This is a genomic window from Maribacter sp. Hel_I_7 (genome assembly GCF_000688315.1).
Taxonomy (GTDB): Bacteria; Bacteroidota; Bacteroidia; order Flavobacteriales; family Flavobacteriaceae; genus Maribacter; species Maribacter stanieri.
In genome coordinates this window covers 688,867-804,209 of sequence record NZ_JHZW01000002.1, presented here as the reverse complement: position 1 = coordinate 804,209, position 115,343 = coordinate 688,867, and the positions used below count along the sequence as shown (strand labels likewise).

At 33.9% G+C, this 115,343-nt stretch carries 90 protein-coding genes and 2 tRNA genes (2 of these 92 only partly in view); 36 read left to right on the top strand and 56 right to left on the bottom strand.

The genetic code is table 11. The annotated features are described in order from the left end of the window. Both P178_RS0104975 and P178_RS0104970 read left to right on the top strand, forming a co-directional pair. Positions 1-211, top strand: partial view of an aspartate kinase gene (locus P178_RS0104975; protein ID WP_027065177.1) — the end only. The gene continues 1,037 nt to the left of window position 1, outside the view; only the last 211 of its 1,248 coding nucleotides appear in the window; its start codon lies beyond the left edge, outside the window; it ends in the stop codon at positions 209-211. A gap of 80 nt (positions 212-291) precedes the next feature. Continuing rightward, positions 292-2,112, top strand: a complete 1,821-nt coding sequence (locus tag P178_RS0104970; protein ID WP_027065176.1) for a GNAT family N-acyltransferase — start codon at positions 292-294, stop codon at positions 2,110-2,112. On the opposite strand, the gene P178_RS0104965 is transcribed toward P178_RS0104970, so the two are convergent. The 16 genes from P178_RS0104965 to P178_RS0104895 all read right to left on the bottom strand — a co-directional run bounded on the left by P178_RS0104965 (position 2,113) and on the right by P178_RS0104895 (position 15,264). Continuing rightward, positions 2,113-2,613, bottom strand: a complete 501-nt coding sequence (locus P178_RS0104965; protein ID WP_036145735.1) for a GNAT family N-acetyltransferase — start codon at positions 2,611-2,613, stop codon at positions 2,113-2,115. It abuts the gene before it with no gap. Between the two features lie 12 nt (positions 2,614-2,625). Further along, positions 2,626-3,114: a DUF6428 family protein gene (locus P178_RS0104960; protein ID WP_027065174.1), complete on the bottom strand. Its 489-nt coding sequence runs from the start codon at positions 3,112-3,114 to the stop codon at positions 2,626-2,628. 15 nt (positions 3,115-3,129) lie between these two features. Beyond that, complete coding sequence (locus tag P178_RS0104955; RefSeq protein ID WP_027065173.1) at positions 3,130-3,453, bottom strand: ArsR/SmtB family transcription factor; 324 nt, start codon at positions 3,451-3,453, stop codon at positions 3,130-3,132. A gap of 79 nt (positions 3,454-3,532) precedes the next feature. Further along, positions 3,533-3,979: an NINE protein gene (locus P178_RS0104950; protein WP_027065172.1), complete on the bottom strand. Its 447-nt coding sequence runs from the start codon at positions 3,977-3,979 to the stop codon at positions 3,533-3,535. 55 nt (positions 3,980-4,034) lie between these two features. Continuing rightward, positions 4,035-4,421 carry a VOC family protein gene (locus tag P178_RS0104945; RefSeq protein ID WP_027065171.1) on the bottom strand — a complete coding sequence of 129 codons (387 nt, stop codon included), beginning with the start codon at positions 4,419-4,421 and terminating at the stop codon, positions 4,035-4,037. 14 nt (positions 4,422-4,435) lie between these two features. Further along, complete coding sequence (locus tag P178_RS0104940) at positions 4,436-4,891, bottom strand: DUF1801 domain-containing protein (protein WP_027065170.1); 456 nt, start codon at positions 4,889-4,891, stop codon at positions 4,436-4,438. 1 nt (position 4,892) lies between these two features. Then, complete coding sequence (locus P178_RS0104935) at positions 4,893-5,837, bottom strand: 2-hydroxyacid dehydrogenase (protein ID WP_027065169.1); 945 nt, start codon at positions 5,835-5,837, stop codon at positions 4,893-4,895. Positions 5,838-5,847: 10 nt separating this feature from the next. Beyond that, positions 5,848-6,213, bottom strand: coding sequence for a cupin domain-containing protein (locus P178_RS0104930; RefSeq protein ID WP_027065168.1), 366 nt, complete (start codon positions 6,211-6,213; stop codon positions 5,848-5,850). 116 nt (positions 6,214-6,329) lie between these two features. Further along, positions 6,330-7,685 carry a magnesium transporter gene (mgtE, locus tag P178_RS0104925; protein WP_027065167.1) on the bottom strand — a complete coding sequence of 452 codons (1,356 nt, stop codon included), beginning with the start codon at positions 7,683-7,685 and terminating at the stop codon, positions 6,330-6,332. Beyond that, positions 7,672-8,538 carry a 16S rRNA (adenine(1518)-N(6)/adenine(1519)-N(6))-dimethyltransferase RsmA gene (gene rsmA, locus P178_RS0104920; protein WP_027065166.1) on the bottom strand — a complete coding sequence of 289 codons (867 nt, stop codon included), beginning with the start codon at positions 8,536-8,538 and terminating at the stop codon, positions 7,672-7,674. Before rsmA ends, mgtE begins: the two co-directional genes overlap by 14 nt. Positions 8,539-8,558: 20 nt before the next feature. Continuing rightward, positions 8,559-9,191 (bottom strand): DUF4286 family protein, encoded by a 633-nt coding sequence (locus tag P178_RS23670; RefSeq protein ID WP_197026783.1) that lies wholly within the window; start codon positions 9,189-9,191, stop codon positions 8,559-8,561. Positions 9,192-9,268: 77 nt separating this feature from the next. Then, positions 9,269-11,056 (bottom strand): tetratricopeptide repeat protein, encoded by a 1,788-nt coding sequence (locus P178_RS0104910; RefSeq protein WP_027065165.1) that lies wholly within the window; start codon positions 11,054-11,056, stop codon positions 9,269-9,271. Between the two features lie 77 nt (positions 11,057-11,133). Further along, a complete protein-coding gene (locus tag P178_RS22865; protein ID WP_081819434.1) occupies positions 11,134-11,355 on the bottom strand; it encodes a YdeI/OmpD-associated family protein in 222 nt (73 codons plus the stop codon). Positions 11,356-11,651: 296 nt separating this feature from the next. Further along, positions 11,652-12,923: a serine--tRNA ligase gene (serS, locus tag P178_RS0104905; RefSeq protein WP_027065164.1), complete on the bottom strand. Its 1,272-nt coding sequence runs from the start codon at positions 12,921-12,923 to the stop codon at positions 11,652-11,654. 80 nt (positions 12,924-13,003) lie between these two features. Next, positions 13,004-14,335: an HTTM domain-containing protein gene (locus P178_RS0104900; RefSeq protein ID WP_027065163.1), complete on the bottom strand. Its 1,332-nt coding sequence runs from the start codon at positions 14,333-14,335 to the stop codon at positions 13,004-13,006. Positions 14,336-14,337: 2 nt separating this feature from the next. After that, entirely contained in the window at positions 14,338-15,264 is a 927-nt protein-coding gene (locus tag P178_RS0104895) for a bifunctional riboflavin kinase/FAD synthetase (RefSeq protein WP_027065162.1), read from the bottom strand. 53 nt (positions 15,265-15,317) lie between these two features. Between P178_RS0104895 and P178_RS0104890 the strand changes: the two genes are divergently transcribed. Next, a complete protein-coding gene (locus P178_RS0104890; protein ID WP_027065161.1) occupies positions 15,318-19,082 on the top strand; it encodes a reprolysin-like metallopeptidase in 3,765 nt (1,254 codons plus the stop codon). Then, a complete protein-coding gene (locus P178_RS0104885; RefSeq protein ID WP_231500504.1) occupies positions 19,079-19,765 on the top strand; it encodes a hypothetical protein in 687 nt (228 codons plus the stop codon). Before P178_RS0104890 ends, P178_RS0104885 begins: the two co-directional genes overlap by 4 nt. On the opposite strand, the gene pth is transcribed toward P178_RS0104885, so the two are convergent. The 3 genes from pth to P178_RS0104870 form a co-directional block, all read right to left on the bottom strand. After that, positions 19,762-20,391: an aminoacyl-tRNA hydrolase gene (gene pth, locus P178_RS0104880; protein WP_027065159.1), complete on the bottom strand. Its 630-nt coding sequence runs from the start codon at positions 20,389-20,391 to the stop codon at positions 19,762-19,764. The two genes, P178_RS0104885 and pth, sit on opposite strands and share 4 nt — an antisense overlap. A gap of 86 nt (positions 20,392-20,477) precedes the next feature. Then, positions 20,478-21,110 (bottom strand): 50S ribosomal protein L25/general stress protein Ctc, encoded by a 633-nt coding sequence (locus P178_RS0104875; protein WP_027065158.1) that lies wholly within the window; start codon positions 21,108-21,110, stop codon positions 20,478-20,480. Between the two features lie 60 nt (positions 21,111-21,170). Beyond that, complete coding sequence (locus P178_RS0104870) at positions 21,171-22,112, bottom strand: ribose-phosphate pyrophosphokinase (RefSeq protein ID WP_027065157.1); 942 nt, start codon at positions 22,110-22,112, stop codon at positions 21,171-21,173. A gap of 192 nt (positions 22,113-22,304) precedes the next feature. Between P178_RS0104870 and P178_RS0104865 the strand changes: the two genes are divergently transcribed. After that, positions 22,305-22,384 (top strand) — tRNA-Leu (locus tag P178_RS0104865). Between the two features lie 196 nt (positions 22,385-22,580). After that, a complete protein-coding gene (locus P178_RS0104860) occupies positions 22,581-23,375 on the top strand; it encodes a type II CAAX prenyl endopeptidase Rce1 family protein (protein WP_027065156.1) in 795 nt (264 codons plus the stop codon). A 25-nt stretch (positions 23,376-23,400) separates the two neighbouring features. Here P178_RS0104860 and P178_RS21480 read toward each other — a convergent pair whose 3' ends face one another. Together P178_RS21480 and P178_RS0104850 are read right to left on the bottom strand one after the other, a co-directional pair. Further along, complete coding sequence (locus P178_RS21480; protein WP_036145734.1) at positions 23,401-24,441, bottom strand: DNA cytosine methyltransferase; 1,041 nt, start codon at positions 24,439-24,441, stop codon at positions 23,401-23,403. A 217-nt stretch (positions 24,442-24,658) separates the two neighbouring features. Then, positions 24,659-25,993, bottom strand: a complete 1,335-nt coding sequence (locus P178_RS0104850; protein ID WP_027065155.1) for a phospholipase D-like domain-containing protein — start codon at positions 25,991-25,993, stop codon at positions 24,659-24,661. 373 nt (positions 25,994-26,366) lie between these two features. Here P178_RS0104850 and P178_RS0104845 point away from each other — a divergent pair, with 373 nt between their 5' ends. Further along, complete coding sequence (locus P178_RS0104845; protein ID WP_027065154.1) at positions 26,367-27,320, top strand: hypothetical protein; 954 nt, start codon at positions 26,367-26,369, stop codon at positions 27,318-27,320. 13 nt (positions 27,321-27,333) lie between these two features. On the opposite strand, the gene P178_RS0104840 is transcribed toward P178_RS0104845, so the two are convergent. Further along, positions 27,334-28,176 carry a hypothetical protein gene (locus tag P178_RS0104840; RefSeq protein WP_027065153.1) on the bottom strand — a complete coding sequence of 281 codons (843 nt, stop codon included), beginning with the start codon at positions 28,174-28,176 and terminating at the stop codon, positions 27,334-27,336. A 201-nt stretch (positions 28,177-28,377) separates the two neighbouring features. Between P178_RS0104840 and dinB the strand changes: the two genes are divergently transcribed. Further along, positions 28,378-29,592: a DNA polymerase IV gene (gene dinB / locus P178_RS0104835; protein ID WP_027065152.1), complete on the top strand. Its 1,215-nt coding sequence runs from the start codon at positions 28,378-28,380 to the stop codon at positions 29,590-29,592. A 389-nt stretch (positions 29,593-29,981) separates the two neighbouring features. Beyond that, positions 29,982-33,023 (top strand): DNA polymerase III subunit alpha, encoded by a 3,042-nt coding sequence (locus P178_RS0104830; protein ID WP_027065151.1) that lies wholly within the window; start codon positions 29,982-29,984, stop codon positions 33,021-33,023. A gap of 147 nt (positions 33,024-33,170) precedes the next feature. On the opposite strand, the gene P178_RS0104825 is transcribed toward P178_RS0104830, so the two are convergent. Further along, on the bottom strand, positions 33,171-34,013 hold the full coding sequence (locus tag P178_RS0104825) for a helix-turn-helix domain-containing protein (protein WP_036146326.1): 843 nt from the start codon (positions 34,011-34,013) through the stop codon (positions 33,171-33,173). Between the two features lie 226 nt (positions 34,014-34,239). Between P178_RS0104825 and hxlB the strand changes: the two genes are divergently transcribed. Continuing rightward, positions 34,240-34,824, top strand: coding sequence for a 6-phospho-3-hexuloisomerase (gene hxlB / locus P178_RS0104820; protein ID WP_027065149.1), 585 nt, complete (start codon positions 34,240-34,242; stop codon positions 34,822-34,824). A 49-nt stretch (positions 34,825-34,873) separates the two neighbouring features. Continuing rightward, entirely contained in the window at positions 34,874-35,503 is a 630-nt protein-coding gene (gene hxlA / locus P178_RS0104815) for a 3-hexulose-6-phosphate synthase (protein WP_027065148.1), read from the top strand. Between the two features lie 700 nt (positions 35,504-36,203). Here the strand turns inward: hxlA and P178_RS0104805 are convergent. Beyond that, a complete protein-coding gene (locus P178_RS0104805; RefSeq protein ID WP_027065146.1) occupies positions 36,204-37,835 on the bottom strand; it encodes a carboxylesterase/lipase family protein in 1,632 nt (543 codons plus the stop codon). Positions 37,836-38,033: 198 nt separating this feature from the next. On the opposite strand from P178_RS0104805, the gene P178_RS0104800 reads away from it, so the two are divergent. Further along, positions 38,034-39,047, top strand: coding sequence for a nucleoside hydrolase (locus P178_RS0104800; RefSeq protein WP_027065145.1), 1,014 nt, complete (start codon positions 38,034-38,036; stop codon positions 39,045-39,047). Between the two features lie 2 nt (positions 39,048-39,049). On the opposite strand, the gene P178_RS0104795 is transcribed toward P178_RS0104800, so the two are convergent. Beyond that, a complete protein-coding gene (locus P178_RS0104795) occupies positions 39,050-40,030 on the bottom strand; it encodes a Gfo/Idh/MocA family protein (protein ID WP_027065144.1) in 981 nt (326 codons plus the stop codon). 141 nt (positions 40,031-40,171) lie between these two features. Here P178_RS0104795 and P178_RS0104790 point away from each other — a divergent pair, with 141 nt between their 5' ends. Beyond that, the gene (locus P178_RS0104790) at positions 40,172-41,044 is read left to right on the top strand and encodes a DUF808 domain-containing protein (RefSeq protein WP_027065143.1); all 873 of its coding nucleotides are present in this window, start codon (positions 40,172-40,174) and stop codon (positions 41,042-41,044) included. 95 nt (positions 41,045-41,139) lie between these two features. On the opposite strand, the gene P178_RS0104785 is transcribed toward P178_RS0104790, so the two are convergent. From P178_RS0104785 to gmd, 3 genes are all read right to left on the bottom strand, one after another. Beyond that, positions 41,140-42,486, bottom strand: coding sequence for an exopolysaccharide biosynthesis polyprenyl glycosylphosphotransferase (locus P178_RS0104785; RefSeq protein WP_027065142.1), 1,347 nt, complete (start codon positions 42,484-42,486; stop codon positions 41,140-41,142). Positions 42,487-42,607: 121 nt separating this feature from the next. Then, a complete protein-coding gene (locus P178_RS0104780; protein ID WP_027065141.1) occupies positions 42,608-43,699 on the bottom strand; it encodes a GDP-L-fucose synthase family protein in 1,092 nt (363 codons plus the stop codon). 41 nt (positions 43,700-43,740) lie between these two features. Next, the gene (gene gmd / locus P178_RS0104775; protein WP_027065140.1) at positions 43,741-44,853 is read right to left on the bottom strand and encodes a GDP-mannose 4,6-dehydratase; all 1,113 of its coding nucleotides are present in this window, start codon (positions 44,851-44,853) and stop codon (positions 43,741-43,743) included. 857 nt (positions 44,854-45,710) lie between these two features. Here gmd and P178_RS0104770 point away from each other — a divergent pair. Together P178_RS0104770 and P178_RS0104765 are read left to right on the top strand one after the other, a co-directional pair. Next, positions 45,711-45,962 carry a hypothetical protein gene (locus P178_RS0104770; protein WP_027065139.1) on the top strand — a complete coding sequence of 84 codons (252 nt, stop codon included), beginning with the start codon at positions 45,711-45,713 and terminating at the stop codon, positions 45,960-45,962. Positions 45,963-46,372: 410 nt separating this feature from the next. Continuing rightward, positions 46,373-50,344, top strand: coding sequence for a non-ribosomal peptide synthetase (locus tag P178_RS0104765; RefSeq protein WP_155941577.1), 3,972 nt, complete (start codon positions 46,373-46,375; stop codon positions 50,342-50,344). A gap of 14 nt (positions 50,345-50,358) precedes the next feature. On the opposite strand, the gene P178_RS0104760 is transcribed toward P178_RS0104765, so the two are convergent. Further along, positions 50,359-51,216 carry a class I SAM-dependent methyltransferase gene (locus P178_RS0104760; protein WP_027065137.1) on the bottom strand — a complete coding sequence of 286 codons (858 nt, stop codon included), beginning with the start codon at positions 51,214-51,216 and terminating at the stop codon, positions 50,359-50,361. A gap of 517 nt (positions 51,217-51,733) precedes the next feature. On the opposite strand from P178_RS0104760, the gene P178_RS0104755 reads away from it, so the two are divergent. The 8 genes from P178_RS0104755 to P178_RS21460 all read left to right on the top strand — a co-directional run bounded on the left by P178_RS0104755 (position 51,734) and on the right by P178_RS21460 (position 67,783). Next, positions 51,734-59,113 carry a non-ribosomal peptide synthetase/type I polyketide synthase gene (locus P178_RS0104755; protein ID WP_197026782.1) on the top strand — a complete coding sequence of 2,460 codons (7,380 nt, stop codon included), beginning with the start codon at positions 51,734-51,736 and terminating at the stop codon, positions 59,111-59,113. Positions 59,114-59,154: 41 nt separating this feature from the next. Then, positions 59,155-59,847 (top strand): 4'-phosphopantetheinyl transferase family protein, encoded by a 693-nt coding sequence (locus tag P178_RS21475; RefSeq protein ID WP_081819393.1) that lies wholly within the window; start codon positions 59,155-59,157, stop codon positions 59,845-59,847. 201 nt (positions 59,848-60,048) lie between these two features. Beyond that, entirely contained in the window at positions 60,049-60,840 is a 792-nt protein-coding gene (locus P178_RS21470) for a polysaccharide biosynthesis/export family protein (protein WP_081819392.1), read from the top strand. A gap of 109 nt (positions 60,841-60,949) precedes the next feature. Continuing rightward, positions 60,950-63,268, top strand: coding sequence for a GumC family protein (locus P178_RS0104740; protein ID WP_027065135.1), 2,319 nt, complete (start codon positions 60,950-60,952; stop codon positions 63,266-63,268). Positions 63,269-63,314: 46 nt separating this feature from the next. After that, positions 63,315-64,577 carry a hypothetical protein gene (locus tag P178_RS0104735; RefSeq protein ID WP_027065134.1) on the top strand — a complete coding sequence of 421 codons (1,263 nt, stop codon included), beginning with the start codon at positions 63,315-63,317 and terminating at the stop codon, positions 64,575-64,577. Further along, entirely contained in the window at positions 64,577-65,944 is a 1,368-nt protein-coding gene (locus tag P178_RS21465; RefSeq protein ID WP_051638174.1) for a lipopolysaccharide biosynthesis protein, read from the top strand. The genes P178_RS0104735 and P178_RS21465 overlap by 1 nt, the downstream gene beginning before the upstream one ends. Positions 65,945-65,966: 22 nt before the next feature. Beyond that, positions 65,967-66,851 carry a glycosyltransferase family 2 protein gene (locus P178_RS0104725; RefSeq protein ID WP_027065133.1) on the top strand — a complete coding sequence of 295 codons (885 nt, stop codon included), beginning with the start codon at positions 65,967-65,969 and terminating at the stop codon, positions 66,849-66,851. Continuing rightward, positions 66,848-67,783 (top strand): hypothetical protein, encoded by a 936-nt coding sequence (locus P178_RS21460; protein WP_051638173.1) that lies wholly within the window; start codon positions 66,848-66,850, stop codon positions 67,781-67,783. The genes P178_RS0104725 and P178_RS21460 overlap by 4 nt, the downstream gene beginning before the upstream one ends. A 44-nt stretch (positions 67,784-67,827) precedes the next feature. Here P178_RS21460 and P178_RS0104715 read toward each other — a convergent pair whose 3' ends face one another. Beyond that, a complete protein-coding gene (locus P178_RS0104715; RefSeq protein ID WP_027065132.1) occupies positions 67,828-69,231 on the bottom strand; it encodes a right-handed parallel beta-helix repeat-containing protein in 1,404 nt (467 codons plus the stop codon). A gap of 474 nt (positions 69,232-69,705) precedes the next feature. On the opposite strand from P178_RS0104715, the gene P178_RS0104710 reads away from it, so the two are divergent. The 4 genes from P178_RS0104710 (at position 69,706) to P178_RS0104695 (ending at position 74,380) form a co-directional block, all read left to right on the top strand. Beyond that, the gene (locus P178_RS0104710) at positions 69,706-70,452 is read left to right on the top strand and encodes a WecB/TagA/CpsF family glycosyltransferase (RefSeq protein WP_051638172.1); all 747 of its coding nucleotides are present in this window, start codon (positions 69,706-69,708) and stop codon (positions 70,450-70,452) included. A 348-nt stretch (positions 70,453-70,800) separates the two neighbouring features. Continuing rightward, on the top strand, positions 70,801-71,304 hold the full coding sequence (locus tag P178_RS0104705) for a T9SS type A sorting domain-containing protein (RefSeq protein ID WP_027065130.1): 504 nt from the start codon (positions 70,801-70,803) through the stop codon (positions 71,302-71,304). Between the two features lie 2 nt (positions 71,305-71,306). Continuing rightward, positions 71,307-72,038, top strand: a complete 732-nt coding sequence (locus P178_RS22560; protein ID WP_051638171.1) for a hypothetical protein — start codon at positions 71,307-71,309, stop codon at positions 72,036-72,038. Then, positions 72,035-74,380: a hypothetical protein gene (locus P178_RS0104695; protein ID WP_027065129.1), complete on the top strand. Its 2,346-nt coding sequence runs from the start codon at positions 72,035-72,037 to the stop codon at positions 74,378-74,380. Before P178_RS22560 ends, P178_RS0104695 begins: the two co-directional genes overlap by 4 nt. A 24-nt stretch (positions 74,381-74,404) precedes the next feature. On the opposite strand, the gene P178_RS0104690 is transcribed toward P178_RS0104695, so the two are convergent. The 20 genes from P178_RS0104690 to P178_RS0104590 form a co-directional block, all read right to left on the bottom strand. Further along, entirely contained in the window at positions 74,405-75,421 is a 1,017-nt protein-coding gene (locus P178_RS0104690) for an acyltransferase family protein (protein WP_027065128.1), read from the bottom strand. A gap of 246 nt (positions 75,422-75,667) precedes the next feature. Further along, positions 75,668-76,918, bottom strand: coding sequence for a WcaI family glycosyltransferase (locus P178_RS0104685; RefSeq protein ID WP_027065127.1), 1,251 nt, complete (start codon positions 76,916-76,918; stop codon positions 75,668-75,670). A gap of 305 nt (positions 76,919-77,223) precedes the next feature. Beyond that, on the bottom strand, positions 77,224-77,787 hold the full coding sequence (locus P178_RS21450; protein WP_051638170.1) for a WcaF family extracellular polysaccharide biosynthesis acetyltransferase: 564 nt from the start codon (positions 77,785-77,787) through the stop codon (positions 77,224-77,226). Further along, positions 77,774-78,967 carry a glycosyltransferase gene (locus tag P178_RS0104675; RefSeq protein WP_231500503.1) on the bottom strand — a complete coding sequence of 398 codons (1,194 nt, stop codon included), beginning with the start codon at positions 78,965-78,967 and terminating at the stop codon, positions 77,774-77,776. The genes P178_RS21450 and P178_RS0104675 overlap by 14 nt, the downstream gene beginning before the upstream one ends. 23 nt (positions 78,968-78,990) lie before the next feature. Continuing rightward, complete coding sequence (locus tag P178_RS0104670) at positions 78,991-80,154, bottom strand: glycosyltransferase (protein WP_027065125.1); 1,164 nt, start codon at positions 80,152-80,154, stop codon at positions 78,991-78,993. A gap of 20 nt (positions 80,155-80,174) precedes the next feature. Next, entirely contained in the window at positions 80,175-81,479 is a 1,305-nt protein-coding gene (locus P178_RS0104665; RefSeq protein WP_051638168.1) for a hypothetical protein, read from the bottom strand. 42 nt (positions 81,480-81,521) lie between these two features. Further along, positions 81,522-82,622 (bottom strand): glycosyltransferase, encoded by a 1,101-nt coding sequence (locus P178_RS0104660; RefSeq protein ID WP_027065123.1) that lies wholly within the window; start codon positions 82,620-82,622, stop codon positions 81,522-81,524. An 86-nt stretch (positions 82,623-82,708) separates the two neighbouring features. Continuing rightward, positions 82,709-83,953 carry a glycosyltransferase family 4 protein gene (locus tag P178_RS0104650; RefSeq protein WP_027065122.1) on the bottom strand — a complete coding sequence of 415 codons (1,245 nt, stop codon included), beginning with the start codon at positions 83,951-83,953 and terminating at the stop codon, positions 82,709-82,711. Between the two features lie 11 nt (positions 83,954-83,964). Continuing rightward, positions 83,965-84,558, bottom strand: coding sequence for an acyltransferase (locus tag P178_RS0104645; RefSeq protein WP_036145722.1), 594 nt, complete (start codon positions 84,556-84,558; stop codon positions 83,965-83,967). After that, entirely contained in the window at positions 84,551-85,663 is a 1,113-nt protein-coding gene (locus P178_RS0104640; protein WP_027065120.1) for a hypothetical protein, read from the bottom strand. Before P178_RS0104640 ends, P178_RS0104645 begins: the two co-directional genes overlap by 8 nt. A gap of 13 nt (positions 85,664-85,676) precedes the next feature. Beyond that, a complete protein-coding gene (locus P178_RS0104635; protein ID WP_027065119.1) occupies positions 85,677-86,639 on the bottom strand; it encodes a glycosyltransferase family 10 domain-containing protein in 963 nt (320 codons plus the stop codon). Between the two features lie 51 nt (positions 86,640-86,690). Continuing rightward, positions 86,691-87,539, bottom strand: coding sequence for a hypothetical protein (locus P178_RS0104630; RefSeq protein ID WP_027065118.1), 849 nt, complete (start codon positions 87,537-87,539; stop codon positions 86,691-86,693). A 45-nt stretch (positions 87,540-87,584) separates the two neighbouring features. After that, a complete protein-coding gene (locus P178_RS21445) occupies positions 87,585-88,118 on the bottom strand; it encodes an acyltransferase (protein ID WP_231500502.1) in 534 nt (177 codons plus the stop codon). Between the two features lie 61 nt (positions 88,119-88,179). Further along, positions 88,180-88,614 carry an acyltransferase gene (locus P178_RS0104620; protein WP_197026781.1) on the bottom strand — a complete coding sequence of 145 codons (435 nt, stop codon included), beginning with the start codon at positions 88,612-88,614 and terminating at the stop codon, positions 88,180-88,182. Between the two features lie 150 nt (positions 88,615-88,764). Then, positions 88,765-90,108: a lipopolysaccharide biosynthesis protein gene (locus tag P178_RS0104615; RefSeq protein ID WP_197026780.1), complete on the bottom strand. Its 1,344-nt coding sequence runs from the start codon at positions 90,106-90,108 to the stop codon at positions 88,765-88,767. Between the two features lie 22 nt (positions 90,109-90,130). Next, entirely contained in the window at positions 90,131-91,222 is a 1,092-nt protein-coding gene (locus P178_RS0104610) for an acyltransferase family protein (RefSeq protein ID WP_027065115.1), read from the bottom strand. Positions 91,223-91,269: 47 nt separating this feature from the next. After that, positions 91,270-93,576, bottom strand: coding sequence for a GumC family protein (locus P178_RS0104605; protein WP_027065114.1), 2,307 nt, complete (start codon positions 93,574-93,576; stop codon positions 91,270-91,272). 12 nt (positions 93,577-93,588) lie between these two features. Then, positions 93,589-94,374 (bottom strand): polysaccharide biosynthesis/export family protein, encoded by a 786-nt coding sequence (locus tag P178_RS0104600; protein ID WP_027065113.1) that lies wholly within the window; start codon positions 94,372-94,374, stop codon positions 93,589-93,591. Positions 94,375-94,526: 152 nt separating this feature from the next. After that, positions 94,527-95,873 (bottom strand): undecaprenyl-phosphate glucose phosphotransferase, encoded by a 1,347-nt coding sequence (locus tag P178_RS0104595; RefSeq protein WP_027065112.1) that lies wholly within the window; start codon positions 95,871-95,873, stop codon positions 94,527-94,529. Between the two features lie 505 nt (positions 95,874-96,378). Further along, positions 96,379-96,858, bottom strand: a complete 480-nt coding sequence (locus P178_RS0104590) for a UpxY family transcription antiterminator (RefSeq protein WP_036145711.1) — start codon at positions 96,856-96,858, stop codon at positions 96,379-96,381. 242 nt (positions 96,859-97,100) lie between these two features. On the opposite strand from P178_RS0104590, the gene P178_RS0104585 reads away from it, so the two are divergent. Further along, positions 97,101-97,367 carry a hypothetical protein gene (locus P178_RS0104585; protein ID WP_027065110.1) on the top strand — a complete coding sequence of 89 codons (267 nt, stop codon included), beginning with the start codon at positions 97,101-97,103 and terminating at the stop codon, positions 97,365-97,367. A gap of 249 nt (positions 97,368-97,616) precedes the next feature. On the opposite strand, the gene P178_RS22860 is transcribed toward P178_RS0104585, so the two are convergent. From P178_RS22860 to dnaE, 5 genes are all read right to left on the bottom strand, one after another. Next, on the bottom strand, positions 97,617-97,802 hold the full coding sequence (locus P178_RS22860; RefSeq protein ID WP_081819390.1) for a GIY-YIG nuclease family protein: 186 nt from the start codon (positions 97,800-97,802) through the stop codon (positions 97,617-97,619). A gap of 49 nt (positions 97,803-97,851) precedes the next feature. Then, positions 97,852-97,925, bottom strand: a tRNA-Asp gene (locus P178_RS0104580). A gap of 72 nt (positions 97,926-97,997) precedes the next feature. Beyond that, the gene (locus P178_RS0104575) at positions 97,998-98,927 is read right to left on the bottom strand and encodes a DUF58 domain-containing protein (RefSeq protein ID WP_027065109.1); all 930 of its coding nucleotides are present in this window, start codon (positions 98,925-98,927) and stop codon (positions 97,998-98,000) included. Positions 98,928-99,046: 119 nt separating this feature from the next. After that, positions 99,047-99,364: a thioredoxin gene (gene trxA, locus P178_RS0104570; protein ID WP_027065108.1), complete on the bottom strand. Its 318-nt coding sequence runs from the start codon at positions 99,362-99,364 to the stop codon at positions 99,047-99,049. A gap of 212 nt (positions 99,365-99,576) precedes the next feature. Beyond that, entirely contained in the window at positions 99,577-104,013 is a 4,437-nt protein-coding gene (dnaE, locus tag P178_RS0104565) for a DNA polymerase III subunit alpha (RefSeq protein ID WP_027065107.1), read from the bottom strand. A 411-nt stretch (positions 104,014-104,424) separates the two neighbouring features. Here dnaE and P178_RS0104550 point away from each other — a divergent pair, with 411 nt between their 5' ends. The 8 genes from P178_RS0104550 (at position 104,425) to P178_RS0104515 (ending at position 114,959) form a co-directional block, all read left to right on the top strand. Further along, on the top strand, positions 104,425-105,000 hold the full coding sequence (locus P178_RS0104550) for a 30S ribosomal protein S16 (protein WP_027065106.1): 576 nt from the start codon (positions 104,425-104,427) through the stop codon (positions 104,998-105,000). 13 nt (positions 105,001-105,013) lie between these two features. After that, positions 105,014-105,541 carry a ribosome maturation factor RimM gene (rimM, locus tag P178_RS0104545; RefSeq protein ID WP_027065105.1) on the top strand — a complete coding sequence of 176 codons (528 nt, stop codon included), beginning with the start codon at positions 105,014-105,016 and terminating at the stop codon, positions 105,539-105,541. A gap of 190 nt (positions 105,542-105,731) precedes the next feature. Beyond that, positions 105,732-108,083 (top strand): PSD1 and planctomycete cytochrome C domain-containing protein, encoded by a 2,352-nt coding sequence (locus tag P178_RS0104540; protein ID WP_027065104.1) that lies wholly within the window; start codon positions 105,732-105,734, stop codon positions 108,081-108,083. Positions 108,084-108,085: 2 nt separating this feature from the next. After that, positions 108,086-109,579, top strand: coding sequence for a DUF1501 domain-containing protein (locus tag P178_RS0104535; RefSeq protein ID WP_027065103.1), 1,494 nt, complete (start codon positions 108,086-108,088; stop codon positions 109,577-109,579). Next, positions 109,579-110,613: a peptidylglycine monooxygenase gene (locus P178_RS0104530; RefSeq protein WP_027065102.1), complete on the top strand. Its 1,035-nt coding sequence runs from the start codon at positions 109,579-109,581 to the stop codon at positions 110,611-110,613. Before P178_RS0104535 ends, P178_RS0104530 begins: the two co-directional genes overlap by 1 nt. Next, complete coding sequence (locus tag P178_RS0104525; RefSeq protein ID WP_081819389.1) at positions 110,610-111,416, top strand: chitobiase/beta-hexosaminidase C-terminal domain-containing protein; 807 nt, start codon at positions 110,610-110,612, stop codon at positions 111,414-111,416. Before P178_RS0104530 ends, P178_RS0104525 begins: the two co-directional genes overlap by 4 nt. Before the next feature lies 1 nt (position 111,417). After that, a complete protein-coding gene (locus P178_RS0104520; RefSeq protein ID WP_027065100.1) occupies positions 111,418-113,475 on the top strand; it encodes a chitobiase/beta-hexosaminidase C-terminal domain-containing protein in 2,058 nt (685 codons plus the stop codon). A 35-nt stretch (positions 113,476-113,510) separates the two neighbouring features. Further along, positions 113,511-114,959 (top strand): sulfatase, encoded by a 1,449-nt coding sequence (locus tag P178_RS0104515; protein WP_027065099.1) that lies wholly within the window; start codon positions 113,511-113,513, stop codon positions 114,957-114,959. A gap of 32 nt (positions 114,960-114,991) precedes the next feature. Here P178_RS0104515 and P178_RS0104510 read toward each other — a convergent pair whose 3' ends face one another. Continuing rightward, positions 114,992-115,343, bottom strand: partial view of a VCBS repeat-containing protein gene (locus P178_RS0104510; protein WP_231500501.1) — the final stretch only. 2,909 nt of this gene lie beyond the right edge of the window; 352 of the gene's 3,261 nt are visible here — the last part of the coding sequence; the start codon falls outside the window, past its right edge — the gene reads right to left on this strand; the stop codon is at positions 114,992-114,994.

The window sequence follows — 115,343 nt, the reverse complement described above, 5'->3', positions numbered from 1 at the left end:
TAGTTTTTCAGTTTGTATCGATAATAAATTTGGAGGATTAGAAGCGCTATTACAGCAGTTAAAGAGTAAGTTTAAAGTGGTACACCATGAGAATGTTTCTTTATACACTATTCGTCATTTTAATAATAAAGCTCTTGAAACCTTACAGAATGGGCATGAGCTATTATTAGAACAGCGTGGAACCGAAACTGTACAGCTCGTAGTAAAGTAATTTCTTTGCATTTCCTGTTTTCTAAAAGCAAAGCTGCTTCTGCTATTTTCCTATATTTACAGTCTAATCGAGGATGATATATGGGTTTAGTTACCGCTAAGGAGATTGCCAAAGCTATCAATCTTGCCAAGTATGGCGTGTTTGGTACTTTTATTGGCTGGGTGCTGCTGAAGGTTACGCGTTTGTCTGGTATTAATCGTTATTACGATACCATTGCACATTTAGAAGGTGAAGAGTATGCCAATGCAATACTAGAGCATTTTGATATTGATTATGAAATTCCTGAGGAAGATTATAGGCGATTACCAAAGGAAGGAGCATATGTAACCATTAGTAACCACCCATTGGGTGCTATTGATGGTATCTTGCTTTTTAAGTTAATGCTTAAACAACGGCCCGATTATAAGATTATGGCCAATTTTCTGTTGCAGAGAATGGTACCGTTAGAACCTTATGTTTTACCTGTAAATCCATTTACCGAGCATAAAGATGCCAGAAGTAATCTAGCAGGTTTTAAAAAAGCATTAGAACATTTAAAAGATGGTCATGTATTAGGAATTTTTCCTGCGGGTGAGGTTTCTACCCATAAAGATGGTAAGTTAATTGTTGATAAAGCTTGGGAAGAAGCTGCTATAAAATTAATTAAAAAAGCAGGTGTTCCTGTAGTTCCCATTTATTTTCATGCCAAGAACAGTTCTCTATTTTATCGTATTTCTAAGTTGGGAGATTCTTTGCGTACAGCTATGATTCCATCTCAAGTCTTTTCTCAAAGAAATAGACCAATAAAAGTAAGAATAGGTCAGCCCATTTCTGTTGCTACACAAAATGAACAGGAAAGTTTACAAGAGTATACGGAATTACTGCGCCGTAAGACTTATATGTTGTCAAATGCATACGAGAAAGAGCGTTTAATAGACCAAATACCAACCTCGCTTAAAATACCTAAGCAACCAAAGAAAATTGCCACAGCGGTACGTAAAGAGGTAATGGAGGGTGAAATAGAAAAACTTAGAGAGAAAGATTGCCGATTATTACAAAGTAAAAATTACGAAGTGTTTCTAGCAAAGGAAAAGGACATGCCTTTTATCTTGAAAGAAATAGGAAGACAACGTGAAGTAACTTTTAGAGCAATTGGCGAGGGAACTAATAAGGCTATTGATTTAGATAGTTTTGATACGTACTACCATCACTTGTTTTTATGGGACGATGAAGCTAAATGTATTGTAGGAGCCTACAGAATGGGTATGGGGTCAGAGATTTTTCCTCAGCATGGTATTGATGGTTTTTATGTGCAGGATCTGTTTAGGGTAGAACCAGAGTTATATGATATGATGGAACACTCCATTGAAATGGGACGTGCCTATATCACTAAGGAATATCAGCAAAAACCAATGCCGCTATTTTTGCTTTGGAAAGGAATTGTACATACCACCTTAAGGTTTCCAGAGCATAAGTATTTAATTGGCGGAGTTAGTATAAGCAATCAATTTTCCAATTTCTCGAAATCTTTAATGATCGAGTTTATGAAATCTAATTATTGGGATCCTTATGTAGCACAATATATAAGACCTAAAAAAGAGTTTAAGGTGAAGTTGAAAGATGCGGATAAGGAATTTGTTTTTGATGAAACGCAAGCCGATCTTAATAAGTTTGATAGATTGATAGATGAGGTTGAGCCAGGTAATTTACGTCTGCCGGTTTTAATTAAAAAGTATATAAAGCAAAACGCAAAAGTGGTTGCATTTAATGTAGATCCCTTGTTTAATAATTCTGTAGACGGACTAATGTATATTAAAATAGCCGATTTACCTGAGAGTACAGTAAAACCTGTAATGGAAGAATTTCAAGCGGAGCTGGAACGCAGATTGGTAGAATCTCAAAATACAGAGAAAGAAGAATAGTTAATCTACACCAACAACTTTACTTCGTCTTTCAAATAGAATATTATCTATCCATTTTCCATGTAATTTACTAACACGTTCTCGGGTACCGATCATTCTAAAACCTGCTGATTTATGTAATTTAATACTACCATGATTTGTTGGGAATACGCCAGATTGTAGTGTCCAAATCCCTTCTTTTTCACTGGCTCTAATTACGTGTTCCAATAATAATTTACCGACACCTTTTCCTCTACTACTGGCTGAAATATAAACACTTATTTCAGCAACACCTCCATAAACGCATCTATTGGAAACAGGGGATAGGGCGACCCATCCTAAAATTTCATTCTTGTTTTCGGCAACAAATCTGCATGTAGACATATGAGCTTTATGCCAAGCATCAAATGAAGGAGTATTGGTTTCAAAAGTTGCTACCCCTGTCTCAATACCTTCTTTGTAAATGTTAGCAACAGAATCCCAGTCTGTTGCTAACATTGGTCTTATTGTCATTTCACTCATATCGTAATTCAATTAACAGCAGCCACTACCAGGAGCGCAAGAAGTTTCCGCTACTTGTTCAGTAATTTCTGGAATACCACAAGTTTCTTTGGCTTTACAATCGGTTTTTTCAATGCCTAAATGCATTAAAATTTGATTGTCTTTAATTTGATGTGATAATACAAATAGTTGAGCCGTGTGAAATACCGAATTACTGTATTCAAATTTTACTTCAACATCCTTTTCCATTGGTTTTATCTTATCCACTTTATTTAAGATGCCCATTGCTTTGTAAGCGGTCATGTAGTCTCTTTTGCCTAATTCTTGCGGACTTTCCCATAATTGTATAATAGTTTCTTTCCAGAAATCTGTACCGGCACCACAATCTACTGAATCAACGGTAATATTCTTTACTTCAGTTATGTGATAGTTTGCACCTACTAGTTGACCAGGAGCATATTCAAAGACTAAACTCTTATCAGTGTTTTCCTTTAGTAAGGTTAAAAATTCATTTGTTTTCATGTCTATAGTTTTTAATTAACAACAATTGCTTTTAGTGGTGTTGAAGAATGTATTCAGTAAAGTTTGTATTTCTGTCCATTTAGGTAGGTTAATACAATAGCAGACTTTTTTACCTTCTATTTCACCTTTAATTAAATCAATACTCTTTAGTTCTTTTAAATGTTGTGAGATAGTTGGTTGTGCCAATCCTATTTCATCAACAATATCATTACAGATACAGGAGTCTTGCTGACTTATATATTGTAAGATGGCAATACGGGCAGGATTGGACAGAACTTTAAAAATAACCGCTAGCTTATTCTGCTCTACATTGAATATTTGTGTTTTAGTTATGCCCATATTATATTTATATATTGCAATATTACGATAATAAATGTACTAAAAAAAGTCGGATAGTATTTTACCCGACTTTTTTTATTTAGAACCAAGGTTTTCTACCTACTTGGTATGTATTGTAAAATTCTTCATCTGATTTTGTCAGATACATAATGCCTTCTATTAAACCAATAACTCCTGGAATCCATACAAAAAGTAGACCGACGCCTACGCAAGATAGAATCCAAGCGGCAACAGAAACACCTAAAAGTATAAAACCTTCTTTTTGATATCCTAATATAAATTTATGAACACCTAAGCCTCCTAAAAATATAGCTAATATACCAGCTAAAACTTTTTTGTTATCACCTCCGGCTCCACTAAAAGCTTCTTTGGCACCTGCACTAAATTCATTTGCCGTTTTTTTAGCTCCTTCACTAAAGTCTTTTGCAGATTCTTTCGCATCCTCTGAAAATTCTTTGGCTGACTCTTTAGCGTTGTCAAAAGCATCTTCTGCTTTGTCTCCTAAATCTTTATTCTCGTCTGACATTTTAGTTGTTTTTTGGTGGTTATTATTAGCGATAAATGTAGCAATTATTTAAACATCACAAAAATGCTTTATCAATTGGTTCCCAAAGTTCTAATTTATTTCCGTCGGGATCTAAAATCCAACCGAATTTTCCGTATTCAAATTCCTCAATTTCGCCTACTACAGTAACACCTTCATCTTTTAAAACCTTTAATAATTCCACAAGATTTTCAACCCTAAAATTCATCATAAAACTCGATTGGCTAGGCTTGAAATAATCAGTATCATCATTCATTGGGCTCCATTGGGTAGAACAATCATTACCTTCTTTATCTTTCCACCAAAATGTACAGCCATATTGATCAGTGTCCAATCCTAAATGTTTGTTATACCAGTTTTTAGTATGGTCTGGGTCTTTCGTTTTATAAAAGAATCCTCCTAAACCTGTTACCCTTTTTTTCATATCGCTTTAGGTTTTTATTTTTTTATAGTTGTTTCATATTTAGAAATCCAGTCTCCCACTGTTATTTTGGTACAGAGTTCCGCAATTAACTTGTAAGGAACATCGTCCATTTTTTTAAATCTAATACAGCTTTTACCCATATCTAATTTAAGTTTGCAGTGTTTTGGGTACTCGTCTATAAACCAATTCATTAACACATTGTCTGCATAAATACCTGAGTGGTAAAGGGCGATAAAATTCTTTTGTGAAGCTAAATTAATAAATGGCAGAGGTAGTTCTGGGTTAACATGATAACCAGATGGATATAAAGAATGTGGTACTACAAACCCTAACATGCCATAACTTATTTGCTCTTCAAAACCTTTAGGTAAATTTCCCATAATTATACCTCTTAGTTTTTCAATTACTACACGACGTTCTTGTGGTAATTGCGCAATGTATTCATTTGGCGTGCTGGCTTTGTATTGCATATTAACTCTCGAATTTTGCTTTAATTTTATCTACTACGGTTTGTGCTAATTTAATTTTACTTTCAACTGTCCAACCAGCAACATGTGGTGATAGTATTACTTGATCAGAGTTTGTTAAGTATTTAAATGCTTCTGGTAAGTTATCACCTGTAAACATATTTTCAAAAGATGCCTTCTCATATTCCAACACATCTAAACCGGTACCTAGAACTTTGCCAGATTTTAAGGCAGCTACCAAATCTGATGTCTTAATACATTTACCGCGTGCTGTATTAATTATCCAAATTGGCTTTTTGAACTTTTCTATGAATTCAGAATCTACCATACCTATAGTCAGTTCTGTCTGTGGTACATGTAAACTAATCACATCTGCTCTGTTTTGAAATTCTATAATACCTACTTGCCTAGCATTCTCATCTTCAACACCACCCTGAATATCGTAGCAAATAACCTCATCTACATCAAAACCTTTTAGCTTTTTTGCGAAGGCTTTCCCCATATTGCCATAGCCAATTATACCTACAACTTTTCCTTCTAATTCAATACCACGGTTGCCTTCTCTATCCCATTTTCCGCTTCTAACTTCCTTGTCCGCAGTATTTAATTTATTAAAAAGCGATAAAAGCATGCCCAAAGCGTGTTCGCCAACAGCATTACGATTACCTTCTGGAGCAGCAGCAAGAAAAATTCCAAGCGATTTAGCATGTTTGGTGTCAATATTTTCAAGTCCGGCACCTAATCTACCTATAAACTTCAGGTTCTTAGCTTTGTCTAAAAATTCGGCATCAATCGAAAATCTACTTCGAATAATGAGTCCGTCATAATCTTCTATTTTAGCTTCAATCTGTTCTTTAGTAGAGCTATAGTCTTCATCGTTCTGAAAACCTAATTCAGAAAATTGCTCAATTATTAATGGGTGATTTATATCTACGTGTAATACTTTCATTTAATCTAAATTATATTTTGGGGTAGTTTGTTTGTGTTTTTTCATCTTGCACGTTTCCTGTATGGGAAGTACTTAATTTTTCAAATAACATTACGTGAACTTCTTCATCTTCTTTGGTCATTGGACAATGCTCAACGCCTTTTGGTATAATAATTATCTCTCCTTGTTTTACTATCTCTGTACGGTCTCTAAATTGCATGTGTAAAGTGCCTTTTACAATTTGGAAAAGTTCATCTTCATTGTCATGTGAATGCCATACAAACTCACCTTTTAACTTGGCTAGTAGTACTTGCATGTTATCAACAACACCAATTTGATGTGGATGCCAATACCCACTTACTAGTTCATATTTTTCTTTAAGATTAATGCTCTTCATAAATGTGTTTGTTTTTATCCTAATAGGATAAAAAATGGTTGACATTCTTTTTTAGAAAATTGATTATAGTAAGATACGCAAAGCGCCAGTATTCTAAAAAGAAGATGAGCTGTTTATTAAATGCCTAAAATCAATTTTGCAATAGAGAAGTAGATTAAAATTCCGAAAATATCATTTCCTGTTGTTATAAACGGACCGGTAGCTACTGCTGGATCAACGCCTCTTTTGTCTAAAAATACAGGTATAAAGGTGCCGATTAATGCGGCAATAATAATAACTGATATTAGGGCGACACAAAGGGTTATTGATATTAAATAACTAGTATGAAAGAAGAAATGGCTAATGACCAATACGATGGCGGCAATGGCAACACCATTAATTAGACCTAACGTAAATTCTTTAAGTAGCCTATTTAAAATTTCCCCTTTTACGGTATTGTTGGCTAGACCTTGTACCATAATAGCCGATGATTGTACACCAACATTACCTGCTGTAGCCTGAATTAATGGAACAAAAATTAACAGTATAGGAAACGTACTCATTACTTCTTGAAAACTACTTATTATACTGGCGGCACCAATACCACCGAACATACCAATAATTAACCAAGGTAAACGTGCCTTTGTAAGCTCCCAAATACTATCATCAGAATCTACCCCTCTAGAAATACCTGCGGCCATTTGATAGTCACGCTCGGCTTCTTCTTTAATAACATCTACAATATCATCAATAGTAATACGACCAACCAATCTACCTATTTCATCAACTACAGGTATGGCCTCAAGGTCATACTTGGTCATAATTCTAGCTACTTCTTCTGGATCTTCATTAACATTTACTGCATCAACATTTTTAATGAAAACATCTTTAATATGGGTTTTTGTAGAAGTCGTAAGTAAATCTTTTAACGAAAGCCTACCTTTTAATTTGTCTTCGTCATCTACTACATAAATAGAATGTACACGAGTAACATTTTCTGCCTGTGCACGCATCTCTTTCACACAAGTAAGAACATTCCAGTTTTCATTGACCTTTACAAGCTCTTTTGCCATAAGTCCACCAGCAGAGTCCTCGGCGTATCTTAAAAGGTCTACAATGTCTTTTGCGTGATCTCTATCTTCAATTTTCGAGATTACATCTTGTATTTGTTCTTTTGGTAGTTCCCCAATAATATCTGCGGCATCATCGGTATCTAACTCTTCTAATTCACTAGCTATTTCTTGAGATGATAGATTACCCAATATAGCTTCACGAACATCTTCATCTAACTCTGTTAAAACATCTGACGTTTTATCGCTGCCAAGTAATTTAATTAGATAGGTAGCTTGGTTCTCATCTAGTTCATTGATGATTTCAGCAACATCGGCATAATGCACGGCACCTAACATAGAATTTAGTTCAGTATCATTGTTTTGGTCAATGAGCTGTTCTATTTCTTCTACAAATTCTTCTGTTAGTTTAAAGGGTGTCATCTGCTATTTTCTTCGTCAATGCTATAAAATCGGCAACAGCCAACTGTTCTGGTCTAAGATCAAATATAGTATCTTCTCTTAGATTATCTGATAAGGTAAATGTTTTTAAACTGTTACGTAACGTCTTTCTACGTTGGTTAAAAGCCGTCTTCACAACTCTATATAGTAATTGTTCATCGCAAGAAAGTTCAAATTCAGGTTTACGTGTTAATCGTAATACGCCCGACTGTACTTTTGGAGGAGGGTCAAAAACATCTGGTTCTACGGTAAATAAATATTCAGCGTCGTAAAATGCTTGAACCAAAACCGAAAGAATGCCATAAGCTTTACTGCCTTCTGCAGAACAGATACGTTGCGCAACTTCTTTTTGAAACATACCCGAAAATTCAGGAATTTGAGTTCGAAGCTCTAGCATTTTAAAAACAATCTGGGTTGAAATATTGTAAGGAAAATTACCTGTTATACCAAATTGCTCTTCACCAAACAAAGTCGAAATATCAAAATTTAAAAAATCTGCTTCAATAACTTTAAAAGTGCCTTCGCCTTCAAATGCTTTAGGATGTTCTAGCGGAAAGGTCTCATTTAAGTATGTGATGGACTCTGTATCTAAATCCATTGCAACTAAATTACTATCTCTTAAAAGAAGGTATTTAGTTAGTACTCCAGTACCCGGACCTATTTCAATTACATTTTTATAGTCCTTTTGTAATAAGGTTTCCGCTATTTGCTTAGCAATATCTTCATCTTTTAAAAAGTGCTGACCTAGATATTTTTTTGCTTTTACAGGACCTTTTTCATAGTGCTTTTTATGAGCATATTTATCACCTTTATTCTTCTTTCTTTTCGTTCCCATAACCTGTTTTTAACGGCACTCTATTTTGCAATATACGCCCATGCGTTTTTTCCTGAAGCCAATTGAATTAGAATTCTTTCATATGCAGCTCCTTCATACTTGTCCGCTTTTTGCAATTCTTGATGAGATAGGGTATATACTTGACCTTTTATAACATCTTCTTTAACTCCGGTATGTTGTAAGGTAGGGTAGAGGTCTGCTACCTTCTCTTTAGATATAATGTACTGTGGCAATTCATCTTCAAACCCATTTAAAGGTCTAGAGAAAACACCTAATTGTACTTCTCTTTCTTGTAATGTTCCGTAAGTAAACAAATAATGTGTAGCTGCAGCACGTTGTACAAAGTACTCATCTACTACTTCTAGTTCTGTTTTAAAAGAAACCAATTGACCAGCAAATTTCTTTTGAATACTTTCAATTAATGCAGGTGCATCTTCTTCATAATATCTTTCTAATGTTTCTTTGTCAGGTACCGTATATTGAACGGAATATGTAAAGCCTCCCATATCTTCTTCAACCAGAACTTTGGTAAATTTTGCGCTTAAAAATTTACCTGTTGAAAGCACTTGGGGAATATGGGTTTCTTTCATCCATTTTACCCAAATATGGTGAGCTGTTTCTTCTATGTTGGTGGTAACGTTATATATGTACATGCCTTAAAATCAAAGTTCAAATTGTATTGCAAAGTTAGGTCAACTAAGTCTTAATACATATTAGATGAACAGTGTTTTTAATTTATGGAGTCTCCCCTTAAAATTCTAAAGTTCTTTCGGGCTTCAGGAAAGTAGTAACTATCTTGATAGTTATAGATTATTTTCTCGTACTGTTCCTTTGCTTTTAAGGGGTCGTTAAGTACTTTTTTATATAGTTCGCCAAGTGCAAAATAAGCATCATCGGCTAAAATACCATTACCATAAAAGGTTATTATTTTCTGATAGTTTAATTGTGCCTCTTCGTATTTCTTTAGCTTTTCAAATAATTGCGCTTGTTTTAAAAGTGCCTCATCTTCAATTTTTTCGCCCTTGTGGTTTTCTAAAATATCATCTAGGACTTTTATAGCTTCGCCTGTGTTATTTTGATAAGCTAAAAAGTCTGCTCGCGCATATTTTTTTAATGCTGTTTGGGTAGAATCTTCAAGCGAATTATCTGAAATAAGTAAACTCAACTGCATAGCATCGTTTGCGATTAATTGCGAAGTGGAACTTCGTAATACCTTTAACTGAGTTAATGCCCAGTCAAAATCGCCTTTGTAAAAACTTGTTTGAGCCACTTTATAACGGGCATCTTGACCTAAAACATCGTTTTTTAGTTTTTGCTGAATTTGAGAAAAATAGATAAGTGCTTCGTTGAACTTTTTGTTATACACTAAAATATCGCCCAACGCTAGTTTTAGATATGCCGTGCCTCTATCACTTAAAGGTAATTCTAAACTATTCTTCAATATTTTTTCTGCGGGTTCCGGTTCATTTTTTTTAAACGTTAGAAAGTTTGCGTATGCAACTTGTAATTGTAATGATTGAGATTTGTATCCATAATCATCTATGAGCGCATCATATTTTTTTTGAATACCATCTAACTGATTGTTTGAAACATCTAATAACTCAATATCAATTAGGTTTAGTTCTGCATCTAATTGGGTAATTTTATTATTTGTATTATCGATGACATAGCTGTAAATATCTTTGGCTACTTCATATTCTTCAGTATCTAAGGCACTTTTACCTAAATTTTCTAACCTAGAAGTAGAACTGCCATTCATTCGTTTAAAAATGGCTTTCTCTTGTCTTAAAGCACTATTGTATTGCTTTTGTTGAACAAAGAGCCAGCTCAATAATTCATTCCATAGAATATTGGGATTCTTCTGGGCGCGTTCTAATAATACTTTTTTTAATAGGAGGTTGTTTTTATCCTCAGCATTTTCAGATACAAAATCATCAATACTTCTTAGAATATTAGATTTTGATGTTTTACCGTCTATTACAAGGTTTAGGTAAGAATTGTACATGGCTTCTACATTACCTTGTTCACCATAAATTCTAGCCAGTTGAAAGTTGAAATCTAAAGCAGGATTAAGTTCCATTGATTTTTGAAAGGCTTTTATAGCCATATCCAGTAAACTATATTTTTGAAACTGAAGACCTAAGGCATATCCGTAATTCGGATTTTTAGGAATTATATCTAGTGCTTTATCGTAATAGGTTTGTGCCGTGTCTTCTTTTTCTTGAAGATTATAATTGTAGCCCAAATCTATTAATAGTGTAGGGTAGGGGTTGCGGTCTTTTAAGCGCTCATTTAAAAACTCTTCAGCATCTTGGTATCGCTCTAATTGCTGATAACATGAAACCAAATCTTGAACATATTCCGTTCTTCGCGGATTTTTTTTCACAAGCTTTTCATAAAAAACTACTGCTTTTTCAAAATCACCATCAGCAAAATATTGCTTTGCCAAGAAATCATCTTGGGCATAGGCGAACGTAGACAGGGTAACAAATGAAATTAGAAAAATGATAAAACGCATAATCAAAGATAAGTAGAATGAAGTAAGATGTTGTTAAGGAGATGGTAACAAACTAGGTATTTTAAAATAGAGGTCGTTTAGGATTTGTTGTGCGAACCATCGCATTTGGGCATTTTCTTAGATAAACCACAAACACAATCATGTAAATCTTTACCGATGAATATTCTTTTGGAATTCTTTTCAATTCTAGATGTACGTGTAGTAGATTTTTTGACTTTTTGAATATAAAGTATGTATCCTTTTTGACGATTAGGAGTTAAACTATCAAAAACTTCTTTGAATTTTGGATCTTCTGAAATTTTTGTTCTAGTTCAATATGAACAACAAAGTCGGATTATTTTTTGAGTTTTTCATGTATCATAAACTAATATGATTTATGACAGTATAGGATATTCAAAAACCTAATTAATATAACTGGTCTTTTTATTTAATTTAAATAGTAATAAGTTCGATTAAGGACTAAATCGGATAGATTCAACAGCTTATAGTTTATCAAAATAAAAAAACAGAAAAATATTAATAAAGGAGTACTGTATGTACTACAATCCTCCTTTAAAGGTGCTAGAACTTTTAAGCGATGATTAAAGTCGTAAGATTAATCAATCATATCAAAACCACAATAAGGCACCAATACTTCTGGTATTTTTATTCCTTCTGGAGTTTGATAATTTTCTAGAATACCTGCTAAAACACGAGGTAATGCTAATGAGCTACCATTTAATGTATGGGCTAGTTGATTCTTTCCGTTTTCATCCTTAAAACGTAGTTTTAATCTATTAGCCTGGTATGTTTCAAAATTTGAAACAGAGCTAATTTCTAACCATCTGTCTTGTGCAGTTGAAAATACTTCAAAATCAAACGTAAGTGCAGCTGTAAATCCTAAATCACCACCACATAGGCGTAAAATGCGGTAAGGTAGTTTTAGTTCTCTAAGAATATTTTTTACATGTTCAACCATGCCGTCTAAAGCTTCATATGATTTTGAAGGGTGTTCTACACGAACAATTTCAACTTTATCGAATTGGTGTAAACGGTTTAAACCACGTACATGTGCTCCATAGCTACCTGCTTCTCTTCTAAAACAAGGCGTGTAACCAGTATATGTAATAGGGAAATCGTTCTCGTTTACTATAACATCTCTAAATATATTGGTAACAGGAACTTCTGCCGTTGGTATCAAGTAAAGATCATCTGCGGTTACGTGGTACATTTGTCCTTCTTTATCAGGTAACTGTCCTGTGCCATAACCAGATAATTCGTTTACCAAATGCGGTACCTGAATTTCAGTATATCCTGCTTCGGTATTTTTATCTAAAAAGTAGGCTATTAATGCTCGTTGTAAACGAGCTCCTTTTCCTTTATAAACAGGAAAACCTGCACCAGCTATTTTTACACCTAATTCAAAATCTATAATGTCATATTTTTTAGCAAGCTCCCAGTGTGGCATTGCTCCTGAATCTAAAGTAGGTATTTCACCTTCATTAAAAATCTCTTCGTTATCCTCTTCAGTAGAACCTTTAACAACAGATGCATGTGGTGCATTAGGTAATTGGTATAAAAGTGTCTGTAATTCTTCTTCTGCTGTGTTTAGATCCTCGCCTAATTGCTTAGACTCTTCTTTTAACTTAACAGTTTGCTCTTTTAATAAGTTAGCTTCTTGAGCTTTTCCTGTTTTGTATAATACGCCAATTTCTTTGGAAATTTTATTCGATTCTGCCAAAACGTTGTCCAAACTAGTTTGTGCGGCACGTCTGTTTTCATCTAACTGAAGTACTTTTTCAATTAATGGTTCTGCATCTATGTTTCTTTTTCCAAGGGCAAGGATAACGTCTTCTTTGTTATCTCTAATGGTCTGTATTTGTAACATTATGGTGTATTGTATTTGGATGCAAATTTACGTTAATCTTATAATTATTACTGGTATTTAAAGACTAAACAGTTTTGTAACTATTTTTTAAGTTTGGAGTAGCTGGAAGGTAGAATCCATTCATGATGTTTTGTACGGTACCATGGTTCTGCAGCCAAATCTGTTTTAGAATTTATGAAAGATTCATGAGGTTTCCGATTAATGCTGATTTTAGAATTTTCTAAATGAACAGAAACATTCATATTCTTTTCTGCAAATTCTTTCTTTAAATACTGGGCAAATTGCCAAGCAAAATCTGGGTAGGCAAAGATTTTTCGCTCTTGCGCACGTGTAACATACTCTTTTGGGTCAATGATAAATACTTGCTTAGTAGTTGTTTCAATTGCTTTAAAAGTTCCTTTTCCGTGTCTACTACGTAGCATCATTCGCCAGCTCATTCTATGACCTTCTTCAGTCCAAAGTACATCATCTTTAATTGCATGGTGTCTAATAGGTAATATCAACTGTATTATAAAATATAAGCTTGCCCCTAATATGAGTGTATTTCCATAATTTGGCATGGATGTATATGATGCTGCAAAGGGAGCTTTTGTTTTGAAAAATATTTTACGAATGGTTTCTGGGTCAAAAAAGAAAACACTAAAAGCAATTGATAAATACGGAAAAATACCAATCTGAAAAATGATGGAATTAAAAATATGAAAGAAAATTGATGTAAAGAAAGCTATTTTACGAGTTGGTTTCCAAAGTAGCGCAGGTACAATTAGTAAATCAAATAAAATACCTACGGTACCAATGATACTATGTATCCAAGGTTCTTGCAAAATTTCACCAACCAACCAATAATTTTTTTTTGACCTCATTAACACTTCAATAGTGCTGAAGTCTAACCAATCGCCATACATTTTAGCAATAGAGGCGTACACATAAACAATGAATAATTGAAGTATTATAAGCCATTTTACATATGAATACATTGAATTGCATTCTAATTTCGGATTGATTTTAACGTCTAATGACCTGTACCTTTCTGCGGGGAAGAAGCACATGGCAAATGAAATTAATATGAGTAAATAGTAATGGTTATTATAGGCAGTCTTTTGCATCAAATAAGTTACTGTCCACAAAACTGTAAATGTTATTATACTTGCACGGTATTTTAACCCTATAGCGATGAAAATACCTAGCAGACCCATTATGCCGAAATAGAAATACATGCCATAGCCAGGTAGTGGCTGTAGAAATTCAAAATCTATGAAAGGGAAAGTATATTTTGGGTCAATTAAATTTCTTTTTACCCAACCTGTGCCAATTGCACCAAAACATTCAAGTGACACGAGTATGCCAAAAAAAATACGAAAGATGATTAGTGGGCTATTATCTATACGTTGAAATAACAACCTGTTTAACATAATTACCGCTGAATAAATTCTATTGATTTTTCTTTGTCTTTGGCTAATTGAGCCTTTAAAGCTTCAATAGATTCAAATTTATGCTCATCTCTTAAACGAACCAAAATATTAATTTGAATTTTTTGATCGTATAAATCTGCATCAAAATCGAAAAAATTGATTTCAATTGATTTTTCAGTACCATTAACGGTAGGGTTATAGCCTATATTCATCATTCCGTAAATAGTTTTATCGGCAATACTACTGTTAACTACATATGCGCCATTTTTTGGTATTAGTTTGTAGTCTTCGGCTATATAAAGATTAGCGGTAGGGTAGCCTAACTGTTTGCCAATGCCTTTACCTTTAATAATCGTTCCCGTTAGCATGTACTCATAGCCTAAGTAGCTATTAGCAGTTTCAATATCGCCATCCTCAAGCGCCTTTCTAATTTTTGTTGAACTTACAGAAACATCATCAATTTCTTGAGCAGGAATTTCATCTACCGTAAAGTTATAAGTACTTCCAAAAGTGATTAAATCTGATATGTTCGCGGTTCTATTTCGTCCAAACCTGTGGTCGTAACCAATAATCACCTTTTTGATGTTTAAGGTGTTTACAAGAATATCCCGAACAAATTCTGTTGCCGTAAGTCTAGAGAATTCTCTAGTGAATGGATGAATGATAAGAACATCAAGACCAAGTTTTTCTAAAATAGTAATCTTTTCATCAATTGTATTTAACAGTTTAATGTTGGTATCTTTCTGTAAAACCATTCTAGGATGCGGAAAAAATGTAAGTACAGAAGATTTTAATGCCGTGCTTTTGGCATGGTTTATGATTTTGTTAAGTATTTTAAGGTGACCAATATGTACACCATCAAAGGTGCCTATGGTAATGACCGTAGGATATTCTTCTTTATACTTAGAAATGTTGCGGACTGTAATCACCTATGATAGAAAATAAAAAGACTTATATTTGATTTTGAGTTAAAAGCCTCTTAATGATTGCAAAATTACGCCTAGTTTTCTCAATTACCATAGTATTTCTTTCCTTTTCCAGTATGGCACAAACTGCTTATTGGAAAAATACGGAATTAAATGCAACTGCTAAGCAAATTTCTAAACAGCGTTTAAGAGTCAATAAAGGAAAGGCTTTTATTTTAAATCAAGCGGAATTTGAAACTGCCCTTGCAGAAAAACAGGGCTCTAAATTAATTTATTTTCCAAATGAAGATGGTAGTTTAATTCCTTTTTTAGTGGAAGATGCTCATCTTTTTTCTACAGAACTTGCCGAAAAATATCCGTCAATTAAGTCTTATAAAGGTATAGCCTTGCACGACCCTACGAAACAAATACGTTTTAGTATTTCTCCAAAAGGTATTCAAAGTACAATGAGTACTTCTGGTGATAATGGCGCTTTATTTATGCAGAAATCAATTGAGGATACTTATGTTCTATATCGCAGAACGGAGCAAGACCAACGAGATATTGACTTTGTCTGTAAGACAATGCCCGAGGTTAAGGAGTACTCACAGAATTTAACTGCTAAGTTAGTTGATGACCAAACTCTCAGAAAATTTAGGGTAGCTATTTCCGCTTCAGGTGAATACACACAATTTCATGGCGGTACAAAGGCAGATGCCCTTGCTGCGATTAATGCAACACTTACTAGAATAAACGCTGTTTTTGAGCGTGATTTATCTATTACACTCGAATTGATTGCGAATACTGATTTAGTAATTTATACAAATCCAGAAACAGATCCATATACAGGTAGTTTAAGTTCTCAAGTGCAAAATACTTTAACAAATGTAATCGGCGAATCAAATTATGATATTGGGCACTTGTTTAATCAGCAGGATAATACTTTAGATGGTAATTCTGGTTTTATTGGAGCAGTTTGTACAGATAGTAGAAAGGGTAGTGGTTACACCACATTATCTTCGCCTGTTGGAGATGCTTTTGATATTGATCTAGTTGCTCATGAAATGGGGCATCAATTTGGAGCCAATCATTCATTTTCACATATTTCTGAAGGAACTACAGTACAGGTAGAACCTGGTAGTGGTACAACTATTATGGGTTACGCTGGTATAACCGGTGTTAATAATGTTGCTAGCAATAGTGATGATTATTTTCATTATGTAAGTATAGTTCAGATCAGAGATTATTTAAAAACAGTTTCTTGTGGTACAACAGAAGTAATAACCAATACACCACCAACCTTAGCTCCTTTAGTAGATTATATAATACCGAAAGGAACTCCTTTTATACTTACAGGTGAAGGAAGTGATGCAGATACTGGCGATGTTCTAAGCTATACTTGGGAGCAAATTGACAATGGCGTAGTAACGCAGGCTACTTTTGGTCCAAATAATCCCGCAGGTGCTAATTTTAGGTCTTTGCCGCCAAAGCTTGTTCCACAAAGATATTTTCCTAGTTTAAACAGAATATTGTCAGGTGAACTAACTCAAACTGTCCCAACGGCAGGTGATGCATGGGAAACTGTTTCTAATGTGGGACGTGATTTAAATTTTTCATTGACAGTGCGAGACAATGCATTAAACGGAGGGCAATCGGCGTCAGACGAATTAAATGTTACGGTAGTAAATGATGCGGGGCCATTTTTAATTAGTTCTCAAAGTACAGAAGAAACTTTTGAGGCTGGATCCGTGCAAACCATTACCTGGGATGTGGCAAATACTGATGTTGCGCCAATAAGTACAGAAACGGTAACTATATTTTTATCAACTAATCGTGGTGTAACATTCCCTATTATTTTGGCAGAAAACACATTGAATGATGGTAATCAAACTGTAATTATACCAAATATTGCTACCAGTACTGGCAGAATAATGATACAGGCAGACAATAATATTTTCTTTGCCATAAATGACGCTAATTTTGCAGTTACTCCTTCGGAAATAGTACTGAATTTTGACCAAATAGGATATGATATTTGTAAGCCTAATGACTTAACTATTCCATTTACATATGAAACTAATTTAGGGTTTGATGAAGAAAGTGCATTTAGCGCTATGGATTTGCCAGTTGGCTTATCGGCAAATTTTACGCCTGAAACTGCAGATGCTACAGATACTTTGGTTGATATTGATTTTGAAGGTGTTTCCACTTTAGATGTTGGTATATATCCAATTAGAATTTTGGCAACTTCAGCAACGGTTACAAAAGAAATTACGCTACAGTTAAGAGTGTATGATGATAATTTCGAAGATGTTGTTTTGACCTCCCCGGTTGACGGTTTTGAAAATGCATCTACAGATGTATTACTTGAATGGGAAACATCTGTAGGGAATACGCAATATGATATAGAAATTTCTGATGATGCTGCTTTTACCAGTATAATAGAATCAAGTACCGTAAATGGTGGTTCGTTCTCACCGACCCTTATAGATAATAATGGGTTGTATTATTGGCGAGTTAAACCAAAGAATGATTGTGGAGAAGGAGTATTTGGTACAGCCTTTAGTTTTTCTACGGTGCAATTTAACTGTACAACAAAGAGCGCTTCAGGTATGCCAATTGCCATCTCTAGTAGTGGTACTCCTGTAATTACTTCTAAATTGGTGTTTTTTGAAGATTTGCCGGTAGCTGATATTAATGTACAACTTGACATTGAACATACCTTTTTGGCGGATTTGGTAATCAATTTAACATCGCCGTCAGGTACTACAGTGACTTTGTTATCTAATTCTTGTGGAGATGCGCGTAATATTAATGCCATCTTTGACGATGATAGTCCTGCTTTTAATTGTTCTGTTAATCCTGGTATAGGCGGTTCGGTAAAACCCTTAGGGAGCTTAAGTTCTTTTAATGGCGAATCTTTAGTTGGTGAATGGATTTTGGAGATAAAAGATAATGCTCCATCTGATGGCGGTAGTTTAAAATCTTTTACATTAGAGGTATGTGTTGAAGGAGATTTTAGACCGGATGCTGATAATGATGGAGTTTTTGATGATGGAGATGACCTTTGTTTAAATACTCCTGTAGGTCAAGAAGTTGATGCTTCTGGCTGTGCTGTATATCGTTTTCCTCCAGAGAATTTTATAATTAGTTTAGAGAGTGAAACCTGTAGAGATAATAACGATGGGTCTTTGTCAATTGTACCAAAACTAGCTTTGGATTATCAAGTAGTGGTTTCTGGAAATGGTATTGATCTTACGCAAAATTTTTCCAATGCCTTTAATTTGGCTAACTTAAGTTCAGGTACATACACCCTTTGTATTATTGGAACTAATGGTCTTATAGTTTATCAAGAGTATTGCGTTGAAGTTCAAATAGCAGAACCTTCTATCCTTAATGTTTCCTCTAAACTTGCGGATGATAATTCTCTTGTACTACTTGAGATGAATGGGTCGTCGTTTTATATGATAGAGTTGAACGGAGTGGCTATACAGACAGAAGAGTCTACCGTAGAATTAGTACTGGAAAAGGGGTTGAATACTTTAAAAGTATATACAGATGTTCCATGCCAAGGTATTTATGAAGAACAAATTGGCTTTTATGAGCAACCGGTATTATTTCCTAATCCGGTAAAAGATTTTGTGGAGGTTTATTTAGGTGCGCAGCAAGAAGAAGTAGTGGTTAGTGTTTTCAGTTCTGATGGTAGGTATATTTCAAGTACAACTACTTTGCCTTTAGACGGTATTGTAAAGTTAGATTTGAGTTCTCTTGCTACCGGAATTTATTATTTGAAGTACGAGGGTAGCACAATTAAAGGAACTTCTAAAGTAATTAAAGAATGATGCGCTTATTAGTACTTATCGCTTGCTTGTTTATGGCTATTACTAGTTGTAAAAAGAAAAGTGCCGCAACGCCACCTGAAGCTGTATCCTTAGTGTTTCCAGATGAGAATTCTGAGTGTACTACTGGGGTGAGCTTAGGACAGGAAACAAGTCAGGTAGAGTTTCGTTGGAATTTGGCAGATAATACAGAAACGTATGAATTACGTGTTACAAATATCTCTACAGGTACTGTGCAAACAATAGTATCGGCGTCAAATTCTGCCAAGCTGCCTTTGGAAAAAGGAGAGCAATTTTCTTGGTTTGTACGTTCTAGAAATAGCGATGTTGAACAAACAGTTTCAAGTGAGGAATGGTATTTTTATAATTCAGGTTCTAGAACAACATTTGCCCCATTTCCAGCAACAATTGAAAGTCCTGCAGCGTCCGATAATGTTTTTAAAGATATTAATAATGAGGTCATACTATCTTGGTCAGCTTCTGATTTAGATGATGATATTGAAGGTTATGAAGTGTACTTCTCGGTAGAGACGCCACCAATAGATTTAGTTCGTGAATTGTCAGCTCCAATAACAAGTATAAAAGTCTCTGTAACATCAGACACAGTTTATTACTGGAAGGTCATTGTAATAGATGAAGAAGGTAATAAGTCAGATACAGGTATATACACCTTTAAAGTCCTTTAGGAGTTGTTGTATTGGTTCATGGTTCTTGCTATTCCGGCAAGTGCGAATGAATTAATTATTTCTGTAGATTTTTTTAATCGCTCTGGTAATAATGCTTTTTCCTCATCATTCCATTGACCTAAAACATATTCTACCTGTCTACCTTGTCCAAAGTCTGCACCTACACCAAAACGATATCGGTTGTAGAGAATAGTTTGTAGAAATAACTCCACATCCTTTAATCCGTTATGTCCGCCATTACTACCTTTTGTTTTTATCCTTATGGTGCCAAAAGGTAAATTAATATCATCTGTAATAACTAGTACATTACTTTGTGGTATGTTCTCTTTATCCATCCAATATTTTAATGCTTTACCACTACGGTTCATATAGGTAGAAGGTTTTAAGCAAATAATAGTTCTGCCTTTTATTTTATATGATCCAATATCACCTAGTTTAACAGTTTCGAAAGTGAAATCATTGGTTTTTGCTACCTCATCTAATATTTTGAAACCAATATTATGACGAGTTTCTGCGTATTCATCACCTATATTACCAAGGCCAACTATTAAGAATTTTTTCATGGGATCTTTCTCTTCAGGAATTATGCTCTGCTTAGAAAAAAGTGATTTTATAAAACCGAACATTTGTATTATAATTTAGGTTGTAAAAATACAAAAGCATCCTGATACAAGTACCAGGATGCTTTATTATGAATTTAAAACCGTTAGGTCTATTCTTGAGCAGCTTCTTCAGAAGCACCTTCAGCTCCTTCAGCACCTTCTTCTCCATCTTCATCCTCATCATCAACAACAACAGCGGTACGAGCAGTTTTAACTTGTACTACTACTTGGCTTTCTGGGTGTAAAATGGTGAAATCATCATTTAATAATGATGATACAGATATGTTTTGACCGATTTTCAATTTAGAAATATCGATATCAAAGAAATCTGGTAATTTAGCAGGTAGTGCTTTAATAGAAAGTTTACGTTTTCTAAATAACAAACGACCACCGTTACGAACACCTGGAGAGTTTCCTTGTAATCTTACAGGAATATCCATAGTAACCATTTTATCATCAAATAATTGATAAAAATCAATGTGGATGATAGCATCTGTTACAGGGTGAAACTGAATGTCTTGCATTACTGCCTTAAGAGAGGCTCCACCATCCAATTCAATTGCAACTGTGTGTGCATTTGGAGTGTAAACCAAGTCTCTGAACGCTAGTTCTTCTGCTGAAAAGTGTAATGGTTTATCCCCTCCGTATACTACGCAAGGAACCTTTCCAGCATTACGTAGGGCTTTAGTTGCCTTTTTGCCCACGCTTTCTCTTTCTGATCCTTTAATTGTAATTGACTTCATTATATGTATTAAAAATTAATATTCTACGTTTTAAAACTTCTGCTTCCTGTTTTTAATGGACTACATTAAGAACTTAGAAGAGATTGAGTTATTGTTGTGTACTTTGTGCATTACATCTGCAAATAGATCGGCACAGCTCAAAACCCTTACTTTATCACTTTTAATTTCTATAGGAATAGAATCGGTAATGATTAGTTCGGTCAGTTTTGAGTTTTCAATTTTTTCATATGCGTCTCCGGACAATAAGCCATGAGTAGTTATCGCTCTTACGCTAGCGGCACCGCGTTCCATCATTAAATCTGCTGCTTTTGTTAATGTTCCGGCAGTATCTACCATATCATCCACAAGAACCACATTTTTCCCTTGTACATCACCAATAAGTTCCATATGTGATATGACATTTGCCTTAGCTCTTTGTTTGTAACATACAACGACATCACTATCTAATGCCTTGGAATAAGCATAAGCCCTTTTAGACCCGCCCATATCTGGTGAAGCAATAGTAAGATTTTTAAGTCCTAATTTTTTTAAATATGGTAGAAATAGTGTTGATGCAAATAGGTGATCTACTGGTTTTTCAAAAAATCCTTGTATTTGATCAGCATGTAAATCCATCGTGATAATTCTAGTAGCCCCTGCTGTTTCTAGCATTTTAGCAACTAATTTAGCTGCAATTGGCACTCTAGGTTTGTCTTTTCTATCTTGTCTTGCCCAACCAAAATAAGGCATAACCGCTGTTATATGTCTTGCTGAAGCTCTTTTTGCAGCATCAATCATCAACAACATTTCCATTAAATTTTCGGGTCCAGGATGCGTTGAACCAATTAGGAAAATTCTAGTACCTCTAATTGATTCTTCAAATGAAGGTTGAAATTCACCATCGCTATAACGAGAAAATGAAATCTTGCCTATTTCCGCACCATAAGCTTTGGCAATTTTTTCACCTAAGACCTTACTTTGAGTGCAAGCAAATATTTTTGGTTGTGGAACTTGGTATGACATGTCTTTAGTTATTGTTTTCCAAACAGTTGCTTCTTATAATTAGTTGAAGACCTTGTTTTTAAGGAGGTGCAAATTTAAAAATTAAATTTGGTTGCGAATGCATAAATGTTGATATTTTTAGTGATAGAAAGAAAATTATTATTTAGTTTTGCAGTCTTGTTTTTAAAGGAAGCCGTTTTCTACGGTAATAATGCTCGAGTGGCGGAACTGGTAGACGCGCTGGATTCAAAATCCAGTTCTTCGGAGTGCGGGTTCGATTCCCGCCTCGAGTACAGAATAAAACCCTAATAATTTGAATTTCAAATTGTTGGGGTTTTTTGTTTTTCTTTTTGTGATAGTTTTCAAAATTCTAACCAAAAAGGCGCGCTTGATGTATCTTAGCTAACTGAATTTTAGACAAAAGGTTATAATTTGAATAATAATTAAGTTGTGCCTAGTGATAATTAAAAATTTATTGTGGACTTCTAAATGATTGATTTTTTAAAAAAGTACGAAATTTGGATTTTTTTGGTACTTGCACCTACGCTAAATTTGGTAATTACTTATGCTAAGAGCAAAGGTATAATAGATTTTTTTCCGTACACAAATGGTCGGTTTTATGCATTAATGTTTTTATTGTTATTTATTGTAAAAATCACAAAAGGTAATGAAGGCATAAAGAATTTATTTAGACCTATGCTGGTTTGGAAAATTCATCCAAAGTGGTATTTATTTAGTTTACTTTTCGCATTTACCATAGGTTTATTGACATTGTTAATTAAAGCTTTGTATCACGGAGATATGTCTTTTCTTTCTTTTGATATATACATCCCAACGTTAAAATTTACTTTATTCTTATTGTCTTGGGCATTTCTAGGGGAAGTAGTGTGGATCGGTTATGCATTTCGTGAACTATCAAAAATCACCAAACCATTTTATGCAACTCAAGTTATCGGCTTTGTATGGTCATTATGGTGGCTTCCGTCAGTTTATATAAATGTTGGTGTTATTGAAGATCTTCCTGTATGGCCGTTATTTTTAAATATGATGGGAGCTGCAGGTATGTGTGCTATTGTATATTCAAAAACAAAAAGTGGACTATGTGTATTGGTAATACAATCGATGTTAAATATGTCTCTTGTTTTATTGCCAATTTCACCAGATGCAGGTGACTATACCTATACCATTTTTGCAGTTCTTTATTTTCTAATAATGTTGGTCTTTATGTATTTTATGCCCCCAAAGTTAAATTATGAGTCAGCTAATGAATTAAAACACGCTTAAAAGTAAATTGCCTGTTTATAATTATCTAGACATGTAATTTATCAGCCTTTGTTTTTTCTTTCTTTTTTAATTTATCGTTAGCACATAATTGCTTCATAATACTATCGGCTAAAAATTTTGCCAGATTTACGGGAACAGCATTACCGATCATTTTATAGCCGGCAGCAACTTTTTTGTAATGAAAAACAAAATCATTAGGAAAAGTCTGAATTCTTGCACATTCTCGTACACTTAACCTTCTATAAAGATGTTCTTTACCAGGAACAAAGACACGCACATCTTTTTTAATAAGCTTCATTTTAGGTGCTTGCGGGTGTATTGGTGCATGTCTACCGCCAGCTTGTATCGTAAAAGATTGTTCGTCCCAATTACGGACACGATTTCTAGACATGTACATGGTAGAGAAGCCACCGATCATATACTCATGATTTGGGATGGGGCATTTATCACCATTCGTATTATTAAACTCTAAAGCGGGTAAAGCTTTTTTCTGTAAATCTGCTATAGCGGTTTCAAGTGTTACTTTAGGAAAGGTTTCTGTTGGAAATTCATATTTAAAATTTAAATCTTTCCTTATTCCAATAAAGAAAATTCGCTTTCTGTCTTGTGGTACATTATAATCAGATGCATTTAGCATTTGAAAGGAAAGGTCATATCCGGCACCTGCATTCTTTAAAAGGTTTTTAATACCATCAAGTGCTGTACTATGTTTGTTGATTAGCATACCACTTACATTTTCTGCTAAAAAGAACTTAGGTTGCTTTGCTTCTAATATTCTAATAAAATCATAGAACAATTGACCTCTCTTATCTTGAATACCTCTTGCCGCTCCTGCTGCACTCCAACTTTGACACGGCGGACCTCCAATTATACCATCACAATCTGGAACTTCGTCAGCGGGGATATCTACAATACTTCTTTTATCGAATTTGGTATTGGGATGATTTTTTTCATAAGTCTCCCAAATATCCTTGTCATACTCATTTGCCCAAATAACATTAAAGCCAGCTTGTTCAAAACCAAGATCTAATCCGCCAGCTCCAGCAAAAAATGACACTACTTTCATTCTGTTATTCTTTTAACTCAAGTCTTTTATAAAGACTGGTGTAAGTGATTTTAATCAATTAAATAATCGGCTTTTATGATTTGAACATAATCTTTTGCCAATGCTACACTACCAATATGGATGCTATTTGGACAAAAATACATTTTAGATATTCAAATAGCTTTTATCGAATACTAAAATTATGGTTTGCAGATAGAACGTGGTTTTTTATGATACTCTATTTTACCTGTATAGTTTCTTTTTCTCTTTTGATATTTTCTATATTTCTTTCAAATGCTTTTACTGTATTTATGTCTTCAATAACTACATGCATACCAACCTCGCAATGGATTCCCTCATAACTGATATGGGGCATGTTTTTAAATTTAGGAATCTTTACATTATCGAGATAAATGAATTGGGTGGGTGTAAAATTATAAGAGCAATAGATCAGTAGATTGTCTATGATTATAAATTTTGAATGTAAATTTTCATTAACGAAATATTGAACATTCTTGGTTTTTGTAAGCTCGCTATAAAATTTTTGAAATTTGCTAGTATTGGCAGGTCTTCTAAATTTAATATCCTTGAATTTATTCTCATCTTCGGTCAAAGGTGCAAAAGTTTGTGATAGACACGTTACGTTTACTCCTTTGTTCGCCATATAGATAACAGCTCCTAAAACACCTTGTCGTGTTTCGTTTTCTTTAATTATAGAATGATGTTTAGCATTAAATTGATAATTAAATGCAGCTAAATGTTGTGCGCAAATGACGATTCTTTCTTTAGCGGATAAAATGTATTTTGATAATGTAGTATCTAGAATGTTAGAAGAATTATAATAGAACGGGGATGTAATGAATATTGTACTTGATTCCTTAAAATCTATTTTATCATATGAATTGCAAGAAGTGTTTAAAGATTCATTATAGTTTTTAATATGGGTAGAACTACCTATTAGATCTTTATAAAAAGCTTTTGCGCACTCCTCATAATTAGGCTCGTCTTCTATACAGACCATGGATTCATGTTTCACCAAATCCCGAACGGCTAAATTAGAGGAGCTTAGTAGCAGTATAAAACCATTTTTCTTTTTAATGTAAGCAGATTTTATGTGTAATGAATACGGTAAAGATCCTCTTGAGAATTTATTGATATAGGCACTTCGTACATATAAATGGGAAAAAAAGTATACGTTAAAATTAGGATGCGTTTTTAAGTGGTATATCTCACTAAATATTTGTCGTGCCAAGGAATATTTAGTGAAACTATCATTACTTTTTTTACCTGTTTCTAAATTTTCTAATGGTTGAGGTTTAGTGTTATCATAACCTTCTAGAGGAATTGTAATTACATTTACTTTGATGCCACTTTCTGATATTTTTTTCAGGTAGTGATGTAAGTACTTGTTGTTATATAAATACCAGGATATATTAATTTCTTCAATATCATTTTTTTGCTGTTCAATAGTTTCAATAAATTTTTGAAGCAAATGAGGAGAACCACCTTGATCATAAAAATCGAATTTATTCTTATAATTTCCAGGGGAATCAAAAAATGATTTAAAAGGCATATACGTATGTTGTTCTTTTAATAATCCCGCAGCTATTTTGTTTTCTATTTAAACATTCGGATTACTAAAGTTGAAACAAAAGGGTAAGTCCTAAAGATAAGTATCTAATTAATTTTTAGTGATTTATCTTAACATAAATCTTTTGGGATGCTATTCATTGGCTTTGTTTTTAGAATAGTATCCCTGGTTTTGACGCTTCTTTTTACCAATATTTGATTAGCTCTTTTGGCCTATTTTAAACTATATAAAATCTTTGAAAATAAAATATTTGCGTATCTAATTTAGTATTACTTTTCCGCCTTCAAATTTTAAGGTAATTAACTGGTTTTTAAAGGTTAATAAGCCTTTGTTTTAGATTGATTTGATTAGTAATATGGAACATTATATTATTTATTTAGGTTTTCTTGTGGCTGCTTATGCTGTAATAGCCAATGATGTTATTCAAACATTAGGAACGTTTATGACTTCAAATGCAGGAGTGAAGTGGTGGTTGCTATGGGGTTTTGCAGGAACGATTTTGACAGTCACCTTAGTTTATGGCTGGTACATTAATGGTGGAGATGTTTCTTATGGTAGACTATCAAATATACCTATGCCAAATCCTTTGCCTTGGTGGTATTTGTTGGCTCCAATTTCTTTAATGGTGATAACCCGTTTTGGAATACCGGCAAGTACTACATTCATGATTTTAAGTGTTTTTTCATCTAGTCAATTGATAGAGAAAATGATATTAAAATCAGTTTTCGGCTATTCGCTAGCGTTTGTTTCAGCCTTTGTGTTGTATTTGTTTCTGACCAAAAAATTTGAATCCCCTGCATCTATTCGGTTAATGGACAAGAAAAAACAAAGACCTTATTGGTTAGTAGCCCAATGGTTTTCAACAGGGTTTTTATGGTCGCAATGGTTGATACAAGATTTCGCTAATATTTTTGTGTTCTTGCCTAGGCAATTATCGCTGTATGAGCTAGTGTTTTCTTTAGTGGTTATTCTGCTAATTATGGCGTATATATTTAACTCAAAAGGAGGGAAAATACAGAGTATTGTCAATCATAAATCAAACACACAACATATTCGATCAGCTACTATAATAGATGCCTGTTATGCACTATTATTATACTTTTTCACTACAATGAGCACCATACCTATGAGTACTACTTGGGCATTTATAGGAATTTTGGCAGGCAGGGAAATAGCAATTAGCTATAGCCTAAAAAAAGGACAATTAAAGAAGACTTACCGTATGTTGGTAAATGACTTTGCCAAGGTTAATATTGGTCTCTTCGTAAGTATATTAATAGCTTATCTAATTCAGTTTCTTAAGGGGTAATGTAAGCATATTTCTACTTTACACTGATCAATACTGCTTCGCAACTTTGTAGGTCTGAGTTAAGTACAATGTTTTCAGATTTTTTACCATCAGATATTTCAACGGAAACTGTATTTGGTGGAGAATCACCTAAGTTATGGGCGTAAAGGAACAAATCGTTAGATTTTGTAGGGTCTAGTTTTATTTTAAATTCCTTTTTCCAATAGGTTAAATAGTATTTTTTAATCACTTGCACTCCGTTAAGATATATAGAAACAATATCGCCATCTTGTCTGCCATGGTCCCAAATCTTGATGATAATATTCTCAGAATCAAACTCGAATTCTTTGGTATATGAAATTTTTCTACCGTCAAAACTGTCCCTAATTTCTGTCTTGTTTTCTGTTTTGTTTTTAGATTGTGCTACGGCAGTTTTTACTGGGGCATTTTGCTTTTTAGGTTTGTTCTTAGATTTCTTTTTAGGAGTAACGACGTTGGCATTTGCCAATTGTTGCTTTTTCTTTCTTTCGTCAGATGCTGCATTTGTAATTGAGAAGAATGGAGTAACTTTTTTAGCAATATTAAATTTATCATCAGGGAAAAGTTCTATGGCAACTACCTGATATCTATTGCCAGAACCAATGTTTTTTGCCAATTCAATTCCGTCTTCAAAACCATCATTTTTAAAAGAACCCAGTTCTTGTACAACCATTTCATTTCTTACTAGAAAAAAGCGAATAGATTTACTGGTATCTATTTTAATAGTATTCCATTGCAAGGTTATTTTATCTGGAATGTTCCAAGCTGTATTTTCATTTGGGGAAATGATTTCTATGGTAGCCACGTCTTGCGCATATCCAAGGGTGGAAAAAAACATAAAGGCTGATAAAAATATAAAATGAATTTTACGCATATGTAATGTCTTATCTCAAAGATAGTATTAAACCGTTATTGGTTTAGCACCTTTGATATCTAAAAAATATAGGCTATTAATTTTACAACGTTAAAATTTGGAAATAATCCTAATAATTGGAAATATTCCATAATTTAGCTATCCCGATTTTTTAGAGGGATAGTTATGAGCAAGACCATACTTCATATAGATTTAGATACATTTTATGTGTCCGTAGAACGATTAAATAATCGCGAATTACAGCATAAGCCATTATTAGTGGGCGGTACGGGAGACCGCGGAGTAGTAGCTGCGTGCAGTTATGAAACCCGTGGATTTGGAGTGCATTCGGGTATGCCCATGAAGATGGCTCGTGAATTGTGCCCAGATGCTGTAGTGATTCGTGGTAATGCTTGTGACTACAGTAAGCATTCAGATATAGTAACCGAAATCATAAAAGAGTACGTTCCCGTATTCGAAAAATCAAGTATTGATGAGTTTTATGCAGACCTCTCTGGTATGGATCGCTTTTTTGGTTGCTACCAGTATGCATCAGAAATGCGTAGGAAGATTATTAGGGAAACCGGACTCCCCATTTCCTTCGGATTATCGGCAAATAAAGTCGTTTCTAAAGTTGCTACAAATGAAGCGAAACCCAACAATCAATTGAAGATAGATGAGGGATTGGAAAAACCTTTTTTAGCACCACTTTCCATCAAAAAAATACCAATGGTGGGTGATAAAACTTATCAGACTCTACGGAACCTTGGACTACGACAAGTACGTACGGTACAAGAAATGCCCATGGAGGTGATGCAAAGGGTGCTGGGTGCTAATGGCGGAGTAATATGGAAACGTGCTAATGGAATTGATAATACCCCCGTAATTCCGTTTTGTGAGCGAAAATCAATCTCTACTGAAAGAACTTTTAACAAAGATACTATTGATGTAAATAGACTACGTGGTATCCTCATTGCTATGACCGAAAATTTGGCATATCAATTACGACGTGGAGATAAGCTAACCGCTTGTATTTCAGTAAAGATTAGGTATTCAGATTTTAATACCTATTCAAAGCAAATGCGGATTCCCTATACCAGCGGAGACCATATTCTAATACCTAAAATTTTGGATCTCTTCAAGAACTTATATAACCGTAGGTTATTAGTTCGGTTAATAGGTATACGTTTTAGTCATTTAGTATCCGGTAATTATCAGATTAACTTATTTGATGACACCGAAGAAATTTTAAGCCTATATAATGCTATGGATGAAATTAGAAAACGCTACGGAGATAAAAGTGTGTTGCGGGCATCGGGCATGGGAGCAAAAACAATAGGTAGAATGCATAATCCTTTTAATGGATTGCCACCAGTAGTTTTGGCGCATAGGAAGATTTAGTTATTGGTTGTTCGTTGTTTGTTGATGGTTGTCGAGGTGTTTCTGTCCAGTCGAGCGCAGTCGAGACCTATAGGAAACGCTTAGCGCAAAATACGTCTTTACGAGGAGGAACGACGAAGTAGTCTACTGAATACAAGTAAGCCTAGTGATTTTTTGTACTGATTGCAACAGATTGCTTCGGCAGAAAAGCTTCGCAATGAAGACAAACGTTCACTGAGCGTAGCCGAAGTGAAATCTTGATTGAGAAAGTAGAAGTTAGAATATAGAATGTAGAAAAGAGAAATAACGCATCGCGCATCGCGCTGCACGTCTAACGCCACACGCGAAGCGCAAAAAAAAGCGTTTAGCGAAAGGCGCAAGAAACCAACAACCAACAACTATCAACGAGCATGTACCTAAACTGCCATACATACTACAGCCTGCGCTACGGGACCTTTTCGGAACTGGAGCTCTTGCAATTGGCAAAAGACCATGGGGTAACGCAATTGGCATTGACAGATATTAATAATACATCAGCTTGTTTAAACTTTGTTCGTAAAGCAGCTGAATATGATATACGTCCTATTTTGGGTATCGATTTTAGAAACGGAGTGGAGCCATGCTTCGTCGGTATAGCAAAAAATAATGAGGGATTTTTAGAACTCAATAACTTTTTATCGCATCACATTCATCATGACAAGAAAATACCAGAAATCGCTCCGGATTTTAAAGATGTGTTTGTTATTTACCCCTTTGAGAAAGTGTTGGAGAGTGAAAAGAAAATCTTTGCAGCACATGAGTTTATAGGGGTTTCCGTAAATGAGCTGAAACGACTTCGGTTTTCAAAATTATTAGAGCAGCGAGATAAGATTGTATTGCTGCAGCCGGTTACTTTTAGGAACAAGCGCGATTTTAATGCACACCGATTGCTACGCGCCATAGATAATAACACTTTGCTGAGTATGTTGTCGGTAACCGAGCAGGCGCGCGATGATGAGCAAATGTATGCGATACCAAACCTGGCAGCGCACTTTTCTGAACATAGTTTTATACTAGAAAATACTCAGCAGTTGATGGATGCCTGCTCTATTCATTTCGATTTTACCACAGGGCGAAAACCTCAGAATTTAAGCACCTATTTAGGCAGTACCAAAGAAGATGAGGTATTTCTAGAGCAGTTATGTCAAGAGGGGTTGTCCAAGCGTTACCCAGAAATAGATCAGGCTGTTTTAGATCGTTTAGCGAAAGAGCTGTACCTCATTAAAGAGATGAATTTTGTCTCTTACTTTCTTATTAATTGGGATATTATTTCTTATGCCCGAAAGCAGAATTTCTTTTATGTAGGTCGTGGTAGTGGTGCCAATAGTATTGTTGCCTACCTGCTTTTTATTACTGATGTAGATCCAATGGAGCTCGACCTGTATTTTGAGCGATTCATTAATCTATACCGGGTAAATCCGCCCGATTTTGATATTGATTTCTCGCATCGGGACAGGCCTATAATGACGGAGTACATTTTTAATCGTTTTGAAAATGTAGCGCTGTTGGGTACCTACGTTACTTTTCAATCTAGGGGAGTTATTCGTGAATTAGGTAAGGTTTTCGGTTTGCCAAAAGATGAAATAGATTTGTTGTGCGACGGTAATATTCAGGCAAGTCGGTTAGATAATATATCAGCTTTGGTACTGAAGTATACCCAACTACTACACGGTATGCCCAATTACTTGAGCATTCATGCAGGCGGAATTCTAATTACAGAAAAACCTATTCATTGGTTTTCGGCGACCAATATGCCTCCAAAAGGATTCCCCACTACGCAGTTTGATATGATTATTGCAGAGGATGTCGGTATTTTTAAGTTCGATATTCTTGCCCAACGCGGACTCTCAAAAATAAAAGAGACGTTGGATATTTTAGAACGCGACCGCCCAGAGGAATTTGCCAAGTTCGATATTCATGATATTAAGGCGTTTAAAAAAGACCCTAAAATCAATAATTTGGTAAAAACAGCGCAGTGTATGGGTTGTTTTTATGTGGAGTCTCCCGCCATGCGTATGTTGTTGAAGAAGCTGGAAGTAGATACCTATTTGGGTCTCGTAGCGGCAAGTTCTATTATTCGCCCCGGAGTATCCAAAAGCGGTATGATGCGTGAATATATTCTACGACATAGAAACAAGGGCAGGGCTGAAAAGATGGCGCATCCGGTCATGTTAGAAATTATGCCAGAGACTTACGGGGTTATGGTCTATCAAGAAGATGTAATAAAAGTAGCCCACCATTTTGCTGATTTAGATTTGGGTGAAGCCGATGTATTACGACGCGGAATGAGTGGTAAATTCCGTTCTCGAGAGGAGTTTCAAAAAGTACAGGATACCTTTATGGACAACTGCCGTAAAAAAGGATATACGGAACAACTTATAAAAGAGGTGTGGGATCAGGTAGCCAGTTTTGCAGGTTACGCTTTTGCCAAGGGGCATTCGGCATCGTATGCAGTAGAAAGTTACCAAAGTCTGTTCCTACGCGCCTACTATCCCTTGGAATATATGGTAGCGGTGCTCAATAATGGCGGCGGATTTTACAAACCTGAATTCTATATACATGAAGCTCGTATGTTGGGCGCAATTATACATCCGCCGTGCGTAAATAAGAGCAATGCAGGCAATCAAATTTATGGTAAAGATTTGTATTTAGGCTTAGGTTATCTGCTGGAACTAGAACAACGCGTAATGGAGCGTATTCTAAAGGAACGCTATCTTAATGGTGATTTTAGTTCGTTAGAAGATTTTCTGGATCGTTTAATTATTTCCATAGAACAAGTAAGCATACTAATACGAATTGATGCCTTCAGATTTACTAATACCAATACACATGAACTACTTTTGAAAGCACATCTATTCCTGAATAAGACCAAGAAAATAGACCACCCAAAATTGTTTGCGCCAAAGCATCAGAACTTTGAGATTCCGTCATTATACAGTACTAATTTAGAAGTAGCTTTTACACAATTAGAATTGCTGGGGTTTAGTTTGTGTAGTCCGTACAAGCTTTTAGAAGTTCTGCCTTTTAATACATCAGGAAGTAAAGATTTAGAACGATACCTAAACAGAAATATTGATATTTATGGGTATTTAATTACAGTAAAACGTACCAGAACCCAAAAAGGAAAAGCAATGTTCTTTGCTACATTATTAGACCAACAAGGTCAAGTTTTTGATGCGGTGTTGTTTCCGCCCGTAGCAGCTAAATACATGTTTAGGGGTAGGGGAATATATCGGTTTTATGGTAAAGTTGTAAGTGAATTTGGTTTTTTAAGTATTGAGGTCATTAAAATGCAAAAACAAGATTTTGTACAAGACCCCAGGTATGCCGATATGAAAACCAGCGCCAAGGTTTTTGATCAAAAGAAGGCGAATGACCAAGAAGGGAATGAATTTGGTAATCAGTTTGTTTAGAAAGAATTAAGCGTCTATTCATCTATATTTTTTACATCTATTTTCCTGAGTTTATTTATAATAGAATCATCACTATATGCTCTGAAAATTATGGTAGGTCTTGCTAAGTATAAAATCTTATTGTCAATCTGTTAATTCTTTAAAAGCCTAAGTATACAATGTATTGTCATGAGAAATTACATGCTCTTTTACATTGTTTTGAAATTCTTGAGGAGTTTGCCCTACGTGTTGTTTAAAGAAACGACTAAAGTATGACTGATCTTTAAAATGAAGATTAAACCCTATTTCTTTAATAGTGTTTTCGCTATGTATAATTTGGCGCTTAGCCTCTAATATCAACCGATCATGAATTAATTGTACTCCAGTTTTATCTAGCTTTTCTTTTAAAATTTGATTTAATCGCTTAGCACTTATGTCCAATTTACTGGCATAAAAATCGGCAGTTCGTTTATTCTTATAATTTACTTCAAGCAGAAGCATAAACTCATAAACGCGCTTTTCATTAATATCTTGCAATGTAAAATGCTGTTCTTTTAGCTGTATTAATTTTAATAAAAACACCTTTAAAACAGCTTTCATCATTATTAGATTAATGACGTCGTGACTGTATTCTTCTTTCAAAAGTTGGAGAACAGCAGCCAAACCATTCGAACCTTCTTCGTTTACTTGTAAACAAGAAAATTCGCCTTGAATGTTGAACATTCTAAATACATCTAACAAAAATTCTTTCAAATCGCCTTCAAGTAATTCTTGCTTAAAAGATATCAAGACACCGTTTTTACCAGCTTTGTTCAATTGATGCACTCTATACGGCGGTATCAAATAAATCCAATCTCCCCTTAAAGTTTGGAAATCGTGTTGTGGAACATGAAGTGCATCTTCATTTTGTAACCATACAATTTCATAAAAATCTCTTCTTGCAGGATCATTTAAATAGGCGGGTGGACAATTCCCTAAATCTTTTATATATAAAACTTTATCACTCAGCATAAACTTTTTTTTAAACATGAAGCAGACCTAAAAATTTCAAAGCATTATCTACCTAAAAAAAGCCCGTTTCCAAAATATACCACAAAAATAGCCAATAACACCATCATTAAAAGCCATAATAGCAAATTGTACCAGACAACTGTCTAATTGTGTAAGTCTTTAGCTAGTGATCCCATATACTTTTGTAGTCGATTTTAATGCTAAGAGAATTTCAATCAAGTACCCTATGGATGATACGCTTAAAAGAACTAATACAGAATTGATAGAAGATGCCATGGATATTATTATTGGTGAACATCTCAAACTTATTAAATCTATACAATATGATGAGATAGCGGCATTGATACCGACAATTACAAATGCTAAAAACATTTTTGTCACTGGTTCAGGTAGAACCGGACTCATGATGAAAGCTTCAGCAATGCGCCTGATGCATTTAGGATACAAAGTACATGTAGTTGGTGAAACTACAGCACCTGCAATTACAAAAGGAGATGTACTTATAGCTGGGTCTGGGTCTGGCACAACTAGCGGAATTGTTAGTGCAGCAGAAACTGCAAACAAGGAAGGCGCGAGTGTTATATGCTTTACCACAAATGCAGCGTCTCTTTTAGCATTACTATCAAAACATACGGTTACCATCCCTGCGGCACAGAAGCAAAAACGTGATGAAGATATTTCAAAACAATATGCAGGTAGTCTGTTTGAGCAGTCATTGCTTTTGGTCATGGATGCTTTAATACAGACTTTATGGGAACTAGATGGCAGTTTGGCTTCAGATTTATGGAAGCGTCATGCTAATATGGAGTAAATACAAGAATAATAGTTAAATAATACAGAACATTAGAAATATTTAAATTATGGCAAAATTACAAGTAGCAATAGATTTATTAAAAATAGAAGATGCAATTGCATTGGCAACAAAAGTGGCTCCTTATGTAGACATTATAGAGCTTGGAACACCACTTATTAAAAGTGAAGGCTTATCTGGAATTAGAAAAATGAAAGATGCTTTTCCTGATAAATTAGTTTTAGCAGATTTTAAAACGGCTGATGCAGGTGAATTAGAAGCAGGTATGGCTTTCGGTGCAGGTGCTGATTATGTAACAATTTTAGGAACAACAGGAGATTCTACCATAGCTGGTGCGGTAAAAGCTGCTGTAGCAAATGGAAAAGGTGTTGTTGTTGATACTATAGGTGTTAAAGATAGAGTTAAGCGTGCAAAAGAAGCAATTGCTTTGGGTGCGGAGTTTGTTGAGTTACATGCTGGTTTAGATGAGCAGGCTGAAGATGGGTATTCTATTCAAGTGTTGATTGATGAGGCTGCAAGAGCTGGTGTAAAAGTATCTATTGCAGGTGGTGTTAATAGTAGTAGTATTACTGCTGTAAAACAATCTGGTGCTATTGTGGCAGTTGCAGGAGCAGCTATTTACGGAGCAGAAGATCCTGCGCAAGCAGCAAAAGAATTAAAAGAGCTGTTAAATGCTTAAGCGGTTTTAATTAAATGTGATTTTAGTATTGAGTAACAAATTCCCATAAATTTTTATGGGAATTTGTTGTTTTTGACTTGTTCTATTTCACAAAAATTTCTGAGTACAGTTTGTCAAAAAAACCTTGAGTACTAATGTTATTATACATTTACGTGAAAGTGTCGACAGCTTTTTGATTGGGGGTTGTATCCGCCAGTTGCAGCTAATTATATGTTTTGGGGTAGGGGAATCCATTAATCCTGTGCCAAGGTCTTTGATTAAAAAAAACGAATGACCAAGAAGGGGTAGGGTAAGAGAAAATGGAAGTTAGCAAATAGATAAAGGAAAAGAGAACAAAGCGTAAAATGAATATTTGTGTTGAGAGTAGCCCCAGTAACAAACAATAAATAAAAATACGCTATGGGCGCATGGCATCCAGCGTTAGGCGAACAGCGCAAAAACCACCAACCGACAACTAACAACCAATAACCAATAACCAACCTAACTAAAATGCTTCTAACACGTAACCGAATATCCAGTATAAAATCAGAAATACAAAAACGGTTCCTATGCACCCGCATTTTCCACCACCTATTTTCTTTGCGCCGTACCACGCACCAATAATTTGAATCAGTTTTTTCATGTGACTAATTTACGAGTTTGGTTGGTTACTTTTAATTTAAAAAATAGCTCAAAAACGCTATTTCCCATCTTACGGTATTTAGTTATTTTGATAAGCCTTATCTAAAAACTCATACCGAGCATCATTTTTGGCTTTTATCAGTTTACTTTCCGTGTCTATTACCATAACTGGGGGGTGGGTGTCTTTTGCTCCTGCGGCATCCCATGTAGGCAGCCCTTCGCTATTTGGATTGCCTGTTTTAATGAAATTGGCGAAGTAGGTCATCATCGCTTTAGATACTTTGTAATCATCGGGTGTCCATGCGTAATCCTCAATTAAATGAAGGTTACCCATGCAATACTCAATTTCACATGCATGTGGCGCACCTACCGCTTTTGGCTCTGGGGGAGTGTCGGTATTTTTTTCTACTGTACCACCTGCTAAACCAGAAGTTAGTGAGTTATCAACCAATGGAGGTCTTAGCTTACTATATAAATATCTATAAACTGGTTGATCGCTGTTCTTTCTATGTAGATCAAACCATTTCCACGTACTGTACGATATAAACCGGTCAGAAGCTAATGCCGTTGCCGATAGTTCAATTTCTTTTTCCGAACCATGAGGGTATAACTCCAGTACTTGATTATATTCTTTTGGATACGCTTCTTTTACTTTGTTTATATAATTGTCTTCTGTGTAAGGTCCTTGTGTAAATGCCATACCTGGTATCTCTGCCGAATTCCAACCTAATAAAAGAGGAACCATTGCTTGTTCTTTATTTTTAAAAATTTCAGGAAGTGTTTTTGGTAGAAAATAACCGTCTAATACTGCTGGAAAACCAAATCGTTTAGATTCATTATATATCTCATAAATTGCTCTTGTGCTCAATTTACGTAATGCTGCAATTGATGGGTAACCCGCATTTTTAGCAAATTCCACACCCATATTTTCCGCATCTTTTAACGGAATAGGTGACATGGTAGGGTTGATGCCAGCGCCACTTTCACCTATAGCACCTGCAATTAAATCTTTAGATAATGGAGATGCCATTTGTTGACTTGTGCCAATAGATCCTGCAGATTCTCCTGCAATGGTTACTTTTTTAGGATTTCCACCAAAAGCGGCAATGTTCTTACTAACCCATTTTAATGCTGCATTCTGGTCTAATAAGCCATAATTTCCAGATGCGTTGTATGAGGCTTCTGCACTTAATTCTGGGTGGGCAAAAAAACCAAAAATGTTCAATCGATAGTTGGTCGTTACTACAACGATACCTTCTTTGGCCATACTTTCTCCATCATATCTTGGTTCAGAGGCATCACCAGCAACATTACCACCACCAAAAAAATATACCAGTACTGGCAAATCTTTGGTGTTGCGGTTGGCAGGTGTCCAAACATTTAAATAAAGACAATCTTCGCTAACACCTTTAGATCTAGATTTCATGTCACCAAACACCATGGTTTGCATGGGTCGTGGTCCAAATTCCTTTGTTTCTTTTATACCTTCCCAATTTTTAACTGGTTGCGGGGCCTTCCATCTTAAATCTCCTATTGGAGGCTGGGCAAACGGAATTCCAAAATAACGTTGTATTCCGGAATGCGTATCGTAATTTCCTTCAATAGTTCCGTTTTCAATAGTTACTTGAACAGGAAAAGAATTGGTTTCTTGTGCTATCGTGTTTATACTTATGATTAAAAGGGTAAAGCATAAAACCTGAAAATTTTTCATATCAGTGTAAGTTTTATTGTCTCAGTTTGTAACAATAATACATTTATTATTTTAAATATATGATAATCTGATAATTAAAATTAGTTTTATAACTGTACCATTAATGCCAGAACGAGGTTGTATATCTTATAAACTAGTTTTGAAAAACTAACGAGAATGTATGGAAGTATGATTATCTTCTGATAAATTTTACTAATTATGAAATCACTAATCTTTAGTTTCTTTTTCACTCTTTCCTTCGTTGGGTTCTCTCAACATGACGGACTTTCAGAATTAAATTCATTGGTAAAACCACGTATGCGAGTAATAATTGATAATGATTTTGGTGGTGATCCAGACGGACTGTTTCAACTGGCTCACCATTTAATGTCACCTTCTGTTGAAATTAGGGGTGTAATTGCATCTCATTTGTATGAGCAAGGTTTTGGAGGTCCGGGTACTTCAGAGTATGCAAAAGAACAAGCCATGAAAATCGTTAAGATTTTGGAATTGGAGAATTCAGTAACTGTATACACTGATAAAAACCAGAGTATGACGGATGTTTCAGAACCAATAGATAGTGATGCGGTACAGTTAATTATTAAAGAAGCGATGCGTACAGATACCAATTTACCTTTATACGTGGTGTGTGGTGGCGGATTAACAAATATTGCAAGTGCTTACCTGCTTGAGCCTAAAATTGCAGAAAAAATCACCCTAGTTTGGATAGGTGGACCTGAATATATAGATATGGCGATTCCACCACCTGGGTTCACCACGCTTGAATATAATTTGGGTATAGATATTAACTCAGCTCAGGTCATTTTTAATTATTCTAATATCAATTTGTGGCAAGTACCTAGAAATGTATATCGACAACCCATTATGTCAGATGCAGAACTTTTAACGAAGGTTAAAGATAAAGGCAAGTTAGGTGATCATTTATTCAAAGTAATGAAAGAGGCATTGGCAAAGATTGATAAATGGAATTTGCCCATGGGAGAAGTATACATTTATGGCGATAATCCCCTAGTATTATTAACGGCATTACAATCTTCATTTGAGCCAGACCCTTCTTCTAGTACTTACGTAATAAAACAAGCCCCTAAAATAAATGAATCTGGCATTTATGAAGCTAATTTAAAAGGTAGAAATATTAGGGTATATCAACAGCTTGATAATCGCCTGTTGTTTGATGATTTCTTTGCAAAATTAGCGTTGTTGGGGCGGTAGGGTTAATGTTTACAACTCTTTAATTCATCTAATACATTCATAATTAATATACCATCTTCGGCCGTACATGGGTTTTCAACTTTTCCTAAAAAAAAATGGACAGTAGCTTGTATCATGGGTTCTTGAACATGATTTGGGTTAGTAAATGTAAACGTTTGTTCTTCATTGTTTCTTTTTAAAACAACTTCACTGCCAAAAAAGGAGAATTGAATACGACCGTTGGTGCCATAAATAATACATTCATCTTTTTCGTTTATTTCCGCAGCATTAAAACTCCATATCCCTCGAAATTGAATACCATTCTTAAAGGAGATAATTCCATTAACGATCTCTTCTACGTTTGCATTCCTATTTGTGGGTTTAGTAAGTCCATGTAATTTTTCAATCGGGCCAAAGAAATGAATCATTATGTCTATATGATGGGGTGCCAAATCATAAAAATAGCCTCCACCCGATATCTCGGGTTGTATTCTCCAATTATCTTTAGCATCGGCTACAAATAATTCTTTTTTAGATTGTAAGACTTGTAGGTCTACATGAGTAATGTCTCCAATACAGTTGGTATCCAGAAGTTCTTTTACTTTTAAAAAGGCTGGCAATTTACGGCGATAGTGCGCCATAGTAAGTTTACTTGTACTATTGTTAAGTGCATTGGTTATTTGTTGTGCTTCTATAGCATTTAATGCCATTGGTTTTTCAAGATATACATGTTTACCCGCGTCTAGGGCTTGTAATGCATAGGTTAAATGTGTAGAAGGGGGCGTGGCAATATAAACAGCATTGATGTCATCGTTATTAAATATATCTTCTGCATTTGAAGTCCACTGTAGCACGTGATGTCGTTCTGCAAAATCTTTTGCTTTTTCTTCATTACGGCGCATGACCGAAATTAAATTTGAATATGCAACCTTCTGAAAAGCGGGACCACTTTTTACTTCTGCAACATCTCCACAACCAATTATTCCCCAATTAATTTCATTCATTTTGTTAGCTTTAGTATCCCTTAAAATTTATAACAATTTCATTGTTCATAAAAATACAAATTAGAGATGGGTTATCTTTTTTATGGATAGAATTCCTATATATGATATGGTTAAATTATTTTTGACCAAAATTAGAGATACATGGCTTCAGGTTTTTTTGCAGTTTTAGATGATGTAGCAGCACTATTGGATGATGTAGCGGCAATGAGTAAAATAGCCACTAAGAAGACCGCAGGGATTTTAGGTGATGACTTAGCCGTAAATGCGGAGAAAGCATCAGGATTCGTCTCTCAAAGGGAATTACCAGTGCTTTGGGCTATTACCAAGGGTTCGCTTCTTAACAAAATCATCATATTACCTATTGCCTTTTTGTTAAGTGCTTTTTTACCCTGGGCGGTTACACTTGTTTTAGTGTTAGGGGGAATTTACCTTGCTTTTGAAGGTGCGGAAAAAATTCATGAATTCTTTGTTCCTCATGAGCATGCGCATATAGCTGCAGAAGCAAAGCCGATGACTAAAGAAGAGATTCTAGAACTTGAGAAAACGAAGGTGAAATCTGCCATAGTAACTGATTTTATATTGTCCATAGAAATTGTAATAATTGCTTTAGGAGCCGTTATTAAAGAGCCTTTGGTTACACAGATAGCAGTAGTTTCGGTAGTAGCTCTTTTAGCAACAGTAGGTGTTTATGGTATTGTAGCGCTTATTGTACGAATGGATGAATTTGGTACCAGATTAATTAATTTAAACGAAGAGGAAAATAGTATTTCTGATAAAATAGGTCATTTTTTCGTAAACGCCTTGCCAAAGGTAATTAAGGCCTTGTCGGTTATTGGAACTATTGCTTTACTATTGGTTTCTGGTGGTATTTTTGTACATAATATTGATTTCTTTCATCATCTGCTACCTAGTGTTCCTAGTATTATTGTAGAATTTGTAGTTGGTCTTGCGGTTGGGTTTATTGCACTTTTACTTTTTAATGGAATAAAAAAACTATTTAAAAAGAAGGAGTAGTTAGTTGTCCTATTATTTTTGAACCAATTTTCAATACTGTTTACTTATTTGGGAAGACAAAACTAGATGTTTAGGTCTTAATAATACTATTAGGACTAATATGCCCTTTCTTCGCCTTTCAAGGCATTATATACAGTTAAGAAAACAATTTTAGCATCTAATGCTAGCGACCATTTTTCCATATAAAAAATATCATATCGGACTCTATTCACAATATCTGACCTATTAATAATTTCTCCCCTACAACCTTGAATTTGTGCTAAACCGGTAATGCCTGGTTTTAAGAAATGACGCACTAAATATTTATCTACAGAGCTTTCATATTGTTGGGTATGTACCACCATATGAGGCCTAGGACCAACAACACTCATGTCGCCCATTAGCACATTGAAAAACTGAGGGAGCTCGTCAATACTGGTATTTCTTAAAATTCTACCAAGCCTTGTTACCCTTACATCATTTTTAGTGGCCATTTGAGTATCGCTTGTAGTACTTTTGGTCATGGACCTAAATTTATAACACCAGAAAATATCTCTATTAACTCCATGCCGTTGTTGTTTAAAAAACAAAGGTCCCTTGGAATCAATCTTCATGAGTATGAAAACTACTGGTATTAACCATGACAGTATAAATAGTATGATCATGCTAGAAAATAATACATCGAAAATTCTTTTAATTAGATTGGAATAGTCTAAATCTAAAGGAGAGGCCCTAAGGTTTAAAATAGGAACGGCGCCATATAATTCTAACGACATTGCCCTGGAGAACAATTCTTTGTTATCCGGAATAATTTTTATTCTTTTTAAACTATTATCTGCAATTTTCATTAAATATTGTATCTCTGCTTTGGAAAGCTTAGAAGCCATACAGTACACTTCCTCAACATTATTTTCAAATATATAATTGAATGAGCTCTCGATATCTCCCAAACAAGAAGGGCTATTAGATTTTACGTTGTCGAAATATCCCATATATCGATACCCGAATTCAGGGTTGTCAAAAATACGTCGTAGCTTTTGCAGATTCTTATCCTTACCAATTACTACTACACTTACGCTATTGTATCCTTTTGTTCTGTATAAATTTTTAGCCCAATAAAATAATACCCGAAATAGTGTTAATAGGAAGCAGATTAATAAGTATACCAAGACTAAGTACATAGGTTTATAGGAATACATTCCAAAAAACACGAATGAGGTAAAATAGACTAAGCCATAAATGATAAAAAGTATAACAAAGCTTTTGAAATTACTCATAAAGCCATCTCTTCTAGCCGTAGGGTAGAAGTTTAAGCTATAAGTGGTAATAAGCCATGTTAGGTTATAGTAAAGTATACTATATCCATTAAGATATGTTTCTGGAGTATACGCATACAGTGTCAAATTAATGATTAATATATGCACTATAAAAGATAGAGGTATTATAAAATTAGATTTCTTCATTTCCGCTTTTAGTAATGGTTGGTCAAAGAGCTAAGAATAGGTTGTTACTACTAGCCAATAGTTAATGAACTATTGGTTAGCGGTAAATTTGAGTTTGATAGAAATCTGTAGGTAAAAACAATTAATTCTTGGAGGTGTACCATGAATATACTTGCTGTACTCCTTGTGATAAAGAAATGGTGTGTTTCCATCCAAGGTCATGTAATTTTGTGGGGTCTGTTAGTTTTTTTAATGTACCATCTGGTTTCTCGGTATTAAAATATAATTCGCCTTTAAAATTTATAGTTTGTTGTATTAATAATGCTAAGTCTTTAATAGAAATATCAACTCCTGTACCAATATTAATATGGGTATTGCGTATTTCTTTAGTTTTTTGATCATAGCAATCTTTGAAATCTCTCTGCTCCATTAAAAAGACGCAGGCATCTGCCATATCTTCACTCCAAAGAAATTCTCGCATAGGTTTTCCAGAGCCCCATATTTCTAAATGAACGGTATCATCTTTTTTCTTAATGCCATATTTATCTAAGACAGAGATAATTTCATTTTTAGATGATTTACCGTTAATTCCCTCAATTGGTAAAGCATTTAAATCTGATGATAAAGTATCCCAATCATTATTTTCTAAGGCCTTCCCTAAGTGCATCTTTCGAATCAATGCAGGTAACACATGCGATTTTTCTAAATCAAAATTATCATTAGGTCCGTACAAATTGGTAGGCATAACAGAAATAAAGTTAGTGCCATATTGCAAATTGTAACTCTCACACATTTTAATACCTGCTATTTTTGCGATAGCGTAAGGTTCATTGGTATATTCAAGAACGTCTGTTAACAAAGAGTCTTCTTTCATGGGTTGAGGACAATTTTTAGGATAAATGCATGTGCTTCCTAAAAACAGTAATTTCTTCACCCCATGATGATAACTTTGGTGTATGACATTATTCTGAATCATTAGATTTTCATAAATGAAATCTGCACGATACGTGTTGTTGGCTACAATACCACCAACTTTAGCGGCAGCAAGAATAACATATGCCGGTTTTTCGATTTCGAAAAACGCTGCAACTTGTGTTGCATTGGTCAAGTCTAGTTCTTTGTGCGTGCGAAAAATCAAGTTTGAATAGCCTCTGCTTTTCAGATTCTTAACAATTGCACTGCCAACTAGACCTCTGTGACCTGCTATATATATTTTAGCTTCTTTATTTAACATAGTTTACTTACAAATTAGGAGAATCGATAGTTCTTAATTATTTATTCGAAATAATTATAAGTAACATAACCACCTTTCTTCAAATATTGATCTTTTTGCATCAATTTTAAATCATGTGTCATCATGTCTTTTACCAAACCTTGTAAGTCATATTCTGGAATCCAACCTAATTTAGTGTTAGCTTTTGTTGCATCACCAATTAATAATTCAACCTCTGTTGGTCTGAAATATTTAGGATCGACCGCTAGAATTTCTTTTCCGGTTTCAACTTGTATATCTGGATTAGAACATGATTTTATATATCCTTTTTCATCAACACCTTTTCCTTTGAATTCTAGTTCAATACCCATCTCTGCGAATGCCATTCTAACGAATTCACGAACTGGAGTAGTCTTTCCCGTAGCAATTACCCAATCTTCTGCTTCATCAGCTTGAAGAATCATCCACATCATACGTACGTAATCTTTAGCATGACCCCAATCTCGTTGAGCATCTAAATTACCTAGGTAAATTTTGTCTTGTAAACCTAGTCCAATTCTTGCAGCTGCTCTGGTTATTTTTCTAGTCACAAAAGTTTCTCCTCTAATAGGTGATTCATGGTTAAAAAGAATACCGTTACAAGCGAACATGTCATAAGCTTCTCTGTAATTTACAGTAATCCAGAATGCGTACATTTTTGCTACGGCATAAGGGCTACGTGGGTAAAAAGGAGTTGTTTCTGATTGTGGAACTTCTTGTACTTTTCCGTATAATTCTGAAGTTGATGCTTGATAAATACGAGTCTTTTTCTCAAGTCCTAATAAACGTACGGCATCTAAAATTCTAAGCGTACCCAATCCATCTGCATTACCAGTATATTCTGGAACTTCAAATGAAACTTGAACATGGCTCATTGCTGCTAAGTTGTAAATCTCGTCTGGTTGAATTTCTTGTATTAATCTAATAAGATTAGTACTATCTGTCATATCACCATAATGAAGTACAAAATTTCTGTGTTCTACATGTGGGTCTTGATAAAGATGGTCAATTCTGTCTGTATTAAACAAAGATGCTCTTCTTTTTAAACCGTGTACTTGATACCCTTTTTTTAATAAAAATTCGCTCAAATAAGCGCCGTCTTGACCTGTAACTCCAGTAATTAATGCTACTTTCATAATGTTGTAAAATGGATTTATACTATTTTTTCGTTCATATTTTTCACTTATGAACTAGTAAATATGGTAATAGTGAATTCCAGCAAAGTCATTCCTTTTAAAATGGAATGCTTAATTATTTTAAATAATTAAGTGAAGTTGGGGAATTCATTTTAATATATTATCTCTAGTTCTTTTCAAAGTAAAATTTTGTTTTACCACAACCTAGATTACAATAATATAAGTTTTAAAAGTTAATAAGATTAATGACATAGTATTGAATCTTTTAACTATGGTTAATGGTTGTGAAACAAATTTAGGATATTATTTGTGTAATTCGAATCAAAAAAAACAAACCTTAGATTAACTTATGATTTAATCGATAAACTGTGTTTTAATTAATCAGTTTTTAAAAGAGTTGTCATTAGGTTCGTGGTTATAACTAAGTTGCTATTATTTCTTATAAAAAATAGTATGATTAATGGAGTTGATAATTTAAAATATAATTGTGATTATTAATCTTTAACTTTTTTTCTTGCCACCATTTAAAACATTAAAAGTACTGCAGTTGAAGGTTATAGTTTCTATTTGATGTCTATAATTTTATGAATACTTTTTTATATTTTTTCAAGGTCTAAATCAATTAGAATGATAAGATTATTAAAAGCGAATATTTTGAGCTCTTATTTATCAAATGAAAGGATTTAGTGTTATTTTTTTAAAAATAACCTAATAAAACTTGTTATTAATTATTTTTTTAATCTATGTTTAAATTGTCAAACACTATTTATTATTTATATTTGAGTAGGAAAAAGACTACTTTAATATGCTATTTATTGTATTTCCCCGTTATAATATCAATCTTAAACCACTATGCGATGATATCTAACATTTTATCTAAGAAACTAACGTTATCCTTTCAAAAGAAAAAGTTAGTTTCTCTTGAGAATTGCTACATGCACCTTAAACCGTATTTTCAGGTTAAGAAAGGTGCTGAGATTAAAGAAACCCAAAAAGTTCTAGTGGATAAGAAAACTAAGAATCAAAGGGTTCAGAACACGTTTAATGCTATAGAGCAAAATCAAATTTTGTATGCTAAAATTTTAACTGAAAAATTGTTGAAAGTTTAAGTTTTCAAAAATTCAATTATTAAACGTACTATATAAAGTCCCGAATTAATTTTAATTCGGGACTTTATTATTTGATATCAATTCTTCAATTCAAGGTGATTATTATTCTTAACTTTAGGACTGATTAATACATTTTTCTGTCCTTCCTTAACGTGAACTTCTAATCTGGTTTGTGTTTGAACAAGTTTTCGTTCTTTAAATTATATTAGGGTTATAGCATTTAAGATATTTTTTACACACAACTATTTTATTTACACATCAGCGAAACTAAATGTGTTTTTTGATGATTATAAATATATTTATCGCATAAAACTGAAGAATCTTAAGCAATAGCCGTCTTAATGAAAATTTTAAAGCTATGTTTTAAATCCCCCTTATTCTTTATAAACTAACCTATTCAGTCATATACTTTGGAAGTACTAATGCATTTTAACCCTTTTGAAGGACCCGCAATAAAGCACATTTTGCACACTACAGATGCGCAAGAAGAAATTTGGTATTCTTGCTATTTTGGTGGCGAAGACGCAAATAGAGCTTACAATCTTTCATTATCAATAGATTTTACAGGAGAAATAGATGTAATTGCCTTACAGTGGGCTCTGGACATGCTTATTAGTAGGCATGAATCATTACGGTCTGTGTTTAGTCCGGATGGAAAGTTTATTAATGTATTTGATGCTCAAATTGCAATTATTGACTTTCACGATTATAGTAAACTTTCGGCTACAGAAACAGATGTAGAAGTAAATAAATTCACAAGACAAGATACAAATACCGCTTTTGATTTAACCAAGGGACCATTGATACGATTTGGTCTTTTGAAATTAGAAGATCAATTACACCAGTTAGTCATTAACACGCATCATATTATATGCGATGGGTGGTCTGTTGGTATAATAATGCAGGAAATTGGAGAATTGTACTCCGCAAAAGTTGAGAACAGAAATCATAATCTTCCAGAACCGGTACCCTATACAGAATATGTTGCGCAACAGAATGAGTTAAAATCTAATGGTGAATTTACTCAGGCAGAAAACTACTGGTTAAATGTATACAAAGGGGAGATACCAAAAACAAACCTCCCTACAGATTTTGGACAAGTTACTAAGAGAACATATAGTGGCGCGCGTATAAATCAATCCTTAAATAAGGATATAGTTAAAAGTATAAAAGATACCGGTATCAAAGCCAACACTAGTTTGGTTCTAACATTAATGGCGGCTTTTGAAATTCTGCTTTATAAATTAACAGCTCAAAAAAGTATAGTTCTGGGTCTCCCTGTTGCAGGGCAATCTGCTATGGGGGCTAAACATTTGGTAGGTCATTGTGTGAAGTTACTTCCAATGAAAAGTGAATTGGATGGTGATGATAGCTTTATTGACTACTTAAAGAAAAGAAAATCTGCAAATTTTGATGCTTTTGAGAATCAGGAACTAACTTTTGGTAGTTTATTGAAAAAACTAAATTTAAGTAGAACTCCGGGAAGAGTGCCATTGGTACCTGTGGTCTTTAATGTCGATATGGATTTGGATGATGGTGTTTCTTTTTCTGGTCTTAACTATGAATACCACAGTAACGCGCGAGAATTTGAAACATTCGAATTGTTTTTAAATGCAACAGGGTCTAAAGAAAAGATAATATTAGAATGGTCTTATAATACAAACTTGTTTAAAGAAAGTACTATACTTTCTATGGGGGAATCCTTTAAGACTGTTTTAAACAAGCTAATTGAAAACCCAAATGTTAAACTTTCTGAGTTATTACAAAGAAGTAATAATGACTTTGCTATTGAGGGTGCTTCATTAGAATTACCGAGTACCACACTTCATGAGTTATTTCATAAACAAGCTATAAATATACCAAATGCTATAGCTTTAGAGTTTAACGAAGAGAAAATTACATATGCAGAAATGCAGCGTAGAATTAATTCTACTGCAAGTCTTTTGTGGGAAGAAGGGGTAAAACCAAATACTACGGTCGCTATTTCTCTTGAAAGATCTCCAGCTCTAATTATATCGCTTTTTGCAATATTACAGTGTGGGGCTAGATACGTTCCTATAGATACGGGTTATCCAGATGTTCGTACCAAACTGATGATTTCAGATGCGAATTCTTCTTTTTTCATTTGTGATACATCAAAAGAGAAACTTGACCATGATGTAAAGGCTATTTTTATTGAAGATATTATTTCTAATAGAAATGAAGCTGATGGTAGTTTTGAAAATGTAAATGTATCTTCTGATGCAGGAGCTTACATCATTTATACTTCCGGATCTACTGGTAAACCAAAAGGAGTACAGGTTACACATAAAAATGTAATCAATCTATTGTATTCCATGGGCAAAGAACCAGGTATTGGACCTGATGATAAAATATTTGCGACCACAACGATATCTTTTGATGCGATGGTTATGGAAATATTCTTACCATTAATTCATGGTGCCAGTGTTGTGTTAGTTGATGAAAATACAAGAAAAGATGGTCATCTTTTATTACAGAAGGCAGTTAAAGATGAAATTACTGTTATCTGGGGAACGCCAACTATTTGGCAAATTCTTTTAGATTCAGGATGGAAAGAGCCATTGCATATTAAAGCGTTGATTGGTGGAGAACCAGTACCTAAATCACTTTCTGTAAAGTTGTTGGAAAAATGCGATGAAGTGTGGAATATTTATGGTCCTACGGAAACAACGGTTTGCTGTATACTAACCAAAATTTCTAATCAAGATGATCTTATAACCATTGGAAAACCTATTGCAAATACTCACATCTATCTTTTAGATGAACAAGGAAATCCTGTTATAAAAGGAGAAGCTGGTGAAATAACTATTGGTGGCGAAGGTGTAACTATGGGCTATTTAGGGCAGGAAGAACTGACTAAAGAGCGTTTTGTTAAAGATACTTTCAAAGCTGATGGCAATGCAAAAATGTATTTGTCCGGAGACTTAGGAAGACTTTTGCCAAATGGTCAAATTGAATGTTTAGGAAGAAAAGACGGACAGGTAAAAGTACGTGGACATAGAATTGAACTTGGTGAAATTGAACATTCGCTAAAGAAATTAAAAGGAATAGAATCGGTTGCTACAGATGTTAGAAACCATGTTTTAAAAGCATATATTGTTTATAAGGGTGAAGATAGTCAATGGGATGAAGATGTGGTTAGTTGGAAAAATCAACTGGCAACTGAATTACCTGTATTTATGTTACCTCATGAATATATTAGATTAAATGAACTTCCGGTAACTATAAACGGGAAGCTTGATAGAAAGAGTTTACCAGATACTGGTGCCAATATAGTTTATACTACAGCCGAAAATAGTCAGCCGCTTACGAAAGCTGAAAAACTGGTCTCAGAGGTTTGGAAAGAATGTTTGTTCCTAGATAAAGTAAACGTTACTGATGATTTTTTTGAATTAGGCGGACACTCTTTAATCGCTGCTAAGGTAATGACCAAATTAGAAGAGAAGTCTGGTCAGCGCTTACCATTATCATCTTTATTTGAATATTCTACGGTTAAAAGTTTAGCTAGTTTATTGAAAATAGAAGAGAATACGGTAACCTGGGATTCTTTGGTGCCAATTCAGACTAAAGGTTCTAAAACACCACTATTTATAGTACACGGAGCAGGATTAAATGTACTTTCCTTTAAAAGTCTAAAGGACCATATGGATCCAGATCAGCCAATCTATGGTTTTCAAGCGAAAGGTTTAAATGGTAAAGAAGAATTATTAACTTCTGTAGAAGAGATAGCGGCACATTATAATGAGGCCCTTATTGCAACGCAACCTAAAGGACCATACATGTTGGCGGGTTATTCTTCCGGTGGTATAATCGCCTATGAAATGGCAAAGCAGTTAATGGAAAAAGGGGAGAATGTTTCTACTTTAGCTCTTTTAGACACATATGCATATGCACATTATGGTCGTAGTACTTCTTTAGGTAAGAAAATGGCTTATGGTAACTATTTATTTAATAAATCTTTGCATGTTTTAAGGCAGTTATTAAATAAGGAAGGCTTTAAATATAGGGTAGGAGTTACCAAAACAAACCTGAAGAAGCTTTACTTAAGATTAAAAAAAGATAAGAATACCTTGTCTAAAATGGATTATGACTGGGAGTATGAGCATAGAATTATTGAGCACAACAAGGTTGTAGATAGGTATCATTTAAAACCTTTGTCAATAAAAGCCGATTTGTTCCGTATTCAAGATGTTATTGATTACACTCATGACAATGTAAATTTTGGATGGAAGTCTTTTGCCCAAAATGGTATAGAGTTACATTACGTTCCTGGAGAGCATTTAACAATGTTTGCTCCGCCTAACGATAAAGTATTGGCGAAAACCCTTCAGGGAGTTCTTGATAACAACAGTTCTAAGTAGTAGTGCCTTGAAAATTAACTGATAGTGACCATAACGGCTTTCTTGCTATAGTTATCAGCACCCATATAGCTAAAGTAATGGTCAAGTGTACTGTCTTTTGTAGAAGTATGCCATAGGCTAAAACCTGTATTTTTAAAAAGTACTTCGTAATTGTGCGAGAACGAACGTTCATAACCGTATGGCTCTGAACTTGTATTTACTTTAAGGTCGTGATCAACTCCATTGGGCTCAATAGCAATAAAGATGGTGTTTCCTAAGCGGTTTATTTGTTGTAAAAAGTCTTGTAACCTACTTTCTGTAAAATATTCTAGTACGCCTCTAGAAGTAACAAATATCATATTTTTATTGGCATAGGTGTTAACCCAGTCAAAAGCATCACCAGCTACGAATTCAAGTTGAGTATTTTTTTGGTATGTTTCCTTGTTCCGTGAAATTTGTTTTTGACTTAAATCAATACCGACAAATCTATCGATTTGAGGGAATTGTTCGCTTAGATAATTCAAAACTTTCCCATTACCAGTTCCAATCTCTACAACGGTATTGAAATTTTCATGCTCTAAAGATAATTTGTCTTTTAGAAGTTCAAATATGAAAGAACATTCAGGTAAAAAGTTATTTTCAAAGGAATCGTCAGTTGCTGAGAAAAAATCATCTCCCTTGTTTTTCCAATATGCTTTATGAAATTCAGATAGTGTATTATAGTCCGATTTTTCTTCTACTTTTCTCAAAAGAGATTTGCGTATAAAAAGTTCAGCTAGACTTATATCGTTTCTATTGGTAATAGTCATGCCTTTATTTGCAAATTCTCTTGTTTTTTTAGGCATTAGAAATACAAGTAGATCACCAATAAGTAGTATTATTTTATTTTTCATTAGCGTGCTATACCCTTTTACGATTAGAAAGATACCTAAAAACCAGTCTAAGTTAAGTGAATATAAAGAGATTTATTGTTGTACAAATAAACGTCATAATATATCACTTAATCATCCTAAGTAATCAAGTTTTTATATACTATCGAGGAACGTTATTTAATTTTCGATGAAATATTGTTGGTTAAAAAATATTTCTTCAGATAATGTAATCGAATATTTTTAATAAATAATTGATAATCAAGTGTTTGTAATTAAAATATTCTAGAATTTAGGTATTTACTTCCAGTTTTAAAATCCAGTTTAAACGTAAGATTTACTAATTTTACTGTAATTATAATTTACAAGATTGATTCAAAATATCCTTCAAAAATAGATTTGATTAAATAGAATTTTAACCTTAAACAATTTTTTATTAATGCAATTGTGTATTTAATGAATGCGTTTCAAGGAAGACATTTTTAATTCTACAAATTGAAATTATAATATTACGGAGTCATTAATTATATAGTTACTAGATATGAACGCTAAAAATAAAGGGTCTATTTCTAGCTCTGTTAAAGGGTACTGGGAAAATTTACTGTCAGATGATATTAAATTATTAGACTTACCGAATAGAGAATTGACCTTAAGCCACAGTGCTTCTAAGGGGTCTTTGCTGCGTACTTATTTTTCGTCAGAGGTAACAAGTACTATTCGTTCGTTTGTGTCTTCACCAGAAAACTTGGAAATCTTTTTAATTTCTTCACTTACAGTTCTCTTGCATAGATATACGAATCAAAACGATATTGCATTTGGATTAATAATTAATAACAACGAGCAATTAGGGGTAAATGATAATTTATCGTTTTTTAGAAATACAATAGCACCTTCTTTTGATTTTAATACGGTGTATAAAAGTACCGAAAATAGGGTTTTATTAAACTTTGAAAATTACTATCCCAATAATGATTTTCTAAATGATTTTGACTTAGTACATAAAAATGGTCAAAATTCATTATTAGATGTTGTTCTTACCATAAGCACATTAAGCGCTAACAATACAGAAAATTGTGATGAGGGTATAGTTTATGTTGGTGAGGTTAGTAGCGATTCTACTATTAAGTTTATTCTAGAAATTGAGCAATCGCAAATTCGATTCGATGTTATTTATAATGACGATGTATTTGACCGAAAGTTGATCGCGCAATTGATGTCCCATTTTAAAAACATAGTACCTGGTTTAATTGAACAACCTTCTTTAGAAATTGGTAATGTAGATTTCCTTTCAACACAAGAGCGTAATATATTATTAAAGGAATTTAATACGCCGGTAGTAGATTATCCTAGAGAGAAAACAATTGTTGATCTATTAAATGAACAGGTTGTTAAAACTCCAAATAGTATAGCGGTTGTCTATGAAGATAACAGTCTTACTTATGATGAGCTTAATAAGCTATCCAATCAATTTGCCCATTATTTAATTAAAAGTAAGGGAGCTACTAAAGGTGATTTGGCATGTTTGATATTAGAAAGAAGCGAGTGGTTAATTATATGCATGATGGGTATTATGAAGGCTGGTGCTGCATATGTGCCCGTTGATCCAAACTACCCAGATAAACGAAAAGAGTATATTAAAGAGGATAGCAATTGCGACTTTACTATAGACGCGGCTGTAATAGAAGAGTTTAATTCAACTAGAGATAATTATGCTACAGACGCTATTACAAGTGTTCAATTAGAACCTTATGATTTAATTTACATCATTTACACTTCAGGTACAACCGGTAACCCTAAAGGGGTTATGTTAGAACATAGAAATATTGTTAGTCTGTTTGTAAACAACAATCAGTTCTATGATTTTAATGAGAATGATGTTTGGACTATGTTCCATTCGTACTGTTTTGATTTCTCGGTTTGGGAAATTTATGGAGCATTGTTATTTGGTGGCAAACTTGTAATTCCTTCTAATGAAGTTGTTAAGGATCCTTATGAATTTATGTCGTTGCTTATTAATGAAGAAGTAACCATTCTAAATCAAACACCCTCTTCCTTTTTAAATATAATGGGTAGTCTACCGACTGGTGATGTCGATTTGAAATTACGATATGTCATTTTTGGAGGAGAATCTTTATTTCCTAAATATTTAGAAAAATGGTACCATAAGTTTCCAGGTATTCAATTTGTAAATGGGTACGGAATTACCGAAACAACCATATTTACAACGTTTAATATAATTGATGATGAGGATATCAGAACCAATATTTCAAATATTGGAAATTGTATATCAACATTAACCTCTCATGTTGTAAATAGCAATAATCAATTACAACCTGTTGGCGTTATTGGTGAATTATGTATTTCTGGTCACGGTCTGGCAAGAGGTTATTTGAACAGACCAGAATTGACCAATGAAAAATTTATTATAAATCCTTTTGAGCCTGGTGAGAAAATGTATCGTTCAGGTGATTTGGTAAGAAGACTTGCTGATGGCACTTTAGAATATATTGGCAGAATAGACCATCAAGTTAAAATACGCGGTCATCGTATAGAACTGGGGGAAATTGAATCGACAATTAATGCTATAGATAGTATTAAACGCACCATGGTATTGCCAAATACTAATGAAGAAGGTGAAACAAGGTTGGTAGCGTATATACAGGCTAACGGTGAAAAACCAGAAATGAATAGCATTCGGCTTGAGCTTGTAAATAAATTGCCAGAATTTATGGTGCCTACTTTTTTAATGTGGGTAGATGAGTTCCCTACTAATGCTAACGGAAAAATCGATAAAGAAAAATTACCTGAACCAGGATATTTAAGATCAAATTCAGATGTGATTTTTAAGAAACCTCGCACCAAGGTAGAGAAACGAATAGCTGAAATTTGGGAGAAAGAATTGAAAATATCCGGTATTGGCGTTGATGACAACTTTTTTGAAATGGGCGGTACATCGCTTATGGCACAAAAGGTCGTAAACGCAATTATGAAAACACTTAAGGTAAGAATACCGGTTACTAAACTATACCAACATACTACAATTGATGCTCTTTCTAAATTTGTAGAGGGTGATAAGGAAACTACTTTGTATAGTAAGCGTAAGGCAAAAGGTTCAAATAATTCAAATGGCGTTGCGGTCATTGGTATGGCCGGAAGATTTCCAGGCGTTAGTACCATAGATGAATTTTGGGATATTTTAAAGAATGGTAAAGAAACCATATCGTTCTTTACTAAAGAAGAATTAGATAAGAGTATTCCCGAGTCTTTACGAAACGATAGTTTATACGTTGCAGCCAGGGGTGTTGTGCCTTCGGTAAAAATGTTCGATGCTCGTTTCTTTGGCTTAACGCCTAAACTTGCGGAAGTGATGGATCCGCAACAACGCTTATTTTTAGAACTTGCTTGGGAAGCACTTGAGGAATCGGGACATCTTCCTGAACATTATAAAGGTAGAGTAGGGGTATATGCCGGTACAGGTACAAATACGTATTATAAAAAGAATATACTTCCTAATAGTGAATTAATAGAAACAGTTGGTCAACTTCATTTAGATACCGTAAATGAAAAAGACTATATATCATCAAGAACTGCGTATCATCTAAATTTAAGAGGGCCTGCCGTAAGTGTACAATCTGCATGCTCTACTTCGCTTTTGGCAATTGCCGAGGCGGTAGAATCAATAAGAAATGGTCATTGTGAAGTTGCCTTGGCAGGTGGTTCTAGCATAACAGCTCCAATTAATAGCGGACACCTTTATCAAGAGGGATCTATGTTAAGTACAGACGGTCATTGTAGGCCTTTTGATTCGCAAGCAAAAGGAACTGTATTTAGTGATGGTGCCGGTGTTGTAGTTTTAAAGGATTTAGAAGAAGCTAAAAAAGATGGAGATTATATTTACAGTGTTATAAAAGGTGTTGGAATAAATAATGATGGTGGTGGTAAAGGAAGCTTTACAGCGCCAAGTGCAGAAGGTCAGGCAAATGCTATTAAAAGTGCTATAGACGATGCAGATATTTCACCAGATACCATTAGTTATGTAGAGGCTCATGGAACGGCAACACCATTAGGCGATCCAATTGAAATGGATGGTTTAACGCTAGCTTTTGGTGATCAATCAAAGAAAAATTATTGTGGTCTAGGCTCTCTAAAGAGTAATATGGGACATCTTACCGCAGCGGCTGGGGTTGCAGGACTTATTAAAACGATATTGGCCATTCACCATAAGGAGTTACCACCTTCTTTGGGATATGAAAAACCCAATCCGGTAATTGATTTTGAGAATAGTCCATTTTATGTTACAGATAAATTAGCTCCTTGGAATGTTGAAGGACTTAGAAGAGCTGGTGTAAGTTCATTTGGTGTTGGTGGTACAAATGTTCACCTTGTACTGGAGGAATATGAGATGAATGTAAAAGATTCAACAAATCATAGACCGGTACAGATACTTCCTATATCTGCTAAAACTTGCACAAGTGTAGAAGGATATGAAACTGCTCTAAAAAATTATCTTGATTCTATAGAATCGGTGAATTTAGCTAATGTTGCCTATACCCTTAGTACGACCAAAGCTAGTTTTAACAATCGTAGATTTATCATAGCTAGTGATTCTAAAGAAGTTTCTGAATTATTAACGAATAATGATATAAAAACTACGCAGTCATCAGTAGTTAAAATTGTTCCTAGCGAAATAGTTTTCCTTCTTCCTGGTCAAGGTTCCCAGTTTTTAAATATGGGTAAAGAGCTGTATGACGGGGAAGTTGTATTTAGAGAGGCTGTTGATAGATGTGCCGATTTATTATTGGATATTTTACAGCTAGATATTCGAAATGTAATTTTTTCAGATGAGAATAACGAAGAAGCTGAAAGTAAACTAAAAGATACACGTTATACACAACCTGCATTGTTCACTATTGAATATGCACTTTCGCAATTATGGATGAGTTGGGGAATTAAACCAACCGTAATTTGTGGACATAGTTTAGGGGAATTCGTTGGGGCACATTTAGCAGGTGTTTTTAGCTTGGAAGATGCATTGCAACTGGTTGCTATGAGAGGTATTTTAGTAAGCACACTTCCAAAAGGTAGTATGCTAACCGTACGAATAGATGTTGAAGTTCTAAATAAAATAATACCAGAAACGCTATCTATTGCTGCGGTAAACTCGCAAAAACTATATGTTGTTTCTGGAGAGGACGACGAAATTGAGAAATTCAGTGAAGTTCTTAAGGAACAAGGTCTACCATATAAATTATTAGCAACAAGTCATGCTTTCCATTCTGCAATGATGGACCCAATACTAGAAGAGTTTGGTGCATTTGTCAGGAATATTAATTTAAAAATACCAGAGATACCAATAATTTCCACGGTTACGGGTACTTGGCTTGCCAATGATGAAGCTGTAGATGATACCTATTGGACCAACCATTTACGCGATACTGTTAGATTTTCAGATGCTATGGACACCATAGTTAAGTTGGAAGATATAGTATTGTTAGAGGTAGGACCGGGTAATGCACTTACTACCTTAAGTCGACAGAACAAAGAAGCTAGAAAGCTAAAATCAATTGCCTCTTTACCTATTGCCAAACCTGATGAAAATGCATATCACGGAGTATTAAATGCTTTAGGGCAATTATGGTTAACAGGTCTTTCAATAGATTGGAACACTTTTTATGCAAATCAAAACAGACAACGATTAAGATTACCAACTTACGTATTTGACCGTAAACCATGTTGGATCGACCCTATAGTTTCGAATCCGATATCGGAAATAACATATTTAGATTCAAACCAGCCAACACATACTTTAATAGAAAAACCAATAAGCGTCACACCAATGAGAAACGTGTCCATTTTAAATAAAATTTCAGAATTAATATCGAATACTTACGGAATTGAGATAGAAATTGCCGATAAAAATTTAAGCTTCTTAGAATTAGGGTTAGATTCTTTAATTTTAACGCAAATGGCTATTACATGCAAGAAAGAATTTAAAATTCCAATTACCTTTAGACAACTAAACGAGGATATTAATTCTCCTGAGCTTCTCGCTAATTATCTTGATAAGAATTTACCAGAAGAGGCACCGGCACCACAAGTGGTTCAACAACCAGTTGCTGCTCTTAATCACGTGCAACAGGCTGCTTCAATAAATTATACTAATGCTGGCACCAACCAAACAGCTATTGGGTTAATAGGGGAACAACTTCAGTTATTAAGTAAACAGCTTCAGTTGTTACAAGGCGGTACGGTTAGTCAAGATATACAACAAAAACCTGTAGCGCCAACAAATAATGTAGTATCAAAGAACGTCAATGGGCATGCTAGTTCAGAAGTATTATCTGAGCAAGAAAAATTAGAACATAAAAAACCATTTGGTGCATCTCCAAGGATAGAAAAGCAGTCTACTGGATTAGATATGGTGCAGTCCAAGTTTCTAAACGACTTGACATCAAAGTATAATAAAAAGACAATAAAGAGTAAAAATTACGCCCAAGATAATAGGGCTAAAATGGCTGACCCTAGAGTAGTTTCAGGTTTTAAGCCGTTAACAAAAGAATTGGTGTACCCAATAGTGATTGGAAAATCTCAAGGGAACCGACTTTGGGATTTGGATGGTAATGAATATATAGATGCATTAAACGGATTTGGCTCTTGCTTTTTTGGGTATCAACCAGATTTCATAAAAGAGGCAATGCATAAGCAAGTGGATTTAGGGTATGAAGTAGGTCCGCAACATCCTTTAGCGGGAGAAGTTTGTGAGCTTTTATGTGAATTTACCGGTCATGATAGAGCCGCATTATGTAATACGGGGTCAGAAGCCGTACTAGGTGCTATGAGAATTGCACGTACAGTTACCGGTCGTTCACTTATAGTAGCTTTTACAGGGTCTTACCATGGTATTAATGATGAAGGTATTGTTAGAGGTTCTCAAAAAAAGAAAACGTTCCCGGCTGCAGCAGGTATACTTCCGGAAGCTGTTCAGAATATGTTGATTCTTGATTATGGAACAGAAGAAAGTTTACAGATAATTAAAGAGAGAGCGCATGAATTGGCAGGTGTATTAGTCGAGCCAGTTCAAAGTAGAAGACCAGAGTTTCAACCTATAGAATTTATTAAGAAAGTAAGGGAGATAACAACGGCGGAAGAAATTCCATTTATTTTCGATGAGGTAATTACAGGCTTTAGAATGCATCCAGGTGGTGCGCAAGCATTATTTGATGTCAAAGCAGATCTTGCCACTTATGGTAAGGTTATGGGTGGCGGCGTTTCTATTGGTGCTATTTTGGGCAATAAAGAATATATGGATGCCCTTGATGGAGGTTTCTGGCAATATGGAGATGATTCTTACCCAGAAGTAGGTGTTACCTATTTTGCAGGAACTTTTGTTCGTCATCCTTTAGCATTGGCGTCATCAAAAGCTTCTTTGCTTTATATGAAGAGCCAAGGTCCAAGTCTTCAGTCAAATTTATCTGCGAAGACAGAACGTATGGCAAAAAGTTTAAATGATACTTTTACGAAAAGTGGACTGCCTATAGAAATTACATATTTTGGGTCTCTATGGCGATTAAAATTCAAGAAAGATATTCCGTATTCAGAATTGCTATTTGTTAGTATGCGTGAAAAAGGTATTCATATTTGGGATGGTTTCCCTTGCTTTTTAACAACAGCTTACACCGATAATGATATAGATTTCTTGATGAAGACGCTTCTATCTTCAGTTGACGAATTGGTTGCGGTGGGAATTTTAAATAAGGAAGCCAGTATTAACGGTCATACAGCAGAGGCACCATCGTCATTTGAAAAACTAAACACACCTCCCGTTCCAGGGGCTCGTTTAGGTAGAGATGAGAAAGGTCAGCCTGCGTGGTATGTAGCAGATGCTAACCAAGAAAGTGGTTTTATGAAAATTGATATTTAGAAACACAAACGAATTATAAAATGCTAAGTATGTTAATTTAAATGACGCACCTACTTTACACGTACTTGACCAATGAAAATAACGATAGTTTTTTTGCAGATGCGCAAAATAACTTTTCGGAAGAGTTCATAGATAAAATCTCAAAATATAAACGTTGGGAGGATGCTAAAGCTACCGTTTTAGGAAGGTTGTTATTAGCCTATGGCTTAAAGCATTTTTACGATTACGATTTAGAGCAACTTAAAATGCGTTATTCTAAGGATAAAAAACCCTACTTAGAAGACTCAGCTATACAATTTAATATTTCACACTCTAAAGAATTGATTGTTTGCGCAATTACTTCATTGGGCGACGTTGGTGTAGATGTAGAGAAAATAAATGAGTTGAATATAGATGATTTTAAAGACCAATTCTCCAGCTCAGAATATAGGAGAATGCATAATTCAAAAAATGCATTAGAGAGTTTTTATCATCATTGGACCCAGAAAGAAGCAATAGTAAAAGCTCATGGGTCTGGTTTGAATATCCCGTTAAATTCTTTTGAAATAAATAACAACAGCGCTATAATTGCGAATAAACAGTACTTTCTCAAAGAAATAGTTCTTAATTCTCAGTATAAATGCAATGTGGCAACCCACAACATAATATCCGATAATGTTATGGAGTTAACATGTCTAATATCAAAATTACTCACGGATTTTGGATCTTCAAATAGCTTAAAGTCTTTTCGGTAATAGCGGTAAACATCGTATGTGGCCGTTAAAGTGACAACTTAAATATCGTATCTGCTTTCATAAAAAGGTTGAATTGCCGTTTTTCTTAATTACGACGATTTTATAAACTATGATGTCGGAATTTATAGAGAATCAATTTTTGTTTGATTTAATTTTGAGCTTACCATATATAACAACTATAAGCTACAAACTATAATAATTATGAAAGCTGATATTTCCCCATTTAACTTGAATAATACTAGAAAATCATTATTTAAATTTTCTTTACTGCTTATTGTGGCATTACAAATATCTTCTTGCGGTAGTGCAAAGAAGTCATCATATTTTAATGAAGTAGGTAACAATACATTTTCCTCTCATTTTGAGCCGCTAGAACCAATCTTACAGAAAAACGATTTGTTAAGTATAAACATAAGTAGTCTAAATGCTGAGGTTACAGAGATGTTCAATATTGCCAATAATGTTGGCGGAACCCAAACAGTTGGTTATTTAATTGATCAAGATGGTTACATACGATTTCCTGTTTTAGGAAAAATTGAAGTTTCTGGGTTAACCAAAAAAGAGTTAAGAGAATACATTAGAGAAGAGTTGATCTCTAAAAGATTATTAATGGAGCCAATTGTAGATATTCGTTTTATGAACTTTAAGGTTTCTGTTTTAGGTGAGGTAAATCAACCAGCTGTATTTACTATACCAAATGAGAAGGTTACCTTATTAGAAGCGCTTGGTATGGCCGGAGATATGACTATTTATGCAAATAGGGACAATGTGTTGCTTATCAGTGAAGAAGATGGTATTAAAAGTACTAAAAGAATTGATTTGACTTCTGATGAATTATTTACTTCTCCTAATTACTATTTAAGGCCAAACGATATTGTTTACGTGCAACCAAACGATAGAAAGGTTAGAAATACGTCTAATGCAGCGCAATGGTTTTCAGTAATCTTAGGTTCATTATCCTTAGCGGTAATCTCTATTTCTACTTTTAAATAAACCCAATAATAGTTTTAGAATAAATAGTTTACTTAAAACTTAATGTCTTTTGCTATAGAGACACTGTTTAAGTAAACTATAGCTTGTTTACCATATAAAATTGAATGTAATGACAGAAAAGGAATATTTCGATTCACAAATGTCTTCAAATCAAAATGCTGAAAATTTTGATTTAAAAGCGTTGTTGAATAAATACCTTAAATCATGGAAATTTTTTGTTATTTCTTTGATGATATTTTTGAGTTTAGCCCTTGTTGCACTGCAGTTTATAAGTACTTCTTATAATGTTTCCAGTAAATTATTATTAAAGAATGAAACAACTAATATTGATGCTTCTGGAAATAATTTAGTAAATAATAATCCTTTTAGTAACTCAGAAAGAGTAAATAATGAAATAGAAGTTCTTACTTCTGTGCATTTAATGCGTTCTGTCTTAGATTCTTTATCGCTACAATGCAAATTTACCGCTCCCGACGTTTTTCCTGAAAAGGAATTATATGGGTCAGAATTACCGTTTAAGATTGTAGTAGATACAATATATCAATTAGCATATGAAACCACTTTAAAAATTAAAATAGAAGGGGATGAAAGCTTTAGTATAACAGAGAGTTTTGAAGACTCTTTAGAGGATGCGAGTTCCACTAGTTCTGATTACGGGTATAACAGGTACAACTATGGGTATAAAATTGAAAAACCTTACGGAGTTTTCGAGATTGTAAAAAATGATAAGAGTATTTCTAAGGACACTGAGTTTGTATTGGATTTTAGGGATATAGATGATATGGCACATGACTATGTGAAAAAGGCTTTAAGCATTTATGTAGTTAATAAAGATGCATCTGTTATAAACATAGTATTAAAAGAAAAAACACCAGAAAAGGGTGAGGATATTATTAATAGCCTAGTTGAAATTTATGGGTTAAAATCATTCTTGGAAAAAAATACTTTAGCCTTAAACAACGTAAAATTTATTGATAATCGGTTAAATACGCTTTCTAAAGAGCTTAGCGAAGTAGAAATGAATGTTGCGCAATTCAAAACCGAAAATGAATTAGCTAGTGTTGAATTTGATGCAAACTCTTTTGCCGAACAAGAAATAGATTACGGCAGAAAATTAACAGAATCGGAAATTGAATTAAAAGTCTTAAATGCTATAGAACGTAATTTAAGAAAAGGAGGTAATGAATCTACATTGAATTCATTGAGTATTTCTAGTCCAAACCTTATTTATTTAATTGATAGTTATAATAAATTACTAATAGATAAGAAAAGCTTACAACGGACAGTGCCTGAAAACAACCCTAGAATGATTGATATTAGAGATCAATTAGAACAGCTTAGGGGAAATATACTTGGTAGCCTTTCTACGTCAAAACAGAGTTTAAGAATAACTATTAACAGTATTAAAAATAGGTCTGATCAATTTGCAGAAAAGAAGCAAAGAATACCAACTATGCAAAGGCAATTACTTGAAATAAGTAGAGAACAGGGTATTAAAGAAAATCTGTTCCTATACCTACTTCAAAAAAGAGAAGAGGCTGCTTTAATGGTAGGTGCAAAGCAAGATAATTTTACGGTTATAGATAGCGCAATTACCGATTATGAATCTGGTTCTCCAAGTAAAAAATTATTCTTGTTAATCTCTGTTTTAATGGCGCTAGCGGTGCCTGTTGGGATTATACATTTAAAAGATAGTTTAAATACTAAGGTTACTGATAAGAAAGATGTTGAGAAAAAGACAAGTGTGTCTGTTATAGGTGAGATAGCGCATAATAAATCAGGAAAAAATTTAATTGAAAAAGGAGAAGAAAAAAGTCTATTAGCTCAGAATTTTAGAATGATGAGGGTGAATTTAGATTTTATTCTTTCAGAAAAAAAGGCACAAACAATATTAGTTACCTCTGCAATTAAAGGTGAGGGAAAAACATTTTTCTCTTCTAATATGGGTGTAGCCTTGGCTTCATCTAGTTCAAAAGTAGTGATACTTGAATTAGATAAACATAATCCGGAATTAATAGAAACCCTTGGCGAAACCAAGAAAGAATATGGTGTTACTAACTACCTGAACCAAAATTATAATACTATAGTATTGCAGGATCTTTTGGTGTCTGTAAAAAATAATCCAAATCTTTTTGCAATTGGTTTGGGGTCTGAAAATATGGATGGTCTAGAATCATTCCATTCCAAAAAAATGGTTGATTTAATGGATCAATTAAAAGAAGAATTCGATTACATAATAATTGATTCCGCTCCAATAAGTAAACTAGCAGATACACTTGCGCTATCAAAATATACAGACTGTTGTATGTATATGGTTCGTGCAAACCACACTAAATTAAAAGATCTAGAGATAATAGAAGATATTAAAACTAACAGGAAGTTTAAGAACCCTATGGTAGTCTTAAATGATGTAATAACTAAGTATTAATGCTTTTTATTAGATCTATCGTTACTAGTTCAAAGTAAAAACAAGAATGAATATATATTATATTATCACTTTCTTTTTTTTATTATTTGCTTCTAAAGCCAATTTCTTAGTTCAATCTAACTTAGCATGGTTTGGTTTTGAAGTATTTATGATTGTTGTTGCCTTTTATTTTGATAGGGTGAAGAAAAAAGATGTGCAGTTTTTCTTAGTAAGCATTGCAATTTATTTTATCTATATTTTATTTAGATTTAAATTAAATCAGTTACCTATTGATTATTTTAAGAGTGATGTATTTTATTTCTTCAAATTTGTTTTAACATCCTATTTGTTCTGTTTGATTTTAAAAGAAAAGACATTGTACTATTTGATAAAAGTAGTTACCCATTTAGCATTGATCTCTATTGTTTTTTATATTATTCAATTTTATCAAAATGGCGCAATAGTTAAAGCAATTGGTAACGCGTTTGAAAGCATAACGGTAAATGATAACTCTCTTAGGTATACCAATTTTCTAGTATTTACGTATGACACTATTCATAATTATAGAAATTCAGGCTTTTGTTGGGAGCCTGGAGCTTTTGGTTCATTTTTAACCTTAGCACTTTTGTTCAATTTTTTAATGAATGATTTTAAGCTGAACAAAGAAGCATTTATCATCACATTTGCTATTTTAACAACAGTTTCGACAACAGCGTATTTGGCTGTATTTCTATTGTTTTTCTTAAGATATCGAGTATTAAATAAAGGAAGTAAAGTAACCATTATTGCTTTTGCAATTGTATTAGCTATTGCAATACCCAATGTGCCTTTTTTAGGAGAAAAAATTGTGGAAATTTATGACCAGGATATAAAGGACCTTAAAAGAATTGAGGAATTATCTACCTATTATGATGATGTGCAAAGACAAATTCCACTGAATAGATTTGCAAGTGTAATTTTCCTGTATGAGCAATTTGATTGGAAGTTGTTTTTAGGCGTTAGCAATCAATATGACGAGTACTATATAAATGAGTATAATGTAAATATATCTAATGGAATAATGGACTTTATTACCAAATTTGGAGTTGTAGGTCTATTTGTATTATTATGGCGGTATGGTACTATGTGCAAGGTATATTTACGTAAAATGGAGTATGTAATCTACTCCGTAATGATTTTACTAATTTTAAGTTTTGGCGAACCCATACTAATGCTACCAATTTGTGTCATATTTATATTTTTACCCACATTTAAGAATCAAGATTTTTCAACTTTGTCCTTTAAATACAGATCAGAATTTTTACAATTGCAAAGACCCAATAATTTATAATGATAAAAAGGTATAATACAGTTAAAGTATTTATTCAATCTTATTTTGAAGGGAATTCTAGAACTAACTTATTGGTCAAGAATGTGTTTTCCTCCTTAATCCTAAGAGGCTTGGGGACGGCGATAAACTTTCTCTTTGTTCCTTTGGTTATCAATTTTGTTAACGCAGAGCGATATGGTATTTGGTTAACGCTAAGTTCTGTACTAACATGGTTTACATTGTTGGACATAGGTTTTGGTAATGGTTTACGTAATAAGTTTTCAGAGGCAGTAGCACTTGATGATATAAAAGAACAGAGAAAGCTAGTACACACAACAGCAGCGGTACTAATTCTTATTTCAGCTTTAATTTTTACACTAAATATCATATTTACGAATCAAATTAAGTGGGATGAATTTTTAGGAGTGGATGTTTCGTACCGTACAGAATTACAGCAATTAGTATTCTTATTGATTTCGTTCTTTAGTTTACAATTTATATTTCAAATCTATAATCCTATACAATACGCATTACAGAAACCAGCAATGATTGCGAGAACAATATTGGTTGGTAATGCGCTAGGTTTAATCGGTATTTTATACTTAAGAGAATTTTCTGAGCCTTCATTATTTAATTTAGGCTTCGTGGTTATGGGGAGTAATGTGCTTTCCATATTCTTGTTTACGGCATATTTCTTTATTGTTCAAAGACGAGATTTAATACAGAAAATAGAAAGACCTACACTAGATACTTTAGGTTCAATTTTCTCTTTGGGTATTAAGTTTTTCTTCTTGAATATTGCATATATGGTGCAATTTCAAACAAGTAATTTTTTAATAAGTAAGTATTTTACACCAGAAAAGGTTACGGAGTTTAATATCGCTTTTAAACTCTTTAGCGTTGCATCTTTAATATTCGGTATAATCCTTAGTCCGGTGTGGAGTTCGGTTACCAATGCCCAGGTAAACAATGATTATAGGTGGATTAAAAAGTTAATCAATAAGTTATTGCTTATCTGGGGTGTTATTGCAATTGGTAGCATTATTGTATTACTGATAGCACCAACTATTTACAATTTATGGATTGGTGAAATAATAACGATACCATTTATAACCTCATTAGGTGTGCTATTGATTGTACTATCTAATTGCTTTTCAGAGATTTTCATAAGTGTTTTAAATGGTATGGGTAAAGTAAATTTGCAATTTTATATTTCCATTTTTGTAATCATATTCTTTGTCCCCATTGCTTATTATTTATCGGTAGAATTAAGCTATGGTATTTTTGGAATTTGTATGGCTATTGTGATAACCAATGTTAATGGATTGATAGTGGCGCCATATCAGGTGTATGTTGAAATGAGAAAAAATCGAAAATTACCAGCTTAATAGTAGAAATAAAGTAGAGAGAATGCCAACTAAAGAAAATAAATTAATAACCGTTTTACTTACGTGTCACAACCGTAAGTTAAAGACTTATAGCTGCTTGGAAGCACTGTCTAATTGCACATTAGAAGAGGGTTTCGATTTAAATATTTTCTTGGTTGATGACGGTAGTACCGATGGTACAACCGAATATTTACAGGGAAAATTTAAAAATCTTCAAATAATTCAGGGTACCGGAGATTTATTTTGGGCAGGTGGTATGCGAGCGGCATGGAAATTTGCGAATGAGCACGAAAAGAATACAGATTACTATTTGCTATTAAACGATGATACTATCGTATTTAAAGATACGATTACTAGATTGTTAAGTGATTTGAAATCAGTTGAAGACCCCAAAAGTATTATTGTAGGACCAACATTGGACCCTGAAACTAAGAAAATCTCTTATGGTGGGCATAAGCTTTTGAATAAACTTACTTTTAAAAGTGAAATGGTCGTGCCTAATAATGAGTTTCCTCTACAATGCGAGTTGGGGAATGCAAATATTATGTTGGTACCAAAAGAAGTATATGAAGAAATTGGATCTCTAACAGAAAACTACACCCACGGTATTGCAGATTTTGATTATACGTTAAAAGCTTTGAAAAAAGGCATTAAAACGTATATCTCAAGTTCATATTGTGGTTATTGCACAAATGATCACGGAGTCAATTGGCTGCCTCAAGACAGTAATTTAAAAGAACGTATTGCGTATTTGTATAGTCCTACGGGATTATCATATAAAGAATATATTCAATTTGTTAAGGTGCATTTTCCGTTTCACCTACCGCAGGCATTCTTACTATTATGGGGTAAAACCTTATTTCCAATCATTTGGCAATTGTTTAAAAATGAAGACTATTTAAAATGAAAACAGCAACAGCACAAGCACCAGTACTTTTTATCATTTTTAATAGGCCCGAACAAACAAAAAAGGTTTTTGACATGATACGAAAGGCGCAACCTAAAAAACTCTATGTTGCGGCCGATGGACCACGAAAAAACGGAAAGGACGATCAATGTTGTAAAGAAACTAGAGCTATTATAGATTTAGTAGATTGGGACTGTGAGGTTAAAACACTTTTTAGAGAAGAAAATATTGGCTGTGGGCTAGGACCTAAAACTGCTATAGATTGGTTTTTTGAAAATGAAGAAGCGGGTATTATTTTAGAGGATGATTGTTTGCCTTCAGCTAGTTTTTTTAGATTTTGCTCAGAGCTTTTAGTAAAATATAAAGATAACAATCAGATCATGCATATTGGTGGTTCTAACTTTCAGAACGGCTATATCTCAGATTCAGATTACTCGTATTACTTCTCTTATTTTAGTCATGAGTGGGGTTGGGCAAGTTGGAGAAGAGCATGGAAAAACTATGATTATGAAGTTTCTACATATCCTGAGTTAAAAAAGAAAGGATACTTTGATAAGTATTTTTCAAATTTTATTGAAAAGAAATATCGTTTAAGCAAAATTGAAAAAACTATTAAAGCTAAAGAGGTCTCTTGGTGGGACTATCAATGGGACTACACCAAACTGGTAAATTCTGGCTTGTCAATTATACCAAATCAAAACATGATCAAAAATGTTGGGTTTGGTGAAGATGCCACACATACTATTAGTGCCAATGATGCAAGGCAATATAATGAAGCACAAGAAATTGATTTTCCGTTAGCCCATCCTAACTTTATTATTAGGGATATAAAGGCAGATAGAAGGTATTTCAAATTTTTCTTTAAAGACACTATAGTACGCAGAAAAATACTCGGTTTTTTAAGAATTCCAGGGTATTCTACCAATGGGTAATATTTTGATTATTCTTTTGCTCACTTATAATTATTGAATTCTCCTTAATCACAATTAAAATTAAGAACTATAGGGTTTCTAGGTTCAAAATCTATATCGGTTCTATAGTCAATAACGTCAAAATTATGTTCTGGCCAAACAATATTGGTAGGGTTGCATGAATTGAAAACTATACAGTCGTTTATACTATTTCCACCGGTATTGGCCGTAGTTCCAAAAGCACCGAAAATTAGGGAGTTAGAGGTAGATTTTCCTCTGTTTTGACCAAGTTCGCCACATATAATCTGTTTGGCACGTATTCTTGTAAAACTTACATTTTTAGAGCCTTCTACAGATGAGACTACACCGTTGCCCATTTCTAAAAAATCTACATCCTCAACTATTCCTCCATAACCACCTCTTGCACCCTCGGTATTTTGGTCTTCAAATAGTACACCAACACCGGTAGGGCTGTTGTTGCCAACGATCAACCCTTTTTTTATCTGCTGCCCGCCACTTTTATAAATACTTACATTGTCTTCTGTCCAGGCAATATCGCGGTCGTTTATTATAGAGAAGTTTTCTAAGAGCCCGCCTATACACTTGTCATATTGTACTAATTGACCTCTAGGGAAAGGCCCTCTCATATTATGTCCCTCAATATATTTTAAAATAGAATTATCACATTGATTTAAGCGAATACCGGTAGAACCATCTTCAACTCTAACATTCGTAATTACAATATTTTGAGAACCTATTCCTTCTATACAATTTCTATCAGCATCTTCTAAGGGACCTTTTGCTGGTGCGTTAACGTATTTAATAGAGCAATTTTTTATCGTGAGATTATCTGCACTTGTAAATTTAATACCCATAAATTTCCCGGTATATTCAATAATGCAATTAGAAATTACTACTCCTGTGTAATTATTGATTTCAATACCGTGTTGGTTAGATGTTCTAATATAAAGGTTTTCTATTCGTTGGTTATTTGCACTTACTTTTATAGGTCCAGAATCTTGTAAATTAGAAGTACAAATATTACCAATAATGCTTGGTATTATTTTGTATGTTTCTTTAGTTCCATTTTCAGCAGTAACGGTATAAGTTCTTTCATGACTAAAATCTTGTGTTGCTTTAGAAGTGGGATTTACCGTAGACCCTGGTGATATTACTATGGTAGGTACTAATTTCTCAATAGGTATTAATAGAGGATCGAGCTCAACATACACTGTTTTTGTATTTTCATCAAGAGTACCAATAATATCTGTGGTCAAACCATTATTGTCAACAGAAAGAAAACTAAAATTCGTGATTTTTGCATTTGAGATGGCAATAGGTTCTTCAGCAGCTTCACCTATCTCTTTTAAAAGGTCGGTTTCAGAAGCACAAGAACTTAATTGTAACAAAGGGAATGTTAAAGATATAAAGAATAGAAGTGTGGCATTTATAGATGTAGGTCTGATCATATTTATCAAATATTCGGTAATGATTTTAGATCTTAAAATTCTGTAAGAGTTTTTTAGTTCGCAGTTAGTTTTTGTGCTTCATATAATTTAGGGGAATATGATTAGAACAAGAATTTAAAAGCTTTTAATTAAGGTTGTAAAGATAATTTTAAAATATTAAAGTACAGATTTTCAAATCTTTAAGATAAGTTAAATAATAATATAATTTAATCGACAACAGTTTTTGTAAGATTAGTAACACACATTAATGTAAAGAAACTTTATTTCTTGTAATATAATGCGCTGCAACCTACGCTATAACTATATTTTTCTGCATATCAACAGAAGAAATTTATGGTTGAAGGCGAAATAAATATATTTGTTTCAACAACCATTAACCCCCGATATAATTATAATAATTGTTTAAAAAAGTTCAAAATGTGTATTGATTTTCCATTTGAACAAAAATTGTAATTACGGTTTTTTTAGAAATTTATGATGCTTACTGAAGTTGACTCAAAGGTGGTATGCCTTGGTTATCCTATTTATAAATCTTCACTTGATGATTTGCCATTAAAATCTAAATTATTGGTAAGTACAATTAATCAATATTCATATTGTATAGCAGAAGAAGATATAGAATTTAAAAAAGCGTTATTGGGTAGCGATATTATTCTTCCCGACGGAATTGGTATTACATTAGCTGCAAAATGGTTAAATGGTACTTCCATTAAAAAAATTGCAGGTGCAGATTTTCATGAGTTTCAATTAAAACGGTTAAATGAAATATATGGATCTTGTTTTTACTTAGGGGCAAGCGGTGAAACTTTGGCTAATATTGAGTCTCGTTTAAAGATTGAATATCCAAATATTAGATTTGCTAGTTATGCGCCACCATTTAAACCCGTATTTACCGAAGAAGAGAATCTAAGTATGATCGAAGCGGTTAATAGTTTTAATCCAGATGTGCTGTTCGTAGGTATGACTGCTCCAAAACAAGAAAAATGGAGCCATGCAAATAAAAATCTTCTTGATGCTAGAATCATATGTTCTATTGGTGCGGTTTTTGATTTTTATGCAGGTACCGTAGAAAGACCAAATAAAATATGGAGAGATTTGGGCCTTGAGTGGTTGGGTCGTTTAGTAAAAGAACCCAAGCGAATGTCTAGACGTTATCTCTACTATGGTGTTGTCTATGCTGTACATTTAGTAAGGGTGAAGTTCTCTATGAGTAATAAATGAGGACTACATTTAATTAAAATAGTATTAGTAATCTATTTTATGAGCTATATTCTACTTTAAATAAGCAATAACAATTACTATTTCCCCTTTATAGGAATAAAAGCAAATGTTAAAATTTAAATTTAACATTTCTTAAAACTGTCATTTCTATTATAAATCATCAACTTTATTGAATTTTCGTTAGTTTTTTTGTTCTTTTTAGAAAAGATAGCAGAAAAGTAAATTTCAGTAGTCCCAATATGTTTTTTAAGCGTATAACTTAGACCAAGTTTGCTTTATTTTCGTTTATGAAATAGGTACTAAACTTATTTTAAACACTTAGACCCCATAAGCGTTTTATAATTTTTGATGAAATTAATTTTCTTTGTTTTACTGTTAATTGTTGCCAATTCTGTTTTTGGTCAAAATGTTGATGAAGTTTTAAATACTTCAGGGATAGAACAAACCAACTATTCTATTAATGCTGGAGGTGGAGTTGCAGTAGGACAGCAAGGAATTTACTCTTATTCAATAGGTCAGATTTTTGCTAGCCAAACTTTTAAGAAAGATGGACAGGTAAAGACTGGGGTTCAGCAGGGTATAGATTTTTTTAAGTTTTCAGGAAACGAAGCGTTAACTTTAAAAATATACCCAAATCCGGTAATAGATTTTATGAGGTTAAGCGTTGATAGTTTAATTTTTGATAATTTAAACTATCAGATTTTCAGTCTTGAAGGTAAACTAATGGCAAAAAATAATGTCAACGATAATGTGACTGAAATAGAGCTAAACTTTTTGTCAGAAGGCATTTATATTCTGTTGCTTAGTAATAACTCTGATTTGATTACTTCAGTTAAATTTATAAAAATTTAAAAATGAAATTATATCAATTTCTTATAGTGTTTTTTCTCAGTTTGGGCATATATGCCCAAATGCCCGAAAAAATTAGTTATCAGGCAATTATTCGTAATACTGATGGTGAAATTATAGGTAATTCAACTATTGGAATCAAAATATCAATACTCCAGCAATCCATGAATGGACAAGAGGTATATCAAGAATCACATTTACCTTTAACGAATGAAAACGGACTCATGACCTTACAAATCGGGATTGGAACAGTAATAAAAGGGACTTTCACTGATATTGATTGGTCGAATGGCCCTTTTTTTTTAGAGACTCAAATAGATTTAAATGGGGGTAATAATTATTCGATTACCGGTTTAACAGAACTTTTAAGTGTTCCATATGCACTTTATGCAAAAACTGCTGGTAATTTAACTATGGACAGCAATTACTTGGTGAAATCTCAGATTGTTTCTTTTGAAACAGATAGGGATATCAATGACTCAGATATTCTCAATACTTTAGAATGCACAAATTCTGCAACTTTGCGTATTACTTCTAATTTTGATCAAATGAAAGTTGGTGATTACATTAATTTAGAAGCACACAATGGTGCCTTGCTTAAGGTACAGGCCTTAGAAGGTGTTCAAGTAAATTACCAATTAAATGGCAATGCCACTTTTATCAGTAATGAGGGTAATGTTCGTTTTGGTCTACTTAGAAAGGTTGCCGCTAACTCTTATATCGTTTCTGGGCAATGAAAATATTTCAATTTTTCTTCTTTTTTACTTTGATTGTTAACGCTCAAAATTATCATTATGTAGTGGATAGTGCACAAACGATTGAGGAGCAGTATTATTTAGAAAAAAAGTCAAGAACCAGTGCAGGAGTATATAAAGGTGATGTTTTAATTAGAACTTTATGGAGTAACGTAGAAAAGGATAGGGGAACCTATACCGTAGAATGGGATGGGGTCGATGATAAAGGTTCATTCGTAGAACCCGGTAGCTATGTTATAAAGGTACTCTCTAATAATGTAGAATATGAGTGGGAAGGTGCTAAAATTGGTAACACTTCTGCTAATTTAACAGGTGAAAACAGATATCATGGTCTTAGTGGGTTCTTCAAATTTGTTGTAGTTAATGATATGATTTACTGGAGTAATGGATATAATGAACAGCGAACTGCGGCCAATAAAACTTCAATTTATAACACTCAAGTTACAAGTCCGGTTTTAGACAAAGGTGCAATTGTAAAATACATCTGTGCTGATGAATCTTATATATATTGGAGTGCACATGATGTTCATTCAAATAATTCCTTTGTTTTTGTAACGACTATTGAAAATGATGAAGAATATAATTATACCAAGGCAACTAACTTAGAGGTTTCTTATGGTAGAACATATAGCTCGGCATTGAATATTATTAATGGTGAAGACTCATATATAACAGGGATAGCTAAGAGTGGTAATTATTTGTTTATTGCACGTCAACTACAAAATACGATTGATGTTTTGGATATGGACCTAGGAGGTGATTTAGTACATACTATAACTTCAATTAATGCACCTAGAGAACTTATGACCGATATCAATGGCGGACTATGGATAATTACTGATGAAAAAAAAGTATCTCTTTATCAGATACTTCCAGATGGTAGTTTAGGACAAATATCTCGGCAGCTTGAAAATTTAGAAGAACCATTAACTATTGGTCTGAATCCAAATAATAATGAAATTGCAGTTTGTGATGGTGGTCAAAGACAGCAAGTGCGATTTTTTAATTCAGAAAATGGACAAGAAACCGAAGCTTTAGGTGATTTAGGAGGATATCTTAATGATCCTAAAGCATCTAATTTTAAGTTTTACTTTTCAGATTTAAAAAGTAAAAAATTTAATTCAGATATATATACAACGCAAGAAAATCATGCTTCCATAAGTTATCAAAATGATGGTTCTTTTTGGGTTTTAGATAGAGGTAATAATCGTATGATGCATTACGGGCAGAATAAAAATTTCATCAAAAAAATACAATATATTCCAGATTGGTTAATGCTATCTGTAGATAAAAATAATGCCAGCAGACTCTTTATTGATTATTTGGAATTTGAAATTGATTATTCTGAGGATGAAATAGATAAAAGTTGGAAATTAAAAAATAATTGGGGGTCTAAGGTCACTGATGAAAATGACAATTCTTTTGGTCGCATAAGAGAACCCGTAACACTTTCTAATGGGAAAACATACTTCTTGTTAACAGAAGGTTTCAATTTTGTAATAGCTGAATTGGCAGAAAATGGAGTAAGAGTAACAGATAAAGTATTGGAAGGTTTTAATTGGATTTGGTTAGCTAATGGTACATTGGTCTACGCAAACTCAGCAGAGTTAGGGAAAGAAGTTATTTGGGAAAAATATGAACTAAGTGGTTTTGATGTAAATAATGATCCTATTTTCAATAACGGTTCAATCTTGGCAAAACGCTCTAACGTAAGACAAGATGAACCTCTTTTTCGTTATGGCGGTTGGTTGAGTGTAGCATTAATAGATAATAATAAGCTTGTTACTTTTGATGGTAGACCAGAAGAAAACGGAATGGGAGGAGGATATCATTTAGGCTTATTGGATACCAATTCCAATGATTGGCTATTTCAAACATCAGATGCTACTGGAGTTAATTATAATGGTGATTACCCTTTAGATGGAAGGTTTGATACAGGAAACAAGGTTCATAATGCAGGAAGTAAGGCTATGGTTTTTGGAAAAAATATTCTATGGGGGTATTATGGTGAATTCTGGAAAGGTGGTTTTCAGACCAATCAATATGCTCATTATTGGGAAAATGGTCTGTTAGTTAATGTTTTTGGCACTAATTGGACCAAAAATACAAATGGTTTAGAGGTAACCAAAAATGGAGGTGCAGTTTTTACTCCTTTTGAAGGAATGGCTGGTAATGCTATTTCACCTAATTCAGTTGCTCACCCAACAGATTTAGATATAGGATATTTATATCACTCTGATGAATCTTGGCATAGCGGAATACATAGATGGAAAATATCTGGACTTAATAGTATAAAGGAACATACGCTTCATATTTCTTTTTGATGCCAATGTTAGAGTTCATGCTATTTAATTTCGTTTCCACCATTTTCTTTTCATAAAAGGTCTTTCAAGAATAGGGAATGCCAGTAGGCATATGAAGGTGGTAGAAATCAACATTAATATGGCTAATAATTCTCTATTAGGAACCAAAGGAATCAAAAAATGACCAGTAACAGAAATCACTTGAAAGTGGATTAAATATATAATATAACAAGCTCCACCAATAATTGTAAATAATTGGAAAGATAATATTTTCACAAAATAACCTTCTATAAGTACCCCATATAGAAATATGAATAATAAAATGGGCTGAAGTATTTCAACTACTAGATGATTTTCAAAAAATGCTAATCCGAAAAATAGAGCTAAACTTAACAATACCAGTATTTTACATAAGTCTGCGTAGGGTATTATCATTTTTTTTCTTGTTTCTAAAATCGCCAAAACTATACCGATTATAAACCAATGAAAAAAGCGAGTTAAAAATTGAATTTCATAGAGTTGCGAAAAAATAAAAGCAGCTAATGCTAGAAGTAGCCATTTCCAAATATCCCTTTTGGCAAGTAGGAATAAAAGAGGCAGTATAAGGTAGAAGACTACCTCAATCTCTAAAGACCATGTAACTACATTAATCAAATTAGTGTCAAAGTTGCTAGTATAAGTTAAGACACGAAATAAACTGTAGTTTTTTTCTGGGTCAAACCCATCTCTAAAACTTAAAAGAAAATAGAATATTAATGTTGTAATTAAAAAAGGGGGTTCTATTCGTTCAATTCTTCTGATTATATATTGTTTATAGCTGAATTTTTTTGATTTTAAAATTTGGGATGTCAACACAAATCCAGAAATACTAAAAAACAAGGGCACGCCAAAATGTCCCGTAAACCACACATCAGATAGAATGGAAGTTTTTTTCATGTACAGATTTAGAAAAGCATCTACATGAAATAATAGTACTGAAACTATTGCTATAAACCGTAAACCATCTATTTCTGGTCGGTATACCCCTCTAGATATTACTCTTTTAAATATACTTAAATTCATATGCTATATTTTTTGATTTCTAACTTCAACTAAGTTTTAAATCTCAATAATATTCAAAAATATCATTGATTTTATACCAATAAATTGCGAAGAAAATATTGTTTAATTGGATTTAATGTAATAAGTACTAGGTGTTTATAATCGTTGAAAAGTATTTAAAATCCAGTCTTAAAAAAATATCACAAATCTTTTAGGAATTTATAATGTGTTATTCTAGAATTAAATAATTTTGATTTTTTCCGCAATTTAATTGATATTTCTATTTACAAAATCTTCCATAATATTATCTAATGATAAAAAGCGGCTTGCATAAGTATGGGCATTTTTCTTAAAACAGGGTATCGTCTCGTTATTAATTAAATATTTGATTCCTTCAATTAAGGCATTCGGGTCTTCTGGCTTAACTAAAAGTCCCATGTCATGTGTATTGACTAATCTATAAAGATCAGATTCTTCATTGGCTGTAATTAAAGCGACCCCACCAACAGATAAAATAGTAGTTAATTTTGATGGCATTACAAGATTACTTGCATCTGCTTTCTGTATAACCAAATGAACATCTGCCATGTTTAAGAAATCATTAAAAACGTTTTTAGGTTGCAGGGGTAAGAATGTAATATTATTCAATCCCATCATTTTAGATTTTTTTTTCAAAACCAATTGATAAGGTCCAGAACCGCAAATTATAAATTTTACTTTTTGGTTGTTTACTAGTTCCTTGGCAGCTGTTAATACGATTTCTAAACCTTGCTTCTCACCAATAGCTCCTGAATAAACGAGTACTTTGTCCTCTTTATGAAAACCAAATTGGCTTTTTAAATTCTCTTTATTTGAAACAGGATAAAAAAGATTGTTGTCTGTCCAATTCGGAAAGTAGAATACTTGGTTTTTACATTTTTTCTCAATCTGATCGATCATGCTAAGCGAAATACTGCTAATAACATCTGAGTTTTTAAAAATAAAAAATTCTATTTTGAAAAGGATTTTCACCAAAAATTTAGATTTAATAAGACCTAGTTTGGTGGCGGCCTCAATTTGAAGGTCTTGAACGTGATGAATATGTTTGGCCCTTTTTATTAACTTATAAAAAACGCCTAATACCCCTGCCAAAAACGTAGGTGCAACTGAAATTACGACATCTCTTTTTTCTTTAAAGGTGAAACCTAAGACTAATATCAAGGCTGAACAAAAGAAAGTGAAGTCAGCTATAATACGTTTAAGCCCTGTAGGATTGTGAGGTACGAACATAGGGCAACGGTATACTGTAATAGGCGTTTTTTTTGCACCTGCATTTACAATTTCCTTCGTATACCAAAATCTTCTTTTACGGTATGGTTGCTGCACTTTCCATTGAGGGTAATAAGGATAGCTGGTAATTACTGAACATTGATGTCCTTTTTTAGACAACCACTCCATCATTTCACCACTATACTTTCCAATGCCCGTTAACTCAGGAGAATAATTGTAACCTATTAAAAGAATTTTTTTTCCTGACATATTATTTTTTTATCAAATTGTTTTTAGAGTTCGTTGGGGGAGAAGTCATAAACAAACTCTTAAAATTTAAAACTTTTGTGCATAAAATATTTAAGAGAATTAAGCAGTTAAAATGATTCAATTAGCTATAAATATTTCATTTTACTGAATATGAGTCTCCTATTAAAGCAACCAAGATGTTCTAATTGCCTTTGGTGTTCTCAGATATAGCACTCAACTTATAGGTGAAATAGGAAGGATATTCAAAATATATGAAATAGTTGATTACATATTTTTATTTGAAATGACACTGTGTGTTTTCTTGTTTAAGACCAACGTTGTTTGCTAAATTGGTCAGGAAATACATGGGTTACTAGGTTGTTACCAACGGTTTTGGTAACAACCGATCCAACTGTTATTACTGTGTCTATTCCAATCGTTACTCCGGGACCTATAAAACAGCTAGCGCCTATCCAACATCCGTCTTTTAATGTTATTGGTCCGTTTCTATAGGGCATGCTAATATCTTTATAATCATGATTGCCACCGCATAGAAAACTTCTTTGAGAAATACAGACGTTATTTCCAATACTAAGATTTTCAAAATTCAATAAGAAAACTTCTTCACCTATCCATACATGATTGCCAATAGTTAATTTCCAAGGAAAATGAATGTTGACCCTTGGTTTTATAACTACCCCTTCTCCAACTTTTGCTCCAAATCTTTTAAGGATGAAAATTTTGAAAGAATTTGGATAAGGAATAGCTGTAAGAAAGAAAAATACTTTTACTACATACCAAAACACTTCTTTCAACTTACTTGACCCACGATCTAGCCCTTTAGAGGAATCAAAAGCTTTTAATAATACTTTAGAATTAGATTGCCCCATTTTCAATAGCTTTTAAGTACTGTTTAGACGCATGAGTCATCGTGAAATTTTCTTTATAAACTATATAGGCATCATTTTTCATTTCTTGTAATTCTATATTAGATAATGACACAAACTTTTTTAAGGATTCTGCTGTTGCCAATTGTGTGTCTTCCGAGACTATGCCCGCTTTTCCTTTTTGTATTTCGCGCCAAATATTTACTTTATTAGAAATGAGAACAGGACAATGGCACGCTAAGGCTTCAACTACCGCAATTCCAAAATTTTCTTGATGACTAGGTAATATAAATGAAGCGGCTCCATAAAAAGCAGCCCATTTTTCTGGACCAGTAATCATACCAATAAATAGTACGTTATTTTTTAAATTGCTATTTTCTTTTACAAGGTTATAAATACTCTTTCCAAATTCCTCTTCTAAACCAGGACCGGCAAGTACTAATTTTGGTAGATTAACATGCTCATTTAAACAGTCAGAATAAGCATTCATAAGGTTAATCAAGCCTTTTTTTGGGTGTAATCGGCTAATAAATAAAATATATTTTTCATCTGGTAATAGACCATTACGTTTTCTGAAATTAGCTATATCATTTTTATTTAATGCAGGAGGTGGTAGTATACCATACCCAATGTTTATTTCCTTTTTAGGGGCATACCCAGAAAAAGTTGTTCTTGCTAGAAGTAACTCTTCTTCACAAGTAAAAAAAAGACCATCGGTACTATTCACTGTTTTTTGTTCTATAAACTTCCAAAAAAATAAATTTCTGATTGCTTTTAATTTACGGTCAGGTGCTTTTTGAAAATAGGGATCCATCATTCCATGAGTCATAATATAGAATTTTGGAGTTTTTTTATTTTGTGACTTTAAGGTTTCTATTGCATTTCTTACGGCGTAACCATTATACTGCCAAAGTCCATGAACTATTACGGCGTCATAAGTAGTTAAATTTTTGATTAACCATTTTTTTAAATGTTTTGAATAGCCCCAAGAAGTTCTTTTGTCGCCTAAAGGAATAACCTTGAATTTGTCCATACCCAAATATTCAGAATCTGGGTCATCTAGACATAATACATGATTGGTCGTAGTAACTGGGTTTAAATCACCTATGCTATTTCTTATACCTTGACACATTCCACCGTATACGGGATCCATGCTTGTAATAACGTTAAGTAATTTTATCATACTGTACCTTAATATTTTTCTTATTATTCTGTGGTAATTATTTTGGAATAAATTTCTTCTACCGCTTCTAACATTTTTTTTTGTTTAAAACGTTCTACATTTTCAATGCCCTGCAAAACATTTTTTTTGTGCGTTATGGGGTTTAATGAAAGTACATCATTTACGATACCTGCAGATTCTAATGCCCAATTAGAATTATTTAAATTCAAAGGACGTTTAGGTATGTAAAAACCTGCCTGTCCACCCACTTCGGTCATGGGGGGCTCATTGGTCGTAACAACTAGACAACCAGAAGCCATGGCTTCTGCAATTGGCCAACCAAACCCCTCATCTAAAGAAGGAAATAAGAGTAATGATGCCCCAGAATACAAATTTTTGACCATTTCATCTGAACATTCAGATAAGGAATGAATGTCTTTTTGAAAAGGAGATGAAACTATTAGGTTCAATAATTCATTATTCGGTTCGGTACCAACTAAAAGTAATGGTTTCGTTATATTGAAATGAGTTCTAAGTTCGTTGTATATCTCTACAACACCAATTCTGTTTTTGTACCATTGATTTCCGCCTACATGTAAAATATAACCATCCAAAAAGGCTATCCCTGTTTCCTTCGCTACTTTAATTCTAGTGTCATCTATTTTTTGCGGAGCAAAATCTCTATTCATTGCATTATAGACTACTTCAGAAACAGCTGGTGTAAAGTTCAATAATTTATGTAAATCTGATTGTGTTTTTTTCGATACGGAAATGAAGTTGTTGCCTTTGGTGTATCCCTTTTTAATTATCTTTTGGTACAACTTTCCGGTAAATCCTGTAAGATTTTCATCTATACCCTCAAAAGCTGAACGTTGTGCTAAAAAATCATGACAATGAATAACATGATTCCTATTTGAAACCAAAGGAACCCAAGGACCTAATGCATTATCTGTAAAAACAAATAAGGTATTTTTATCTACAGATTTTAATCTTTGTTTTACTACAATTGGGAAAACTATAAACTGATCGATGTATCCCAGCCATTTTTTTAAGGTTTCAGTTGCCGGAAGCTTATGAAAATTTGGTTTTGGAGTCCAAACTTCTACCTGATGCCCCTTTTTCTTCATGCCATTAACTAGCATATTGGCGAAACGTGGCATGCTTTGATGACCTAAAAATCTAGGATGCGTAAAAAATATAATATTCATTTAAAAATTTAGCTTTGTATTCAGAGATCTTCTTTATTGTTAAAAGAAGCAATCAGTATACCGGTAGAGAATGTAGCAAAACCTAGTGTTGTAATTTGTCCCCATTGCCCATTTGGTATAATTGTAAGGCAAAAACTTAAAAGTAGCCAAGGTAGCATGTTCCCTATTCTGAGCCTTTTATACGAGGCGATTGTTAATTGAATGCTTAGGCCAATTCTTATGAAAATCATCACTAAACCCAACAAAAGACCAGATTCACCAATAAGCCTTGCCCATTCATCTTCGGCATAGATCAACATTACTTTATCTCCTGTTAAGAGTTTACCACCGGCATTGGTTCCTATACCAATTCCATGACCAAAAAACGGATTATCCGCAGTACCTGTTACAGCGTTTACCATACCCCCTAAATAACGATCAATAATAGTACCACTTACTCCTCCTTCATATTTTGTTGCTCCTTCAAAACGAGATGTAAAGGCTTCTAAAGGTGTTGCTAAAAAACCTGTATTTATTAAAATCATAAATAAAGCAACGAACCCCGCAAATCCAAAGATTATTTTAGGTATGTATTTAGATTTATGAAATGCTGCAATTACCATAAAAAAAACAGTAATTATTGTTTGATACAAAAGTGTGCGACTTATAGAAAAAGGAATAGCTGCTAATAATCCTAAAGTTGCTAGAATTAATATGTAGCGATTAATTTCTTGTTGTTTAAACCAAAAGTACATTATAAAGCAAGCAGCAACACCATAAAATTGAGTTAGCCCAGATATAAATGAAAATGTACCTGGAGGTCTATAAAAACCTAATGCACCTGAAAAACCAGCACCTTCTAAATCACCTCCTAATCCTCTATTTACCCATGCAGTTTGAGGGCTGTAAAATTGCAGAATCATAAGCATAGTCATCGGTATTGCTATCCAAATAAACACCCTGCCCATTTTTATTACATCCTTATAATTTAGAACATTACCAATGACAAATATGAGGGGAAATTGGATCAGTAGTATTCTAGCGCCGTAGATGCTTACACCTAAATTGCCATGTCCTACCAGAAAGGTAGTGGCTACTGCTATAGTAGTAATAAAAACTGTGGATACGATGTAAATATTTAATTTTAAAAATCCATTTTTTAAAGCCATTAAAATTAGAAGTAATGCTAATGGATCACGAATTAGTGCCAGGGGTCCAGATAAAAAAGGTAGGAACCATTTTCTTAAAGCTCCCTCAAATAGCAATAGAAAAAGATAGGTCCAAATACCTATTTTTATTAACCTTTCGGTATTTTGATTACTATTTATGTAATTTGAATCTGTCATTTACTATGTGCCTAATGGCTAAACTATAACTGTATTTTAGAATTATAAAAGTGGTCTTAAGTTTTTTATAATGGTATTGAAATCATAATCATCTATAATAGATTTAGAAGATGTGGACCAAGATAATTGATTCTTCAGCAAAATTTCATTGAGCTTTATAGTTAAAGCGTCAACATCACCTGTTTTAAATACATACCCATTATTACCTTCTTTAACTAAATCGTTAGAACAACCTGTAAGGTCAGAAAGTAGTAAAGGAAGGTCAAAATTCATAGCTTCATTTACAGATAGGCCCCAGTTTTCTCCTAATGATGAACACATTACAAATACATTACCGATAGCATAGTACTCTGCTATTTTTGATTGATTTACAAATCCGGTTAAGATAACTTGTTTAAGGGAATGCTGCATAATATAAGCCTCCATTGTGGCTCTTAATTCACCTTCACCCACCATGATAAGCCAACAATTTGGACTGTTTAAATTTTTGAAGGCTTGTAATAAATCAAGTGGTCTTTTTTTTTCAATATATTTTCCTGAGAATATAATTATTTTATCACCTGCAGGTATTCCCATAGTATGCTTTATTTCGGAAATTTTAGGGCTTAATAATTTATATTGTTCCCCAAATCTTTCATTGTCGACCGCATATGGGCATGATACTAATCTTGTATCATCAATATTATAACTTTTATAAAAAAGCTTGTTCTGGTATCCTATATAAAAGAATTTATTAACTCTGGGAAAAAGAAAATATTTTAAGCCAATTTTTTTTATTTTTTGTTTCCAACCTTGCTTATAGAACTCGTGACTTAATGGCATATCATTTCTTAAACAGATGGTATGCCCTCGTAATTTTCCTAGCATTAAAACCATGAAGTGTGTAAAATAGTTCCAACCATGTACAACTATTACAGCTTTAGGTTCACGAAATAATTGAATTAGAACTCCAAGATTGATTAGGCCAAAAAAGCCATTGAATATTGATGGTTTCCATGAACTATTTTTAAAAAAACGATAATGATAACCTTTTAAAAGCGGAATGTCCCAAGTTATATTGACCCCAAATTCTTTATCAAACCCTCCTTTTATAGAATCATCTGAACAATACCAAGCCTCGGTTTTTACGCCTTTCTCGTTCATGAATTTGTACATCGGCGCAAAGTATTGGATGGGATGTGAATTTAAAAAAATAACTTTTTTCAATGTTATAGGTTTCGTTAAGAATCTTAAAATGATTTGTTGATAGTCTCAGTGAGTCTTTGTCCATAGTCTTCCCATGTCCAATTTTCAGCTGTATATATTGCTTCTTTACTTGTTTCTGATAGTATTTTTGAGTCTATTAATAAGTTTTCTATTTGTTCTTTCAATGCCTCGGTAGACCCAGCTTCAACAAGCCATCCGTCCTTGTTATGTGTCATAATATCTGGACCTGCGGTACGGTCTGTGGTTATGACAGGAGTGCCTTGAGACATGGCTTCGGTAATCACTAGCCCAAAACCTTCAAAAAGTGAAGGAAATATCAATACATCGCTTTCCCTCATTAACTCAAGAACTTTGTCATTTGATAAGGTTGGTATCCAATTATGTTTAGCCAAGCCTTCATTTAAAGGTTTGCAATTTTCACTTGCTTTATAACCAACTATTGTTAATTCAACATGCTTCTCTAATGTTTCAACAGCTGCAAAAAGATTTGCAATCCCTTTCCTTTGGGTAAGCCCACCAACAAATAGTAGTTTTAATCGTCTTGTTTTACTAGGTTGGGTATAATTTTTTTTCTTTTTGGTAACAGTAGGGAACCCATAAGGTATAATATGGATAGGTGCTAGTTGACCCGGATAAGATTTTAATGTTTTTGCAGTAAAACTACTTGCTACAAAAATAGCATCTGCTAATTGTAATTCTTCATCTTTTTGTTTAAGTTTCTTTTCAGAATCATTAAAGCCCGTAAGGGTTGATGCCCACTCTGGCCATTTTTCCTGTTCTATTGTTAAAAGCCTATGTGATTCTCTCCAATACCCAATTGGTAAGTCATAAAAATTTTTGATACCCAAGGTTTTGGCTCTTCTAAAAGACTGTACCGCAAAATCCTCAAAACTGTAAACTCCTCCAACATTTCTTTTTTGAGCCTTTACAAGATTTCTTGCTACTTTTTGGTCTAACCTTCTACTAACTTCATCTATATGAAATATACCTGAGTCTTGATTAATTAGACTGGATATACCTGCTTTTGTTGCTATTTGTCTACAAATTTCGCTAAACGGACTTGTTTTTACATAGGGTTCCAGAACAGGGTCAAATCGTCTTCTTCCAATTTCCGAAAGGCCTTTAATTTTACTTAAATAATCCCAATAGCTATTTGGAAATACAGCTATTGTTGTATAATATTCATCTAGAAGACCAGCCTTGTAAATTTCCAATGCAGCAGATTTTGCATTGGTATTGTTGGTAATATGAGAAAATAGTAATTTCATTTTAATTAGTTTTAGCCAACCAACCAGCAGCGGTTTGATGCTAAGAATTCACATGGATTATAATTTAATTCTTTACTTCTTTTAGTAGAAACAGGTCTTGCGGGGTTACCTGCTACAATATCGCCAGGTAAAACTGATTTAGAAACAACTGCTCTTGCGCCTACAACACAACCCTTACCTAAATGTACACCAGGCAGTATCATTGCACCTGTGCCAATCCAAACATAATCATCAATAATAATCTTAGCTTTTTTATGACGCCATAATGGATCTTGAACATCATGAGAAGCGGTCAATATTTCTACGCCATCATTTATACATACATTATCGCCTATAATCAGTTGATCATGTAACGCAATATTTACTCGTCCTAGAAAAGAGAAAGAACCTATTGCCAATAATTTTTTTGCACCCCCAATTTCAATTTGGCCAATTTCTGCGGTTTCAGATATTTTTGCCCCATTTTGAATTAATTTTAACCTTCGAATATTTCTTTTCGTTAGTTCTGGTAGTGAGATAAGACGTTTTAGCCATACCTTTAAAAACAGTAGAGAGCCTATGGGTGGTTTAACTCTATTTGACCATAAATAACTGAATTTAGCCATCAATATTAATTTTAAGAGAATCTAAGAATAGTTTTGCAATTTTGTTGGCTGAGTTATCCACTTTGTGAATAGTATTAGCATTCATAATCATGTTGTGGAAATTACCTTCTTGGTAATTCATTACAGATATTTCTTTTTTACTTATTTGTACTCCAGTGCTCCAATTTCTTGCAACGCAAATGACCGGTAAATTGTGAAGATGCATTGCTGCTACAGAACCACTTTTTTCTGATAGAACCAACGGTGTTGTACAAATTCCATAGTCGGCATTGGATAAAGTAGTTGAAATAACCTCTTTAGATTGTTCGCCCATCTGCTTTGTTGATAATCCTGAGGAATTCCATATATGGATCCAATTATCTAGTTCTTTTCCATTTCTACCTATAGTAATTAGTGAAATTGTTTTGCCAATCTTAGAAAAATATTTAGATGCTTCTTTTATGAATTTTTTTATGGGAGCATTTGCATGTATTCCTCCAAAAATCACAAATGTTATATCTTCTTTTTCACTATTCTTATGCTCTTTGTAAACGGGGATATTCGAGAACAACGGTAGTAAACTACTTTGGTAACCTAGGTCTTTAAGATGATGTTTGTAAATATGGGTCTGTGTATGTATGGTTATAGGTTTTAATTGAAAAACCATAGATTTTATAATTAGACGCTGTAATAATCCAATTATTTTTTCCTTAATACTAGAAGAATCATCCATACCTATCCATAGTTCATGAAACATAATATGCCAATTTCTTCCTTTGCCAAGACCTTTAAGTTCCGAAGCTAAACTAAACGGTATTCCTTTTTCTGAAAAAGAATAAGGTACAAATTGTAAGCTTAACCACTTGGGATTCTTTTCTTCTATCCACTCCTGAGCTAATTTATAACGTTCTTTTCTGGCTAGTGTACTAGGTAATCTATAAACTTCAACATTAATGTCATCTTCTTTTTGGGTAACTGCTTCTGGTTTGGCGATAGAACTATCGTTAATAGCAATTATACCTGCCGAATAACCTAGTTTATATAAGGTTGCACAAAGTCTTCTAGTATAATCGCCTACACCATCACATCCTTGTTCTACACTTCCGCATATAAAGATGATTTTCAAAATTTTTGTAGATTCAATTTGTTAGTTTTTTCATATTTAGAATAAATCTGTCCAAAATTTCCATTTTATTAGCATGCTGCTTATTTAGCAGTGATTTGAGCATAATTTTCTTGCAATTTTCAAAACGTTCAGAATATTCTGATTCTGACATTTCATTTAAAAACGTATACAGTTCTTCAAATGTGTTAAATGTAGATGCGTCTATAAATGAGTTATCATTAAAGGTGTCGTAAATCGCAGTGTTTTTACCATAATAAATTGGGAGACAGCCACTAGCTATTGCATGCCATAATTTTTCTGTACAATAGTAAGGATATGCGGTATTTTCAATACAAATATTAAATTTGTAGTCTTTCAGCAAACTGATTTTTCTATCCCACCAAGTCTGTCCTCCGCTTTCAAACCCCGATTCTTCAATTACTTCGATTGTATTTGGCCAGCCACCGCCAATAATATCACATTTCCCTTTCGAGTTTAAAAAAATGGCTAAATTTTGCCTGTATGCATTAAGACTTATGTCTTCATTATTTTTGAAAAGTGTTGATTGATTTGGATTTTTATATCCGAAGATTGCTGCACAATTTTTCTCTTTCTGATAATTGCTCGTTTTATTTTGTATTTGGTTTTTGTTAAATGGAATTCCCAGATTGTTTGTGAAATTGTAGTGATATGAACCTAAAAAATGTAAGTTGTTAAAGAAAACATTTCCGCTATAAACGTTCATAATGATTAAATTCTTTTTTTCGAAATTGTTAAAACTGTAGTCTTCTCGGGGTTCGTTTGTATAAACAAGAAATTTTTTCCAGAAAAAAAGAATTTTAAAAATTTTAAAAATTTTGCTATTAGTTGAGGAACTAAGGAGAATATCTGAGGTTAATATTTTACTGGTATAAGTTATTCCTTTAGACTGTAAATAATTTAAAGACACCTTATCAGTAAATGGTTTGTAAGTTTTATTAATAGAATATATCCTCATTATTATTTCTGGTGAAAGTTCAAATTATGATTTAAATAGGCTAAAACTTTTTTATCTAGATTTAAAAGAATTGATAAAGTTTTTCATTCTTCTTCTATTTCGGTATTTAGGTTTTATGGCTAGGGTCATTTCAGTATAATTGGCATTAATAAGATTCGGGTTAATGAATAGTTTTGCGCCTTGATCTTTAAGTAATTTGTGGAAATGCACATGTTCACAAATGACATTATTGTTTTCATTAACTCCATTGTAATTCCCGAAATCGAAAACCCATCTTTTATATATTGCAAATCCACCAAAAGCAGAATCTACTTCTATCCAATTAGTATTTGATGGAATTTTTATCATTTTAGAATAAATATGATTTTGCATGTTAGTTTCTTCATCTTTTACGAAATTATTATAAAAATGAAAAGTTTCCCAGCAATCGTTAGGACACCAAGTTTTATGTCTAAGTGCCCATATATCATAATATGGACCATTTTGATTTGCAGACAACATGTCCCAATCAGTACTTTTAAAACAGCTGTCGATAGAAGTTTCAGTTAGTTTTTTATTGAGATTGTCTAGATCCGCTACTATGACAAAATCTATTGTTGGATATTTTTTTTGTATTTCTTCAACATACCTGTTTCGGCAAAATGCTAATCTTTCAGTTCGTTTTTCGAATCGATTAGTTAAGTTTCCTAGTGATATAAAATTGAAATTATTTATTTTCTTATTTAAGTCTTTAAGAATTTTAAGAGTGTCATCATCACTGTCTGATTCAACAAAAAACCAACTTAAGTTTTTTGTTTTTCCAATTGACTTTGTTAGCCTATTTACATCGAGTTCTAAGGTTTTATCAACATTTCTAACAGTTCCTACAATAAGGAAATTTGATTTTTCTTTTAAAATCATATTTATAAATTGTTTTATTGTTTTGCCTTAAGATGTTTATCCCAATTATACAACCAACCTTCTCATTCCAATTTTTTTAGCAGGAATACCTCCCCATATTTCGAATGAGGGTATAGATTTTGTAACCACTGCGCCACCACCAATTATACAACCATCTCCTAAACTTACTCCAGATAATACTACAACATTAACACCTAACCAAACATCTTTACCAATTATAATAGCTTTTTTGGTATCTGGTTGCCTTTCACTCTTTGGCAGTAATTCTGTAGAATGATTATGGTCAATGAATTTACAGCCAGAAGCTATCATACTGTCTTTTCCTATAATTATACGATCAGTTATGTTGAACTCACAATTAGCCCCTAGAAATACATTTTCATTTATAATTATCGACGGTCCTTTTTCCCATATACCATCATATTTAAAAAGTATGTTGGGTTCTAACTGACAGTTATTACCTATTTCAACTTGGTGCGGCCAAGTAATACTAATTTTAGGAAGGTTTGTTCCTTTACCTATTTGCATACCTAAAAGACGATAATAGTTCTTTCTGAAAAATGAAGTAAAAGATGCCAAATATCGAAATCTAAATACGAAAAAAGCCTTTTGTATAAATTTGCTAACCACTTTTTATAAATTAATGTAGTAGACGTTTATAGTCTACCGTGTACTGTAAACTTTTGTTTCTTTCACCAATTTTTTTGGCGGGTACACCTCCCCAAATTTCAAAAGGAGGTACGGATTTTGTTACCACAGCGCCAGCAGCTATCAGGCAACCTTTTTCTAAAGTAACTCCAGGTAAGATCATAGCTCTGGTGCCGATCCATACATAATCTTCAATTTTCACTGGTTTATTTTGTCCTTGAAAATTAGGGGAGTAGGGGTCATGGTCTGCTGTTAGTATTATTACTTCTTCTGAAATGGAGATATTTTCACCTAAAGTAATGGTTCCTCTAGCATCCATTCTACATTTTGCATTGATGACACAATTGTTACCCATTATAAATCCAGAAGAGTTGTCAAAAGTACAGTTAAGGAAAATAGCACTTTTTTTACCAATGCTAAACTTCATAAAAACCCTGTAATACCATAGTCGTATACGATGACTAGGTACTTTAGATATCATCTTGTTACAGATGAATAGTTTAAGTTCAGCAAAGAAATATTTTATCATAATGTATTAAACAAATACGTTCTTAATAAGTATTATCCAATGTGATAATTACTCATTGGGTTCAATTCTTCTAATCTTAAATATCTTCAAAAAACCATACCCACTATGTATTAATAATTGAATGGTACCTACAATAATATTAAGCCACAGTACGCCTATTAACGTGGTTACATCTGTTGACCAAATTGCCAAACTAATTGTTGCAATACTTATAGGAATGGATATTGCCGGATTCATAACCCAACCTCGACTTGAATATAACGAAAAAACAATACCTGAAAATACACTTAAACAGCTACCTATGACCGCTAAAAATAATTCATATTTTAAGTTGGCATATTGTGGTCCTAATACCCAAAGTATTTCCTTAGGGAATATATATACAAGCCCTATAAAAAAACAAAAAACTACAAATACCAATAGATGTACTTGTACGTATCTTTTTAATAATAATGTATATAATTGGGGTAGTCTAGCAAACCTTGGTATAACCAACATACCAAATAAGATGGATACTAAATTAATGATCATTGCAATGCGCCCTAATGCTCCAATTTCTGCTAAAGATGTGGTTGAGCCAAAGATGGACAAAATCCAAATTGTGATTTGTCCAGATATACTGTAATAAATAGCCTCTGGTAACACCCTTTTTACGGTGCCCATCATTTTTTGTTTTAATACAGGTGATGGTTTCTGATCCCAGTCTGCATAACTCTTCGTTATTTTTTTTAAATTAAAATTTCCTAAAACTTGAGGTATACTGGCAGATAGGATGGCTACAAATGCGAAAGGAAAAGCTATAAGCGATAAACCTAAAAGAAATAATCTACCCAAATTAACAAGTACCAAATTTTTTTGTAATGGAACTATGTCCTGCTTTAGTTTAGGAGCAATTTGTAATAATACATCTGAAAGTTGTGTGTAGAATACCGGTATAAGCCCAGATATAATTAGAATTATCATTAATGGACTTGCCTGATTCTTATACAATAAATAGGATAAAATAGGAATACCGATTACGAGGCTGCCTATGGCAAATTTTTTTCTAAAGTCGAAACCGGTAACTAATACCTCACCTAATTTTTCTTTGTCTTGCCAGACTTTACCACCTTCTGCCATAACGGCTATTGGTATACCGGCGTTGGCTAACATTACCATGGTACCCAACATTGTATTAGCAAGGGTGTATAGGGCATATTCATCTGTAGAAAGCATTCTAATCACCAAAACACCACATAACAGGCCTATTGCCTGTACACCTACTTGTGCCGTGCCAGTAACACCAATTAGTTTTACCCAATCTGTTGCTCTAGTGAAAATAGGATGTGATTTTAAATTGCTTAACATTTGTAAGTGAGAACTGGTTTGTGCTGAATTAAAAGCCTTTTTCAATTGAAAGAATAACTAATGACTCTTAAAGCTGAGCGGTTTTCCTAATTCCCTTATTTTGAAATTTACTTTTTAGTTTTAAAATAGGTTTTTCAATAATTCGATAAGAAATTTCAGCAAATAGTAAGCTAGCAACAACCCTTAACGTAGTTACTATAATTAAATTTGAAACACTTCCAGAAACTCTTAATGGTTCCATTGCTAAAAAAATTAGGTAATGATATACATAAATACCATAAGAGCGTTGTCCAAACCATAGTAAAATGGAATTCCCTAAAATTCTGTTTTTAGGATTTTTAACAGCAAATAATATTATGGCAAGAGCCAATAAGTTTGTGCCAATAAAACCGCCGTAGCGCCATACTAGGTTGTCCACATCTAAAAACAAGACTAAAAAACCCAATGGAGCTAAAAGTAGTATTAATCCCAGATTAGGTTGAATTTTTAAGTTAAACGAATTTGGATCTTCACTCAATCCTATTGCGGCTAACCCGCCAAGCATTATAGCATCTATTCTGCAAAAAGTGAATCTATACGAGTCTATGGAAAAAATACCAAAATGCATGGGTTCAATAGAATTCGTATAATATACCCAGATTCTAAAGACAGTAATTATGGCTATAAAAAAGAATATAAAAATCATTTGCTTCCTTTTAGGAAGTTTAAATATTAAACCAGCCATTAAAATAGGCCAAAAGAGGTAAAAGTGTTCTTCCACTGAAAGTGACCAGAGATGTACTAATGGGCCTAAATAAGATTCATGAACAAAATTCACGAAATAGAAAAGACTTGAAAAGACTATTAGTAATGGACTTTCATTACCTGTAGGAGAAATATAAGACTGATATATTAAGTAAAGAATAATACAAACCGCCAGCGGAGGTAGTAATCTTAGAAATCTTTTAATATAAAAATTAAAGTAAGAGATATTGCCATAAAGGGTAAACTCTTTTAGAAGAATAGCAGTGATCAAATAACCACTAAGAACAAAAAAAAGATCTACTCCTAGAAAGCCGCCACTAATCTTTCCGTAAGAGGCATGAACGAGTAATACGCAAATTACAGCAATGCCCCTAAGACCATCTAAGCTTGGGTTGTATTTAAATATCTGTGACATTAATTTGGAATTAAATTAATTCAGTGGAGTTTGTTATTTGGTATGACTTATCCTGCTAAGTCCCCATATCCGTACTTGTTTTTGGCATTCGTATCGTTAAGTACGGCCATAGGATAGTTTAGTTTTTGATTTTTGTAGATATCATCTAAAATTTTCACTTCTGTCTTACTAGAATAATCTTGGCGTATTAAAAATACTGTGGTGTCAATGTATGGAGCTAAACCATATGCATCTGCCACCTTACCAACTGGTGCAGAGTCTATAAGAATAAAATCGTAGGACCTTTTTAATTCTTCAATTAAAACACCAACTCTAGGGTGTGTCATTAACTCACCTGCATTGGGTAATATTTGTCCGGAACCAATAGTGCTAAAACCTTCTATTTCTGGGTTGTCCGTGGTTATTTCAGCTATGGTAGTATTCTTATCTAAAATATAATCTGTAATGCCTTTTTTTGATTTTAGATTTAAGTTTCTAGAAAGCCGTGGAGCACGAAGATCAAAACTTAGGCATATTACTTTGTGCCCAGCAAGGGCTAAACTAGCAGCAATATTTATAGTGAAAAAAGTTTTGCCCTCACCTTGTTTTCCAGAGGTAACCAATATTACTTTATTTGATCTACCAGAGGTTTGATATACTATATTGAAGCGCATTAATCTAAAAAGTTCTGCTGCTGAAGTGTTCGTATTTTCTCCTACTATTAAGGTAGCGTTTTTATCATTGTGTGAAATTTCACCTAAATATGGTGTGTTTGTTAATTTACTAATGTCAGAAACACCTGTTATTTTATTATTGACTTGGTTCTTAACAAAAACAAAAGTAAAAGGTAGAAAAATACCAAAAATTAAAGCACCTATATATATAGAAGTTTTATTAGGGCTTACAGGGTAATTGGTAGAACTAGGGGCATCTACAATACGTGTGTTTGATATTGGTGCTTCAAGCGAAAGAGCTTCTTCCTCTCGTTTTTGTAAGAGGTAGAGGTAAAGATCTTGTTTAATGCCCTGATCTCTATTTATAGTTAATAGAGCACGTTCAGCAGTGGGAACTTTAGCTATTTTGGATTGTGAACGATATGAGTTTTGTCGTTCATTATTTTGTGCAATTTGTAAGCTGTTTTTAATATTCTTAAGATTTTCCAATAAATCGGATCTAAGATCTGCTAATGTTCGGTCGATATTTACAATTAATGGGTTGTCTTCAGGTGTACTACGCAGCAAGTTTTTACGCTCTAATTGATTCGCATTAAATTGAGAAATTAAGGCAGAAAGTGTAGGGTCTTGAATGTTTAACGAACTTGGAACTAATCGATTATCATTGCCATTTCGCATATAGGATTCAATGGATGCTAAAATATCGATTTGTGTTTGATATTCCTCTAATCTTCTGCTTGATTCTTTGGCACTTTGCAAATAGATGGCTGCATCTGAACTTATATTCGTTAAGTCGTTGTCTTGTTTATATTCTGCTATATCTTTTTCTACATCCGTTATTTCTCCTGTAAGTAATTTTAGTCTTTGATCAATTATTTCTATAGTGCTAATAGCCAATTGATTTTGATATTTCACAGATTCTTCTGCATACAACTCTAAAAGATCAAGAATAATATCTTCACCTCGTTGGGGTATGGCATCTAGCATGGTAAGTTTTAATAAACTACCTGTAGTATTTACGGTTTCTATCTTTAATTGTCCACAGTAGGCCTCCGCTAAATTTTTAGTATCAATAAAATTAACAAGGACTGGGCCATGGATTTTAGATATATTACTATATAATGGATTTTTTAAAACCTGAAATTGGCTACTTCCAAATTGGATATTCTCCCCATACATAAGCGTTTTACCTTGCGCATTCTCTTCGCCTATGCTATTTTTATAATAAAAGCTCAAGGAATCTTTTGGTTGAATTATAAAAGGAGGAATTGTCAATGGTTTTTTAGTATCATCCGTTGCAATATAAAAGGGAAGGTTTTTCCAGTAAACCGTAACATCCTTTACTTGCCCCTTTATCTGATAGTTAACGTTCAAGTTTAACCCGTCCAGTACTTTTTTCATTAGACTAGTTGATCCTAATATGCCAATTTGGTCGTCTATATTGCCAGAGGGTTTTATCAATCCTAGATTACCTAAAGTTTCTGCTGTAGTAGCACTACTACCCGCATCTTTATCTTTAATGAGTGCAGAACTGCTAATTAAATATTGTGGAACTGTTTTGTAGCGAATATATAGAAAGGCAGCACCAATACATAGTAGCGCACCTATGGCAAAAAGGTACCAATACTTAAAATATTGAATCAGAAGTTCCCTTAAATCTGTACTCTCGGTTTTCGTCGACCTTGAATTTAGTTCAAACATTCTTTGATACTTTTATTTAAAATTAAGATACATAAGAGAGGCCAAAGAGAGAATACCAAGAACTAGGGAAATGTTATTTCTAGTTAAACTCGATTGATCTTTCCTGGCAATTACAGGTTCTACGTATACAATGTCATTGGGTTGTAAATAGAAATATGGAGAATCTAAAATAGCTTTGTCATTTAAGTCTAATTTGGCTATAGTGCGTACTCCATCAGATTCGTTAATAATCATAATATTATCTCGTTTGCCATAAATTGTTAAATCACCGGCCATACCTATAGCTTCAATTAAATTTATTCGTTCTGAAGGGACTAAAAATGTATTGGGGTTTTTAACTTCGCCCACTACTGTTATTCTATAATTTAGATAGCGAATACTTACAATAGGGTTACCTAAATAATTCGTTAATAAGTTCGTTAAACTTAACTTAGCTTCGGATTTTGTTTGTCCGCCAATTTTTATTTTTCCTAAAATAGGGAAATCTATTATTCCATTTTCATCCACTAAATAACCTTCTGAAGCACTAGATGAAGTAGAACCACCACCAGTATTGTCTGATTTTTGAGAAATTCTATTAAACGGGGCGGCAGCAAGAGGATTTGAATCGGTAATATTTATTTGAAGAAGATCACCAGATTGTATAACTGGTTGTTTAGGGTTCAAGGTGATTTTTTCAGTAAGAAGTTTTTCTTCACCATAATTGCTGAAATATCCTAAATTTCTACGGGAACAGGAAAAAATTAAAGGAAGAAGAATAAAAACTAGGAATCTTCTATAATTAAGTAAATGGTTCATATGATGATATATAGTGTTAATGTTTTAATTTCTTCAATCTTATGGGAACAATTAAACCATAAGTTATAATTAATGTTCAAAAATAGTACTATTGGCTAAAAGTCTATTTCTTAGGTGTATAAAAATGGTTCGGGTATTTATGCCATACATAATTAATATGCTTTTTTGTCTTTTGTGAAAATATTGGTTACCGTTAGAAAGATAATTTGAATATCTAAAAGAATAGACCATTTTTCCATATAAAAAATATCATATCTAACCCTATTAACAATATCTGATTTTTGGATAATTTCACCTCTGTAGCCTTTAACCTGTGCCAAACCGGTAATACCGGGTTTTAAAAAATGACGTACCAGATATTTTTCTACGGAAGTTTCATATTGCCTGGTATGCACTTCCATATGTGGTCTTGGGCCTACAATACTCATATCACCCTTTAATACATTAAAAAACTGAGGAAGTTCATCTATACTAGTTTTTCTTAAAATCCTGCCAAACTTGGTAACACGCATGTCATTTTTTGTTGCCATCTTGGTATCGCTATCATCACTTTTAGTCATGGATCTAAATTTATAACACCAAAATGTATTTTTATTGACCCCGTGGCGCTTTTGTTTGAAGAACAACGGCCCTTTTGAATCTAGCTTCATGAGAATAAAAACCAAGGGTGTTAACCACGATAAAACAAAGATGATAACTAATAAAGAAAAGATGATGTCAAATATTCGTTTTATTAAATTCGAATATTCTAGATCTAAAGGTGAGGCCCTTAAATTTAAAACGGGTACAGAATCATATAATTCAATGGACATTGCTCTTGAAAACAGTTCTTTATTATCTGGAATTATCTTAAGTTTCTTTAAGCTGTTATCAGCAATATTCATCAAATGTCTTATCTCATCTTTTGACAATCGTGATGCCATGCAATACACTTCTTCAACATTGTTTTTAAAGATATATTCATAACTACTTTCAATGTTACCCAAATATGTAGGACTGTTAGATTTAGAATTGTCAAAATAGCCCATATATCTGTAGCCATATTTTGGGATGTCAAAAATGCGGCGAATTTTTTTGAGGTTCTTATCTCTGCCTATAACCACAGTTCTTGTATGAACATATTCTTTGGTTCTGACAAGATTTCTGGACCAGTAAAAAAATATTCTAAATAACATTAGTAATAAGCAGATTAGAAGATAAACCAAAAATAGGTATTGCCAAGAATATGAGTAGGGTTTCAAAAATGCAAAGGATGTAAAATAGACTAAACCAAATAGTAAATAAAGCTTAAAGAAGTTTTTAAGGCTTTGACCAAAGCTTTCTCTTCTAGCAGTAGGGTAAAAGTCTAAACTATAAGTAATCAAAAACCATGATATATTTAAAAAAGCAATACTGAAAGTATTTAAATAGGTATTAGGCGTTAATATATATAAGGTTATATTAACAATTATAATATGGGCTAAAAATGAAAGTGGTATTACAAAAAATGATTTTTTCATATCACTTGTAAATAGATGAAATGGTTATAATATTAATATTGTAAGGATGAGTTAGCACTAATGTTAGAAACCCAAAGAATTTATTGATTTGAAATTTGGCGTAGCGCTCCGCATTGTCAGCCCCATATTTAAGAACTAACGGAAGGTATAATAGATTAAAATGAAGCCTACCTAATGGCTTCTAAAAATTTTACGGGGGATGAAATAATTATGGCAAACATAAGTAGCTAAGTCTTACATACCAAACTTTAATGTTATCTAATTTATAAATTATGAATAACTAATTATGGGACATAATTTATAACTATATTAACATAAATTGATGAGTATAATTATCATTTAAAGACCACTATATTTAAGGTATAATTTTTATTATTTATTACACTTAGATAAAGTGTAGAGAACTTGGACGAACGGTAAATTCAAATTTTAAAATTATGGAAGTAGATTTATTTTTGTGGTATGGTTAGATTGTTCTTTTAGCCAATTAAAAATAGAAAGAAGATCAAACAAGGTCTTTGATTTTCATATTAAGAACAACCCCCATGCCTTCAAGAACTAGTCTTACGCGTTTTTTACCTACTTCTATAATTTCAGCTTTTTGGTCTTTTAACGCCCCATATTTGATGGCAACCTTATCACCAGATTCTAATTTGCATAGACTGTAGTTTTCTACCGTATCATTAGATAACCACTTTTTTAAAGTTTCCATTTCATTATTGCGAACTATAGCAGGTTTGCCTAACCAAAACAAGTATCGTACAACACCGGGTACTTCAAATACCTTCTTTCGATCTAATTCTGCGATTTGTACAAATACATAGGATTTGAATAAGGGAGCTTCAATAGTTTTTTTTCGGTCACTCCATTGTTTAACTTCCTTGACCATTGGGCAGTAGACTTCAATTTTATGAGTCAATAATCTTTCTGCTACCTTTTTTTCATTCTTAGGTTTTACATAAAGTACATACCAGTTTTTCAACATAAATATAGATAAGGGATTCTCTAATATGGTAACTATTTTTTTGCTGTTGTAGTATTTTAGAAGCTCTAAAATAAGAATTTTGCATTCATACAGGTATTGTTAAAGGTTAATGAGTTAATTATAGTTTTTTAAAGTTAATACAGAATATTTAAGCATAAATACAACATGTAAGAAAAAGATTACTTTAAAATATACTATTTTAGTATTGGTGTCGTTTTATACTAAACCCCAAATCAATACTTATGACATTTTTAAGCCTATTAAAATCTGTGGTCTCGAAAGAAAATACAGTAGTTTTATCTGAAACTGAAGTTTCTAACGAGTTAAATCTATTGTTGAACGATTTAACTATCGACAGTCAAAAAGATGAAGAATTTTCTAGTGCTCTTATAAGTGACGAATCTGTATTTGAGGTTTCTGATCGAGAAAGACAAATTGAAGAAAACCAAATTCTATATGCTCAAATAATGAATGAGAGAATGCTAAGAACCAAGAGGAAATTGATTTAAATTTTTTAGGTTAAGCACTTAATATAACTTTAATCAAAGCTAAAATTATTTATATACGCTAAAAGCTCTCAATTTCTTGAGAGCTTTTAGCGGTCTGGATCTCGGCTGATCCGAAACAAGCGGGAACTCGAACCCGCGACCCTCTCGGCTGAGCCGAGACATGTATACTAACCTATTTTATAAGGTTCGTTTTTTGACTAAAAAGCCAGAGTAGATATTGCCTATGTTGCCTTTTCAACATTTTCTCTTTTATAAGAGCTTCTTTTTGTGATCTAATTTTTCTGCATAGACCAGTTTCCACGGTCTTTTGTTTTTGGTGTATGTTGTTTTGCCTTGATTATGTTGCTCCAATCGCATTATATAATCTGTGGAATATCCTTTGTAATAGACATCATGCGAAATAGAATAAATAATGTAAACGTAGTGGTTGGTCATAAAATAGTTTATAAACGAAAAAAGCTCTCAATTTCTTGAGAGCTTTTAGCGGTCTGGACGGGACTCGAACCCGCGACCCCCTGCGTGACAGGCAGGTATTCTAACCAACTGAACTACCAGACCGTGGCGTTTAGCGAGTGCAAATATATGTAGTTATTTGTATTGCGCAAACATTTTTTTTACTTTTTTTTCTGTCTAGAGAAATTTATTTCTTTCTACAAGAAAAGTATTGAGCACTGTAGAGAAATCTCGCTGTATATCTATGTCAACATATTTGATTTTATATTGAGCGCATTTCATTTTAATATCAGATAGATACGTAGTAATTCGTTCGTTATATGCTTCCTTGATATTGTCTGCGTAAAGGTCTAAATGCTCCCCCGTTTCTACATCAACAAATCTTTTAGGTGTATTTTCAAAATCGAAAAATAATTCACGTTGCTTGTCCATCGGATGAAAAAGTACCACATCATGCTTGTTATATTTTAAATGACGAAGTGCTTCGAACAATTCTTCATCATTTTTTTCTGTTTGAAACATGTCCGTAAATAAAAATATGAGACTTCTACGTTTAATATTTTCTGCTATTTGATGTAAGTAGGTGTATGTTTTGGTCTCTTTTGGCGGGTTTTTTGTCAAGCTCACTTCATTCAACTGTGCTAATAGCATTTGAAAATGACGTTCACTTCCTTTTTCAGGAGCGTAGTAGTTATATGCATCAGCGTAAATACTTAAACCTACTGCATCACGCTGCCTTTTAAGCACGTTCATTAATGCGGCTATAGCTAATACGCTAAAACCAATTTTATTTAAAGAGTCAATGCTTAAATTATCTATTTGCGGATAATACATAGATGCTGAATTATCCAATATCATATGGCATCTTAAATTGGTCTCTTCTTCGTAACGTTTGGTGTAGAGTTTGTCTGTTTTGGCAAAAAGCTTCCAATCTAAATGTTTGGTACTTTCGCCATTGTTATAGATTTTGTGTTCCGCAAATTCCGCAGAGAAACCATGAAAGGGACTTCGGTGTATGCCACTGATAAAACCTTCTACTACTTGGTTGGCAAGTAGCTCTAGATTTGAAAATAGGGTAGACTTGTTTAATTCTGATTGTAGATTCACAAAATTAAAGATAGTAAAGACAAATGAACTATAAGGATAGGTCTAATTAAAATTGACCCAAATAAAAAGAGCTGACATAAGCCAGCTCTTTTTATTTATAATATTATACTTAGTAGTGCTTACAAAGCTGCATCAATAGCATCAGTGTAAACTTTTTTAGGTGAAACACCTACTTGTCTGCTTACAATTTCGCCATCTTTGAATACTAATACGGTAGGTATGTTACGTACCCCGTATTTAGCAGCAAATTCTTGATTTGCATCTACATCAACTTTACCAACAACAGCTTTGCCGTCATATTCAGTACTAACTTCGTCAATGATAGGACCTACCATACGACAAGGACCGCACCATGCTGCCCAAAAATCTACTACTACTGGTTTATCGCTTTTTAAAACTACCTCGTCAAAAGTAGCATCTGTTATTTCTAATGCCATCTTATTTACTTTTATTGATTATGCAAATTTAGTCAATTATTCTTCTGTTTCCTTACGGGCTTACAATTCGTTTTACCTATAACGGTATCAAGCTAATTTATTAATCTTTATAGTTATTTTCTTACTTTTTGCTGCTACATGAAAGTTATAAGTGTGTCAAGATTTCATTGATTTTTCATTAAATTCATGTAAAAATACCACAAGAGGTATGTCTAATTCAGCTTAAAGTGAACGTCTTGTTTTTCTAAAAGTTGTAATAACTCACTTGAAATATGCACTTTTTGTTTCCTACTATTTAAATTCACTTTTATTTTTTCTTCCATCTCATAAACTACAAAATTGATAGCGTGCTCTCCTTTATGATTGGTGAATGTGTCTTTTAAAGCTCTTACTTTTTCTTCTTTCAGATCGGCAATATTTAATTTTATAGTAAGCTTTTTTGCGTAGGTCTCCATTACTTCCTGTAATAGCATGAAGCTATTAAATTGCATTCTTGGGTCCCCTTTTTTGCCAGTATCCTTATTCATCCATCCATCACGAACAAATAACTTCACGTAGGCGAAGGAATTGATCATTAAGAAGTGCCTAAATTTAAGATACTCCTCCCCAAATATTCTAAACTCATAAGAATCCGTATAATCTTCCATGGTGAAAGCTGCCCAACCTTTTCCGTTTTTGGAAACCCTATGTTGCACATCTGTGATTACCGCGGCGAACGTAAGTTCTCTGTTTACATAAGTAGGTAAATCATGTACACAAGCTATGTTTGCATTACAGAATGCTTTTACTTCGGTTTTAAAATCATCTAATGGGTGACCGGAGATGTAAATACCAACAACTTCTTTCTCTCTTCTCAGTTTCTCCATCGTACCCCATTCTTCACATGGTGGTACTACAGGTTCTGGTATTTGTACTTCGCTGGCATCACCAAATAAACTTACTTGGCTAGAGTTTTCGCTCTCTTGAAATTTGGCACCATACTTAATAGTTTTTTCTAAAAATGTTACCCCATCTCCCTCATCATGAAAATATTGTGCTCTGTGAGTGTCTCCAAAAGAATCAAAACCACCGGCAACTGCTAAACTTTCAAATGCTTTCTTATTGGCGGCACGTAAATCAATTCGTTTAGCAAAATCGAACACAGATTTATACGTTCCTTCTTCTTTTCTATTTTCTACAATAGTCTCTACGGCACCTCGACCAACACCTTTTACCGCGCCCATTCCAAAACGAACAGCACCGGCATCATTTACCGCAAATTTGTAATACGATTCATTGACATCTGGACCTAATACATCCAATCCCATGCGTTTACATTCTTCCATGAAGAACGTAACTTGTTTAATGTCATTCATATTATTACTCAATACCGCAGCCATATATTCGGCAGGGTAGTGGGCTTTACAATAAGCGGTTTGGTATGCGATCCAAGCATAGCATGTGGAGTGGGATTTGTTAAAGGCATAGGCTGCAAATGCTTCCCAATCTTTCCAAATTTTTTCTAATTTATCGGCTGCATGGCCTTTTGCAGAAGCTTGTTCAATAAACTTAGGCTTCATTTTATCTAGAACATGCTTTTGCTTTTTACCCATTGCCTTACGCAAGACATCGGCTTCACCTTTTGTAAAGTCAGCCAATTTTTGCGAAAGCAACATCACTTGCTCTTGGTATACGGTGATACCATAGGTCTCTGCTAAATATTCTTCACAAGCATCAAGGTCATAAACAATTTCTTCAGTACCATGTTTACGGGCAATGAAACTTGGTATGTACTCCATTGGACCAGGACGGTATAATGCGTTCATGGCAATAAGATCCGCAAAAACAGTAGGTTTAAGGGATCTCATGTGTTTCTGCATTCCGGGAGATTCATATTGGAATACACCAACTGTTTCTCCTCTTTGAAAGAGCTCGTATGTTTTTATATCATCTAATGGAAAATTCTCTGGATCTAGTTCAACACCATGTTTGGCTTTTACAATTTTAACGGTATCCTTAATTAAGGTTAGCGTCTTCAATCCCAAGAAATCCATCTTCAATAACCCCGCATCTTCTACGACCGAGTTATCAAACTGGGTGCAATACATTTCGGAGTCTTTCGCCAAAGCTACCGGAACGAATTTCGTAATATCATCTGGGGTGATAATTACACCACAAGCGTGTATACCTGTGTTACGTACAGATCCTTCAAGAATATATGCCTGGTTTAAAGTTTCAGATTCCAGTCCGTCACCTTCAGAAATCGCCAAAAGTTCATTTATCTTAACTAAATCTTCTGCCCTAAATTTTGCCTTTAAGATTTTTTCATCAACCCCAATAATTTTTTTTAGCTTAGACATATCGGGTATCAACTTCGCCATGCGATCAGAATCTTGCAAAGGCAAATCTAAGGCACGAGCCGTATCTCTAATGGCAGATTTGGCAGCCATGGTACCGTAAGTGATAATCTGTGCTACTTGATTTGAACCATATTTGTCAATTACATAATCCATCACACGACCACGTCCTTCATCATCAAAGTCAATATCAATATCGGGCATACTTACGCGATCCGGATTTAGGAAACGCTCAAAAAGTAAATCGTACTTAATGGGGTCTAAATTCGTAATCCATAAACAGTAAGCAACTGCAGACCCCGCTGCAGATCCACGCCCAGGACCTACGGATACATCCATAGCTCTTGCAGCTCTTATGAAATCTTCCACAATCAAGAAATAACCAGGGTAACCGGTTTTCTCAATAACTTTAAGCTCAAAGTCTAGTCGTTCATCAATAGCAGGTGTTATTTCCCCGTATCTTTTTTTGGCACCTTCATAGGTAATGTGACGTAGAAATTTGTTTTCCCCACGTTTACCGTTATCTAGTTTGTCTTCTTCAAATTGAAATTCTTCAGGAATATCAAAGGCAGGTAATAATACATCACGTGCTAATGTAAAAGTTTCAACCTTATCTACAATTTCTTGAATATTAATGATTGCTTCAGGAATATCCTTGAATAGCTCCTTCATCTCTTCCGATGATTTAAAGTAGTATTCCTGATTAGGTAAACCGTAACGATATCCACGACCACGACCTATAGGTGTAGCTTGTTTTTCTCCATCCTTTACACATAAAAGGATGTCATGTGCATGTGCATTTTCTTTAGCTGTGTAATACGTGTTGTTTGTAGCGACTAATTTTACATCGTGTTTTTTTGCAAATTGAATCAATACTTGGTTTACACGGTCTTCATCTTCTTGACCGTGGCGCATGATTTCAATATATAAATCATCACCAAAAGTTTCTTTCCACCAAATTAGCGCTTCTTCAGCTTGGTTTTCACCAACATTTAAAACTTTGCTAGGTACTTCACCATATAAGTTACCGGTAAGCACCATTACATCTTCTTTGTATTGCTCAACAACTTTTTTATCTATTCGGGGAACGTAGTATTTTCCGCTGACAAAGGCGATGGAAGACATTTTAGCCAAGTTTAAGTACCCTTTTTTACTCTTGGCAAGCATTACTATTTGATACCCGTTGTCTTTTTGCGATTTATTGGTGTGGTCTTCACATACTTGAAATTCACAACCAATAATAGGTGTAATCTCTATTTCTGGTTCTGGTAATTCGTTTAAAGGTTCTTGACCTTCTTCTAAAGTTCCATTCTGGGTAGCTTCATATCTTTTAAGATTTGCTTCATTCCTAGAAACAACACCTTTATTATGATTAATGACACCGTTTACAAAGTGAAAGGCACCCATCATATTCGCATGATCCGTCATTGCAACCGCAGGCATTTTAGCTTTAGCGGTATTGGCGATTAAATCTGGAATACTTGTGGTGGACTGTAATATAGAGAATTGAGTGTGATTGTGTAGATGTGCAAAACTAGCGGACTCTAGCGTAGCTAAGTTCTCTTGAATTTCTTCTTGAGAAACTCCGCCAGTATCTTTTGCCCAAAGTGCATCGGCAATTTTTTTCGATGCTTTTTTAAGGTTTATGTGTTTTAAACCAATAAGCTCGATCTCTTTCGGATTCGCTTCAGAGAAATTCTTAAAATAATCTGGTTGAACATCTAATTGTTCAATGGTGTATTGCTGCTTACGGATAAGTTCAAGAAAACAACGTGTAGTTGCCTCAACATCGGCAGTCGCATTATGCGCTTCCCCGAACGGTTCGCCAAATAAAAATTGGTGTAATTCTGTTAGCGTAGGAAGTTTAAATTTACCACCTCTACCACCGGGAATTTGGCAAAGTTGCGCCGTATGTTCGGTACAGGTATCTAAAACTGGTAATTCTTGTAATGGGTTTTCAACACCTAATCGGTGAAATTCAGCCCCCATAATATTAAGGTCAAACCCTACATTTTGCCCGACTATAAATTTAGTTTTGGACATGGCAATGTTGAACTTCTCTAATACCTCAGATAAAGAAATACCTTTTTGCTCTGCTAGTTCAGTAGAAATACCATGAATTTGCTCTGCATCATATGGAATATTGAATCCGTCAGGGCGCACCAAATAATCTTGATGTTCAATACAATTACCCATTTCATCATGCAATTGCCATGCAATCTGTATACAACGTGGCCAGTTGTCGGTGTCGGTAATAGGTGCATTCCAGTTTTTTGGAAGACCGGTAGTTTCGGTATCAAATATGAGGTACATAGCGAATTTTCTGAGTGTTCAACACGGTCAGATGATTGACCTAAAAAGTGCCTATAAAATTACTAAAAAGGACTTGTTTGATGAAGCAGAGTTGCTAAGAGTTATTAACGAATGAATTTATTGGTTTTTTTTGATGATAATTTTATTGAACTTCACCTTCTTGTAGTTTCATGTTATAGTCTTGAACCGATAGCATTTATTGATGTTTTATGAGTTTTAAGTTTCTTGTAAATTTTTAATGAAATATTTTTCAGTAATCACTGTTTAAATAACTGCAATTGTTAATTGTCAGTTCGTTAAAATCAATTATATTTGCACCCGCTTTGAGATTAGCTTTGCTGGTTGATGGCGAACGAGTTAAAAAAATAGAATTAATAATCAAGGGTCGGGCACCCTACAAATTAATGTGATATGCCAGTAAAAATTAGATTACAAAGACACGGTAAAAAAGGAAAACCATTCTATTGGGTAGTTGCTGCAGATGCAAGAGCTAAAAGAGATGGTAAATTCTTAGAGAAATTAGGTATCTACAATCCTAATACCAACCCTGCAACAATTGAACTTAATGTTGATAGTTCAGTAAAATGGTTGCAAAACGGTGCACAACCTACAGATACAGCAAAAGCTATTCTTTCTTATAGAGGTGTACTTTTAAAGCATCACTTATTAGGTGGTGTTCGTAAAGGAGCATTAACAGAAGAGCAAGCAGAAGAAAAGTTCAACACTTGGTTAGCTGAAAAAGAGCAAGCAATTGCTGATAAAGTTGGTGGTTTAGATAAAGTGAAAGCTGATGCTAGAGCTGCTGCATTGAAAGCAGAAAAAGAAGTAAACGACAAGCGTGCCGCTGATGCTGCCGCTGCTGCTTTACCAGAAGTTGCTGAAGGTGAAAACGCTGAAGCTGAAGTAGAAGCTGTTGAAGCTGCTGGTGAGCCAGAACAAGCTGTTGAAACTCCAGAAGCTCCTGCTGCTGAAGAAGATAAAGCATAATTTTTAAGAGACGATGCGCAAGGAAGATTGTTTCTACCTAGGTAATATCGTTTCAAAATATAGTTTCAAAGGGGAGGTGCTAGTAAAACTAGATACCGATGACCCCGAGATCTACGAAAACATGGAATCAGTATTCGTTTCTTTAGGAAACAATCTGGTTCCATTTTTTATTAAAAGATGCCGTCTTCATAAATCAAACTTACTTCGTATAGATTTTGAAGAAGTGAAATCAGAATCTGATGCAGATCGCATTATGAAATCTGGACTCTATTTACCTCTTACTATGTTGCCAAAACTTACCGGTAATAAATTTTATTATCATGAAATAGTAGGTTTTAATATGATAGACGCTGTTCATGGAGATATTGGTATTGTGCAAAGCGTAAATGATACTACGGCACAAGCATTGTTTGAAGTACAAAAAGAGGATAAGCAACTGCTTATTCCCGTAAGCGATGATATCATTACCAAAGTAGATCGCGCCAACAAAAGTATTTTTGTAAAAACTCCTGAAGGTCTGGTAGACCTATACTTATCTTAATAGTACAATCCCCGCTATTTATTATTAGTCTTTTACTAATAGTAGTGAGATTTTGTAAGACTGATAATATTTTAATTCATTTTTGAGAATTCTAATATTATTTAGCTTCTTTACTTCGTTATTGGTCGAATTTTAACTGTATGTGGTTGGTAAACTTTGTAAGTTCATGACAGTTTAAAAACCACCACTAATGACCAAGAACTTTACGACTGATTTTTTCAGGTTTACCACCGTAGCTTTTATCTGTTGTATTTTGTTGAGTTGTTCTTCTAAATCTGAGAAGACAATTGCTTTAGCAAATAATAGTACTCAGAATAGTGTGCCGGAAAAAATAGATTTTACCTTTCATGTAAAACCAATTTTATCTGATCGTTGTTTTAAATGCCACGGTCCAGATAAAAATGCTGTTGAAGGCGACCTTTCTCTACATTCTGCCGAAGAGGCTTACAGAGCTTTAGGTAAATTAAAAGATCATGCTGCAATTGTGCCAGGCGAACCTTCTAAAAGTAGCTTGGTGGAACGAATTTTTACGGAAGACAGTAATTTAATGATGCCCCCACCGGAATCTAATTTGGTTTTGGAAGATTTTGAGAAAGCCATCCTAGAAAAATGGATAGCGCAGGGAGCTGAGTATAAAACACATTGGGCGTTTATTCCTCCAGCTCCTCAAGAAGTGCCTAATAATGAAGAAAATAACGATTGGGGTACTAATGAAATAGATGCTTTTGTTCTTAGTAAGTTAACGGAGAAGAATATGAGTCCGAGCGATAGGGCTTCTAGTGAGAAATTATTAAGAAGGGTTACGTTCGATTTAACTGGACTACCACCTACTATAAGTCAGCTAGAAAAATTTAAAGCAGATCCATCTAAAGAAAAATATGAAGAAATAATAGACTCATTATTATTGTCTGTGGACTATGCTGAGAATATGGCTGCAGAATGGATGGATATTGCAAGATATGCCGATACTCATGGATATCAAGATGATTTTGAACGTACAATGTGGCCTTGGAGAGATTGGGTAATTCATGCATTTAAACAGAATATGCCTTATGATCAATTCGTAACATATCAATTAGCTGGGGACTTGTTACCCAATGCCAATTTAGAACAAATATTAGCTACCGGTTTTAACAGGAATCACAAAATAACTGCCGAAGGTGGGGTGATTCCTGAAGAATACCGGGTTGAATATGTAGAAGATAGAAATACAACGTTAGGTACGGCATTTTTAGGTCTTACCTTAGAATGTGCCCGTTGTCATGATCATAAATATGATCCTATAAGTCAAAAGGAACATTTTCAATTTTATAGCTTTTTTAATAATATTCCTGAAAAGGGATTGTTGGCTAATGCAGCGGAATTACCAGAACCATATATAAAAGTAACCTCAAAAGAAGTAGATGATATCTTAGGATTTATCAATCTTGAAAAAAGTGAAATGAAAGAGGTGCCAGTAATGGTGATGAAAGAAATGGATAAGCCTAGGTCAACCTTTATATTGGAAAGAGGAATTTACGATCAATATGGTGCTGAAGTGTTTCCTGATACTCCTGAGTCCATTCTTCCTTTTGATGAGTATCCTAAAAATAGATTAGGCTTGGCGCAATGGTTGTTTGAAGATAAGCATCCACTTACGGCCAGAGTTGCAGTTAATAGATTGTGGCAGCGTATGTTTGGTAGTGGTATTGTAGCTTCATCGTTCGATTTTGGTAATCAGGGGTCGTTACCTACGCATCCGGAGTTACTAGATTTTTTGGCTATTAAATACAAGGATGAAGGTTGGGATACGAGAGCAATGTTGAAATATATTGCCATGTCTGAAGCCTATCAGCAGGATACAAAATCAACAATTGAGAAATTAGAACAAGATCCAGAAAACAAATATTTGGCTCGTGCATCTCGTCTACGTCTATCTTCAGAGGCCATAAGAGATCAAGCTTTAGCGTTCAGTGGATTATTAAATAAGGAAGTTGGCGGACCTAGTGTTAAGCCATATCAGCCAGAAGGTATTTGGGAAGAAACTACCGGTGGAGGTGGAGGTAGCACGGCTTCATACACACTAAGTGAAGGTGATGATGTCTACAGAAAAAGCTTGTATACTTTTTGGAAACGTACCGTGCCTCCACCAAGTATGATGACTTTTGATAGTAGTTCTAGAGATTATTGTTCGGTAAAACGACAAGAAACAAATACGCCGCTACAGGCATTGGTTTTACTAAATGATCCCCAAATGGTAGAAGCTGCTAGGGTTGCTGCAGTGGGTGAGATGATAGCAAACCCTAATGCTGAAAATGAACAGATAAAAACATTATTCTACAAGGCTACATCTAGACTGCCAAACGAGATTGAAACCCAGTCTTTAGTGGATTATTATGATGAAATGTTGACTAAAGTCGAGAACGGTGAAATCTCTGCAGAAGAATATTTGAGTATCGGTAAAAGTCAAGTGCCAACAGATATGAACAAACAAAAGTTGGTCGCCATGACGTTGACGGCACATACAATTTTGAATTTAGATGAAACTATAAATAGAGGCTGATTATGAGCGAAAAGAAAATAGTTGAGGAGCGGTCACTTATATTAAATAGAAGGTCTTTTTTAGGTAAAGCGGCAATGGGTGTTGGCGGAATAGGTCTGGCATCTTTATTGGGAACCAATTTATTTAGAAAAGGTGAAAATGGTTTGTATACTGCCGATAGTGGTCCTGCAGGTGTAAAAGGAGTGTTGGATTCTTTACATCATCCATCGAAAATAAAAAGAGTTATATACCTGTTTCAAAGTGGAGGACCTTCACAATTAGAATTATTCGATTATAAACCACTACTAAATCAACGTAGGGGCGAAGATTTACCAGAATCAATACGTAATGGACAACGTTTAACGGGTATGACTTCTGGGCAAGATAACTTCCCTTTGGTTGGCTCTAATTTTGGTTTTCAACGTTATGGCCAAAACGGGACTTATATAAGTGATTTGTTGCCGTATACTGCTAAAATGGTAGATGACATCTGTATTGTAAAGTCTATGTATACAGAGGCTATTAATCATGATCCAGCGGTGACCTTTTTTCAGACCGGATCACAACAACCGGGAAGACCAAGTATTGGTTCATGGTTAAGTTATGGTTTAGGTAGCGAAAATGAAAACCTACCTGCCTATACAGTATTATTATCAAGAGGTTCTGGTAGACCAAATGGTCAGCCATTATATACTAGACTATGGGGTAATGGATTTTTACATTCCCTTCACCAAGGTGTGCAATTTAGGGCGGCTAAAGATCCAGTTCTTTATCTTAATGACCCTAAAGGTACTACTGCCGATGTTAAAAGGTCAATGTTAGATAAATTGGCAGAACTCAATGATCAACATTATCAAGAATCTAACGATCCAGAAATACAAAGTAGAATAGCACAGTATGAAATGGCCTATAGAATGCAAACTTCTGTGCCAGATGTGATGAATACTGACGGTGAACCAGATTATATTTATAAAATGTACGGTTCAGATGCTAAAATACCTGGTACGTTTGCTGCAAACTGTTTGCTGGCTAGGCGCTTGGCAGAAAAAGATGTTCGCTTTATTCAATTATATCACATGGGGTGGGATCAACATGATAACCTACCTGGTGCTATACAAAAACAAGCCAAAGATGTAGATCAAGCATCTGCTGCATTAATTGCTGACCTAAAACAACGTGGTATGTTAGAAGACACGTTAGTGGTTTGGGGCGGCGAGTTTGGAAGAACAAACTATTCGCAAGGTTTACTTACAGATACTACTTATGGTAGAGATCACCACCCAAGATGCTTTACCATGTGGATGGCTGGTGGCGGAATTAAACCTGGTATTGTTTATGGCGAGACTGATGAATTTGGATATAATATTGTAAAAAATCCTGTACACGTACATGATTTTCAGGCTACTATGCTTCATCAATTGGGTATTGATCATGAAAAATTCACTTATAAATATCAAGGTAGACGCTTTAGACTTACCGATGTAGAAGGAAAAGTAATCAACGATATTTTAACGTAATGGAGAGAAGAACCTTTATAAGAAATACTGCTGCTGCGTCAGCGGGATTGTTAACATGTTCCTCTGTAGGTGCAAGCTTACTCGAGTATAAAGATGCCATTATTGGTCACGGTAGTCATAAATATAAGATAGATCTTAATTGGGGAGCTTTGAATCCTAATTACTATCCTGTGAACGATTGCCATGAAATGGTACAAGATTCTAAGGGCAGAATTTTACTACTAACCAATCACACCAAAAATAATATCATAGTTTACGACCGTTCCGGTAAACTGTTAGAAACCTGGGGGACAGATTATCCTGGTGCTCACGGGTTAACATTGAATGTTGAAAATGGTGAGGATTTTCTTTATATATCAGACAACAGCAGGCATGAGGTTATAAAGACAACTATAGACGGGAAGGTGGTACAAGTTTTTACCTATCCTAAAGAATCTGGAAAATATAGCGCTAAAGAACAATATATACCTACCGAAACTACCATAGCTGAAAATGGAGATGTATATATAGCAGACGGTTATGGTGCTCAATATATTATGCGTTATAATGCAAAAGGGGAGTTGTTGCAGACTTTTGGAGGGAAGGGAGATGCTGACCATTTATTTAATAACGCTCATGGTATTTGTATAGACACAAGAAATGGGAAAAACCCTGAGCTATTAATAACGGCTAGGCAACAGAATAAATTAAAACGTTTTACGATGGATGGTGAATTTATAGCGAGTATAGATTTACCTGGAGCTTTTATTTGTAGAGCCGTAATTAAAGATGATACTATTTATTTGGCGACGATTTGGTCTGGTGATGGATCAGATGGTACAGGCTTTATTTCTATTTTAGATAAAGATAATAAGCTGATTTCTGCACCAGGCGGATGCAAACCGGTTTATGGTAAGAATGGTTTAAATCCGATGTTTCAATCTATTAAAATATTTACTCATCCGCACGATGTTTGTGTTGATGAAGATGATAATTTGTATGTAGCGCAGTGGAATTCTGGAAAGACATACCCTATAAAATTGAATAGAATATGATGAAACGTACATTCTATTCTTTGTTCGCAATAATTATGTTGTGTCAGGCATGTATTTCTCAGAATACGGTGTATGCATCTACTGATATGTTTCAATTATCTGACCCGCGTATAAATGTTTCGGCTATTTTTTTTGAATCACACACTACGGTAACTATCAATGTAGATTTAGCTAATTCTGTAGTAAAATATTCTATAGACGGTAGTCCTGTTAATCAGAATTCTAAAGTATATACTACACCGTTGAAAATGACGGAGAGTGCTGTAGTTAAAGCGAAAGTTTTTCATCCGGATTATTTGGAGAGTGAAGAGGTTCAAATTGAAGTAGTGAAAATTGCGAATAAAAGGGTAATTAAAGAAATGGTATTATCTACAAAGCCTAACGATAGATACCCCGGTTTGGGCTCTGAGGGTTTAATGGATTTTACTAAAGGTAGCACTCAATTTGGTGGTGATAAACAATGGATGGGTTTTCAAACAGATACTATTTCTGCTGAATTGAAACTTGATGAAAACGTTGAAATTTCTCAAGTTATTATTAGTGCTTTGACAAATCAATCTAACTGGATTTTTGCTCCTGGAAAAATTGAGGTTTTAGATGATGGAAAAATCGTTGGTACAACAACTTACCCTAAGAGTGATAAAGAAACTTCAAATAGCGCAACTTTTCTTAGTGTTCCTTTAGTAAAGGGCAACTATGATAAATTAGAGGTTGTGGTTTATCCATTAAAGGCGATACCAGAATGGCATCAAGGAAAAGGTACTACACCATGGGTTTTTATAGACGAAATAATTATACAATAGCATGATTCAATTAAGTATACAAATAGGGCATCTTCACCCGCTTTTCGTTCACTTGCCCATTGGTATTATTATGCTTGCCTTTATCTTAGAAGTATATGGTAGAATAAGAGCAAAAAAATCTTTTAGTGAGGTGGTTGAATTCACGCTATTAGTTGCGGGTATTACGGCATTATTGTCTTTAGGTACAGGTTGGCTTTTAGGCGAAGAAAGTGGCTATGATGAAGATTCACTTTTTTTACATAGATGGATGGCGGTAGCCTTTACCGTTACTACAGTATTACTTTATTTAGTGAAGCGCAGTAAAATAGGTTGGGTAAGCAAAACGTACATTCCAATGTTCTTGACGGTACTTGGCTTAATTAGCCTAACTGGACATTTTGGTGGGAACATGACCCATGGTGAGGATTATTTATTTATTGAGGAGCAAGAAGAAATTGTTATAACCAATATACAGGAAGCTCAAGTTTATGCTCAAGTGATTCAGCCAATATTAGATGATAAATGTGTTAGCTGTCATAATGCTAACAAAGCAAAGGGAGGCTTGTTAATGAGTAATCCTAACGAGATAACTAAGGGTGGAGATAGCGGCAGTCTTTTCGATACCATTTCTGGAGAAGAACATTCATTATTTTTAACGCGAGTTCATCTTCCTTTGGAGAATGAAGACCACATGCCGCCAAAAGGTAAGGTTCAATTGACCGATAATGAAAAAGCATTGTTAGAGTGGTGGATAGAAAATAAAAATTGTTTTGAATGTAAAGTAAACGAACTGCCAAGAGAAGAGAAAATGATTGCCGTTTTATCTTCGTTAGAAAAAGATACTTCTGCTATTGCGGTATTAGCCAAAGAAGCACAAGAAGTGCCAAAAGGATGGATACTAGGAGTTAGAAGTGCAGGTGTATCTGTACAGACTCTATCTGCAAAAAATCATTTAATAGCTGTTTCTATGGCTAGTATGGATTCAATAACCGCGGATCAATTAGAGCTGCTAGAAGAGTATGCTCCTAATATTATTGAGATGGATTTTGGATTCAGTAATTTTAATGACGAGCTAATGTCTAGCTTAAGTCCGTTCAAAAATCTACTTAAATTGAAGTTGCAACATACCAAGGTAACGGATGCTATTAGTGAAGAATTAAACGAATTTGAGTTATTAGAATCTTTAAATCTTTATGGTACTGCCATAACCGATAAATTGATATTTAAGTTAAAGGATAATAAAAAGCTTCAGAATATATATTTATGGAAAACAGATGTAAGTACAGACGGGTTAGCCCAACTCCAAAAAGACTTACCTGGTATCACTATACAGCAAATAGGAGCTGATGTTTTTGAGGCAACTGTTTTAGATCCGCCAACTATTATTAGTGAGGCTAGTTTTTTTTCCGATAGTTTAAAAATCAGTATAGAAAGTCTTTTTGACGGTACGGATGTATATTATACGCTGGATGGCACTGTACCTACAGAATCATCTTTGAAGTATGACAACGATATTATTTTAACAACTACCGCTAATGTAAAGGCAATAGCGGTGAAGAAGGAGTGGGAGCCAAGTTTTGTAACGGAAAGAACGTTTATCAAGAATAATATCGCTTACGCAAATGTAAATCTACTGTCGACCCCTAACGAAAAATATAAAGGACAAAAAGGTAAAACCTTAATGGATCAAAAACGTGGTTCTACAAATTTCGTGGATGGTAATTGGCTAGGTTTTGAAGGTAAACATCTAGATGCTATAGTAGAATTAAAGGAACAAAATTCAATTTCCAAAGTATCTATAGGAGCATTGTCTGCACCTGCCAGTTGGATTTTTTATCCAACTGCATTTGTAGTATCTGTTTCAAATGATGGTACCAGTTTTAAAGAGATTGGCAGAAAGAATATGGGAGAAGAAGATCCAAATGCAGAAGTAAAACTTACTTTTTTCGATTTAGATGTTACGCCAACCAATGCCAAGTACGTAAAGGTTTCCATTAAAAGCCCATTAAAGAACCCTAATTGGCATACAGATCCAGGTGGTAAAAGCTGGATTTTCATTGATGAGGTGGTGCTAAATTAAATTTTGTCTATCCATACTGCTAAATCTTATAAAAGATGAAAAAATATAATATGATTACTAAATTGAATTGTTTACTCGTACTATCAATTTTTATTGGACAGCAGATAATAGGTCAAAATGCTAATGTAAAAGAGTCTATTCAACCAAATATCATTTTAATATTTACGGATGATCAAGGCTATAATGATGTAGGTGTTTTTGGTGCCGATGATATTGAAACCCCGAATCTTGATCAAATGGCAAAAGATGGGGCAAAGCTTACTAATTTTTATGCCGCCCAAGCAGTTTGTTCAGCATCTAGAGCTGGAATCTTAACTGGCAGTTACCCAAACAGAATAGGCGTACATAATGCTTTTATGCCTAATAGTAAGGTTGGGTTAAACCCAAGTGAAACTACCCTTGCCGAAATGTTGAAAGATAATGGATACGCTACCGCTATTTTTGGGAAATGGCATTTAGGCGATGCACAAGAATTTATGCCGAATAATCAAGGTTTTGATGAGTATTTTGGAATACCATATTCTAATGATATGTGGCCCTTGCATCCACAACAGGGACCTATTTTTGATTTTGGACCTTTACCTTTATTTGAGAATGAAAAAGTGATAGATACGCTTACGGATCAAACGAATCTTACCACCAGAATTACAGAGCGTAGTGTAGATTTTATAACAAGGAATAAAGATAATCCGTTCTTTTTGTATGTTCCGCATCCACAGCCACATGTGCCTCTTTTTGTCTCCGATAAATTTAAAGGTAAATCCAATCGAGGACTTTATGGTGATGTAATTATGGAGTTAGATTGGTCTGTTGGTGAAATTATCAAGTCAGTAGAGAAAAATGGTTTAACTGAGAATACAATTATCATTTTCACTTCAGATAATGGACCCTGGTTAGCATACGGAAATCATTCTGGTAGTGCTTTGCCATTTAGGGAAGGTAAAGGAACCGGATGGGAAGGCGGACAACGAGAACCTTTCTTAATTAAATATCCAGAGAAAATAGAAGCAGGTATAACTATTGATGCTCCTGTTATGGCAATTGATATACTGCCTTCTATAGCAGAGGTGACGAATGCAGCGCTACCAAATAATATAATAGATGGCAAAAGTGCATGGAGCCTTTTTATCGGAAAAACAGATGAAAGCCCCCAAGAGGCGTATTTCTTTTATTATAGGATTAATGAATTGTTTGGCGTTAGGTATGGTAAATGGAAATTATATTTTCCACATAGGTATAGAACAATGAATGGTCAAGAGCCGGGAAAAGATGGTTTGCCTGGTAATTATAAGATGATAGATTTAAACCAAATAGAATTGTATAATTTGGAAACCGACATTAGCGAAACAATGGATGTTGCAGCAAAGAACCCCAAGGTAGTCGCTACCATTCAAAAGTTGGCAAATGATATGCGAAATAGACTGGGAGATTTTCTCTTGGATATAGAAGGTACCGAGAATAGATTACCTGGTAGAATAGACTAATTCATTTCTAATTTATCTAACAGCTGTAATTGCTACTTTTGAAGTTCAAAGAACTGAAGTGCATCATTGTTGTTTCCTACTAAATAATAATCCTTTTTATTATTGGTAATCGTTATTAGTTTTTTTGCGTCTTTAGCGGCATAAAAACCAATTTCTGAGCCACGCTTTGCGGTAAAGCTGCCTTTTCCATCACCTAATAACAAGACACCTGTGCCAGCGTCGTTTCTAGGGGTTTCTATTTCCGACACATATAAGTTACCTACAGCAAGAACATCTAACGACCCATCGCCATTAAAATCGCTTATAAGCATGTCGTTGAGGTTGGTTAACTGAGCTAAGTTTGGTAAGTTGGTCATTTTAAAGGTTCCATCACCAATATTCTCA

Bases quoted from the DNA above. Each gene is read 5' to 3' on its own strand.
- P178_RS0104770 (WP_027065139.1), top strand. From the start codon at position 45,711: ATGATATCTAACATTTTATCTAAGAAACTAACGTTATCCTTTCAAAAG.
- P178_RS0104930 (WP_027065168.1), bottom strand. From the start codon at position 6,213: ATGAAGAGCATTAATCTTAAAGAAAAATATGAACTAGTAAGTGGGTAT.
- P178_RS0104585 (WP_027065110.1), top strand. From the start codon at position 97,101: ATGACATTTTTAAGCCTATTAAAATCTGTGGTCTCGAAAGAAAATACA.
- P178_RS0104850 (WP_027065155.1), bottom strand. From the start codon at position 25,993: ATGCCTTTTAAATCATTTTTTGATTCCCCTGGAAATTATAAGAATAAA.
- P178_RS0104735 (WP_027065134.1), top strand. From the start codon at position 63,315: ATGAATATATATTATATTATCACTTTCTTTTTTTTATTATTTGCTTCT.
- P178_RS0104515 (WP_027065099.1), top strand. From the start codon at position 113,511: ATGAAAAAATATAATATGATTACTAAATTGAATTGTTTACTCGTACTA.
- P178_RS0104805 (WP_027065146.1), bottom strand. From the start codon at position 37,835: ATGAAAAATTTTCAGGTTTTATGCTTTACCCTTTTAATCATAAGTATA.
- P178_RS21460 (WP_051638173.1), top strand. From the start codon at position 66,848: ATGAAAACAGCAACAGCACAAGCACCAGTACTTTTTATCATTTTTAAT.
- trxA (WP_027065108.1), bottom strand. From the start codon at position 99,364: ATGGCATTAGAAATAACAGATGCTACTTTTGACGAGGTAGTTTTAAAA.
- P178_RS0104830 (WP_027065151.1), top strand. From the start codon at position 29,982: ATGTACCTAAACTGCCATACATACTACAGCCTGCGCTACGGGACCTTT.
- dnaE (WP_027065107.1), bottom strand. From the start codon at position 104,013: ATGTACCTCATATTTGATACCGAAACTACCGGTCTTCCAAAAAACTGG.
- P178_RS0104605 (WP_027065114.1), bottom strand. From the start codon at position 93,576: ATGTTTGAACTAAATTCAAGGTCGACGAAAACCGAGAGTACAGATTTA.
- P178_RS0104800 (WP_027065145.1), top strand. From the start codon at position 38,034: ATGAAATCACTAATCTTTAGTTTCTTTTTCACTCTTTCCTTCGTTGGG.
- P178_RS0104885 (WP_231500504.1), top strand. From the start codon at position 19,079: ATGATGCGCTTATTAGTACTTATCGCTTGCTTGTTTATGGCTATTACT.
- P178_RS0104525 (WP_081819389.1), top strand. From the start codon at position 110,610: ATGATGAAACGTACATTCTATTCTTTGTTCGCAATAATTATGTTGTGT.
- P178_RS0104695 (WP_027065129.1), top strand. From the start codon at position 72,035: ATGAAAATATTTCAATTTTTCTTCTTTTTTACTTTGATTGTTAACGCT.
- P178_RS0104725 (WP_027065133.1), top strand. From the start codon at position 65,967: ATGCCAACTAAAGAAAATAAATTAATAACCGTTTTACTTACGTGTCAC.
- P178_RS0104825 (WP_036146326.1), bottom strand. From the start codon at position 34,013: ATGCTGAGTGATAAAGTTTTATATATAAAAGATTTAGGGAATTGTCCA.
- P178_RS0104875 (WP_027065158.1), bottom strand. From the start codon at position 21,110: ATGAAGTCAATTACAATTAAAGGATCAGAAAGAGAAAGCGTGGGCAAA.
- P178_RS21475 (WP_081819393.1), top strand. From the start codon at position 59,155: ATGACGCACCTACTTTACACGTACTTGACCAATGAAAATAACGATAGT.
- P178_RS0104755 (WP_197026782.1), top strand. From the start codon at position 51,734: ATGAACGCTAAAAATAAAGGGTCTATTTCTAGCTCTGTTAAAGGGTAC.
- P178_RS0104590 (WP_036145711.1), bottom strand. From the start codon at position 96,858: ATGTTGAAAAACTGGTATGTACTTTATGTAAAACCTAAGAATGAAAAA.
- P178_RS0104520 (WP_027065100.1), top strand. From the start codon at position 111,418: ATGATTCAATTAAGTATACAAATAGGGCATCTTCACCCGCTTTTCGTT.
- P178_RS0104635 (WP_027065119.1), bottom strand. From the start codon at position 86,639: ATGAGGATATATTCTATTAATAAAACTTACAAACCATTTACTGATAAG.
- P178_RS0104715 (WP_027065132.1), bottom strand. From the start codon at position 69,231: ATGATCAGACCTACATCTATAAATGCCACACTTCTATTCTTTATATCT.
- P178_RS0104845 (WP_027065154.1), top strand. From the start codon at position 26,367: ATGGAACATTATATTATTTATTTAGGTTTTCTTGTGGCTGCTTATGCT.
- P178_RS0104685 (WP_027065127.1), bottom strand. From the start codon at position 76,918: ATGTCAGGAAAAAAAATTCTTTTAATAGGTTACAATTATTCTCCTGAG.
- P178_RS0104945 (WP_027065171.1), bottom strand. From the start codon at position 4,421: ATGAAAAAAAGGGTAACAGGTTTAGGAGGATTCTTTTATAAAACGAAA.
- pth (WP_027065159.1), bottom strand. From the start codon at position 20,391: ATGTTCGGTTTTATAAAATCACTTTTTTCTAAGCAGAGCATAATTCCT.
- hxlB (WP_027065149.1), top strand. From the start codon at position 34,240: ATGGATGATACGCTTAAAAGAACTAATACAGAATTGATAGAAGATGCC.
- serS (WP_027065164.1), bottom strand. From the start codon at position 12,923: ATGTTACAAATACAGACCATTAGAGATAACAAAGAAGACGTTATCCTT.
- P178_RS0104900 (WP_027065163.1), bottom strand. From the start codon at position 14,335: ATGTTAAACAGGTTGTTATTTCAACGTATAGATAATAGCCCACTAATC.
- P178_RS0104600 (WP_027065113.1), bottom strand. From the start codon at position 94,374: ATGAACCATTTACTTAATTATAGAAGATTCCTAGTTTTTATTCTTCTT.
- P178_RS0104595 (WP_027065112.1), bottom strand. From the start codon at position 95,873: ATGAAAAAATCATTTTTTGTAATACCACTTTCATTTTTAGCCCATATT.
- P178_RS0104870 (WP_027065157.1), bottom strand. From the start codon at position 22,112: ATGTCATACCAAGTTCCACAACCAAAAATATTTGCTTGCACTCAAAGT.
- P178_RS21465 (WP_051638174.1), top strand. From the start codon at position 64,577: ATGATAAAAAGGTATAATACAGTTAAAGTATTTATTCAATCTTATTTT.
- P178_RS0104970 (WP_027065176.1), top strand. From the start codon at position 292: ATGGGTTTAGTTACCGCTAAGGAGATTGCCAAAGCTATCAATCTTGCC.
- P178_RS21450 (WP_051638170.1), bottom strand. From the start codon at position 77,787: ATGGGGCAATCTAATTCTAAAGTATTATTAAAAGCTTTTGATTCCTCT.
- P178_RS0104710 (WP_051638172.1), top strand. From the start codon at position 69,706: ATGATGCTTACTGAAGTTGACTCAAAGGTGGTATGCCTTGGTTATCCT.
- hxlA (WP_027065148.1), top strand. From the start codon at position 34,874: ATGGCAAAATTACAAGTAGCAATAGATTTATTAAAAATAGAAGATGCA.
- P178_RS0104950 (WP_027065172.1), bottom strand. From the start codon at position 3,979: ATGTCAGACGAGAATAAAGATTTAGGAGACAAAGCAGAAGATGCTTTT.
- P178_RS0104940 (WP_027065170.1), bottom strand. From the start codon at position 4,891: ATGCAATACAAAGCCAGCACGCCAAATGAATACATTGCGCAATTACCA.
- P178_RS21480 (WP_036145734.1), bottom strand. From the start codon at position 24,441: ATGAAAGTAGTGTCATTTTTTGCTGGAGCTGGCGGATTAGATCTTGGT.
- P178_RS0104530 (WP_027065102.1), top strand. From the start codon at position 109,579: ATGGAGAGAAGAACCTTTATAAGAAATACTGCTGCTGCGTCAGCGGGA.
- mgtE (WP_027065167.1), bottom strand. From the start codon at position 7,685: ATGACACCCTTTAAACTAACAGAAGAATTTGTAGAAGAAATAGAACAG.
- P178_RS0104550 (WP_027065106.1), top strand. From the start codon at position 104,425: ATGCCAGTAAAAATTAGATTACAAAGACACGGTAAAAAAGGAAAACCA.
- P178_RS0104620 (WP_197026781.1), bottom strand. From the start codon at position 88,614: ATGAAGTTTAGCATTGGTAAAAAAAGTGCTATTTTCCTTAACTGTACT.
- dinB (WP_027065152.1), top strand. From the start codon at position 28,378: ATGAGCAAGACCATACTTCATATAGATTTAGATACATTTTATGTGTCC.
- P178_RS0104795 (WP_027065144.1), bottom strand. From the start codon at position 40,030: ATGAATGAAATTAATTGGGGAATAATTGGTTGTGGAGATGTTGCAGAA.
- P178_RS0104960 (WP_027065174.1), bottom strand. From the start codon at position 3,114: ATGAAAACAAATGAATTTTTAACCTTACTAAAGGAAAACACTGATAAG.
- P178_RS0104785 (WP_027065142.1), bottom strand. From the start codon at position 42,486: ATGAAGAAATCTAATTTTATAATACCTCTATCTTTTATAGTGCATATA.
- P178_RS0104645 (WP_036145722.1), bottom strand. From the start codon at position 84,558: ATGGCTAAATTCAGTTATTTATGGTCAAATAGAGTTAAACCACCCATA.
- P178_RS0104740 (WP_027065135.1), top strand. From the start codon at position 60,950: ATGACAGAAAAGGAATATTTCGATTCACAAATGTCTTCAAATCAAAAT.
- P178_RS21470 (WP_081819392.1), top strand. From the start codon at position 60,049: ATGAAAGCTGATATTTCCCCATTTAACTTGAATAATACTAGAAAATCA.
- P178_RS0104890 (WP_027065161.1), top strand. From the start codon at position 15,318: ATGATTGCAAAATTACGCCTAGTTTTCTCAATTACCATAGTATTTCTT.
- P178_RS0104860 (WP_027065156.1), top strand. From the start codon at position 22,581: ATGATTGATTTTTTAAAAAAGTACGAAATTTGGATTTTTTTGGTACTT.
- P178_RS0104780 (WP_027065141.1), bottom strand. From the start codon at position 43,699: ATGTTAAATAAAGAAGCTAAAATATATATAGCAGGTCACAGAGGTCTA.
- P178_RS0104540 (WP_027065104.1), top strand. From the start codon at position 105,732: ATGACCAAGAACTTTACGACTGATTTTTTCAGGTTTACCACCGTAGCT.
- P178_RS0104910 (WP_027065165.1), bottom strand. From the start codon at position 11,056: ATGCGTTTTATCATTTTTCTAATTTCATTTGTTACCCTGTCTACGTTC.
- P178_RS0104630 (WP_027065118.1), bottom strand. From the start codon at position 87,539: ATGATTTTAAAAGAAAAATCAAATTTCCTTATTGTAGGAACTGTTAGA.
- P178_RS22860 (WP_081819390.1), bottom strand. From the start codon at position 97,802: ATGACCAACCACTACGTTTACATTATTTATTCTATTTCGCATGATGTC.
- P178_RS0104610 (WP_027065115.1), bottom strand. From the start codon at position 91,222: ATGTCACAGATATTTAAATACAACCCAAGCTTAGATGGTCTTAGGGGC.
- P178_RS0104840 (WP_027065153.1), bottom strand. From the start codon at position 28,176: ATGTTTTTTTCCACCCTTGGATATGCGCAAGACGTGGCTACCATAGAA.
- P178_RS0104660 (WP_027065123.1), bottom strand. From the start codon at position 82,622: ATGAACGAGAAAGGCGTAAAAACCGAGGCTTGGTATTGTTCAGATGAT.
- P178_RS0104670 (WP_027065125.1), bottom strand. From the start codon at position 80,154: ATGAATATTATATTTTTTACGCATCCTAGATTTTTAGGTCATCAAAGC.
- P178_RS22560 (WP_051638171.1), top strand. From the start codon at position 71,307: ATGAAATTATATCAATTTCTTATAGTGTTTTTTCTCAGTTTGGGCATA.
- P178_RS23670 (WP_197026783.1), bottom strand. From the start codon at position 9,191: ATGTACATATATAACGTTACCACCAACATAGAAGAAACAGCTCACCAT.
- P178_RS0104690 (WP_027065128.1), bottom strand. From the start codon at position 75,421: ATGAATTTAAGTATATTTAAAAGAGTAATATCTAGAGGGGTATACCGA.
- P178_RS0104790 (WP_027065143.1), top strand. From the start codon at position 40,172: ATGGCTTCAGGTTTTTTTGCAGTTTTAGATGATGTAGCAGCACTATTG.
- P178_RS0104760 (WP_027065137.1), bottom strand. From the start codon at position 51,216: ATGAAAAATAAAATAATACTACTTATTGGTGATCTACTTGTATTTCTA.
- P178_RS0104535 (WP_027065103.1), top strand. From the start codon at position 108,086: ATGAGCGAAAAGAAAATAGTTGAGGAGCGGTCACTTATATTAAATAGA.
- P178_RS0104665 (WP_051638168.1), bottom strand. From the start codon at position 81,479: ATGACAGATTCAAATTACATAAATAGTAATCAAAATACCGAAAGGTTA.
- P178_RS0104965 (WP_036145735.1), bottom strand. From the start codon at position 2,613: ATGAGTGAAATGACAATAAGACCAATGTTAGCAACAGACTGGGATTCT.
- rsmA (WP_027065166.1), bottom strand. From the start codon at position 8,538: ATGGGAACGAAAAGAAAGAAGAATAAAGGTGATAAATATGCTCATAAA.
- P178_RS0104650 (WP_027065122.1), bottom strand. From the start codon at position 83,953: ATGAAATTACTATTTTCTCATATTACCAACAATACCAATGCAAAATCT.
- rimM (WP_027065105.1), top strand. From the start codon at position 105,014: ATGCGCAAGGAAGATTGTTTCTACCTAGGTAATATCGTTTCAAAATAT.
- P178_RS0104955 (WP_027065173.1), bottom strand. From the start codon at position 3,453: ATGGGCATAACTAAAACACAAATATTCAATGTAGAGCAGAATAAGCTA.
- gmd (WP_027065140.1), bottom strand. From the start codon at position 44,853: ATGAAAGTAGCATTAATTACTGGAGTTACAGGTCAAGACGGCGCTTAT.
- P178_RS0104705 (WP_027065130.1), top strand. From the start codon at position 70,801: ATGAAATTAATTTTCTTTGTTTTACTGTTAATTGTTGCCAATTCTGTT.
- P178_RS0104935 (WP_027065169.1), bottom strand. From the start codon at position 5,837: ATGAAAGTATTACACGTAGATATAAATCACCCATTAATAATTGAGCAA.
- P178_RS0104675 (WP_231500503.1), bottom strand. From the start codon at position 78,967: ATGATAAAATTACTTAACGTTATTACAAGCATGGATCCCGTATACGGT.